Below are 112,739 nucleotides of genomic sequence, written 5' to 3' on the forward strand. Positions count from 1 at the left end.
CCGGTCACCGAGGACCGGATGTGGTCGTCGATCGTGTTCAGCAGCTGCGGCCGGCGCGACAGCAGGAACCCGAACGCCGCGAAACCGACCATCAGCAAGGGGAACAACGCGAAAATCGTGTAGTAGGTGAGGCCCGCGGCGTAGAAGCCGCCGTTGCGCTCGTCGAAACGCTGATAGGCGCGCATGACGTGGTCGAGCCACCGAAACCGGGCCCGCAGCCGATCCAGGATGCCTGGCTTGGCCGGCTCGCTCATGCGCAACCCTATTCCGGTACCGGAAGGAACCCCAACCGATCGTAGACCCGCCGAACGGTTTTCCCGGCGACCTCCTCGGCGCGCTGCGCCCCGGCCGCCAGCACCGACTCCAATTCGGCACGGTCCGACATCAATTCGTCGACGCGCGCCTTGATCGGGCCGACGAATTCGACGACGGCCTCGGCGGTGTCCTTCTTCAGGTCGCCGTAGCCGCGCCCGGCGTAGCCCTCGACGAGCTTGTCGATGGCGACGCCGGTGACCGCCGACTGGATGGTCAGCAGGTTCGACACGCCCGCCTTGGCCTCGGTGTCGTAACGGATCTCGCGCTCGCTGTCGGTCACCGCGGAGCGAATCTTCTTGGCCGACAACGCCGGGTCGTCGAGCAGGTTGATCAGCCCGGCGTCCGTGGCCGCCGATTTGCTCATCTTCGACGTCGGGTCGGCCAGGTCGTAGATCTTGGCGGTCACCTTGGGGATGAGCACGTCGGGCACGACGAAGGTGTCGGGAAAGCGGCTGTTGAACCGCTGCGCGACGTCGCGCGCCAGCTCGAGGTGCTGTCGCTGGTCCTCGCCCACGGGCACCAGATCGCTGTCGTAGGCCAGCACGTCGGCCGCCTGCAGCACCGGGTAGGTGAACAGGCCCACCGTGGTCGAGTCGCTGCCCTGGCGGGTGGACTTGTCCTTGAACTGCGTCATCCGCGATGCCTGCCCGAAGCCGGTGAAGCAGCCCAGCACCCACGCCAGCTGGGTGTGGGCGGGCACGTGGCTCTGCACGAACACGGTGCTGCGGTCCGGGTCGATGCCCAGCGCCAGGTACTGCGCGGCGGTGACCAGGGTCCGGCGGCGCAGCGCCTCGGGATCCTGCGGGATGGTGATCGCGTGCAGGTCGACGACGCAGAAGAACGCGTCGTGGTCGTCTTGCAGCGCCACCCACTGGGTGATGGCGCCCAAGGCATTACCCAGGTGAAGCGAGTCGGAGGTGGGCTGCACGCCGGAGAAGAGCCGGCGGGATCCGGTAGCGGTGCTCATGATGTCCCGATCTTTTCACGGGCGGACCGGCCGCTGTTTGCAGTACCGCCGGTACCGCCATTACTGTCGGGTCCATGGGGAGCAACGTGGGGACCCGTCCGCCGATCCACCTCAGTTCTCGAGAAGGTTCGGGCGAACCGATCCTGCTGCTGCATCCGTTCCTGCTGTCGCAGGCGGTGTGGGAGGACGTGGCCCGGCAGCTGGCCGACACCGGCCGCTACGAGGTCTTCGCCCCGACGATGGCCGGCCACAACGGCGGGCCCAAGGCCGGCACCTGGTTCCTGTCGTCGGAGGTGCTCGCCGACCACGTCGAGCGCCAAATGGACGAAATGGGCTGGAAAACCGCCCACATCGTGGGCAACTCGCTGGGCGGCTGGGTGGCCTTCGAGCTGGAGCGGCGCGGCCGGGCCCGCAGCGTCACCGGCATCGCGCCGGCCGGCGGCTGGACGCGCTGGACGCCGGCAAAGTTCGAGGTGATCTTCAAGTTCATCCTGGGCATCCCGCTGCTGCTGCTGGCCTGGGCCTTCGGGCCGCGCGTGCTGCGCCTGCCGTTCAGCCGGCAATTGGCCACCTACGCGATCAGCGCAACGCCGGACGGGGTCAGCGACGCTCAACTGCTCGGCTGTATCGACGATGTCGCGCACTGCCCCGCCTACTTCCAGCTGCTGGTCAAGGCCACGCTGCTGCACGGCCTGCGGGAGGTCGCGCAGAACGCCGTCCCGGCTCATCTGGTGATCTGCGAGAAGGACCGGATCCTGCCCGCGCCCAGGTTCAGCCGGCACTTCACCGACCACCTGCCCAAAGACAGTCACCAGGTCACCAAGCTCGACGGCGTGGGCCACGTGCCGATGTTCGAGGCGCCGGAACGGATCACCGCGGTGATCACCGACTTCATCGAGGAATGCTGCCCGGTCACGGGCCGCGAAGAGTCAGCCGGCTAGCGCCTTCTCCAGGTTCTCGGCGATGGAGTTGAGGAACTCCTCGCTCTGCTGCCATTCCTGGTCTGGGCCGATGAGGATGGCCAGGTCCTTGGTCATCTTGCCGTCCTCGACGGTGGCGATGACGACCTCTTCGAGCTTCTTGGCGAACTCGATCACCTCGGGGGTGTCGTCCAGCTTGCCGCGGTGCTGCAAGCCCCGGGTCCAGGCGAAGATCGACGCGATCGGGTTCGTCGAGGTCGGCTTGCCCGCCTGGTACTGCCGGAAGTGGCGAGTGACGGTGCCGTGCGCGGCCTCGGCCTCGACGGTCTTGCCGTCGGCCGTCATCAGCACCGACGTCATCAGCCCCAGCGAGCCGTAGCCCTGCGCGACGGTGTCGGACTGCACGTCGCCGTCGTAGTTCTTGCAGGCCCACACGTAGCCGCCCTCCCACTTGAGGCAGGCCGCCACCATGTCGTCGATGAGCCGGTGCTCGTAGGTCAGCCCCTCGGCCTCGAACTGCTCCTTGAATTCCTCGTCGTAGATGCGCTGGAACTCGTCTTTGAACATGCCGTCGTAGGCCTTGAGGATGGTGTTCTTGGTGGACAGGTACACCGGCCATTTGGCGTTGAGGCCGTAGGCGAACGAGGCGCGCGCGAAATCTCGGATGGAGTCCTTGAAGTTGTACATCCCCATCACGACGCCGCCGTCTTCGGGAATGGACACCACCTCGTGCACCATCGGCTCGCTGCCGTCGGCCGGCGTGAACGTCAGCGTGACTGTGCCGGGCTTGTCGACCTTGAAGTTCGTCGCGCGGTACTGGTCACCGAACGCGTGACGGCCGATGACGATCGGCTTGGTCCAGCCCGGAACCAGCCGCGGCACATTGGAGATCACGATCGGCTCGCGGAAGATGGTGCCGCCCAGGATGTTCCGGATCGTCCCGTTGGGCGACAGCCACATCTTCTTCAGGTTGAATTCGTGGACCCGGGCCTCGTCCGGGGTGATGGTCGCGCACTTGACGCCCACGCCGTGCTTCTTGATCGCATAGGCCGCGTCGATCGTCACCTGGTCGTCGGTGCGGTCGCGGTGCTCGATGCCCAGGTCGTAGTAGTCCAGGTTGATGTCGAGGTGCGGCAGGATCAGCATGTCCTTGATGAGCTTCCAGATGACGCGGGTCATCTCGTCGCCGTCGAGCTCGACTACCGGGCCCTTGACCTTGATCTTGGATTCGTTGGACATTCGAGTTCGACTTTCTTCTCGCGGCTCTAGCCTTGGGAGGCTTGCGAAGCTGCTAGCGCTTCGTTGAATGTTTTGCTCGGCCGCATAACTGCAGTCGTCTTCTCCGTGTCCGGGCGATAGTAGCCGCCGATGTCGACCGCCTCGCCCTGCACCTCCGCGAGTTCGGCGGCGATGGCGTCCTCGTTGCGGCTCAACTCGTCGGCCAGCGCCGCGAAGTGCTCACGCAACTCTTCGTCGTCGGATTGCGCGGCGAGTTGCTCGGCCCAGTACAGCGCGAGGTAGAACTGGCTGCCGCGGTTGTCGAGCTCGCCGGTCTTGCGCGACGGGCTCTTGTTGTTCTCCAACAGCTTTCCGATCGCCGCGTCCAGCGTCTTGCCGAGAATCTTGGCGCGCTCGTTGCCGGTCTTGATGCCGATGTCTTCGAAACACGCTCCCAGAGCGAGGAATTCACCCAGTGAGTCCCAGCGCAGATGGTTTTCCTCGACGAGCTGGTGGACGTGCTTCGGCGCCGAGCCGCCCGCCCCGGTTTCGTACATTCCGCCGCCGGACATCAGCGGCACGATGGACAGCATCTTGGCGCTGGTGCCGAGCTCCAGGATGGGGAACAGGTCGGTGAGGTAGTCGCGCAGGATGTTTCCGGTCGCCGCGATGGTGTCCTGCCCGCGCATCGCGCGCTCGATCGTGTGCCGCATCGCGCGCTCCTGCGACATGATCTGGATGTCCAGGCCCTCGGTGTCGTGATCGGCCAGGTAGGTGTTGACCTTCTTGCGCAGTTCGCTCTCGTGCGGGCGCCACACGTCCAGCCAGAACACCACCGGCATGCCCGAGTTACGCGCCCGGGCGACGGCCAGTTTGACCCAGTCGCGGATCGGTTCGTCCCTGACGATGGGCATGCGCCAGATGTCGCCGGCTTCCACGTTCTGCGTCAGCAGGACTTCCCCGGTGTCGATGTCGACGATGTTGGCGACGCCGTCCTCGGGGATCTCGAAAGTCTTGTCGTGCGAGCCGTATTCCTCGGCCTCTTGCGCCATCAGCCCGACATTCGGCACGGTGCCCATCGTCGTCGGATCGAACTGCCCGTGGGTCTTACAGAAGTTGATGATCTCCTGGTAGATGCGGGAGAAGGTCGACTCGGGGTTGACGGCCTTGGTGTCCTTCTGCCGCCCGTCGGCGCCCCACATCTTGCCGCCGGCGCGGATCATCGCCGGCATCGACGCGTCCACGATCACGTCGCTGGGCGAATGGAAGTTGGTGATGCCCTTGGCCGAATCGACCATCGCCAGCTCGGGACGGTGTTCGTGGCAGGCGTGCAGGTCGCGAATGATCTCGTCGTGTAGCGACGCCGGCAGCGACTCGATCTTGTTGTAAAGGTCCACCAATCCGTTGTTGACGTTGACGCCGAGCTCGTCGAAGAGCGCCTGATGCTTGGCGAAGGCGTCTTTGTAGAAGATCTTGACGGCGTGGCCGAAGACGATGGGGTGCGACACCTTCATCATCGTCGCCTTGACGTGGAGCGAGAACATCACGCCGGTCTCGTAGGCGTCCTGCATCTGTTCCTCGTAGAACTCGCAGAGCGCCTTCTTGCTCATGAACATGCTGTCGATGATGTCGCCCTTGCGCAGCGACACCATGGGCTTGAGCACGATCGTCTCGCCGCTCTTGGTCTCCAGCTCCATCTTCACGTTGCATGAGCGGTCCAGCGTCATCGACTTTTCGCCATGGTAGAAGTCGCCGTGCCGCATGGTCGCGACGTGGGTGCGCGACGCCTGAGACCACGGCGCCATGCTGTGCGGGTGCTTGCGCGCGTACTCCTTGACCGCCTTGGGCGCACGGCGGTCCGAGTTGCCTTGTCGCAGTACCGGGTTGACGGCGCTGCCCAGGCATTTCGCGTAGCGGTCGCGGATTTCGGAGTCCTCGTCGGTCTTCGGACTCTGGGGGAAGTCCGGAATTTTGAATCCCTTGTCCTGTAGTTCCTTGACGGCGGCTACCAGTTGGGGCACCGAGGCGCTGATATTCGGCAGCTTGATGATGTTGGTGTCGGCCAGCTTCGTCATGCGGCCCAGCTCTGCCAGGTTGTCCGGAACCCGCTGCTCGTCGGTCAGGTCCTCCGGGAACTCGGCGAGGATCCGGGCGGCGACGGAGATGTCACTCGCCTCGATCTTGATGCCCGCCGGCTCGGCGAAGGCTCGCACGATCGGCAGGAACGCGTAGGTCGCCAGCAGCGGCGCCTCGTCGGTCAGCGTGTAGATGACGGTCGGCTGTTCGGCGCACACGGTCCATCTCCCGGCGTCATTGGTCAGTGAATGATGGTTCTCAGCGTTCTGGTTGCCACGTTATCAAGGGTGTTTGGACAGGTGTCGACCGCGCATTGGCATCTTCGTTGGCGTGGACGAGCGGTGATGAGATACGCTTCACATCGGTCATGAGTGCCAGCGCTAAGCCCCGGCTTGCTGGCCGGCAACCCTCCAACCGCGGTGGGGTGCCCCGGGTGAAAGACCAGGTCTAGTAGCCACAGGCTGCGCGGCAAGCGCGGGTCCGCCATACCGGACCCCTGACTAGAGGGGAAACGTGATGCGCATTCATCAAGCTCATTGGCGTCGTTTTGTCTGCGGTTTTGTCTGCCGTCGGTAGTCCGACCGCGCACTCACCGATACCCGAATTCATGCCCTGCTGAGAAGAAAGCACCGCACGTGAGCTCCCAAAACAACGAAACCAGCCCCGAAACGGACCCCGCCGAACCCGCCGCGCACTGGTCCTTCGAGACGAAGCAGGTCCACGCCGGCCAGAGTCCCGACCCCGCGACCCACGCCCGGGCGCTGCCGATCTACCAGACCACGTCCTATGTCTTCGACGACACCACGCACGCCGCCGCGCTGTTCGGGCTCGAGGTCCCGGGCAACATCTACACCCGGATCGGCAACCCGACCACCGACGTCGTCGAGCAACGCATCGCCGCACTCGAGGGCGGGGTGGCCGCGCTGTTCCTGTCCTCCGGGCAGGCGGCTGAGACATTCGCCATATTGAACCTCGCGAGTGCCGGAGATCACATCGTCTCCAGCCCGCGGCTCTACGGCGGCACCTACAACCTGTTCCACTATTCGCTGCCGAAGCTCGGCATCGAGGTCAGCTTCGTCGACGATCCCGACGACCTCGATTCATGGCAGGCGGCGGTGCGGCCGAACACCAAGGCGTTCTTCGGCGAGACCATCTCCAACCCGCAGATCGACATCCTGGACATTCCGGGGGTTTCCGGGGTCGCCCACGCCAACGGTGTGCCGCTGATCGTCGACAACACCATCGCGACGCCCTACCTGATCCAGCCGTTCGCGCACGGGGCCGACATCGTGGTGCACTCGGCCACCAAGTACCTCGGCGGGCACGGCTCCGCGATCGCCGGCGTGATCGTCGACGGCGGCACCTTCGACTGGACGCAGGGCCGCTTCCCCGGATTCACCACGCCCGACCCCAGCTATCACGGCGTGGTGTTCGCCGAGCTGGGACCGCCGGCGTACGCGCTCAAGGCCCGCGTGCAACTGCTGCGCGACCTGGGCTCGGCCGCCGCGCCGTTCAACGCGTTCCTGGTGGCCCAGGGCCTGGAGACGCTGAGCCTGCGCGTCGAGCGGCACGTCGCCAACGCGCAGCGGGTCGCCGAGTTCTTGGAGGCCCATGACGGCGTGCTGTCCGTCAACTACGCGGGGCTGCCCAGCTCACCGTGGTACGAACGGGGAAAGAAGCTGGCACCCAAGGGAACCGGAGCCGTGCTGGCCTTCGAGCTGGCCGGTGGCATCGAGGCCGGCAAGGCGTTCGTGAACGCGCTGCAGCTGCACAGCCACGTGGCCAACATCGGCGACGTGCGCTCGCTGGTGATTCACCCGGCGTCGACCACGCATGCCCAGCTTTCGGCCGAGGAACAACTGGCCACCGGCGTCACCCCCGGCCTGGTGCGGCTGGCCGTCGGCATCGAAGGCATCGACGACATCCTGGCCGATCTGGAGCTCGGCTTCGCCGCGGCCCGGAAATTCGGGGCGCAAGGGGCTGGGGCGGCCGATCCCCAAGCCGTGGCGGCGTTCTGAGGGGTCCTGACATGACGATCTCCGACGTCCCGACGCAGACGCTGCCCGCCCAAGGCGAGGTCGGCCTCGTCCACATCGGCTCGCTGACCACCGAGAGCGGTGCGGTGATCGACGACGTGTGCATCGCGGTCCAGCGCTGGGGCGAGCTGTCGCCGACGCGCGACAACGTGGTGATGGTCCTGCACGCGCTCACCGGCGACTCGCACATCACCGGGCCCGCCGGGCCCGGGCATCCCACGCCCGGCTGGTGGGACGGCGTGGCCGGCCCGGGCGCGCCGATCGACACCGACCGCTGGTGCGCGGTGGCCACCAACGTGCTCGGTGGCTGCCGAGGCTCGACCGGCCCCAGCTCCCTGGCGCGGGACGGAAAGCCTTGGGGCTCAAGGTTTCCGCTGATTTCCGTGCGCGACCAGGTGGAGGCCGACATCGCCGCGCTGGCCGCCCTGGGCATCGACCAGGTGGCCGCCGTGGTCGGCGGATCCATGGGCGGCGCAAGGGCTTTGGAATGGATCGTCGGCCACCCCGACCGGGTGCGGTCCGGGCTGCTGCTGGCCGTCGGCGCGCGCGCCACCGCCGACCAGATCGGCACGCAGGCCACGCAGGTGGCGGCCATCAAGGCCGACCCGAACTGGCACGGCGGCGACTACTACGAGACCGGGGCATCGCCGGACGCCGGGTTGACGATCGCCCGCCGCTTCGCGCACCTGACCTACCGCGGCGAGGTCGAGCTCGACACGCGGTTCGCCAACGACGCCCAGGACGACGAGGATCCGGCCGCCCCATTTGGCGGCGGCCGCTACGCCGTGCAGAGCTACCTGGAGCACCAGGGCGACAAACTGTTGGCCCGCTTCGACGCCGGCAGCTACGTCATCCTCACCGAGGCGCTGAGCAGTCACGACGTCGGCCGCGGACGCGGCGGCGTCGAGCGCGCGCTGCGCGGTTGCCCGGTGCAGGTGGTGGTCGGCGGCATCACCTCCGACCGGCTCTACCCGCTGCGCCTGCAAAAGGAGCTGGCCGAGCTGCTGCCGGGCTGCTCCGAGCTGCGCGTCGTCGACTCCATCTGCGGGCACGACGGGTTCCTGGTGGAATCCGAGGCCGTCGGCGAGTTGATCCGCAAGACGCTGGATTTGGCGGACTCGGCTAGGGGTCGGCGATGATCCGCTCCAGCCAGGAACGCTCCCTGTCGTTCGGCTCGGCGGCCGCCGCTTACGAGCGTGGCCGCCCCTCCTATCCGCCGGAGGCGATCGACTGGCTGATACCGCGCGGCGCGCGCCAAGTGCTGGATCTGGGCGCGGGCACCGGCAAGCTGACCACCCGGCTGGTGGAACGCGGTTTCGACGTGGTGGCCGTCGACCCGATCCCCGACATGCTGGAGGTGCTGCGCTCCTCGCTGCCGGAGACCCGCGCCCTGCTGGGCACCGCGGAAGAGATTCCGTTGGAGGACAACAGCGTTGACGCCGTGGTCGTCGCCCAGGCATGGCACTGGGTGGATCCCGAGCGGGCGATCCCGGAGGTGGCCCGCGTGCTTCGGCCCGGCGGGCGGCTCGGCCTGGTGTGGAACACCCGCGACGAACGGCTGGGCTGGGTGCGCGAGCTGGGCGAGATCATCGGCTCCGACGGCGACGGGGGCCGCTTCGACGTCTCGCTGTCCACGTCGTTCTCCGAGCCCGAGCGCCACCAGGTGGAGTGGACGAATTACCTTACGCCGCAAGCCTTGATCGACCTGGTGGCATCCCGCAGCTACTGCATCACCTCGCCGACCGAGGTCCGCACCAGAACGCTCGACCAGGTGCGCGAGTTGCTGGCCACCCACCCGGCGCTTGCCAATTCGAACGGCCTGGCGCTGCCGTACGTCACGGTGTGCATCCGGGCGGCGTTGGCCGGTTAGTTCGTTCGCGTCACCAGAAGAGATTCGGCAACGGGGGCAAGCCTTGGAGGGTCCCCTGCAAGAAGTACGGCCCGGCGTTCGGCGTCAGGGACGAGTAGCCGTCGTCGACGATCGGATGCAGAAACGCGTTGAGGTCGCTGACGATTGGCTGCGGGACGCCGAGCTGCTGAAGCGGGTACAACATCGGCAGGGTCGGAGCCGGGACCATGTCGGTGGTGATCGTGCCGCCCAGCGAGGTGGTCACGCTGGAGACCTGCACGGCGTCCGACATCGAGGCCAGCGAGGTGGTGTTGTGGTTGTAGATCCCGGCGGCCAGCGAGTTCACCCAGGCCGGAATGTTCCACGGGCGGTCGGGCGGATTGCCGAAGAAGTCGTACTGACCGAACACCACGCTGACGTCGTACTGGGTGCTCGGCACGCCCTGCGCGGTGTAGTCGACGAAAGGCACGGTCACCCCGTTCGGCAGGTAGGTGTGGAACAAGCCGGACTCGGGGCCGTTGAACATCGCGAACTGCAGGGCGCCGTGCGGTGGCGCGGTCGGGTCCGCGGCCAGGGCGGCCAATTCGCGGTTGACGACGAGGGTTCCCTCCGACAGCGCGGCGATGCGCACCGGTGAACCGTTGCCGTTGGCGAACGCATTGAAGATCTGGTCGTTGAGCGCTCGCTGCCCCATGGCGAGGGCCTGGTTGACGCCGGGGGCGGCCAGGCTACCGCTGATGATGCCGATGCTGGCCGGGTAGTTGACCACCTGGGGGGTGGTGCCGGGGAACCAGTTCTCCCCGATGGCGTGGTTCAGCAGGTCGTACCCCTGCAGGATCGACACGGAGATCGGCCCCGGGATGCTGCCCGCGTACACCAACTGCCCCAGATAGGGCAGATTGGTGATGAAGTTCGGGTAGTACAGCGGCCCCGCGCCGGGAACCGTGATCCGCGTGCCCGCCGCGCCGGCCGGGACCGCCGGGCTCCCCAACAGCGCCTCGGCCGTTGCGATCTCGGCGGTCAGATACGTGTTGGCGTTCGCCGCCAGGGTGTTCACGAACCTGTCGTGCAACTGCACGGCTTGCGCGGTGACCGCCTGGAATTCCAAGCCGTGCGCGCCGAACAACCCGGCGATGCACGTCGACACCTCGTCGGCGCCCGCGGCCAACAGCGACGTGGTGGAGTTCGCGGCCGCCGCGTTCGCGGCGTTGACCGCCGAGCCGATCCCGGCCAGATCCTCGGCAGCAGCCGACAACAATTCCGGCGTGGCCAGGACATACGACACCCGGTGCCTCCTTGCCCCCGGACGCGATCAGTGGCTGTGAGGGTACCCGCGGCCGGGGCGCTAGGCGTGGCTTTCGTCTTCCTCGCCGCCGTCGTCATCTTCCGTGTGCAGGAGTTTTTCGGGGTGATGAAAGGTGTTGATTCGGGGTTGTCCTCGATCAAGATGCGGCGGGGGGATCCATTCGGTGTCGCCGTGGACGTTGGTGCGGGTGGTCCATCCTTGTTCGGCGAGGCGGTTGTCGGGGCCGCAGGCCAGGGTGAGGTCGTCGACGCCGGTGGTGCGGGTGGTTGCCCAGCCGGTGACGTGGTGGACCTGGCTGTGGTAGGCCGGGGCGTCACAGCCCGGTTTGGTGCAGCCGCGATCGCGGGCGTAGAGCATGATGCGCTGCGCGGGCGAGGCCAGCCGTTTCGTGTGATAGAGCGCCAGCGGCTTGGCCCCATCGAAGATCGCCAGATAGTGGTGGGCGTGGCCGGCCCAGCGGATCACATCCGACATCGGCACCAGGGTGCCGCCCCCGGTCAATGCCTTGCCGGTCGCGGCCTCCAGCTCCTTGAGCGTCGTCATCGCCACGATCGACACCGGCAGCCCGTTGTGGCTGCCGAGCTCGCCGGAGGAGAACAGCGCACGCAGCCCGGCCAGGAACGCGTCGTGGTTGCGCTGGGCGGTCGATCGGGTGTCGCGGTGCACCGCGTCCTCATCCGGAGTGTCGCCGACCACCGGGGTTTCGTCGTCGGGATTGCACGCGCCGGGCGCGGCCAGCTTGGCGAGCATGGCCTCGACGGCGGCGCGCAATTCCGGGGTGATCAGGCCGCTGATGCGGGACATCCCGTCGAATTCCTGGTGGCCCAGGACGATGCCGCGCCGGCGGGCCCGCTGCGCATCACTGAAATCCCCATCCGGGTGCAGCCAGTCCATCACCCGCCGCGCGTACTTGGCCAACTCGTCGGGGCGATACCTGCGGGCCTTCCGCGCCAGATCCGCCTCGGCGGCCTCCCAGGTCCACGGGTCCACGTGCGCGGGCAGGTGGGCGAAAAACCCGCGGATCACCCGTACATGCCCATCCCCGATCAACCCCTCCCGCTGCGCGGCCGCCGTCGCGCATAGGTGCGGGGCCAGCGGCTCACCGGTCAACGCCCGTCGCTCACCCAAATCCTCGGCCTCGGCGATACGCCGCCCGGCCTCGGCTTTCGTGATCCGCAACCGGTCGGCCAGCGCGCAACACAGGTTGCCGCCCAGTTCTGCCGGAGTGGCCTGCGCGTCGAGCTGGTTGATCAACGCGTGCTGGGGGGCGCGCAGCCGACGCGCCACGCGCTCGAGGCGCTCCACGGCGCGTAGCCGTTCCGGGGTGGTGAACACGTCAAACGACAACCCGGACAAGCGCTCCAACTCGTGATCGAGCGCGTCGAAAACCTCGACGATCTCCTCGCGACTGCTCGAACCCATGCCCCGAATCTTACGAACGGCCACCGACAAGAATCGCCGCCATGCGACCACCGAAACTAAAGTGGCACAAGTTATTTCGTTGGCTCCGCTGTTAGACGCGGTGGTGCCCGGAATGGTTCCACGAATTCGCCAAAGGGATCCTGCGGCAGGATCTGTTGTCCGCCCGGGCCGCTGATGATGTCGTCACAAAAACTCACGCCCACCGGGTTCCCGCGCTGCCGCAGATGATCACCGCACGTTCCCGACTCGGCGGTGTGGAAGGTCGCCGATTTGTTGACCCAGTAGCTGGGCATCGAGTCCACCAACGCGCACCGCTGCCTCGACCCGCTCGCCGAGGTGGGAATCCTCGTGGAGACGACCAGTGGAACCCGCGCGTTCACCTCAAGTGCTCGCCCCGCTCGACGCGTTCGCCGAACGGGCCGGGCGGCGAGGCTGACGCTGCGTCGAGCTGTCGCACGCCTCAGAAGCAAAGCATGTCAAGGTTTCTAGGCCGAGCCCAGTTATGCGGTTGCGTTAGCCCCTATGGTGCGGGGCGCGGGCTGGAACAGTTCCACGAGGTTGCCGGAGGGATCCCGCAGCAGGACCTGCTGGCCGCCCGGGCCGCTGATGACGTCGTTGCGGAAATTCACGCCGGCCGCGCGCAGTCGCTCGACCTCGGCCGAGATGTCTTCGACGACAAGCTGTATGCGGTTCCAGCCGCCGGGCCCCGGTGCGGCGCCGTCGGGCATCGGACGCGCCGCCGAGCTCTTGGGCCCGGCCAGCAGCAGCTGCAGCGGGCCGCGCACGACGGCGGCGAAGGCGGGCGCGGCGTCCACGTCGACGCTGAAGCCCAGGTGGGTGGTGTAGAAGGCGACGGCCGCCCGGACGTCGTCGACGAGGTAGCGCACGCGCGCGAGTTCGCCCATCAGATGTTCAGCCCCGAGTACATCACCCGGTTCGGGTCGTACTTCTGCCGAACCGTCGTCAGCTGCGACAGGTTTGAGCCGAAGTAGCGCGACGGCGAGCTGTTGGGCTCCAGGTAGTTGACGTAGCCGCCGACCGAAAACTGTTGCACCGCTTGGTGTGCGGAATTGAGCCACTGCTGCGCGGCGGCCACGTGATTGGCGGCCGGCTCGACATACCACTGCAAGAGGACCGACTGTTTGCGCCACGGAAACGCGGTGTCTCCCGACCCCACGTCGCCGGCGGCGCCGTCCAGCGGGTCGATCAGCACCGACGCCTTGCCGCCGAACGCGGGCCACTGCCCGATCGCGGTCGCGATGGCATGCGCCGCAGCGGAATTCATGGTCGAGAGCACGTCGGAGCCGGCAACGAACCCGACGGGCGAGGCCGTCGAGCTGCCCCCGGCCAGGTACGTCACCAGGTCCATGTGGCCGAGCGTCTTGTTCACGACAGCGGTCGGCGCGACCCCGACCGCGGACTTGATGGCGTCGACCACACCGGAGCCGGCGCCCGCGGGGCAGGTCGCCAGCACGTGGCAGTTCGGCTGGCTCCCGACCGAGAGATCGACTATCCCCCAGGTGTTTCGGTCGGCGGCGCTCAGCCACGACTGCCAGCCGGACAGCACCTGCACGGCGGATGCGGGCGGGAAGTCGAGCCGGACCACGTCGCTGTCGGCAGTCGCGAAGGTCCCGAACGTCATCGACGTCGTGACCCCGAAGTTGCCGCCGCCGCCACCGCGCAACGCCCAGAACAGATCCGGATGATCATTGGCCGACGCGGTGACGACGTCGCCGCTGGGCAACACCACGGTGGCCGACTGCAGGGCGTCGCAGGTCAGGCCCGCGTGGCGGCAATCGGCGCCCACCCCGCCGCCCAGCGCCAGCCCCCCGATCCCGACGGTCGGGTAGGTGGCGGTCGGGATGGCGCGCCCCGCACCGGCCAGCCCCTGATGCACCGCGTACAGCGTGGTCGCCGGCGTCACCGTGGCGTTGCCGGCGCCGTCGACGTTCACCCCTCCGGGAAGCCCGCGCAGGTCGATGACCATCGTGCCGTTGGAGCTCGACGCGCCGATGTACGAGTGCCCGCCCCCGCGGGGGGCGATCTTGAGCCCGTTCGCCGTCGCGAACGCGACCGCCTTCTGCACGTCGGACTGCGACGACACCCTGACCACCGCCGCCGGATTGGAATTGTTGTAGAGCGAATTGAAAACCTGCTTGCCCGAGGAGAATTGGGCGCCGCTGGCCGGCAGCAAGACGTTGCCCCCGATGGAGGAGGCCAGGCCTCCCCAACCGGTGGCCGGGTCCGCGGCGGCGCGCGCGCTACCGAACACCGCTGCGGTGGCCAGCATTCCGGCTCCGCGAAGGAACGTCTGACGCGAGATGCCCCTCTGATTCGTCGTCATGGGCCGGATTCTGGTCCAAACGGCTACTGAAAATACGGCCTCCGGCCGAGTGTCAGGTCACAGTGTGGCCTCGATCCGCCCTCGATCCGCCGGCGCCCCTCCGGGCACGTGCCAGCCCGATAATCGACGTCGCGCGGGCGATCCCCTCACGAAACGCTTATTGTGCAAACCTTTATCGCACCGTGTTGTAAACGTGACAGAAATAGATCAGAGTTCCTAGCGTGACTGGAGTGCAATCAGAGCACCCGGCGAGACACGGGGAGGCTGGCATGAAGGCACTCACAGCGGAGACGCAACGTTGGATCTGGCTGTTTCGGCACCAGCCGCTGAGCATCCGCCTGCTGGCCGGGGCCGCCGCCCTGCTCACCGCCGCCTCCGCCTTCGCCGCGCCGGCCGAGGCCGACGCCGGCGCCGACGACGCCTTCATCGACGCGCTGAACCACGCCGGCATCGACTTCGGCGAGCCCGGCAACGCGATGTCCGTCGGCGAGTCCGTCTGCCCGATGCTCGCCCAGCCGGGCGGGAACTTCGCCGCCGTCGCCGCGACCGTCAGCCACCGCGGGCTGTCGCCACAGATGGCGAAGCTGTTCACCACCATCGCCATTCAGTCGTACTGCCCGCAGGAGATGGCCAACATCGCCAGCGGCAACCCGGCCGCCGGCATTCCCGGGGGCCTGCCCGGGCTCGCCGGAGGCATCCCCGGCATCCGCCAAATCCCCGGAATGCCAGGCGCTTAGCCCGATGGTGGCGACCCGCTGCGCCCGACTACGCCGCGCTTGGGATCGCCACTAACGCGTTCCCAGCGGGTCGATCGTCGACGCGATGTAGACCATCGCGGCCGCCACCGTCGCGGTGGTCAGGAAGTCGATGCCTCGGCTGCGCACGACCAGCAGGCCGGCCCGCTCGTCGGACAACACCAACCGCAGTACCGCCGCCACGCCGACCCCGATCCCGATCAGCAGGGCGCCCCGACGCCAGAAGTTAGCCGCCGCCAACACAAATGCCGCGGCGAAGATCAGCTCGACCAACAAGATCGGCCACTGGGCCCGTAGGGTCGCGCGCACGCTTATCCCTCGGCCAGTTCGACGACGTTGGTCAACAGGAACGCGCGGGTAAGCGGGCCGACGCCACCGGGATTCGGGGACACGTGACCGGCCACCTCCCACACGTCGGGATGCACGTCGCCGGCGAGCTTGCCGTCCACCCGGCTGACGCCGACGTCGAGCACCGCGGCGCCGGGACGCACCATGTCGGCGGTCAGCATGTGCGGCACCCCGACGGCGGCGACGATGATGTCCGCCTGCCTGGTCAGCGCCGGCAGGTCACGAGTTCCGGTGTGGCACAACGTCACCGTCGCATTCTCGGAGCGGCGGGTCAGCAGCAGCCCCAACGGGCGCCCGACCGTCACACCGCGGCCGATGACCACCACGTGCGCGCCGGCGATCTCGACGTCGTAGCGCCGCAACAGGTGCACGATGCCGCGCGGCGTGCAGGGCAGCGGCGCGGACTTGTTCAGGACCAGCCGGCCCAGGTTGGTCGGGTGCAGCCCGTCGGCGTCCTTGTCGGGGTCGACGCGCTCCAGCGCCGCGTTCTCGTCGAGCTGCTTGGGCAGCGGCAACTGCACGATGTAGCCGGTGCACTGTGGGTTGGCGTTCAGCTCGTCGATGGTCTCGTTGAGTTGGGCGGTGCTGGTGTCGGCGGGCAGGTCGCGGCGGATCGACGTGATGCCGACCTTGGCGCAGTCGGCGTGCTTGCCGCGCACGTAGGCCTGCGAACCGGGGTCGTCGCCGACCAGGATGGTGCCCAGCCCGGGCGTGCGGCCCGATGCGGTCAGTGCGGCCACCCGCTGGGTGAGGTCGACGAAGATCTCGTCCCGGGTGGCCTTGCCGTCCAGCGTGATTGCGCCCACGCCTGACAGTGTTCCACGTCGAAGGTTTACGCTCCTCGCATGTCTACCCCTCCAGACGTGCTCAGCCCGGCCAAGCTGGGGCCCATCACGCTGCGCAACCGCACCATCAAATCCGCCACCTTCGAGGCGCGCACGCCCAACGCGCTGGTGAGCGACGACCTGATCGAATACCACCGCCTGCCGGCGGCCGGCGGGGTGGGCATGACGACCGTCGCCTATTGCGCGGTGTCCCCCGGCGGCCGCACCGAGGGCAACGGGATCTGGATGCGCCCCGAGGCGGTGCCCGGGTTCCGGCGGCTCACCGACGCGATCCACGCCGAGGGCGCCGCGGTAAGCGCGCAGATCGGGCACGCCGGCCCGGTCGCCAACGCCAAGTCCAACAAGGCCAAGGCCCTGGCTCCGGTGCGGTTCTTCAACCCGATCGGGATGCGCTTCGCCAAGAAGGCCACCCGCGACGACATCGACGACGTGATCGAGGGGCACGTCAACGCCGTCCGGCTCGCCATCGAAGCCGGCTTCGACGCGGTCGAAATCCATTTGGGCCACAACTATCTGGCGAGCGCGTTCCTGTCCCCGCTGATCAACCGCCGCAACGACGAATTCGGCGGATCGCTGGAGAACCGGGCCAAGGTCGCCCGCGGGATCGTCATGGCGGTACGGCGCGCGGTGGAGAAGGAGGGCACGCCGATCGCGGTCACCGCCAAGCTCAACATGTCCGACGGGGTGCGCGGCGGCATCAGCACGAAGGAATCGCTGATCACCGCCAAGTGGCTGCAGGACGACGGCGGTCTGGACGCGATCGAGCTCACGGCGGGCAGCTCGCTGGTCAACCCGATGTACCTGTTCCACGGCGACGCGCCGATCAAGGAATTCGCCGGCGCCTTCAAGCCGCCGCTGCGCTGGGGCATGCGGATGACGGGCAAGAAGTTCCTGCGCGAGTACCCCTACCGCGAGGCCTATTTACTGCGCGACGCCAAGCTGTTCCGCGCCGAACTCACCATGCCGCTGATCCTGCTCGGTGGCATTACCAACCGGGAAACGATGGACCTCGCGATGGCGGAGGGCTTCGACTTCGTCGCGATGGGCCGGGCTCTGCTGGCCGAGCCGGACCTGATCAATCGGATCGCCGCCGACGGCGCCGCGCACAGCGTGCATTCGGCCTGCACGCACTGCAATCGGTGCATGCCGACGATCTACACCCGGACTCAATGCGTGATCACCGGCGCGCCGGACGCTTTGGCCCGCTGACGATGCGCGCCGCGAACGCGGCGGGACGTGGTGTGAGTTCAGGGTCTCGAGTGTGAACTCACGGCCTTGAGTGTGCCGACGGGGCGGGGATTTCCGGCGGGTTCCGCCCAGGCTTCGCGATGAAAGCCAAGGCTTCACAATCAAAGCCCAGGCTTCACAATCAATGCCGGGGCTGAGGTCACCGGTGGGTCGGACTCGGTCAATCAGCCCACAGGGTGAAAACAGGTGCACCCGCTACAGTTGTGGCGATGAGTGCACCAGCCCCGCCAGCGCTGACCGTTCGCCATGACGGGTCGGAGCGCACGTTCGCGGCGGGCCACGACGTGGTGGTCGGGCGCGATCTGCGCGCCGATATGCGCATCACGCACCCGCTCATTTCGCGCGCGCATCTGTTGCTGCGGTTCGACCAGGGCAGGTGGCTGGCGATCGACAACGGTTCGCTCAACGGGACTTTCGTCAACGGCCGCCGGGTGCCGGTGGTCGACATCCACGACGGCCAGAGCCTCAACATCGGAAATCCCGACGGGCCACAGCTGACCTTCGAGGTGGGGCGCCACCAAGGCCTGGCCGGGCGCCCGCCGCGCACCGAGTCGATGGGCATCCCGGTGGCCCAGCCGGGTGCGGCGTGGTCCGGCCAACCGGGCCCGCCCGTCGCCGCCCCGCCCGGACCCCCGGGCCGGCAACCTAACTGGGCCGCGCAGGCGGCGCGGCGCCCGCAGGTAGCCGCGCCCCCACCGCCCGGCCAGCCCATGTACCCCGTCAGCGGCGGTGGACGTCCGCCGTATCCGACCAGCGCGCCGCCGCCACCCAATTTCCAGCCGCAGCCGCAGATGTCCGCGGCGTCCGCGCCGGCGGCACCGGAAACCCAGATGTCGGCCAACCTCACCAAGCCGCCCGAGGTGGGGAACCTGGCGACCAAGATGTTCCAGGCGCTGCTGCCGTCGCGTTCCGGGGCGATGCCGAAGTCGTCCGACGCGGTCACGATCGGCCGTTCCACCGACAACGACATCGTCATCCAGGACGTGCTGGCGTCGCGCCATCACGCGTTTCTGACCCAGACCCCGCTGGGCACCGAGATCCGCGACGCGCACAGCGTCAACGGCACCTTCGTCAACGGCGTCCGGGTCGGCTCCGCGATCCTGACCGAGGGCGACGTGGTCACGATCGGAAACGTCGACCTCGTCTTCACCCGCGACACCCTGGTCCGCCGCACCGAGGCCGCGACGCGCACCGGCGGCCTGGAGGTCAACGCCGTCACCTTTACGGTCGACCACGGAAAACAGTTGCTCGACCACATCTCGCTGACCGCGCGTCCCGGGACGCTGACCGCCATCATCGGCGGGTCGGGCGCGGGTAAGACCACGCTGTCGCGGCTGATCGCCGGGTACACCACCCCCAGCACGGGAACGGTGACGTTCGAGGGCCACAACATCCACGCCGAATACGCGTCCATGCGCAGCCGGGTCGGGATGGTGCCGCAGGACGACGTGGTGCACCGCCAGCTGACGGTCAACCAGGCCCTGGGCTACGCAGCCGAACTGCGGCTGCCGCCCGACACCAGCAAGGCCGACCGCGAGCAGGTCGTCGCGCAGGTCCTCGAGGAACTCGAGCTGACCAAGCATGGCGACACCCGCGTCGACAAGCTCTCCGGCGGCCAGCGCAAGCGCGCGTCAGTAGCGCTCGAGTTGCTCACCGGGCCGTCGCTGCTGATCCTCGACGAGCCGACGTCGGGCCTGGACCCGGCGCTGGACCGGCAGGTGATGATGATGCTGCGCCAGCTCGCCGACGCGGGCCGCGTGGTGCTGGTCGTCACGCACTCGGTGGCCTACCTCGACGTCTGCGACCAGATCCTGCTGCTGGCGCCCGGCGGCAAGACGGCCTTCCTGGGGCCGACCAGCCAGATCGGCGCGGCCATGGGCACCACCAACTGGGCCGACATTTTCGCGAAGGTAGGCGCCGACCCCGACGAGGCCAACCGTCGCTTCCTCGCCGAAAACCGGCCGCCGGAGATCCAGGCCCCGTCCGACGCCAGCCCGGGCGACCTGGGCGAACCGGTGCACACCGACGTGCTGCGCCAGTTCTGGACGGTGGCGCGCCGCCAGATCCGGCTGGTGATCTCCGACCGGGGCTACACGGTGTTCCTGGCGCTGCTGCCGTTCCTGATCGGCATCCTCACCCTCACGGTGCGCGGCAAGACCGGGTACGGCATGGGCGACCCGTTGAGCAACTCCCCCAACCAGCCCGACCAGATTCTGGTCATGCTCACCGTGGGCGCCGTGTTCATGGGGACCGCGCTGACCATCCGCGACCTGGTCGGCGAGCGTCCCATATTCAGGCGTGAGCAGGCCGTCGGCCTGTCGACCGCGTCGTACCTGGCCGCCAAGGTCGTGGTGTTCAGCGCGTTCGCCATCGGGCAGGCGGGCATCACGACCGCGATCTCGGTGATCGGCTGGGGCCAGCCGATCGCCAAAGCCGTGATGCTGGGCAATGTCAGCTTCGAACTGTTCTTCGACGTCGCGCTGACGTGCGTGGCCTCCGCGCTGTTGGGCATGGCCTTGTCGGCGATCGCCAAATCCCAGGACCAGATCATGCCGTTCCTGGTCATCGCGATCATGTCGCAGCTGGTTTTCTGCGGCGGGTTGATCTGGGTGACCAACCGCCCCGTGCTCGACCAGTTGTCCTGGGCCACGCCCGCAAGGTGGGGCTACGCGTCCGCGGCGTCGACGATCGACACCCACCGGCTGGTCGTGGGCCCGACCGACCCGAAGGACCAGCACTTCGATCACAAGGCGAGCGCGTGGCTGTTCGACATCGCGATGCTCTTGGCGTTGTGCGTGGTCTACAGCGCCGTCGTGTGGTGGAAGCTCCGGTTGAAGGCGCACTCCTCGGGCCGCCGCGGCCTGGCGAGGAACCGGCGCAAGGGCTGATGGGCCAGCCCGCGCAGCCAGTGCTGACGGTGCGTTCCCAGCGATCGGAAGGCAATTTCGCGCCGGGTCGCGACGTCGTCGTCGGCAGCGACCTGCGCGCCGACCTGCGCGTGGCGCACCCGCTGATCGCCCGGGCGCACCTGCTGCTGCGCTTCGAGGGCGGCCGGTGGATCGCGGTCGACAACGGCTCGCTCAACGGGGTCTTCCTCAACGGCCGGCGGGTGCCGAAGGTCGACATCCAGGACGGCCAGGCCCTCAACATCGGCAAGCCCGACGGACCGCGGATCACGTTCGAGGTCGGCCACCACCGGGGCGCCGTCGGGCTGCTGCCACCGACGGAGACGGTGCCGAAGATCGCGCCGCCCACCGGCCCTATCCGCAAGGCCCCGCCGCCCGGGCGGCGCCCCGACGACGTGCCGCGCACGACCGCCATCCCGATCCTGCGCCCGAACGCGCCCACCCATGACGAGAACCCGCCCACCCAGGTCGGTGTGAGCGGCGAGATCGCCGAGTTCCCGACCACCCGGGTCAAGGCGCTCGGTTCCGGGAAGCTCGAGGGCCCGGTCACCGGCTCCGCCTGGATCGGCCGTTCGCTGGACAACGACATCGTCATCCAGGACGTGCTGGCGTCGCGCCACCACGCGTTCCTGACCGCGACGCCGGTCGGCACCGAGATCCGCGACGCGCACAGCATCAACGGCACCTTCGTCAACGGGATCAGGGTCGGGTCCGCGGTGCTCGCCGAGGGTGACGTGGTCACGATCGGCAACGTCGACCTGGCGTTCAGCGGCGGCATGCTGGTCCGCCGCAACGAGGTGGCGGCGCGCTCGGGCGGCCTGGAGGTGCGCGAGGTCAACTTCGCCATCGACGGAAAGAACCTGCTCGAGCGGGTCTCGGTGACCGCCCGGCCCGGCACCCTGACCGCGATCATCGGCGGGTCGGGCGCCGGCAAGACCACGCTGTCCCGGTTGATCGCCGGGTACGCCACCCCGACATCCGGCTCGGTCACGTTCGAGGGCCACGACATCCACACCGAGTACGCGTCGCTGCGCACCAGGATCGGGATGGTCCCGCAGGACGACGTCGTGCACCGCCAGCTGACGGTCAACCAGGCGCTGGGCTACGCCGCCGAACTGCGGCTGCCCCCCGACACCAGCAAGGCCGACCGCCAGCAGGTGGTGGCCCAGGTGCTCGACGAACTCGGGCTGACCAACCACGCCGACACCCGCGTCGACAAGCTCTCCGGCGGCCAGCGCAAGCGCGCCTCGGTGGCGCTGGAGCTGCTCACCGGGCCGTCGCTGCTGATCCTCGACGAGCCGACCTCGGGCCTGGACCCCGCGCTGGACCTGCAGGTGATGACGATGCTGCGCCAGCTCGCCGACGCCGGGCGCGTGGTGCTGGTCGTCACCCACTCGCTGACCTACCTCGACGTGTGCGACCAGGTGCTGCTGATGGCGCCGGGCGGCAAGACGGCCTACCTGGGCGTGCCCGGGCAGATCGGCGCGGCCATGGGCACCACCAACTGGGCCCAGATCTTCGCGAAGGTGGGCGCCGACCCCGACGAGGCCAACCGCCGCTTCCTCGCTCAGAACAAGCCCCCGCCGCCGGTCGCGTCGGCGCCGGCCGACCTCGGCACCCAGGCCCGCACCAGCGTGCGGCACCAGTTCTCCACGATCGCGCGGCGCCAGGTCCGGCTGGTGGTGTCCGACCGCGCCTACTTCACGTTCCTGGCGCTGCTGCCGTTCGTCCTGGGCGCGCTGTCGCTGACCGTCCCGGGGAACACCGGGTTCGGCGTCGCGCAACCGACCAGCGGGACGCCCGACGAGTCCGCGCAGATCCTGACCCTGCTGTCGATCGCCGCCGTCTTCATGGGCACGGCGCTGACGATCCGCGACCTGATCGGCGAGCGCGCCATCTTCCGGCGGGAGCAGGCGGTGGGCCTGTCCACGGGTGCCTACCTGGGCGCCAAGCTGACAGTGTTCTGTGCGTTCGCGATCGCGCAGGCGGCGATCGCGACGGGCATCGTGCTGCTGGGCAAGGGAGCGCCGACGCGGCCGCCGGTGCTGTTGGGTAACGCGAGCTTCGAGCTGTTCGTCACGGTGGCCGCGACGTGCGTCGCCTCGGCGGTGCTGGGGTTGGTGCTGTCGTCGCTGGCGCGCTCCAACGAGCAGATCATGCCGCTGTTGGTGGTGTCGCTGATGCTGCAGCTCGTGCTGGCCGGCGGCATGGTCCCCGTGACCGGCCGGATCTTCCTGGACCAGCTGTCCTGGGTGCTGCCGTCGCGCTGGGGCTACGCGGCGTCGGCGTCCACGGTCGACCTGCGCGCGCTGGTGCCCGGTTCGCTGGTGCAGCAGGACGCCCACTGGGCGCACACGCGCGGCGCGTGGCTGCTCGACATGGGCATGCTGGTCGCGCTGTCGGTGGTCTATTCCGCGATCGTTCGGTGGCGCATCCGGCTCACGCGCTAGTCCGTCGAGTCCAGCCGCAGCCCGTGCGCCAGCGCGAACGCCATCGCCTGCGGGACATCGACGCGGGCGCCCGACAGCGAGGCGGTCCGCCACAACGCGGCGTCCACGATGGCGCCGCGCAGGTCGGCGTCGTCGAGGCGGGCGCCCGTCGTCCGGGCGCCGGACAGGTCGGCGCCGCGCAGCACGGCCTTGCGCAGGTCGGTCTCCACCAGGCTGGTCTCGCGCAGCCGGCAGCCGCTCAGGTCGACGCCGCGAAGGTCGTTGCCGCCGAGCACCGCGAGGGTGAAGTCCACCTCGTCGAACGTCATCGGGCGCATCCGGCAGTGCACAAACACCGAGCCCAGCATGCTGCACTGCGCAAAGGTGCTGTGCCACAACAGTGTTCGCTCGAATGTGCAGTTGCGGAACGCCGACCCGCGGTGGTCGGACTCGGCCAGGTTGACGCCGCTGAAGTCGCACTCGGAAAACACCACCCGTTCGGTGCGGAGCCGGCTGAGGTCGTCGTCGCGAAAATCGGTGCCGGTGAATTCGCGGTCGACCCAGTGCTGCAACGCGGGATCAGCTCGCGGCCAGGGTTTCCAGCGCGTACTCGCTCACGGCGATCAGCGCGTCGGTCGCCGACCGTCGGTCCCGGGCGTCGACGGTGATCACCGGGATGTGCCGGGGCAGGGTCAGCGCCTCGCGCACCGCCTCGACGGGATAGCGTTGCGCGCCGTCGAATTCGTTGACCGCGATCAGGAACGGCAGGTTGCGGTGCTCGAAGAAGTCGACCGCGGCGAAGCTGTCCTGCAGCCGGCGGCAGTCGACCAGGACGACCGCCCCGATCGCGCCGCGCACCAGGTCGTCCCACATGAACCAGAACCGCCGCTGACCGGGAGTGCCGAACAGGTAGAGCACCAGCTCCTCGTCCAGGGTGATCCGGCCGAAATCCATTGCGACCGTGGTGGTCTTCTTGTCCGGGGTGGCGTCGAGCATGTCGACGCCCTCCGATGCGTCGGTGAGCATGGCCTCGGTGCGCAGCGGCATGATCTCCGAGACGGCCCCGACGAACGTGGTCTTGCCGACCCCGAAGCCGCCCGCGATCACGATCTTCGTCGAAGCGTGCGCTCGCGCGTCAGAGTGCTCGTAAGCCACGCAGGGTCCTTCCTATGAGTTCGTGGCGCTCGTCGCGGGTGGAACGCTCCGTCAACGTCCTGTGCACCCGAAGGTAGCCGGACAGCACCAGATCGCCGACCAGGACGCGCGCGACGCCGACCGGTAAATCCAGCCGGGCCGAGATCTCCGCGACGGACGGGCTGTTGACGCACAGTTGGATGATCTTGCCTCTCGCATCGTTGGGTGGCCAGCGGTGAGCCAGGCCCGCATCCAACGTCTGCACCGGCGCTTCCAGCGGAAGGTCGACGTTGGTGCCGGTCCGGCCGGACGTCAGGGTGTACGGACGGACCAGGTTCGCCTCACGTGAGGCGGGCCAGCGCTCACGTCTGTCCATCGCGGCTCACTGGTACTGCTCTGCGGACCGGCGGGTGGACTGAACCACGCCGCCCACCCGTTCGACGAGGATGGCCATCTCGTACCCGATCTGGCCGATGTCGCAGGAGGACACGGCCAGCGTCGCCAGGTGCGAGCCGTCGCCGACCCGCATCAGCAACAGGTAGCCGTTGGACATCTCGACCACCGACTGCAGCACCCGGCCGCCCTCGAAGAGCTGCGCGGCACCGGTCGCGAGGCTGGCCAGGCCGGAGGCCACCGCGGCCAGCTGATCGGCCCGTTCGCGCGGGAGGTGTTCGCTGGCGGCAACGGGCAGCCCGTCGACCGACACCAGCAACGCGTGCGCGACGCCGGGGACCTCGCGGGCGAACTTCGTCACCAGCCAGTCCAGCGTGGGGGCACCGCCCGCTTGCGGGGGATTGTCGGCGGACGTCATTCCTGATCAGATCCTTCACTCGTCTCGCGGGCGTGCGACCGTCCGGAGCGCACGCCACCGAAGTGGCTGCTGAACGACGCCCGCACCGCCTCGGGGTCGCGCCCCGCGGCGGAGTGCTGCGAATGCCGACCCAGGCCGTTGGATCCCACCAGGAACCCCTCGTCGTCGTCCGGCCGGTCCTCTTCCGTCGTGTCCGTCCCGTTTGCGGCACCGGGCACCAGCCGCGCCCCGGGCTCGCGGACCGGCAGCCCGTGCTCGGTTTGCGCCTCGACCGGCTTGTCCTCGGCCGCGGCGGCCAACGACCAGCCCCGGTCCCACACCGACTGCCAATCCAGGTCGGGGCTGTTGACCAGGTCGTGCGGGTCGCCCAGCATCTCCGACAGCATCCGACGGTAGATGACGTCGTCATCGGCCGGCGCCTGCGGGGCTTCGGGGACTTTCGGGGGCTTCGGGATGGCCGGAGTTGTTGGGATCGACGCGACGGGCGCCGGGGTTTCCCGCGGGGCCGCGGCGGCCTGGGCACGCGCGGCGAAGAATGCCGACGTGTCCGACACCGCCGCGGGCTTGGCCGGCCTCGGCTGCGGCTGTGGCCGCGGCTGTGGCTGTGGCTGTGGCTCGGGCTCGGCGAGCTCGCGCCGTTGCCGCCGGGGCAGCGGCGCGCCCGGCGCGGGAACCTCGGGGACCTCGGGGACCTCGGTGATGCCGCTGGATCCGGGGTTGCGGCGCGGCAACAGCGTGACCGACGGTATCTCGGCGCCGTTCTGGTTCGCGGGCTCGGGGGCGTCGTACTCCCCGGCGGGCGCGCCCGCGGGGTCCGTCGTCGCCATGGCGTTGGCGAGCTTGGTGCTCGGCGACGACACGGACCCCGGCCGTCCCTGCGGCCCCGCCGAGCCGGCGAGCACCGTCGGGGGCAGGTACACCTCGGCGGTGGTGCCGGCGCCCGCCTCGTTGCCGGCCGGGCCCCGCAGGCCCACCCGGATGCCGTGCCGGGCGGCGATCCGGCCCACCACGAACAGGCCCATGTGCCGGGCGTTGTCGGGGGTGACGTCGCTGCCGGACCGCAGCCGCATGTTGGCGATGCGCCGATCGGCGTCGTTCATGCCCAGGCCGGAGTCGGAGATCCGCAGCATGACGCCGCCGTCCCCGCCGCGTCCCGCGGAGATCCGGACCGTCGTCGTCGGCGGCGAGTAGCGCAGGGCGTTGTCGATCAGCTCGGCGAACAGGTGAATGACCCCGCCCGACGCCGCGCCGACCAGCGCGCAGTCGGGCAGGCCGGACAGCTCGACCCGGCGGTAGTCCTCGACCTCGGACACCGCGGCGTTGATCACCGTCGACAGCGGCACCGGGTCGCGTTGGTCGCGGGCCAGCTGCGCACCCGCCAGCACCAGCAGGTTGGCGCTGTTGCGCCGCAGCCGGGCCGCCAGGTGATCCAGCCGGAACAGGTTGTCCAGGCGTTCGGGATCCTCCTCGTTGCGCTCCAGCCGGTCGATCAGCATCAGCTGCTGGTCGACCAGGGAACGGTTGCGCCGCGACATGGTCTCGAACATGTCGTTGACCAGCAGCCGAAGGCGCGCCTCGTCGCCGGCCAGCAGCAGGGCCTGCGTGTGCAGCTCGTCGACGGCGTGGGCGACCTGACCGATCTCCTCGGTGGTGTACACCGGCAGCGGCTGCGGAATCGGTTCGGCGCCACCGGCTTTGACCCGGGCCACCTCCTCCTCCAGGTCGGTGTGGGCGACCTGGAGCGCGCCGTCGCGCAGGACGCGCAGCGGGCGCACCAGCGCGCGCGCCACCAGCAAGACGACGAGCAGGGCGATCACGATGACGCCCAGCACCAGCGCGGTGTCGACGATCGCGGAGTTGCGGCGGTCGGTGGCCTCGGCGTGCACGGACTTGGTCACCGACGCCGTGGCGTCGTTGATGACCTGCTCGGCGATCCCGTCGGTGGTCTCGATCGAGCGCAGCAGGTCCGGGTTGTCGACGAGCACGCTGGCCGGATCCGACATGATCGCCATCCGGGTCACCATCTGCTGCTGCAGCGTCTTGGCCTCGGGCGACCCGGCGCCGAGCACCTCACTCATCCCGAACAGCGTCGACGGCTCGGTGCCGGCCAGGGTGATCATCGAGGTCCGCAGCTGCGGCTCGGGCAGGTCGGCGCCCCGGGTCACCAGGATTTGCTGCATCGTCATCTGCCCGCGGGCGCCGACGGCCCGGCTGAGCGCCTGCGCCTCGGCGCGGATGCGCTCGTCGCCGACGCGCACCGACGCGTTGATCACGTCCTCGGCCGTCAGCAGGAGTGGGGCGTACGTGGTGACCCGGTCCCGCAAACCGATGCTGTTGTCGGCCACCTTGTCCAGCAGCCCCGCGCCGCCGTTCAGCAGGGTGCTCACCCCGGACCGCACGTCGGGGGTGACGTCGGTGTCCGCCAGGCGCTGCTGCAGCTCGTGCTTGCGCGCCTCGTAGTTCTTCTTGGCCCCCTCGACGTCGCGCCCCGTGGAGTTCGCCAGCAGCGCGACGTCCAACGCCGACATGTATTTGGTGATCGCCGGCAGCACGTCGGCGCGGGCGGCGGCCAGGTTCAGGCCGCGCGAGTTGGCCATCGCGTCCTTGACGCGCAACGCCCCGAACGCCGTCGCCAAGAGCAGCGGGACCAGCACAATGGCCAGCACCTTGTAGCGCACGGGCCAGTTGCCCAACGACCAGGCCGGCGGGCGTTTGGCCCGCGGCCCGTCGGCTTGCGTGTATTCCGGCGCGACCGCCTCGGCCGCGTGGGCCGGGCGGGTGAACATGGTCACGTGCTTGCGGCCGCGCGACGGGCCGCTGCGCTGATTGTCAGCGCTCGGTGAAACGAGAGGCTCATGAGACTTCCTGCTTAATTCCGCCTACCCCACGCAGTCGGCGCCAGCGATAAACACCTGGCAATCCGACGAGTATGACAGCCCGCGGCCGAGGTCTCCACAATTCCTACTGAGTAGGCAGAGCCCTCCAAGGTGTGCCCGCGCGCGGGGACGCAAGTCTGGCAAACAATTTGGCTTTGTCATGATCCGTCCGGGCGGCAACGGCCACCGGCACACAGGACCTAAGACGGCCGAAGGAGCGCGACGAGGAAATCGGACTCGTCGGTGAACGGTCGCAGATCCCAGGTGGACAGGAGCAGATCTTGCGCGAACCCGGCAGCTGCCGCGTCGTCGAGAAACTGGCCGAACTCGTACCCGCGGCCGGCGCCCAAGCCGATCACCGCTCGACCGCCGTCGGTGACATGCGCACGCAGCCGGCCCAGCACCTGGGCTCGGGTACTCGGTGCAAGGAACGCCATCACGTTGCCGGCCGACATGATGACATCGAACGGCTCGGCGATTCCGCGTGCGGGCAGGTCGAGTTCGGCGAGGTCGCCGACAAGCCAGCGCGGCCCGGGATGGTCGTGCTCGGCTGCCTCGATGAGCACCGGGTCGACGTCGACACCGACCACCCGGTGACCGGCCGCGGCCAAATAACCGCCCAACCGGCCGGGGCCGCAACCCGCATCAAGGATGTGGGCGCCGCGGGGCGCCATCGCGTCCACGAGGCGGGCCTCGCCGAGCAGGTCGTCACCGGCGCGTGCCATGGCACGGAAGCGCTCGACATACCAGTGCGAGTGTCCGGGATCCGCCGCCACCTTCTGCATCCAGATGCTCTGCTCGACCATGCCAGCATTATCCGAGCGAAGACCCCGGGCAGGATGGCGTGTGTGTTCAAGATGCTGTTTGTCACCCCCCGCATCGCCCCCAACACCGGCAACGCCATTCGGACGGCGGCCGCCACCGGCGCCGAACTGCACCTGGTCGAGCCACTGGGATTCGACCTGACCGAGCCGAAGCTGCGCCGCGCCGGGCTGGACTATCACGACCTGGCGTCGGTCACCGTGCACCCGTCGCTGCGCGCCGCGTGGGACGCGCTGGCGCCGGCGCGGGTGGTCGCCTTCACCGCGCACGCGACCACGTCGTTCGCCGACGTCGACTACGAGGCCGGCGACGTGCTGATGTTCGGGCCCGAACCCGACGGGCTGGACGCGACGACCCTGGCCGACCCGCACGTCACCCGGCAGGTGCGCATCCCGATGCTGGCCGGCCGGCGCTCGCTGAACCTGTCGAACGCGGCCGCGATCGCCGTCTACGAGGCCTGGCGGCAGAACGGATACGCCGGGGCGCGATGAATTCCCGGCCGCGCGCGAGTCAGCCTTGATATGGCTACCTTCATCACGATCGGTTACGGGGACGCGGCGGGGTACGACCGCGTCAGCGACGAATGCAAAGCGGCCGCGCACGCGCGCGACGACGAATTGGGTGCGGCCGGGGCGCTGATCGGCATCGCCGGACGCCCCGTTCAGGTGCGCAATCCGGAGGGCTCGGGCGTGCGAACCGACCCCGGGCCGTACCTGCAGTCGGCGCTGCCGATCGCCGGGTTCGCGGTCCTGGAGGCCGAGAACCTCGACGCGGCGATCGAGCGGGTGAGCCAAACCCCGTGCGCGGTCGCGCACGGGGTCGTCGAAGTCTGGCCGCTTTCGGGCTGACCTACCAGGCGTTCCAGTGCGTGAGCTGCTCGGCGGGCAGGCGCTTGGCCGGCCGGAAGTCGGTGCCCTTGGTGTAGGCGATTGGGAACAGCCCACCCTGGCTGAATTTGTCGAACGGGATGCCGAGCACCTCGGCGGCCTGTTTTTCGCCGTCGCGCAGCAGGTGCAGCGTCGTCCAGCAGGAGCCCAGGCCCCGCGACCGCAGCGCCAGGCAGAAGCTCCACACCGCAGGAAACAGCGACGCCCAGAACGACACGCCGCCCAGCGGCGTCTTGTCCTCGCGGCCCTCGATGCACGGGATCATCAGCACCGGCGCCTCGTGCATGTGCTCGGCGAGATAGGTCGCCGAATCGCGGACCTTGCCCATCCGCTCGCCGCGGGTGTCGCCCTCGGCGTACTGGGCTCCCGGCGCGGCAAGGTAGCCGCGGGCGTTGGCCAGGTAGATCTCGCCGATCGCCTTCTTCTTCTCGGCGTCCTCGACGAACACCCACTGCCAGCCCTGCGAGTTGGACCCGGTGGGCGCCTGCAGGGCCAGGTCCAGGCATTCCATCAGCACCTCGCGGCCGACCGGCTTGTCGAAGTCGAGCCGCTTGCGGACCGAGCGGGTGGTGGTGAGGACTTCGTCGACGGACAGGTTGAGGGTCATGTGTGGAGACTACATTCGGCATCATGAGCGTCGAACTGACACAAGAGGTTTCCGACAGGCTGACATCGGATCGGTACGGCTGGCTGACCACCGTCGCGAAATCGGGGCAGCCGGTGCCGCGGCTGATCTGGTTCTACTTCGACGGCGCCAAGCTGACGGTCTATTCCACGCCAGGGGCGGCCAAGGTCGCCCACATCAAGGCGCACCCCGAGGTGAGCCTGAACCTGGACTCCGACGGCAACGGCGGCGGAATCATCGTCATCGGTGGCATTGCGGAGGTCGACGCCACCGACGTCGACTGCCGAGACGACGCGCCGTACTGGGCTAAGTACCGCGAGGCCGCGGCGAGCTTCGGCCTGACCGACTCGCTGGGCGCCTACAGCACCCGGCTGAAGATCACGCCGACGAAGGTGTGGACGACGCCGACGGCCTGAGCCTGGGGTCGGCTAGGGGGGCGGCGGCGGGCCGTCGGGCGGAATCGCCCCGCCGCAGCCACCGGGCGGCGGCGGCCCCGGCAGGGGTTCGTCGCCGCCGACGCAGTCGTAATAAAATTGCGGGCCGACAATCCAGGTTTTCATCCACTGGTGCCAAAACGACCCGTCGGGATACTTCTCGCCGTCGCAGACGGCCAAATTGCCGTACCCCCATCGACCCCCCGGGCAGAAGCCCTTCGTCATGTCCGGCTGGTGCGGGTCGGGCGGATCGGCGCTGGCCACCGCGGGAGAAAGAACCAGCGCCGCAGCGCAACCCAATATCGCCGCGCCGCGCCGAACGAGCGTGAATTTCATTTCGACTCCCTTGACGCATTGAATCAATACAGCCGATTTTTCGAATAGCTTACGACGCGGCGGATTTGCTATGTGCTTTTCCGCGCAAAAGCGGCGACCGCCAAAACCGCGCCGCCAGTGCACGGCTCAGCGGAAGTCGCGCGACTTCGACCCCACCGCCAGGGTGATGCGGCCCAGCCGCTCGGCGACGACGGTGATGGCGCCGCTGGCGTTTTGCACCTGCCCGCGGATCAGCAGCGCGGGCGCGGTGTTGGCCAGCTTGCGGTGTCGCGCCCACACCCCCGGCGTGCAGAGCACGTTGACCATCCCGGTCTCGTCCTCGAGGTTGATAAACGTCACCCCCTGGGCCGTGCCGGGCCGCTGCCGATGGGTCACCGCGCCGGCGATCAGCACGCGGTCGCCATCGGGCACCGATCCCAGCGCGTCGGCGGGCACCACGCCCATCGCGTCGAGGTCCTCCCGCAGGAACTGTGTCGGGTAGCTGTCCGGGGAGATGCCGGTGGCCCACACGTCGGCGGCGGCCAGCTCCAGCTCGCTCATTCCCGGCAGCGCGGGGATGTGCGACGACGAGCCCACGCCGGGCAATCGGTCCGGCCGTTGGGTGGCCGCGGCCCCGGCCGCCCACAGCCCCTCGCGCCGGGACATGGAAAAGCAGCCCAGCGCCCCGGCCGTGGCCAGCGCCTCGGTCTGCGGCACGGACAGCTGCAGCCGGGTGGTCAGATCGAGCAGGGATGCGAAGGGGCCGTTGGCCTTTCGTTCGTCGACCAGCCGCTCGGCGAGGTCGTCGCCGATGTGGCGGACGGCGCCCAGGCCGAGCCGCACCTCCGTCCCCGCGTTTTCGAGGGTGGCGTGCGCCAGGCTGGCGTTGACGTCGGGGCCGTGCACCGTGACGCCGTGCCGGCGCGCGTCGGCCACCAGCGACTGCGGCGCGTAGAAGCCCATCGGCTGCGCGCGCAGCAGCGCCGCGCAGAACGCCGCCGGGTGGTGCAGCTTGAACCACGACGAGTAGAACACCAGCGACGCGAAGGACAGCGCGTGGCTTTCGGGAAAGCCGAAATTGGCGAAGGCCTCCAGCTTTTCGTACGTCCGGTCGATCACGTCGTCGGGGGCGCCGTGCAGTTCGCGCATGCCGTCGTAGAACCGGCCGCGCAGCCGTCGCATCCGCTCGGTCGAGCGCTTGGAGCCCATGGCGCGCCGCAGCTGGTCGGCCTCGGCGGCGGAAAAGCCGGCGCAGTCGACGGCCAGCTGCATCAGCTGTTCCTGAAAGAGTGGCACCCCCAGCGTCTTTCGCAGCGCGGATTCCATGGATGGGTGGTCGTAGACGACCGGGTCGACGCCGTTGCGCCGCCGGATGTAGGGGTGCACCGACCCGCCCTGGATGGGCCCGGGGCGGATCAGCGCGACCTCCACCACCAGGTCGTAGAACACCCGCGGCCGCAGCCTGGGCAACGTGGCCATCTGCGCCCGCGACTCCACCTGGAACACGCCGACGGAGTCGGCGCGGCACAGCATCTCGTACACCGCTTCTTCGGAGAGGTCGAGGCGGGCCAGGTCGACCCGGATGCCCTTGTGCTCGGCGACCAGGTCGATGGCGTAGTGCAGCGCCGAGAGCATGCCCAGCCCGAGCAGGTCGAACTTCACCAAACCGATTGCCGCGCAGTCGTCTTTGTCCCACTGCAGGACGCTGCGGTTCTCCATGCGCGCCCACTCCACCGGGCACACGTCGGCGATCGGGCGGTCGCAGATCACCATGCCGCCGGAGTGGATGCCCATGTGCCGCGGCAGGTTCCGGATCTGGTTGGCCAGGTCGATCACCTGCGGCGGGATGTCCTCGATATCGGGCGAGTCGACGAGCCCGTTCCAGTGGCTGATCTGCTTGCTCCACGCGTCCTGCTGCCCCTGCGAGAAGCCGAGGGCGCGGGCCATGTCGCGGACCGCGATCCGGCCCCGGTAGGTGATGACGTTGGCGACCTGGGCGGCGTAGTCGCGGCCGTACTTGTCGTAGACGTACTGGATGACCTGCTCGCGCTGGTCGGACTCGATGTCCATGTCGATGTCGGGTGGCCCGTCGCGGGCCGGCGACAGGAAGCGCTCGAACAGCAGCTCGTTGGCCACCGGGTCGACCGCGGTGACGCCCAGGGCGTAGCAGACCGCGGAATTGGCCGCCGATCCCCTGCCCTGGCACAGGATGTTGTTGCACCGGCAGAACCGGGCGATGTCGTGCACCACCAGGAAGTAGCCCGGAAAGCTCAGGTGTGCAATGACTTTCAGCTCGTGCTCGATCTGGGCGTAGGCGCGCGGCGCCGATTCGGGAAGCCCGTAGCGTTCGCGCGCGCCCGCCATGGTCAGCTGCCGCAGCCAGCTGTCCTCGGTGTGCCCGTCGGGCACGTCGAACGGCGGCAGCCGGGGCGCGATGAGCGCCAGCCCGAACGCGCATTGCTCGCCGAGTTCGGCGGCGGCCGTCACCACGTCAGGCCGCTGCGCGAACAGCCGGGCCATCTCCTCGCCGGAGCGCAGGTGCTCACCGCCCAGCGGGGCCAGCCACCCGGCGGCCGAATCCAGGGACTCCCGGGCCCGGATGGCGCCCATCGCCATGGCCAGCCGGCCGCGCGACGGGTGGGCGAAGTGCGCCCCGGTGGTGGCGACGACGCCGACGCCGAAACGCGGCGCGATCCCGGCCAGCGCCGCATTGCGTTCGTCGTCGAGCGGGTGGCCGCGCCGGGTCAGCTCGACGCTGACCCGGTGCGCGCCGAACCGGTCCACCAGGTCGGCCAGCGCCCGCTCCGCGGCCTCCGGACCGCCATCGGAAAGCGCCTGGCGCACATGGCCTTTGCGGCATCCGGTCAGGATGTGCCAGTGCCCCCCGGCGGCCTCGGTCAGCGCGTCGATGTCGTAGCGCGGTTTGCCCTTCTCCCCGCCGGCCAGGTGCGCCGCGGCCAGTTGGCGCGACAGCCGTCGGTACCCCTCCGGGCCGCGGGCCAGCACCAGCAGGTGCGGGCCGGGCGGGTCGGGCGTCTCGGTGCGCGCGCCCGGCCCCAGCGAGAGTTCGGCGCCGAAGACGGTGTTCAGGTCGAGTTCGGCGGCCGCCTCGGCGAACCGCACCGCCCCGTACAGGCCGTCGTGGTCGGTCAGCGCCAGGGCGCGCAGGCCCAGCCGGGCGGCCTCCTCCACCATCTCCTCGGGGGTGCTGGCTCCGTCGAGGAAGCTGAACGCCGAATGCGCGTGCAGCTCGGCATAGGCAACGGACGAGCGGGCCGGCCGGGTGTCGTCGGGCGGCCGGTACGTCCCCCGCTTGCGCGACAGCGGGGCGTCCTCCGGGGGGTCCGCCGGCGCACCGGCGTGGCGCGGCTTGCCGTCGAGCACCCGCTCCATTTCCGCCCAGCTCGGCGGCCCGTTAAACCAACCCACGTTCGAGAGTCTACTCGAATGTATGTTCGATTTAACCCGTGCTCGTGACATCGGTTGTTAAACGGATCTTCAACTCCTAAACAAGGTCTTAACGCTGCGGGGCCTACCGGGCATAACCCGCCGCGCAGATACTGGTACGGGTGCAGAAAATCGAGGGCGGGGACTGAGCATGGCGCAGGTGAAGACACTGGACACGGCGTTCCCCGATCAGCATGCCAGCCTGGCGATCGGGGCGGTCGCCATCGTCGACGGGGCCGCCCCTGACGACGAATTGCTAAAAGAGGTCCTGGCGCAACGGCTTCCGTCGATACCGCGATGCACGCAGTTGCTGCGAACCCAGACCTTCGAGTGGATCGACTGCCCGGGACTCGATTTCGCCCATCACGTGCGCCGCGTGGTGGTTCGGCGCCCGGGCGATGACGCAGAACTGTCCCGGGCCATCGCCCAGGCCCTGGAGCGTCCCCTCGACCTGGACCGCCCGCTGTGGGAGTGCTGGGTCATCGAGGGCCTGAGGGGAAATCGGTGGGCGATCTTGATGAAGGTCCACCACTGGCTGGCCGACGGCCACTCAGCCGCCCACCTGCTCACCCGGCTTTGCGACGACGCCGACGGGGACACGTTCGCCACCCACGCCGGTGCGAAAGGGGTTTCGCCGGCGCAGAACCCCAAGCGCGGCTGGGCCGACGCCCTGGGGCGGGCCTCGGGGCTGGCGGACACGATCGTCGGGGCGGTGTGGCCGGCGGCCGGGCCCTCGGTCGGCCCCGTGACCACGATGCGTAAGTACGGCACCGTGCGGGTGCCGCGCGCCGACGTCGACCGCGTGTGCCGCAAATTCGGGGTGACCGTCAACGACGTTGCGCTGGCGGCCATCACCGAGGGCTTCCGCACCGTCCTGCTGGGCCGCGGCGAGCAACCGCGGGCCGACTCGCTGCGCACCCTGATGCCGATGCCGATGCGCTCGGCCATGCTGCCGTACCTGCCCGTCGAGCATGAGGACCCCGTCCAGCTGCTGCGGGCGGTGCAGCACCAGTGCAAGACCAAGAAAACCGACGAGCCCGGCCTCGGCGACCTGGTGGAGTCGGCGATCAACTTACTGCCGACGATGTTGCGCAGCAACGTGATACAGCTGCTGGCGCGGCTTCCGCAACGCGCGATCGTGACGCTGGCGACCAACGCGCCCGGACCTCGCCACCAGCTGCGGCTGATGGGCCGGACCCTCGAGCGCTTCCTGCCGATTCCCCCGACCGCCGTGCGGCTGAGCACCGGGGTCGGCGTGCTCAGCTACGGCGACGAAGTGGTGTTCGGCATCACCGGCGAATACGACGCCGCCGCCGACGTCAGGCAGCTGGCCGCCGGCATCGAACTGGGTGTGGCGCGGCTGGTGGCGCTGAGCCAGGACTCCGTGTTGCTGTTCAGCAAGGACCGTCGGCGCAGGCGCACGGCCCGCGCGTTTCCCAGCCCGTCGCAGCGGGCGCACCCGTCCTCGCTCCGCTGACCCGGGCCCCGCGACCCCCGTCAGCGTGAGAGGGTGGGTCGGTGCCCACATTGGAGCCGGCCACCATCGACCCCCGCCGCCACGACGCCGTGCTGTTCGACGCCGCGCTGGGCGCCACGGAGTCACTGGTGGGGCCACTGCGGGAGGTCGGCGTCGGCACCGGCGTCTTCCCGCCGGGCAATCAGCCCCTGAGTGACGCGGTGCGGCCGGGCCGGAGCGTCGTCGTCGCCACCGACCCGGCGGTCGTCCGGGCCGCGCGCGAGCGCGGATTCGCGTTGGTCATCGGTGTCGGCCCCGCGGGTGATGGCGACGCGGTCGTCGCCCACCTCGGCCAGATCACCGTGCGGACCGGGGACCGCCGGATGTCCGAGCTGCCGGACGCTCGGGAGGCCCTCGGCACCCTGGCCGACCGCAGCCCGGCCGTGTTCTACGACTTCGACGGCACGCTGTCCGAGATCGTCAACGACCCGGACGCGGCCAGGCCCGTCGCCGGCGCGGTCGGGGCGCTGCAAAAGCTGGCCGCGCAGTGCCCGGTCGCGGTGCTGTCCGGGCGCGACCTCGCCGACGTGACCAAGCGCCTCGGCGTGCCCGGCATCTGGTACGCGGGCAGCCACGGTTTCGAGCTGACCGCGCCCGACGGGACGCACCACCAAAACGAGGACGCGGCGGCGGCCGTGCCGGTGCTCGAGGAGGCGGCCGCCGAACTACGCGACAAACTCGGATCGATTCCCGGTGTTGTGGTGGAGCACAAGCGGTTTGGCGTCGCCGTGCACTACCGCAACGCCGCCCGCGACCGCGTCGGCGAGGTGGCCGCAGCGGTGCGCGAAGCGGGTCGGCGCGACGCGCTTCGGGTGACAACCGGCCGCGAAGTGATCGAGCTGCGCCCCGACATGGACTGGGACAAGGGCAAGACGCTTCGCTGGGTGCTGGAGCACTTGCGCCAGGCCGAGTCCGGGCCCCTGGTGCCGGTCTACCTGGGCGACGACATCACCGACGAGGACGCGTTCGACGCCGTCAGCGACGACGGAATCCCAATCCTGGTGCGCCACGACGAGGACGGTGACCGCGCCACCGCCGCACGATTCGCACTGGACACTCCCGCGCAGGCCGCCGAGTTCACCGACGAACTGGCGCGGCGGCTGGGCGGAACGTAGCCCGTCAGCTAGCCCTGCGCGTACTCCGCGGCGCCGTCGTCGAGCACCACGCGCGCGTCGGAGCCGTCCGAGGCGCCTTGGGCGCCGGAAGCTTCCGTGCGGAACACGGCCTTGCCCGGCTCCGTGCGCCAGATCAGCGTGGTCAGCGTCTCGCCGGGAAACACCGGCGAGCTGAACCGCGCGTCGATCGAAGTGACGTTGGCGGCCACGCCCTTGCCCAGCTCGGCGACCAGCGCCCGGCCCGCCACCCCGTAACTGCAGAGCCCGTGCAGGATCGGCTTGGGGAAACCGGCCAGCTCCCGAGCGAACCACGGGTCGCTGTGCAGCGGGTTGCGGTCACCGGAGAGCCGATAGATCAGGGCCTGATCCTCGCGGGTGGGCAGCGGAATCCGGGCGTCCGGCTCGCGGTCCGGGATCTCCGGCGCTACCGGCCGCTGACCCGGCACTCCCCCGAACCCACCAGCGCCCCGGACGACGAACGTCGTCGACGTTTCGGCGATCAGCTTTCCCGAGTCCGGGTCGGTGCCGCGACCGCGCAACATCACGACCGCGTTCTTGCCCTCGCCCTTGTCCTGAATGTCGGTGACCGCGGAGACCACCGAGAGCTTCCCCGCCGGCGGCAGCGGCGCGTGCAACCGGACACCCTGCGACCCGTGCAGGAGCATGGCCCAGTTGAACGTTCCGATCTTGCCGGCCGCCCCGAAGGCCGGAGAGCAGATCACCGCGTACGTGGGCAGCACCTGCTGGGCGATGTCGTGGCTGTTCTCGGTCGTGAAGGACAGATCGTCGATGCCGCACCCGACGCCGAGCGCATACAGCATCGTGTCCTTATCGGTCCATTCGAACAACGTCGGATCGCTCACCGCGCCGACGGCACTCGGGTCAATGGCCATGCGAGTCTCCTTTCGAGGATTTTCTGCACCTAACCATCGCAAACCCTTCCCCCGGGCACCGTCGGCAGGGCAGGCTATCGACATGCGCAAGGGGAGCATGTTCCGGAAAGCCTTCACCGTGCTCGCCGCGGTGATGATCGTCGGCGCCTGCGGCGGATCACCACAGGTGCGCAGCATCACGATCACGTTCATCCGGCATGCCCAGTCGGAGGCCAACGCCAGCGGAATCATCGACACCAGCGTGCCGGGTCCCGGCCTGAGCCCCGACGGCAAGTCCCAGGCCGAGCAGGTCGCGCACCAGCTTGGCCGCGAGCACTACGACGCCGTCTACGCCTCGACCATGGCGAGGGCCCAGCAAACCGCCGCGCCGTTGGCCGCCGAACTCGGCAAGCAGGTCGAGGTGCTGCAGGGCATCCAGGAGATCAACGCCGGCTGGTTCGAGGGCAAGCCGATCTCGATGGATCCCACTACTTACCTGCTGGCGCCGGCGGACTGGCTTGCCGGCGACACCCAGAACAGCATCCCCGGGTCGATCTCCGGCAAGGAGTTCAACGACCGGTTCACCGCCGCCATTCAGAAGGTCTACGACAGCGGCCACAGCAAACCGGTGGTGTTCGCGCACCTCTACTCCATCGAGTACTGGGTGCTGATGAACGTGAAGAACGCCAAGGACAGCCTGCGCACCAGCCACCCGCTGCCCAACACCGGCCGCGTGGTGATCAGCGGCAACCCGGCGACCGGCTGGACGCTCGAGGACTGGGACGGCATCCGCAACTTCAACGGCTGACCGCTACCATGGCCCAATGCGGTATGTCGTTACCGGCGGTACCGGGTTTATCGGTCGCCGCGTCGTCTCTCGTCTGCTAGCCACCGAACCCGATGCCGAGGTGTGGGTGCTAGCTCGGCGCCGGTCGCTGGGGCGGTTCGAGCGCCTGGCCACCGATTGGGGCGAGCGGGTCAAGCCGCTGGTCGGCGAGCTGCCCGAGCTCGACCTGACCGACGAGACGCTGGCCGAGCTGGGCCACGTCGATCACCTCGTGCACTGCGCGGGGGTCGACGCCGGCGGCACGCGCGCGGTCATCGAGCTGGCGCGCCGGCTGGACGCCACGCTGCACCATGTGTCGTCGATCGCCGTGGCGGGCGACTTCCGCGGCGAGTACACCGAGGACGACTTCGACGTCGGCCAGCGGCTGCCGAGCTCCTATCACCGGACGACGTTCGAGGCCGAGGCGCTGGTGCGGTCGAAACCCGGGCTGCGCTACCGCGTCTACCGCCCCGCGGTCGTGGTGGGCGACTCGGTCACCGGCGAGATGGACAAGATCGAGGGGCCCTACCACTTCTTCGGCGTGCTCGCCAAGCTGGCGGTGCTGCCCAACTTCACCCCGATCCTGCTGCCCGACACCGGGCGCACCAACATCGTCCCGGTCGACTACGTCGTTGACGCGCTCGTCGCGCTCGCCCACGCCGACGGGTACGACGGCCGCACCTTCCACCTCACCTCTCCCAAAACCATTGGGCTGCGCGGCATTTACCGCGGCGTTGCCAAGGCGGCCGGGCTGCCGCCGATGCGCGGGTCGCTGCCCGGCTCGGTCGCCGCGCCGGTGCTCAAGGTGCGCGGGCGGGCCCGGGTGCTGCGCAACATGGCGGCCACCCAGCTGGGCATCCCCGCCGAGATCTTCGACGTCATCGACCTGAAGCCCACGTTCGTCAGCGACCAGACGCGAGAAGCGCTGCGGGGCACCGGCATCGAAGTCCCGGACTTTGCCAGCTACGCGCCCGAGCTGTGGTGGTACTGGGCCGAGCACCTCGACCCCGACCGCGCACGACGCGACGACCCGAAGGGCCCCTTGCGGGGCCGGCACGTCATCATCACCGGTGCGTCCAGCGGCATCGGGCGCGCGTCGGCCCTCGCCGTCGCGGAAAGGGGCGCAACGGTTTTCGCGCTGGCCCGCAACGCCGACGCGCTCGATGCGCTGGTCGCCGAGATCCGCGCGGGCGGCGGGCAGGCGCATGCGTTCGCCTGCGACGTCACCGATTCCGCGTCGGTCGAGCACACCATTAAGGACATCCTGGGCCGCTTCGACCACGTCGACTACCTGGTCAACAATGCCGGCCGGTCGATCCGCCGCTCGGTGGTCAACTCCACCGACCGGCTGCATGACTACGAGCGGGTGATGGCGGTCAACTACTTCGGCGCGGTGCGGATGGTGCTGGCGCTGCTGCCGCACTGGCGCGAGCGCCGGTTCGGCCACGTCGTCAACGTCTCCAGCGCCGGCGTGCAGGCCCGCAACCCGAAATACAGCTCGTACCTGCCGAGCAAGGCGGCGCTGGACGCGTTCGCCGACGTCGTCGGGTCGGAGACGCTGTCGGACCACATCACGTTCACCAACATCCACATGCCGCTGGTCCGCACGCCCATGATCGCGCCGTCGCACCGGCTCAACCCGGTGCCCGCGATCAGCCCCGAGCGCGCGGCGGCGATGGTGGTGCGCGGCCTGGTCGACAAGCCGGCCCGCATCGACACCCCGCTGGGGACGCTGGCCGAGGCCGGCAACTACTTCGCGCCGAGGACGTCGCGGCGCATCCTGCATCAGCTGTACCTGGGTTACCCCGATTCCGCCGCGGCGCGCGGACTACCCGCGGAGGCGCCGACACCGAACCGCCGGCCCAGGCGCCCGTCCCGCGCCGTCACCGGTGGGATCCGGACGCCGCGACCGGTCAAGCGCCTGGTGCGGTTGGTACCGGGCGTGCACTGGTAAACACCCCGAGGGTTTAGCCCGACCGAATTGCGGTATCCCGGCGCGATGGTCCTGTGCGAAAAGTGGACGGACGCCGACGCGGTGGCCGCCGCGGCCCGGCAGGTCGCGACGACCGGCGTCGCCGTGCTGCCCTCGTTCGACGTGACGCGAAGCCTCGAGGTGGGCCGCGAGGAATGGACCCGGTTCGCCCGGCACTGGCGGCAGCTGGCGCCCGACCCGTACGCGGCGGAGCTGGGCGTGCGCCGGCTGCGCCGTTACGGCCAGTACTCGTTGCGCGACGGGGCGCTGCGCCCGATGCCCAAGCTCGCGTTCGTGCAGCCGCAGGACTCCAACCCGCTCTACATCGGTAAGGATCGCGAGTTCGAGCCGCTGACCGCTGCGTTCACCGCGGATCCGTTGCTGCACAAGGTGATCAAGCTGCTGGCGCGGGTGGCCGGCGCCCTGGACGACGTGGCCGACTGGAACGTCAAGGTGCACCCGTTCCGCATCCGATGTAACGGGGGCGACGACGGCAGCCCCACGCCAGAGGGCCTGCACCGCGACGGCGTCACCCTGGTCAGCTCGCTCCTGATCGGGCGGCGCAACGCCATCGGCGGCGAGAGCACGGTGTGCGACCTGCAGGGTCGGCAGTTGCTGGCGACGACGCTGGCCGAACCCGGGACGCTGATGCTGGGCGACGACCGTCGCACCCTGCACGGCGTGTCGCCGATCCGGCCGATCGACGGCTCCGGTCCGGCACAGCGTGACGTCCTGGTGATCACGTTCGCGTCGGCCTGGCCCTAGAATCGCCGGGATGACTGCCATCTTCGTCGACGTCGACACCGGCATCGACGACGCGATGGCGCTGATCTACCTGCTGGCCAGCGCCGACGCCGAGGTGGTGGGCATCGCCTCGACCGGCGGCAACATCCACGTGGAGCAGGTCTGCGAAAACAACCTGGGTCTGCTCGAATTGTGCCGGGCCCCAGCCATACCCGTATCCAAGGGCGCTGACGAGCCGCTGCGCGGACACTGGCCGCATCACTCGAAGTTCCACGGCCCCAAGGGTTTGGGCTACGCCGAGCTCCCCCGCACCGACCGGCGGCTCACCGGCCACGACGCCACCGCGGCGTGGGTGTCCGCGGCGCACGCCCGTCCTGGCGAGCTCGTCGGCCTGGTCACCGGCCCGCTGACCAACCTGGCGCTGGCGTTGCGCGCCGAGCCCGCGCTGCCCACGCTGCTGCGCCGGCTGGTGATCATGGGCGGCTCGTTCGGTGGTGACGCTAACCCGATGGCCGAATGGAACATCCGGGTGGATCCCGAGGCGGCCACCGAGGTGTTCGCCGGCTGGGCTGGGCAGCAACGACTTCCGATCGTCTGCGGCCTGGACCTCACCCGCCGCGTGGCGATGACACCGGAGATCCTCGCCCGGCTCGCGGACGCGTCCGGCCCCTCCCCCTTGATTCCGGTGATCGAGGACGCGATGCGGTTCTACTTCGAATCCCACGACACCCGCGGGCACGGCTACGTCGCGTACATGCACGACCCGCTGGCCGCCGCCGCGGCGCTGGACCCGCGGCTGATCACGACCCGGACGGCGACGGTGGACATCGAGCTGACCGACACCCCGATCCGGGGCGTGACGACGCCCGATTGGTCGGGCGAGCGAAAAGCCAACGCCCTGATCGGTGTTGACGTGGACGCCGCGGAATTCTTCGAGGACTTCATCGAACGGGTCGCGCCGTTCGCGCACGGGCTCGCCTGACCGTACGGATGTCGATCAGGTTGTCGGGCCGGCTCGAGGCCGGGTGGCGGTTGCCGACGACATGCCGGTAAGACCAAACCAAGTCACCGGCCTCGCTGCCGACTTTGGATACGGCCCTCGACGCGGCCTCGGACACCGCACCGACCATCCGGCTCAGGTGGAGCGCCGTCGCATGCGCCGCTTCCAGGACGGCGCCCGTTCCTCGTGCGAGGACGACGTCGACCTGCCGGCCGATTTCAGCCGCCATCCATACTCCTTCGCCGAACACTCGAATAACGTCAACTACCACGGTACCGAAAGGCTTGAACGCGTTGAGTCGCAGCGCTACTCGTAGGCCCCCTCCAAATACCAGCGCCGCTGGCGGTAGCACAGCAGGAACGCCCGCTCGTCCTCCAGCAGGACCTGGGCGCGGGCGGCGCGGCTACGCCCTTTTCCGGCCGCCGGCCGGTCGTCCCACCACCGCTCGTCGACCGGCCACGGCCCGGCCCACCAGCGCAGCCCCTCGTCCCGGCCGCGCAACGTCAGATGGGCGGGGTCGGCCGAGAACATCCCCCGGGCGGTCACCCGTACCGGGTTCCCTTGGAAGTCAAGCAGATCCACCGGGTCGTCCAGCAGCACCGCCGGCGACGGCTCGGGCAGTTGACCGGGCCACGGCGGTCCCGGGTCGGCGTGCGGCACCGGCTCGTCGCCCAGCGGGGTCAGCGTGATGCGTTCGGCCGGCCCCCGGCCGCCGGACAGCACCGGCACCCGCACCGCCTCCGGGCCGAGCAGGCCCTGCACCCGCACCAGCGCCCGGCGGGCCCGCAGCCTGTCCTCCTCGCCGAGCCCACCCCACAGCGGCAACTGCAGCGCCTCGGCGGACACCACCTCCACCGCCTGCAGCCGCAACAGCGTCACCGGCGCGGTGGGACGGGGGTCGCGCGCGGTCCGGCTGCTCAGCCACCCGTCCAGCTGCCAGCGCACCCGGTCGGCGGTGGCGTCCTCGGTCAACGGCTCGGCGCACCGCCATACCCGTTGCAGCTCTTCGCCGTTGGCGGTGACGGCGTGGATGGCCAGCCGGGTGCAGCCCACCCCCGCGGCCACCAGCGCCTGGTGCAACGTGCCGGCCAGGAAGCGCCCGGCGAAGGCCGCGGCATCGACGCGATCGATCGGCGGGTCGCAATCCAGCACGGCCTCGAGTTCCGGCGGCGGCTCGCGCCCGGACGGTCCACGCTCGGGTTCGCCGCGGGCGAACCGGTGCGCGGCGACGCCGTCGGCGCCGAACCGGGAGGCCACGTCGGTCCGGGACAGCGCGGCAAACTGCCCGATGGTGCGAATCCCCATCCGCCACAACAGATCCGTCAGGTCTTCTCGCCCGGGACCGGACAGGCTCGGCTCGGTGGCGAGCTGCCGGATCGACAGCACCGACAGAAACTTCGCGTCTCCCCCGGGCTCCACGATCCGGCCCGCGCGGGCGGCGAACACCGCGGTGGACAACTGGTCGGCGATCCCCACCTGGCACTCGGCGCCGGCGGCGGCCACCGCGTCGATCAGCCGCTCGGCGGCCTGCTCCTCGGACCCGAAGTAGCGGGCCGCCCCGCGCACCGGCAGCACCAGGAGCCCGGGCCGCAGCACCTCGGCGCGGGGCACCAGGTCGTCCACCGCGGCGATCACCGGTTCGAAGAAGCGGGCGTCGCGGTCGGCGTCGGCCGGCGCGACGTGCAGCTGCGGACACCGCGCCGCCGCCTCCCGTCGCCGCAGCCCGCGCCGTACCCCCGCCGCGCGGGCGGCCGACGAGCAGGCGATCACCCGGTTGGCCAGCGTGACCGCGATCGGGGCCGTCGCGGGCAGGTCCGCCGCCGCCGACACCGCGACCGCGGGCCAGTCCATGCACCAGATCGCCAGGGCCCGGGATGCCACGGGAGTCACCCGGCTCGCGCCCGGCCGACCACCCGCCTGCCCGCGCACACCCCGCTGACCTGTAGCCGCACCCTGCTGATCCGGCCGAATCCCGGGCGACCGTTCGCCGTGATCTCATAGCCGCAGACCCGGGCCGCGAGCCGCGTCGGCGCCCCCTGCCAGTCGCCGTCGGTGACCAGCAGGGTGCACCCCTTGCTGCGGGCCCGCGCCACCACCGCCCGCGCCCGGGTGTGCGGCACCTGCCGCCCGCCCAGGCCGAGCACCACCAGGTCCATGCCGTCGATGAGCACCGCGGCCACCTCGACCGGATCGGTTCCGGGATCCGGTATCACCGCGAGCCGGCTCAGGTCCGCCCCCATCTCCGCCGCGGCCAGCAGCCCGATGTCCGGCTGACCGACGATGGCCACGTTGCCCCCGGCCGCCGTCACCGCGGCCACCATGCTCAGCAGCAGCGACCGGGCCCCCGAGCACACCGCCACCGTTCCGCGCAGCAACGGCACCGGCAGCGACTCCGCCAGCCACCGCGGGAGCGCCACCACGGATTCCGAATCCGGCAGCAGGTCTTCGGCGGGGGCTCGCCCAGACATCTCAGCCATCCGCCTGCGCAGAGATTTCAGCTGCTCAGCGCGGTTTTCGGAGGCCAAAGCCGCGGTCATGACTGCCTCCTGTTCGAATGTATGTTCGATACATTGGGAGTAAACACCCACCCTCCGACAACCGTCAAGAAACGTGAGAGGCTGCTTTATGCGGTCGTTGCTGGTGTGGCTGATGGTGCTTTTTTGCTGCACTTTTCCCGCGCCGAGCGCGGCCGCGCCCTGCCGGCCGGCGGGCTGTTCGCCACCGACAACGCCGATCCCCTGTTCGAGGCGCAGGCCACCGTGACGATCGCGTCAAGCGGCGCGGCGGTGACGGGATCGACCCCGCTCGACGGGGTGTACTGGTCGAGCGCGCTGCACCGGAACACCCGGGAGAGCTCGCGCGAATTTCACCTGTGCGCCGGCGACGGCTCGGTGCACGCCGCCGCCGAGGCGCTGCGCCGCCAGTTCAACCAGGAAGCGGTGCTGACCTTCGACTACGAGCCCGCACCGGAAGAGGACGCGATCATCATCGCCGTGCCGGATGTCGACATCGCCCGCTTCGGGGATGCGCTGGCGGCCGACGCGGTCGCCCGCGACCGCATCCGCGGCGGATCCGTCACCACGACCGACCACACCCTGATCCTGGTCGCAGGAAACGACGATCGAGACATCGCCCGACGACTCGTCGGCGAGGCCGGCGGGAACTGGGACGCCGCCACGATCGCTTATGGCAGGCGCGAATTCGTCGAGTAGCTACTCCCACTCGATGGTGCCGGGCGGCTTGCTGGTGATGTCCAGCACCACGCGGTTGACCTCGGCCACCTCGTTGGTGATCCGGGTCGAGATGCGCTCCAGCACCTCGTAGGGCACCCGGGTCCAGTCGGCGGTCATGGCGTCTTCGCTGGACACGGGCCGCAGCACGATCGGGTGGCCGTAGGTCCGGTTGTCGCCCTGCACTCCGACCGAGCGGACGTCGCCAAGCAGCACCACCGGGCACTGCCAGATCTGCTTGTCCAGGCCGGCGGCGGTGAGCTCCTCGCGCGCGATAGAGTCGGCGCGCCGCAACGTGTCCAGCCGCTGCGCGGTGACCTCGCCGACGATCCGGATGCCCAGTCCCGGTCCCGGGAACGGTTGGCGCGCAACGATTTCCTCCGGCAGGCCCAGCTCGCGCCCCACCGCGCGCACCTCGTCCTTGAACAGCAGCCGCAGCGGCTCGACGAGCTTGAACTTCAGGTCGTCCGGCAGGCCGCCGACGTTGTGGTGGCTCTTGATGTTCGCGGTGCCGCTGCCCCCGCCGGACTCCACGACGTCGGGATACAGCGTGCCCTGCACCAGGAACTCGACCTCAGACCCGCTGTCTCCCACAATCTCTCGCACCGCGCCCTCGAACGCCCGGATGAACTGGCGGCCGATGATCTTGCGCTTGCCTTCGGGGTTGGTCACGCCCGACAGCGCCTGCAGGAAGGTGCCCGCGGCGTCGACGGTGACCAGGTTGGCGCCGGTGGCGGCGACGAAGTCGCGCTGCACCTGGTCGCGCTCGCCGGCGCGCAGCAACCCGTGGTCGACGAACACACAGGTCAGTCGGTCACCGATGGCGCGCTGCACCAGCGCCGCGGCCACCGCCGAATCCACCCCGCCGGACAGCCCGCAGATGGCGTGGCCGTCGGCGATCTGGGCGCGCACCTGCTCGACGAGCGCGTCGGCGATGTTGGCGGGCGTCCATTCCGCGCCCAGTCCGGCGAAGTCGTGCAGGAACCGGCTGAGCACCTGCTGCCCATGCGGGGTGTGCATCACCTCCGGGTGGTACTGCACCCCGGCCAGGCGCCGGGCCCGGTTCTCGAAGGCGGCCACCGCGGCGCCCGCGCTGCTGGCCACCACGTCGAACCCGTCCGGCGGGGCGGTGACCGCGTCGCCGTGGCTCATCCAGACCGGCTGGACGTCGGGCAGGCCCGAATGCAGTTCGCCACCAATGACTTTCAGCTCGGTTCGGCCGTACTCGCTGGTGCCGGTGTGGGCGACCGTGCCGCCCAGGGCCTGCGCCATGGCCTGAAACCCGTAGCAGATGCCGAACACCGGCAGCCCGAGGTCGAACAGCGCCGGGTCTAGCTGCGGGGCGCCGTCGGCGTAGACGCTGGCCGGTCCCCCGGACAGCACGATCGCCACCGGGTCACGGGCCTTGATCTCCTCGACCGTGGCGGTGTGCGGGATGACCTCGGAGAACACCCGCGCCTCGCGGACCCGGCGGGCGATCAGCTGCGCGTACTGCGCGCCGAAGTCGACCACCAGCACGGGCCGGGACGGGGGGGTTTCCACGGCAGCCAGCTTAATGGCTCCTCGGTGTCACATCATGTGGGTCGGCTGGCTGATACCGAATCGGGCGTTGGCGTAGCGCTTCAGCGCGGACGGGCTGAAGTACACGTGCTGGCCGACGGTGTGCAGATCCCGAAAGCATCGCTGCAGCGGATGGTCCGCGTGCACCGCACCCGCGCCGGTCAGGCCGAACGTCGTGTCGACCGCCTGGCGCGCCGCACGCATCGCCTGCTGGGCGGCGAGCTGGAAACGAGCGCGCTGCTCCAGCGACGGTGCGTCCCCGGCAAGGGCGGTGTCCCACAGGGCGGCGGCCTCGTCGAGAACGAACGCCCGCGCCGACCGCAAACCCGCCTCCGCACCGGCGAACTCGACCTGCGCGACGGGGTCCTGGGCGAGCGGCTCGAACGTACCGGCCCGCGCCTTCGTCGTCGCGAGGTCGGCGAATTCGTCGAGCGCGCGCCGCGCGATCCCTAGCGGGACACCGACAAGCGCCACCCCCACCATCGTGAAGAACGGCAGCCGCCACAGCGGCCCGTCGTGCCGGGCCGGCCGGAAGAACGGGGCGATGGTGTGTTCCTCGGCGAGGCTCAGGCCCCGGGCCACCACGTCGTTGCTGCCGGTGGCCCGCAACCCCAAAACGTCCCAGTTGTCCACGATTTCGGCGTCGGCGCGGGGGAAGAACCCGAGGCGCCAGTCCGGGCCCTGCCCCGCAATCATCCGCGGCGCCGGACTGTCGAAGCCGTCGAACACGAACATCCCCGTCAGCAACCATTCGGCGTGCCGGCAACCGCTGGCGAACGGCCATCGGCCGTCGACGGCGAACCGGCCCCCGCCGTCGGGAACGGCACGCCCGGTGGGGGAGAACACGGTGGCCGCCAAGAAGTCGGCGTTCGAACCGAACAGGTCTTCGGCGACGGCCGGCTCGAGCCAGGCGGCGAACGCCGGCGCGCCGGCGCCGATGGTCGCGATCCAGCCCGTCGACCCGTCGGCGCGCGCCAATTCCTCGATCATCCCGATGAACTCGGCGGGGGCCAGCTCGAATCCGCCGAGCGCGCGCGGCTGCACGGCCCGGAAGACACCGGCCGCGCGCAGCCGCCCGACGAGATCGAGCGGCAGCGTCCCGAGTGCCTCAGCCTCGTCGGCGCGCCGCGTGATTTCGGGTGCCAGGGCGCGCGCTACCGCCGTGGGATGGTCGCCGTCCGCCAAGCTGGCGGCGGGGCGGGTCGCGGTTGTCATGTCGGTTCTCTATTCTTTAATACAGTAAACAGTAATCGATACAGGAGCATGTACTGAATTATGGGATCTGTCAAGGGCAAGCCGCCGCGCCGCTACGACTCGTCCCGTCGGCGCCAACAGGCCCAACAGAATCGGCACGCGGTGCTCACGTCCGCCCGCCAGCGCTTCCTGGCGCAGGGCTACGCCGCGACGACCATCGCCGAGATCGCGCGCGACGCCGGCGTGTCGGTCGAGACGGTGTACAAGGCCTTCGCGACCAAGGCGGGGGTGCTCAAGGCGCTCTTCGACGTGTCCGTCGCCGGCGACGACGAACCGCTCCCGATGGCCGAGCGCGACGTCATCCAGAAGGTGCGCGACGCCCCCGAGGCCGCCCGCAAGCTCGAGCTCTACGCCAAGCACCTGGCCGCCACCATGCCGCGCAGCGCCCCGGTCCAGCTGCTGGCCCGCGATGGCGCCGCGTCGTCGCCCGACGCCGCGGAAGTCTGGAAGCAGATCCGGCACGAAACCCTCACGGCCATGACGATGTTCGCCGCCGGCCTCGCCGGCACCGGACAGCTTCGGGTCAGCGCCACCCAGGCGCGCGACATCCTGTGGACGTACCACGCGCCCGAGCTCTACGAGCTTCTCGTCCTCGAACGCGGCTGGTCGGCCACCCGCTACGGCAAGTTCATCGCCCAGGCCTGGATCGACGCCCTGCTCGACTAGCGCCCGATGCGGCCTGGATCACGGCGTCGACGACGCTGCGGATTCGGGCGGCGGCTTGATCGGGGTCGGGCTGACCGGCGTCCAGCCAGGCGATGACGGCGTCGATCGTCATGGCGGGCAGCAGCCGCGCCGCCCAGTTGCGCCAACCGTCGTCGGCGATGCCCTCGAGGTGGCGGCGGGTGATGTCGGCCGAACGCTCGACGAGGGTGTCGATGACGTCGCGGAAGTCGGCTTCGCGTGCGGCATGGCGGTAGAGCAGCCGGAAGGTGTCCGGATCCGCTGCGGCGGCACGGATTAGCGCGGGGATGCTGGCGTCGTCGAAGTCGTCCGGGCCGGTGGCCTCGCGAAGCCGCGCGTGACCGCTCTCGATGACCTCCCGATACAGGTCGGCCTTCGAGGCGAAGTGCCGGTACAGGATCACCGGGGTGACACCGGCCTCCGCGGCGATGGCGTCGAGCCCCGTGTTCGCGAAGCCGCCGCGGGCGAAGGCGCGCGTGGCGGCCTCGAGGATCTGTTCCCGCCGCTGGGCGCGGGGCATCCGCCGGGTCGACTCGGACCGGATCACCGTCATCTCAGACTCCTCTTGTCTAGAGGATAGTGTACAAGTAATCTTGTATAACTTGCCCTATACAAGGTGGCGCCATGACATCCATCCGTCCGGTGCGCACGCCGGTCGGCCACGAGGCCTGGCTGGTCACCGACTACGCCCTGGTGCGGCGGCTGCTCGACGACGATCGCCTCGGCCGCTCTCACCGAAATCCCGAAATAGCCTCGCGCACAGGGGACTCCGCGCTGTTCGGTGGGCCGCTGGGCGACTTCGACACCGAGGAGACCGATCACGCGCGGATGCGCGCACTGCTGCAGCCCCATTTCTCGCCCCGGCACCTGCGGTCGCTGGAGCCCAGGGTGGCGGCGCTGACCGTCGGCCTGCTGGACGACCTGGCGACCCAGGGATCGCCGGCCGACCTGCACGCGCGCCTCGCGCTGCCGCTGCCAATCCTGGTCATCTGCGAGCTACTCGGGGTGCCCTATTCCGACCGCGACCAGTTCCGCGCCTGGGCGGAGGACGCCGGCAACGTGCGCGATCACGCCCGCTCCCAGCGCGGGCTGGCCGAGCTGTTCGATTACGGCCGCGGGCTGGTCGAGCGCAAGCGCGCCCACCCCGGCGACGACGTGATGTCGCGGCTGTGCACCACCGACGGCGTCTCCGACGAGGAGGCCGCCACCATGTCGATGTTCCTGCTGTTCGCCGGGCACGAGACCACGGTGGTCCAAATCGGGCTGGGCACAATGCTGTTGCTGACGCATCGCGACCAGTGGCGGGCGCTCGTCGACGATCCCGCGCTGATCCCCCACGCCGTCGAGGAGCTGCTGCGCGCGACGGAATCCGGCGGCGGGGCCGGCGGCGTTCCCCGCTACGCGCGGACGGACTTCGACATCGACGGCCTCGCCATCCGCGCCGGCGACCTGGTGCTGCTGGACATCGACGCCGCCAACCACGACCCCGCGGCCTTCGCCGACCCGCGGCGCGTCGACGTCGCCCGCAAGGAGACCGCCCACCTTAAGTTCGGGCACGGCGCGCGTTACTGCATCGGGGCCCCGCTGGCCCGCATCGAACTGAAAACCGTTTTCGGACAGCTGATTCCGCGATTTCCGTCGATGCGCCTGACCGTCGATCCCGCGACACTGCCCATGCGCTCCGACGTGCTGGCCGGCGGCCTCGCCGAACTTCCGGTGTCCTGGTGAGGATTGCTACGGCGGGAGCGGACTGGTCGGCGGAGGCGGAGCAGGCGGAGCTGGCAAGGCTCCGGTAGTGATGATCGAAATGGCGTCGGCTGCGGCTTCGGCTTCAAGCGCCCTGCCCAGCCTAGCCAGTGCGTCGGCGCCCTCTTCCACGCTGCGTACGACGCTTTGCACCGGTGGTGGTACGGGCATCGACGAGAGGGGACGGACAAGATTGTTGTTCAATTGCTGGAGGTCGGCCCGGAGCGCGGCTTGGCCCGCGGCGTATGCCAGCTCGTCAGCCACCGTGGCCTGGATTTTTGTGACGACCTGCGCGACGGGGTACCCGGCGAAAAGGGTACCGAGTGGCGTCGCCGGGGTTGCCTGGGCCGACGGCAACTGCTGCCACGGTGCCAGTCGGGCGGCCACCGCCGAGGCCGCGCCGTGATAGCCCGACAGCGCGGCGACGTTTTGGGCCCACATCTCCTCGTACGCGCCCTCCGTGGCCGCGATCGCTGGGGCGTTGAACCCGAAGAGGTTGGAGCGCACCAGCGACAGCAGCTGCAGGCGGTTGCCGGTGACGGCCGCCGGGTGCGTGATCGCCGCCTTGGCCGCCTCGAAGATCTCGGCCGTCGCGTTGGCCTGTGCCGCCGCTCCGGCGGCCTGAGCCGCCGATGCGTTGAGCCACTGCGCGTACTGGGTGGCCACGGCCGCCATGGCCGCCGACGCCGGACCCTGCCAGGGCCCGTCCGCGAGGCCCGAGGTCACCGAGGAGAACGAGTCCGCGGCCGACCCCAACTCGTCGCCCAACCCGGCCCAGCTCGCCGCGGCGGCCAGCATCGGCCCCGAGCCGGCACCGGTATACATCTGCGCGGACGTCACATCTGGTGGCAGTACCGCAAAACTCATCACAGCCGTCCCTTCGTATGGACATGCCTAAACAGCTCGAGGGCGATACGACTGTATTGCAGGGTGGGCCGAAAATCCACGATTTCGGAAAAGTGGGTCTAGAGGAGCGCGAACGCCCGGCGCACCGCGTCGACCGCCTCGGGGTCACCCGTGAACTCGACCCGCCGCAGTGCCGCCCGGCGCTTGGCTTCGCTCGACCCCAGACGCGCGTTCACCAGGTCCGCCGCGCTGGCGGTGAGAATCACCGAAGGCTGCCCCTGAGCGCCCGCCAGGCGCCCCTGCGTTATCGCGAATTCGAAACGGCGGCCGTCGATCTCGGCGCGGCACGTCGCCTCCAAACCGGCCGCCGCACCCGAGTTGAAGCCCAGCAGGAACCCGGCCAGGAAGCCATTCAACGGCGTCGTCGGGCCGTCCCCGATCGGGTCCAGCCGGTCCAGCCCGAACCACGCGATGCTCTGCAGGATCGGCAGCACCCGCTGCCAACCCAGGTCGCTCAGCGTGTACACGGTGCGCCCGATCGGGGCCGGCAGGTCGGTGCGGTCGACGAGCCCCGCCTCTTGCAGCTCCTTGAGGCGCTCGGCCAGGAGGTTGGTCGCAATGCCGGGGAGCGCGTCGCGCAGGTCGCCGTAGCGGCGCGCCCCGCCGACCAGCTCACGCAGGATCAGCAACGTCCAGCGCTCGCCCACGACGTCGAGCCCACGGGCGATCGGACAGTTCTGGTTGTAGATCCTGCGGGACGCCACCACGCCACTCTACCTCCGCCCGACATCTTTTTCAACTCACTACTTGATTTATTTGTCTATAGGCTTTAGCGTCTTGTCCATGAGCACCGAACCGATCTTCCGAAACCGCCCCATCGCCGCGCTCGCCGTCATCTGCCTCGGCGTCTTCGTCATCAGCGTCGACGCCACCATCGTCAACGTCGCGCTGCCCACCCTGTCCCGCGAGCTGGGCGCCGACACCGCCCAGCTGCAATGGATCGTCGACGCCTACACCCTGGTCATGGCAGGGCTGCTGCTGTCGGCCGGCAGCCTGTCCGACCGCTACGGCAGGCGGGGCTGGCTCAACTCCGGACTCGCACTGTTCGCGCTCACCTCCGCCGTTGCCGCGCAGGTGAATTCGGCCGACGCGCTGATCGCCGCCCGCGCCGCGATGGGCGTCGGCGCCGCCGTGATCTTCCCGACCACGCTGGGCTTGATCACCAACATCTTCACCGACCCGGTACCCCGCGCCAAGGCGATCGGGCTGTGGGCGGCCATGGTCGGCGTCGGGGTGGCCGTCGGGCCGATCAGCGGCGGCTGGCTACTCGAGCACTTCTGGTGGGGCTCGATCTTCATGGTCAACATCCCGATCGCGGCGCTGGCCATCATCGGTGGCATCCTGTTCGTCCCGACCTCGCGCGACCCCGCGGCGCCGCGCGTCGACCTACCGGGCCTGATCCTGTCCGCGGTAGGAATCACAACGCTGGTCTACACCGTGATCGAGGGGCCCACCTGGGGATGGACCAACGGCCGGACCGCGGCCGGATTCGCAACTGCCGCAGTCGTTCTCGCCGGGTTCGCGGCATGGGAACGGCGCAGCACCCACCCGATGCTGGACGTGTCGGTGTTCCTCAACCGGCGGTTCTCCGGCGGCAGCCTGGCCGTGACCGCCGGGTTCCTGACGCTTTTCGGGTTCATCTTCGTGATTACCCAGTACTTCCAATTCATCAAGGACTACACGGCGTTTCAGGCCGGCGTGCGCCTGCTTCCGGTCGCCGGCTCCATCGCGCTGGCCAGCATCCTGGGGCCCCGGTTGGTGGAACTCGTCGGCAGCACGGCCGTCGTTTCCGCCGGTCTCGCCGTGTTCGCGGGCGGACTGGCCTGGGCGTCCACGGCCGACGCCGCCACGCCCTACGTCCAGATCGCCCTGCAGATGCTGATGCTCGGCGGCGGTCTCGGGCTGACCGTTTCGCCGGCCACCGAGGCCATCATGGGATCGCTGTCGGTCGACAAGGCCGGCGTCGGCTCGGCCGTCAACGACACGACGCGTGAACTCGGCGGCACCCTCGGCGTGGCCATCGCGGGCAGCATCTTCGCGTCGGTGTACTCGGGACATCTCGGGGCAAACGCGCTGACGGGACTGCCCGCCGAGGCGATGCGGCACTCGATGGCCTTCGCGCACACCGTGATCGGACAGCTGCCCGCCCAGCAGGCCGGCCACGTCCGCGCCGTCGTCGATCGCGCTTTCCTGGACGGCCTGCGGGTGAGCTCGCTGGTCTGCGCGGGCATCGCGCTGGGCGCCGCGATCGTCGTGGCCTGGCTGCTGCCGGCACGCGCGCGCCAGGCGACGCCGTCCCCCGAACTGGCCAAGGCCTGAGAACCCCCCAACACAGAAAGGCACGAAAACAATGAGTACCACCGAAAGCAGCTACGTCCTCGGGCACGCCGACGCCGAGGTGCAGCGGCTCCTCCTGCAGGGGCGGCTGTACGACGGCTACACCGAGCACGCGCTGCGGCTCGCCGGCCTGCGGCCGGGCATGCGGGTGCTCGACATCGGCAGCGGCCCCGGCGACGTGTCGTTCGTCGCCGCCCGGCTGGTCGGCCCGACCGGGAGCGTCCTCGGCGTCGACGCCGCGCCCGAGATGGTCGAGCTGGCCCGCGCCCGCGCCACCGAAAAAGGCTTGTCCACCGTAAGTTTCACACAGGCCGCGATCGACGCGATCGCCCTGGACGAGCCTGTCGACGCGGTGGTCGGCCGGCTGATCCTGATGCACCTGCCCGACCCGGCCGCCACGCTGCGCCACCTCAGCTCCCTGGTACGCCCCGGCGGCGTGATCGCGTTCGCCGAGATCGACATCACCCGGGCGCGCAGCGTCCCGGACCTGCCGCTGTTCAGCCAGGTGATTGCGGGCATCGTCCGCGCCTTCGAGGCCATGGGTCTGTCCGCGCGGTTCGGCACCACGCTGCACACGGTCTTCGCCGACGCCGGCCTGGGGGCGCCGCGGTTGACCATCGGCGCCCCGATCGGCACCGCCGCCGACGGCGACATCCTCGCCTACGGCGCGGAAGTCTGGCGGCTCGTCTCGCCCGTCGCCGAACAAGGGGGCTATGGCCTCGACGATCTCACCGACATCGGCGAGTTCGTGCCACGTTTCCGCGAGCAAGCGCTGGCGGAAAACGCCCTCATCACGATGCCCTCCATCATCACCGCATGGGCCGAGGTGCGGAAATGAACGAGACGATCCAGGCGCAGTACTCGACAGGCCTGTCGCGCAACAACATCGAGCGCGCGCTGCGCACCGCCGGTTTGGACCTCGACCGCCTGGCCCCAGCCGACCTGGCGATGCTGGAGGACTTCCACACCATGGGCCGCATCGCCACCGCCCAACTGATCGAGCTGGCTGGGATCACCAATGACGGCGACGTCCTCGACGCCGGCAGCGGCGTCGGCGGCACCGCGCGCTACGTCGCCGACCGCTTCGGCGCCCGAGTCGCCGCGGTGGATCTCACCGACGAATACTGCGAAACCAACCGCTGGCTCAACGGGCTGGTCGGCCTCGACGGCCTCATCTCGGTTCGTCAGGCCGACGTCACCGAACTCCCCTACGCCGACGGCACTTTCGACGTCGTCATCAGCCAGCACGTCCAGATGAACGTGGCCGACAAGGCGCGCCTGTACTCCGAGGCGCGTCGGGTGCTCAAGCGCGGCGGACGACTCGCCCTGTGGGACATCACCATTGGCGACGGCGGTGAGCTCACCTATCCCCTGCCCTGGGCCGACGAGCCCGCCCGCAGCCACCTGGCGACCCCCGGCGAGCTGCGCGCCGCGGTCGAGTCCGCGGGTTTCGCCGCCACAGCGTGGAACGACCTCACCGACCCGGCGGCCGCGCTGATGCAGGCCCTGCTGGCCCAGCCCGACAGCCCGCTGGGCCTGCACGCCTTCGTCACCGACTTCCGCCGAAAGGCCGAAAACCTGACCCAGGCCCTGGCCGATCGGCGCCTGCGCGCCATCCAGGCAATTTGCGAACGGTGAACGCCATGGCGCACAACAAGATTCCCGACCAGCGCCACACGCTGGCGTGGAGCGGCGGCCGCGGCGAGGTCAGGTTCCTCCGCCGGTCCGACGGCTCCCGGTTGCGCTACTTCACGGCGGGAACCGGCCCACCGCTGGTCCTGCTGCACACCGTCCGCACGCAGCTGGACTACTTCCAGCGGGTGGTGCCCGCGCTCTGGGACGACTTCACCGTCTACGCCCTGGACCTGCCCGGCATGGGATGGTCCGACGTCGTGCCCGGCGCCCGATACGGAGAGCCCGAATTGCGCGGCGCCGTCGTCGAATTCGTCCGGGACCTGGGACTGAGTGACGTCACGCTGGCGGGCGAATCGATGGGCGGCGCGCTCGCGCTGCTGTCCTCGATCGAGCTGACGGACCGGGTGACCAACGTGATCGCCTTCAACCCCTACGACTACCCCGGCGGCCTCGAGCGCGGCAACTGGTTCGCCTGCGTGATCGGCACGGGCGTGCGCCTGCCCGGATCGGGACCGCTCTTCGCCGCGCTCGAGAATCGCACGATCCTGCGGGGTGTGCTGGCCGGTGGTTTCGCCGACCGCCACACGCTGCCGAAGGACTTCCTCGTCGAGCTGCGCCGCAGCGGGCGCCGCCGTGGCTACCCGACGGTGAACCGGGCCATCATGCGCATCCTCACCGGGCTCATCGACGCGAAAAGCCGCTACCCGCAGGTGACGACACCCGTCACGTTGGTCTACAGCGAGCACGACTGGTCGCGCGTGGCGGAGCGGGAGCAGGTCGCACGTCTCCTCGGCGTCCGGGCCGTCACGGTGAGCGGCGCGGGTCACTTCTCGGCCCTCGAGCGTCCCGAGGAGATGGTCCGCATCATCCGGGACAGCCAATCCGGTTCATGAGGCAAACCGCGCTTCCGGTGGTCATCCGGCTGACCGCGGTCGGGTACCTGCTCTTCTTCGTTCCCGACCTGGTGTTCGCGATGACTCATCGGACCAACGCGCTCTTCGACTGGGGCTCCGGAGGCGACGCGATCGCCGTCATGTTCGCCACCGTCTACATCGTCTGGGCGCTATTCCTGTTCGCATCGGCGCGCGACCCGCTGGCGAACCGGCTCTTCCTCGATTTCAATCTCACCGCGAACGCCGCGCACTTCGGCGTCATGCTCGTGATGGCCGCCACCATGCGCGAGGAGCACCGGCACCTGGCCGGGGTGGTCGCGCTCGGCTTGCTCACCACCGCCCCGTTGGCCGCATGCTGGCTCCCGGCCCGGCGCCGCAGCGCCCGCCGATGAGCCGTGCCAGCGGACGCTGCGCCACCACCTACGAGACATCCACCGCCAACTTGCCTGGGCCGAACCGGTAGCGGGCCTGGTCAACCGCCGGAGTGTGCTCACTTCGCCACACGGCCGACTCGGCCGAATACCGGGGCCGGGTGGGCTGCGGATGTTGCTGGCGCCTGTCGAAGCGGTCGAGCCGGTGCGCGGGCACCAGGCCGGTGAGCATGAGGTTGCCGATCTCGCGCAACACTCTCCGCGGGGTGCGCCGGGTGTCGGCCGCCTCGACGTAGCGGCGCGCGATCGTGAGAAAATCTTCGGGCTCGACCCCGGCGACGTCGCGCACATGGGTGGTCGGGCCGCCCACCTCCCAGACTCCCAGCGCGGTCTCGGGCAGGTAGTAACGCAATCCGGACTCGAAGTACATGTCGGCGCCGAGCCGCTTGGCGTTCACGCGCACCGCCCGCAGGAACATCCACAGTGGAATTTCCATGAGCCGCACCGGCCGACCCAACGCCTCACCGACCGCGTCCGCGATCTCCGCGCCGGACAACAGCTTTGGCCCGGTCGGGCGATAGGCCCGGCCGTCGTGGCGGTGCGGGTCGAGCAATGCGCCCACCGCGACCCGGGCGATGTCTTCGTTGGACGGCGGCGCGTTGAGTCGGCCCCCGGTCTGCGGCATTGGTAACACCCCGAGCTGGGCGGCGACCGGCAGCACCTGGAAATAGTTGTCGGCGAAGAACCCCGGATCGACCGCGACATGCGCGGTGTCCGGCAGCAGCCGAAACAGCTTGTCGGACAACCAGTGCTGGCGCGTCATCAGCGACGGATGCTCGGGACTGGCCAGCCACTGGCCCAGCGCTACCACCGCCTCCACCCCGGATTCGCGCGCGGCCACGGCGAAGCTGACCGCACTGTCGAGCGCGTGCGGGTGGTACGGGGGGTTGAAAAACAACCGGTCCACGCCGTCGAGGGCGGCCCGAACCTGTTGAATGTCAAGCATATCCGCCACGACGACCTCGGCGCCGAAGGCCCGCAACCGGGCACTGCGCGCGTCGTCGCGACGCACCAAGGCCCTGGTCGGCACGCCCTTCTCCAGCAATTGGGCCGCAACCGCCCCGCCGACCTTTCCCGTCGCGCCGGTGACCAGCACACGTGTGTTCGTCATCGAAGTTCCTCCCAAATGTGACCGATGGTTACATCCGCAGTATGCGGCCGCTATGTGACCGTTGTCAACATATCGGCCGGCATGAGATCGTGATGGCATGAGTTCCGCCGTCCCCCCTGCCAAAAAGGGCTACCACCACGGCGCCCTGCACGCGGCCCTGGTCGAGGCGAGCATCGCGCTGGCCCGCGAGGGCGGGCCCGAGCGGGTGATCCTGCGCGAGGCGGCCCGGGCGGCAGGGGTGTCGCACTCGGCGGCATACCGCCATTTCGCCGACCGCGAGGCGCTGTTGGCCGAGGTGTCGAACTACGCGCGCGGCGAGCTCGCCGCGCGGATGCGCCGGCGCGTCAATCGCAGCAACGACCCGCGCAAGCGGCTGCGCGCCGTCGGCACCGCCTACATCGACTTCGCGATGTCCGAGCCGGGACTGTTTCGCACCGCGTTCATCTCGCACCCCGCGACGTCCCCCGAGCCGGCGGACACCGCCGCCGACCCATTCGGGGTCCTCGGCCAGGTGCTCGACGAGGCCCTGGCCGCCGGCCTGCTGGACGCTCGCCGCAGGCCGGGGGCCGAAATCGCCGCCTGGTCCGCGGTGCACGGGCTGGCCTGCCTGCTGCTCGACGGACCGCTCCCTCACAGCACCGCGGCCGTCCGGTTCGCGCGGGCCCAGGTCTTCGACCTCATCGAGCGCGGTCTGTTGGACGACTGATGCTGGCGGCCCACGGGCAGGCATGGTGGAGTGGATAGCGTCGCCCGACCCGATTCCCGAGAGTGAGGTCCACCCGTGCTGGGTCTGCCGGAGAAGGTGCGCGCCTGCCTGTTCGACCTCGACGGTGTGCTCACCGACACCGCGAGCGTGCACACCAAGGCCTGGAAGGCGATGTTCGACGCCTACCTGTCCGAGCGGGCGAAACGAACCGGGGACGAATTCGTCCCGTTCGACGCGGCCGCCGACTACCGCAAATACGTGGACGGCAAGAAGCGCGAGGACGGGGTGCGGTCGTTCCTGGACAGCCGCGGAATCGAGCTGCCCGACGGCAACCCGGACGACCCCGACGACGCCGAGACGATATACGGCCTGGGCAACCGCAAGAACGACATGTTCCAAAAGGTGCTGCGCGACGACGGCGTGGAGGTGTTCGACGGATCGCGCCGCTACCTGGAGGCGGTCTCGGCCGCGGGCCTCGGCATCGCCGTGGTGTCCTCGAGCGCCAACACCCGCGACGTCCTCGAGATCACCGGCCTGGACCGGTTCGTCCAGCAGCGGGTGGACGGCGTCACGCTGCGCGACGAGCACATCGCCGGCAAGCCGGCCCCCGACTCCTACCTGCGCGGGGCCGAGCTCCTCGATGTCCCCGCCGACGCCGCGGCAGTCTTCGAGGACGCGCTGTCGGGTGTGCAGGCCGGCCGGGCCGGTAACTTCGGCTACGTGGTGGGCGTCGACCGGGTGGGCCAGGCCGAGGACCTGCGCCGCAACGGCGCCGACGTGGTGGTCACCGACCTCGCCGACCTGCTGACGTCATGATCACCGAAGAGAGCTACCCCGTCGAACCCTGGCAGATCCGCGAGACCCGGCTCGACTTGAACCTGCTGGCCCAGTCCGAATCGCTGTTCGCCCTGTCCAACGGCCACATCGGGTTGCGCGGCAACCTCGACGAGGGCGAGCCGCACGGCCTGCCGGGTACCTACCTGAACTCCTTCTACGAGATCCGGCCGCTGCCCTACGCCGAGGCCGGTTTCGGCTACCCGGAGGCCGGCCAGACGCTCGTCGACGTCACCAACGGCAAGATCATCCGGCTCCTGGTCGAGGACGAGCCGTTCGACGTGCGCTACGGCGAGCTGCTGTCCCACGAGCGGGTGCTGGACCTGCGCGCCGGGACGCTGACCCGCCGCGCGCACTGGCGCTCGCCCAACGGCAAGCAGATCCGGGTCGTGTCCACCCGCCTGGTCTCGCTGGCCCAGCGCGGGGTCGCCGCCATCGAGTACGTCGTCGAAGCGGTCGAGGAGTTCGTGCGCGTCACCGTGCAGTCCGAGCTGGTCACCAACGAGGACCAGCCCGAGACGTCGGACGACCCGCGGGTGTCGGCGATCCTGGAGAACCCGCTCGAGGCCGTCGACCACGAAAACACCGAAACCGGAGCGCTTCTCATGCACCGGACCCGGGCCAGCGCCCTGATGATGGCCGCCGCGATGGACCACGAGATCGACGTTCCCGGCCGCGTCGAGTTCAGCACCGACGCCCGTCCCGACCTGGCGCGCACCACGGTGATCTGCGGGCTGCGCCCGGGCCAGAAGCTGCGCATCGTCAAGTATTTGGCGTACGGCTGGTCAAGCATTCGCTCCCGCCCGGCGCTGCGCGACCAAGCCGCGGCCGCGATCCACAGCGCCCGCTACAGCGGCTGGCCGGGGCTGCTGGACGCGCAGCGGTCCTACCTCAACGACTTCTGGCAGAACGCGGACGTCGAGGTGGAGGGCGACCCCGAATCCCAGCAAGCCGTCCGGTTCGGGATGTTCCACCTGCTGCAGGCCAGCGCGCGCGCCGAACGCCGCGCCATCGCCGCCAAGGGGCTCACCGGAACCGGCTACGACGGCCACGCCTTTTGGGACACAGAGGGTTACGTGCTGCCCGTGCTGACCTACACCGCGCCGCACACCGTCGCCGACGCGCTGCGGTGGCGGGCGTCGACGCTGGACCTCGCCAAGGAACGCGCGGCCGAGCTCGGCCTCGAGGGGGCCAGCTTCCCCTGGCGAACCATCCGCGGGCAGGAGTGCTCGGCCTACTGGCCGGCCGGCACGGCGGCCTGGCACATCAACGCCGACATCGCAATGGCCTTCGAGCGCTACCGCACCGTCACCGGCGACCACGACCTGGAGCGGGACTGCGGGCTGCGGGTGCTGGTCGAGACCGCCCGGCTGTGGATGTCGCTCGGGCACCACGACCGGCACGGCGTCTGGCACCTCGACGGCGTCACCGGGCCCGACGAGTACACGGCGGTAGTCCGCGACAACGTCTTCACCAACCTGATGGCGGCGCACAACCTCGTCACGGCCGCCGACGCCTGCAACCGCCACCCCGAGGAGGCGGAGGCGCTGGAGGTGACCAACGAGGAGACGGCCGCTTGGCGCGACGCCGCCGGCGCGGTCAACATTCCCTATGACGCGGAGCTCGGCGTGCATCAGCAGTGCGAGGGCTTCACCACCTTCGCCGAATGGGACTTCGAAAAGAACACCACCTATCCCCTGCTGTTGCACGAGGCCTACGTGCGGCTCTACCCCGCGCAGGTGATCAAGCAGGCCGACCTGGTGCTGGCGATGCAGTGGCAGAGCCACGCGTTCACGCCCGAACAGAAGGCGCGCAACGTCGACTACTACGAGCGGCGCATGGTGCGCGACTCGTCCCTGTCGGCCTGCACGCAGGCGGTGATGTGCGCCGAGGTCGGCCATCTGGAGCTGGCCCACGACTACGCCTACGAGGCCGCGCTGATCGACCTACGCGATCTGCACCACAACACCCGCGACGGGCTGCACATGGCGTCGCTGGCCGGGGCCTGGATGACCCTGGTCGTCGGGTTCGGGGGCCTGCGCGACGACGAGGGCATCCTGTCGCTGGATCCCTTACTGCCTGATGGCATTTCGCGCCTACGGTTTCGGCTGCGCTGGCGGGACTTCCGGCTGACCGTCGACGTCAACCACACCGAGGTCACCTACACGGTGCACGACGGGCCCGACCACGAGCTGAACATCCGGCACGCCGGCGAGCAGCTCACCCTGAGCACCGACGCACCGACGACCGTCGCGGTGCACATCCGGAAGCCGCTGCTGCCGGCACCGCAGCAGCCGCCGGGCCGCGAGCCGCTGCACCGGCGCGCCCTGGCCCGGAGTCAGTGAGGCTCGACGATCCGGGCCACCTCGGCGCCCACCGCCTGCCGTAGTTCGGTGTCGGTCAGCTCGTCGAGGCCGGCGGCGGATCGCAGGAAGGGCGCGAACAGCCGCCAACCGAATTGCAGCGCAAAGGCATTGGCCACGGCCAGGCGGGCGGTGCGGTCCCCCTCGCGGCCCGGATCGCGGGTCGCGCGGACGCTGTCGAACAGCGCCGAGGCGCCCGGAAACCGCGTCTGCAACTTCCCCGCCGGGTAGCCGTCGAGCAACGTGCGGGCCATCACCCGGATGTGCCGGTCAAGCGCCCGCTCCGCCTCCGGGGCCGCGGGGTCGGCCTGCATCAGCTCGGTCGTCGTCGTGCCCAGGTGATCGAGCACGGAGCCGACCAGTTGATCCTTGGTGCCGAAGTAACGAAACACCAGGCCGTGGTTGACCTTTGATCGTGCGGCGATGTCGCGGATCGAGGTGGCCGCGGGACCGCGCTCGGCGAACAGGTCGGTGGCGGCCTCCAGAATCGCCGCCACCACCTCTTCCCTGCCGGTGGGAACATCCGTGCGCGCGACACTTGCGGAACCCTTAGTCATGTGACTACACTAACTCGTTAGTCAAGTGACTACAACTGAGTTACGGCAAAAGGACTCCTGAAATGACAGATGCGGTGACCGTCACCAAGCTGGGCAGCCGGATCGGCGCCCGAATCGACGGAGTGAAACTGGGCGGCGACCTCGACCAAGCCACCGTGCGGGAGATCCGCGCGGCCCTGCTGGCCCACAAGGTGATCTTTTTCCGCGGGCAGGACCACCTCGACGACGAGGGGCAGCTCGAGTTCGCGCGGCTGCTCGGCACCCCGATCGGCCACCCCGCGGCCGCCTTCTTGGCCGCCAAGGAGGCGCCGATCATCACACCCATCAACTCCGAATACGGCAAGGCGACGCAGTGGCACACCGATGTCACCTTCGCCGCGAACTACCCCGCGGCCTCGATCCTGCGCGCGGTCACGCTGCCCAGCTATGGCGGCTCGACGCTGTGGGCCTCCACCGCCGCGGCCTATGACAACCTGCCCGAGCCACTCAAATGGCTGGTCGACAACATGTGGGCGCTGCACACCAACCGATACGACTACATCACCCCCGAATCGATCGAGGCGATGACCGACACCCAGAAGGCCTTCCGCCAGGCGTTCGAGAAAAGGGAGTTCCGGACCGAGCACCCGGTGGTGCGGGTGCACCCGGAGACCGGTGAGCGGACGCTGGTGCTCGGCAATTTCGTGCGCGGGTTCGTCGGGTTGGACAGCTACGAATCGACGGTGCTGCTCGAGCTGCTGCAACGGCGAATCACCATGCCCGAGAACACCATTCGTTGGAGTTGGGGATACGGCGACGTTGCGATCTGGGACAACCGGGCCACGCAGCACCGTGCCATCGATGACTACGACGGCCAGCATCGGCTCATGCACCGGGTCACGTTGATGGGCGATGTGCCCGTCAACGTGCACGGGCAGCGCAGCCGGGTCGTCAGCGGCGCCCCGCTCGATGCCACCACCCCCGAGACGATCGCAAGCTGATTTGAGGGGTCAGCCTGCGGTGCTCACGGGGTCGCTCGGTAGCCAGCGCAACGCGCCCGGCGCATGCGCTGGCACCACCGGGTGCTCGGGCGGAATCGGGGACAGCCTGCGGTAGGTGTCGCCCTGCAGCGGGCGCAGGTCGTTCTCGCCCTTGTTGGGCCACAGCGACGCGGCCCGCTCGGCCTGCGCGGTGATGGACAGCGACGGATTCACGCCCAGGTTCGCCGAGATCGCCGCGCCGTCCACCACGAACAGGGTCGGGTAGCCGTAGACCCGGTGATACGGGTCGATGACGCCGTGCTCAGGGCTGTCGCCGATCACCGCGCCGCCGAGGAAGTGCGCCGTCAGCGGGATGTTGAACAGCTCGCCCCAGGTGCCGCCGGCCACGCCGTCGATCTTGGCGGCGATGCGGCGGGTGACCTCGTTGCCGACCGGGATCCACGACGGGTTCGGTTCGCCGTGCCCCTGTTTGCTTGAATACCAACGGATTCCGAGCTTGCCGCGCTTGGTGAACGTGGTGATCGAGTTGTCCAGGTGCTGCATCACCAGCGCGATCACCGTGCGTTCGCTCCACTGCTTGGGATTGAGCAACCGCAGCATCAGCTTGGGATTCTCACCGGCCTGGTCCAGCAACTGCTTCCAGCGCGGGGTATCGGTGCCGCCGGGTCCGTGCCCGTCCGTCATCAGCGTCTGCAGCAGCCCCATCGCGTTGGAACCCTTGCCGTAGCGGACGGGCTCGACGTGGGTGTCCGACGTCGGGTGAATCGACGACGTGATCGCCACCCCGTGCGTCAGGTCCAGCTCGGGCTTCACCTCCAGCGTGGCGGCCCCGACGATCGACTCGGAGTTGGTGCGGGTCAGCACGCCGAGGCGCTGGGAAAGGCGCGGCAGCTTGCCCCTGTCGCGCATCTTGAACAGCAGGTGCTGCGTTCCCCAGGTGCCCGCGGCCAGGATCAGGTGCGAGGCGGTGTAGGTGCGCCGGTCGCGGCGCAGCCAACTTCCGGTGCGAACCGTCCGGACCTCCCACAGGCCGTCGGGGCGCTGCTCGAAACCCTTCACCGTCGTCATCGGAATGACTTGTGCGCCATTGGCTTCCGCGAGGCCGAGGTAGTTCTTCACTAGCGTGTTCTTGGCGCCGTAGCGGCAGCCGGTCATGCAGCAGCCGCATTCCAGGCAGCCGGTCCGGTCCGGGCCCGCGCCGCCGAAGAACGGGTCTGGCACGGTCTTGCCGGGCGCCTTGGTGCCGTCGGGGCCGAAGAACACCCCTACCGGGGTCGGCACGAAGGTGTCACCGCAGCCCATCTCGTCGGCGACCTCCTTCATCAGGCGGTCGGAATCGGTGAACGTCGGGTTCTCCACCACGCCGAGCATCCGTTGTGCCTGCTCGTAGTGCGGCATCAGCTCGTCGCGCCAGTCGGTGATGTGCGACCACTGCCGGTCTTTGAAGAACGGCTCCGGCGGCACGTACAGGGTGTTGGCGTAGTTGAGCGAACCGCCGCCCACCCCGGCTCCGGCCAGGATCATCACGTTGCGCAGCGGGTGGATTCGCTGGACGCCGTAGCAGCCGAGCTTGGGCGCCCAGAGGAACTTGCGCAGGTCCCAGGAGGTCTCGGCGAATTCCTGGTCCGAGAAGCGGCGGCCGGCCTCCAGCACCCCAACCCGGTAACCCTTTTCCGTCAGCCGCAACGAGCTGACGCTGCCCCCAAACCCCGACCCGATGATCAGGACGTCGTAATCCGGCTTCATTGCACCAGTATGGCCTTACCGGCCGGTAACAAACCAGTAGTGTAATCCGCGTTGATGTTCTGATGCGATAGCATCAAATGATGCGAACGACCCTCGACCTCGACGATGACGTGATGGCTGCGGCCCGCGAACTCGCGGCAAGCGAGCGGCGGTCGCTAGGCGCCGTCATCTCCGAGCTGGCGCGCCGCGGCCTCACCCCGGCGCGAGTCGAGGCGCAGGATGGATTGCCGATCATCCGCGTCCCACCCGGCACGCCGGCGATCACGCCTGAGATGGTGCGGCGCGCGCTCGACGAAGACTGACCCGCAGTGGGTTTGCTAGATGTCAATGCTCTCGTCGCGCTGGCATGGGATTCACACATCCACCACGTTCCGATGCGTGAGTGGTTCGTCGCCAACGCGTCGGGCGGCTGGGCAACCTGCCCCGTCACCGAAAGCGGTTTCGTGCGCGTGTCGACGAACCCGAAGGTGCTTGCCAGTCCGATCGGGATCGCCGATGCGCGACGTGTCCTATCGGCACTGAGGGCCACCGATGGTCATCGCTTTCTGGTCGACGATGTGTCGCTTGCCGACGAGGACATCCCGCCGATTGCCGGTTATCGCCAGGTGACGGACGCGCACCTGCTGACGCTTGCCCGCCGCAGGGGCGTCCGCCTCGTCACGTTCGACGCGGCCATCGTCACTCTCGCGAACGGTCAGGACGTCGAACTGCTGACCGCCCTGTGACCGGGCCAGTGGTGAGAGATCAGCCCCCGACGGTAAGGCCGACCTTCTGGAACTCCTTGAGGTCGCAGTAACCGGCCTTGGCCATCGACCGGCGCAGGCCGCCGACCAGGTTCAGGCTGCCGAACGGGTCGTCGGACGGCCCGCCCAGCACCCGCTCCAGCGGCGGGCGCTCGCCGACGGCGATCTGCAGCAGGGCCCCGCGCGGCAGCGACGGGTGCGCCGCGGCGGCCGGCCAGAACCACCCGCCCCCGAGCGCCTCGGCGGCCTCGGAAAGCGGCGTGCCCAGCATCACCGCGTCGGCGCCGCAGGCGATGGCCTTGGCCAGCTCGCCCGAGGTGTGGATGTCGCCGTCGGCCAGCACGTGCACGTACCGGCCGCCGGTCTCGTCGAGGTATTCGCGGCGCGCGGCCGCGGCGTCGGCGATCGCGGTGGCCATCGGCACGCTGATGCCCAGCACCTCGTCGCTGGTCGTCACGCCGCGGGTGGAGCCGTAGCCGACGATGACCCCGGCGGCGCCGGTGCGCATCAGGTGCAGCGCGGTGCGGTGGTCGAGCACCCCGCCGGCGACCACCGGCACGTCGAGCTCGGAGATGAAGGTCTTCAGGTTCAGCGGCTCACCGTCGCTGGCCACCCGCTCGGCGGACACGATCGTGCCCTGGATGACCAGCAGGTCGATCCCGGCCTGTAGCAGCACCGGTGTCAGCGCCTGCGCGTTTTGCGGGCTGACCCGCACCGCGGTGATCACCCCCGCCTCGCGGATGCGCGCCACCGCCGACCCCAGCAGTTCGGGGTCCAGCGGCGCCGCGTGCAGTTCCTGCAGCAGCCGGATCGCCGCCGACGGTTCGGGCTCCTTTTCGGCGGCCTCCAGGAGCTGGGCGATCTTGGCCTCGACGTCGGCGTGCCGGCCGATCAGGCCCTCGCCGTTGAGCACGCCCAGCCCGCCGAGCCGGCCCAGCTCGATCGCGAACTCCGGCGACACCAAGGCGTCGGTGGGATGGGCGATCACCGGGATCTCGAACCGGTAGGCGTCCAGCTGCCACGCCGTCGATACGTCCTTGGACGAGCGGGTGCGCCGGGAGGGCACGATGCTGATCTCGCTCAGTTCATACGTGCGGCGGGCGACGCGGCCCATGCCGATCTCGACCATTGCCAGTTCGCTGTTCACCGCGCGAAATAGTTCGGCGCTTCGACCGTCATGGCGACATCGTGTGGATGGCTCTCGCGCAGCCCGGCCGCCGTGATCCGGACGAACTGCGCCTGCTGCAGCACCTCGATGGTGGGCGAGCCGGTGTAGCCCATCGCGGCCCGCAGGCCCCCGGTCAGCTGGTGGATCACCGAACCCAGCGGGCCGCGGAACGGCACCCGGCCCTCGATGCCTTCGGGCACCAGCTTGTCCTCGGAGAGGGCGTCGTCGGCGAAGTAGCGGTCCTTGGAATAGGACTTGCCCCCGCCGGAACCGCCAGAGCCCCTGCCGGCCATGGCTCCCAGCGACCCCATGCCGCGGTAGCTCTTGAACTGCTTGCCGTTGACGAAGATCAGCTCGCCGGGCGCCTCAGCGGTGCCGGCCAGCAGCGAGCCGAGCATGGCCGTCGACGCGCCCGCGGCCAGCGCCTTGGCGATGTCGCCGGAGTACTGCAGCCCCCCGTCGGCGATGACCGGCACACCGGCCGGGCGGCAGACCGCGACGGCCTCCAGGATCGCGGTGATCTGCGGCGCGCCGACGCCGGCCACCACCCGCGTCGTGCAGATCGATCCCGGGCCCACGCCGACCTTGACCGCGTCGGCCCCGGCGTCGACGAGCGCGGTGGCCGCTGCCCGGGTGGCCACGTTGCCGCCGATCACCTCGACGCGGTCGCCGATCTCGGCCTTGAGTTTGCCGACCATGTCGAGCACCAGCCGGTTGTGCGCGTGCGCGGTGTCCACGATCAGCACGTCGACGCCGGCGTCGACCAGCATCATGGCGCGGACCCAGGCGTCACCGCCGACGCCGACGGCGGCGCCGACCAGCAGCCGCCCGTCGCTGTCCTTGGTGGCCAGCGGGTGCTGTTCGGTCTTGACGAAGTCCTTGACGGTGATCAGCCCGGTCAGCCGGCCGTGCCCGTCGACGACGGGCAGCTTCTCGATCTTGTTGCGGCGCAACAACCCCAGCGCCGCGTCGGCGCTGACGCCCTCCTGCGCGGTGATCAGCGGCGACTTGGTCATCACCTCGGCGACCTTTTTGGTCTGGTCCACCTCGAAGCGCATGTCGCGGTTGGTGATGATGCCGACCAGCGCGCCGTCGTCGTCGACGACGGGCAGCCCCGAGATCCGGAACCGGGCGCACAGCGCGTCGACCTGCGCCAGCGTGTTGTCGGGGCGGCAGGTGACCGGATCGGTGACCATGCCGGCCTCGGAGCGCTTGACCATCTCGACCTGGCCGGCCTGCTCGGCGACCGGCAGGTTGCGGTGCAGCACGCCCATGCCTCCGGCCCGGGCCATCGCGATCGCCATCCGCGACTCGGTGACGGTGTCCATCGCCGAGCTGACCAGCGGCACCTTGAGCCTGATCTTCTTGGTGAGCTGGCTGGAGGTGTCCGCGGTGGCCGGGACCACATCGGAGGCGGCGGGCAGCAGCAACACGTCGTCGAAGGTCAATCCGAGCATCGCGATTTTGTACGGGTTGTCGCCCCCGGTCGGCACCGGCTCGTCGGCCAGCCCGGTGAGGTGGGGGTCGCGCAGGTACGGGCTGGCAACCAGGTCGGAGCTGTCTTCTAAGTGGGACGTGCCACGGGACATCGGTGGGGCCCTCCATGCGCGCGCGGAGTGAGAAGCCCATCCTATCGGCTCGCGCGGACACCGGACCCGCTTGCCCGGGCGCGCCGCGCGCGCCGCGCGGCGCGCGTCTCCCTGCTGGCGCGATGACGGCCCGCCTGCGTAGTCTAGAGGCGTGCGTGACCACCTCCCGCCGGGTTTGCCACCCGACCCGTTCGCCGACGACCCCTGCGATCCGTCGGCTGCGCTCGAAGCCGTCGAGCCGGGGCAACCGCTGGATCAGCAAGAGCGAATGGCGGTCGAGGCGGACCTGGCCGACCTGGCCGTGTACGAGGCCCTGCTGGCGCACAAGGGAATTCGCGGGCTCGTGGTGTGCTGCGACGAATGCCAGCAGGACCACTACCACGACTGGGACATGTTGCGGGCCAACCTGTTGCAACTGCTCATCGACGGCACCGTCCGCCCGCATGAGCCCGCCTACGACCCCGAACCCGACTCCTATGTCACGTGGGATTACTGCCGGGGATACGCCGACGCCTCGCTCAACGAGGCGACGTCGGACGCGGACGGATTTCACCGCCGCTGAGAGCTAGGGAGTCTCGTCCGGCGCCGCTGAAGACGGTGTGGACGAGTGCCCGTGATGCCGATGCCGCCCGGACGACGGGCTCGTGGTGGGGCTTGCTGACGGGCTCGGCGCGGTCGTGCTGGCGGCCGTCGGCGGTTTGGCGCTCGGGCTCGGCGCGGCCGGCGAGGTCGACGGATCGGCCGGCGCCTTCGGCTTCGGTGCGGCCGGCGGCAGCGTCGCGTTGGGGTTGCGCGATTCGACCCGGGTGTTGAGCAGGTTCACCTCGTCCAACAGGTCGTTGCGGCTGGCCCCGTCGTTCATGGACTGCACCGTGCTGCTGACCTCGGCCAGCTGGTTCTGCGCCTGGGTCCACTGGCCCTGGTCGATCATTTGCTGAACCTTGGCCAGTTCGGCCTTGGCCGACAGCTCGATCTGGCTGTCCTTGACCCTCGGCTGGTCGAAGAACATCGCGTGCAGGCCGTACAGCGTGTCGCCCGGACGGGCCTCGACCACCATGGCGCCGAACCCGCTCAGCACCAACAGCGTCGCGGCGACCGACCCGATCGTGGCCAGGCCGCGGCGGGCGCGCCGCCGCTCGGCCAGCCCGGTGTGCAGCGCCCCGACGGCCTCCTCGGGCGAAACCAGCGCGCTGGCCGGCGGCCACCGCAGGTCGTCGCGCCAGTCCGCCAGCAGGACCGCCAGCGCGTCGTCGTTGGGATCGTCCAGGTCGACCGGCCGGCGCTCGGCGAGCGCGTCGAGAAGCAAATCGGTGCTGGCGAATTCGTCCAGGGATTCAGGCATAGTCACCCGCCGCGACGATTTCGGACTTGAGCCGGGACAGCGCCCGGTGCTGGGCAACGCGGACCGCTCCCGTCGTGCTGCCGACGGCGGCCGCGGTCTCCTCGGCGGACAGGCCGACGACTACCCGCAGGATCAGGATCTCGCGCTGCTTGGACGGCAGGATCTCGAGCAGCTCGTTCATCCGGCTGACCGAGTCCGCCTCGATGGCCCGCTGCTCCGGGCCCGCGTCGGTCGACCAGCGTTCGGGGATCGTCTCGGCGGGGTAGGCGAGGTCACGACCGGCGGCCCGGTGCGCGTCGGCGACCTTGTGGGCCGCGATGCCGTACAGGAAGGCCAGGAACGGTCGTCCCCGCTCCCGATAGCGCGGCAGCGCCGTGATGGTGGCCAAGCACACCTCCTGAGCCACGTCGTCGGCTGTCAGACCACCCCGGGCGACCGTGCCGACTCGCGCGCGGCAATATCGGACGACGATCGGGCGGATGGTCTCCAGCACCTCCCGTAGGGCGTTCCGGTCCCCCGCCACGGCCTCCGCAACCACAGCGTCGAGACGTTCCCCTTGAATTGTCATCGACGGCGGTTGCTCCAACGTTACGAACGGGACACATCGCGGGCTAACTAACGCAATGACAATAACGGGCGGAAGGCCGTTTCAAGCGGAACGCCACGCGCCCCCGGCGCGCCGCACCTGGCCTGCGCAGATATCCCGAATTTCACGCAGCTTTTGTGTTGAAAACGTGACGCTTTCGATGTCGATCAGCAAGCAAGCCAACGCCCACCGAAGCGGGATCAGGTTGGATCGGCCGGTGGCCTCCAGCGCGGTCTCGGCGACGGTACGGGCGCGCTCGACGCGGCCGGCGCTGCACAGCGCGGCGGCCAGCACCACATCGCTTTTGACGCGGTGCCGCACCGACGCAACGGCCATCGCCCCCGCCAGCCGCACGGCCTCCTCGGCGTGGCGCACGGCCGACGCACCGTCGCCGGAGGCCATCGCCAACTCGGCGGCCACCCACCCCCGGCGCACCGGGAGCCGGTCCGGCACGGGTCCGTCGTCCACGCGGTCCAACAACGTTGCCGCGGCCGCGAACCTGCCGACGCCCAGCGCGTCGGCGGCCAGCCCGATCAGCGCGTCGGCGCGCGCCTCGGGATCCGCGCCGGCCAGCGCGAGCGCGCGGCCGTCCCAGCCCCGCGCCAGCGCGTGCCAGCCCAACTGGCGCAGGAACGAGCCCTGGGTGCTGTGGGCCAGCGAAACCCACCGGCCCGCCGGAACGGTTCGTCGCAGCACCGCCAAGTCGCGGTAGGCGCTGCCGTAGCGGCCCTGCCCTCCCGCCGCGACGGCCCGCCACCACAGTTGCTGCGGCGTGCGCGCCGCCGGCAGCGGCCAGGTTCCGGGTTGCTCCCCGAAGGCGGCGGCGGCCAGTGTGCTGTTAATCACCGAAGTGTGACCAGTTTCAATCACGGTGATAGTAGTAAACACTTCGTGCTGTTCTTGTTACCGAGCTGTTAATCGCCATGAGCCGCGTACTAATTGCTCCCCCCACTGTCCTGTGCGCTGAGCTGGGAAATCTCGGTCCGGTCAAGTGCCTGGTAGCACGGTCCTTGGTCAACAAAAGCGTGGCACATGAACGGCGAGTTAATTCTGCTACAACGCCTACATATTTTGGCGAGCTAAGTGGCTATTGACGGAAATTCGCCGACGCCCCTAAGTTCTACTTCGACGGGTAGTCATCGGAGACCCCACTCGAAAATCGGTTGCACAATCGCTTGTCGGAACGCTACGCGATCCCGAACTTCCGGGCGTGCCGTGCAGAGAGGGAACGATCCAATGCCACAGCCGGAGCAGCTACCTGGCCCCAACGCCGACATCTGGAACTGGCAACTGCAAGGCCTGTGCCGCGGCGTTGACTCGTCGATGTTCTTCCACCCCGACGGCGAGCGTGGCCGCGCCCGCATGCAGCGCGAGCAGCGCGCCAAGGAGATGTGCCGGCGGTGCCCGGTGATCGAAGAGTGCCGCTCGCACGCGCTGGAAGTCGGTGAGCCGTACGGCGTTTGGGGCGGCCTGTCGGAATCCGAGCGGGACATGCTGCTCAAGGGCGACATCGGCCGCAACCGCGGGATCCGCCGCTCGGCCTGATCGGCCCCGGCTCAGCGCGCCCGGCCCTCAGTCGGGTGAACAATTTGCGGCGGCATTACGTGTACTGGGTGTGGACCGCGCCCTCAGGGCGGTCGCAGTCCGATCGACACGTCGTCGAGACACGGTGCTGGACGCCCACGCCACCGAGGAGGAGCGGGACTTATGCCCGGCCCCAATCGATTTGAGCGCAGAGTTGCTCGAGGCGCTGGGAAACCGAATGATCGAGCGCATCGCCGAGTTGCGTCGATCGGGCATCCACAAACTCCGGGTCCGCGGGCGTAAGGCCGTGCTCAGCGCGCTGGGCGGGTAGCCCCTCAGAGGTTGGTCGGCGCGCCCAGCGCGCCCGGTACCCCCGTCACCCGGCCGGTGAGCAGGTTGTGCATGGCGGTGGCGTCGTGTGCGGCGGCGGCAGCGGCGCGGAGGTGCCACTCGTCGCCGTCCTCGGTGTACGCCACCATCTGCCGGGCGGCAAAGCTGTACAGCGACTGGATCATGGGCAGGTTCCTCTTGCGGGCCACGTCGGCTATCCAGAGGTAGCTCGACGCCTGCCTGAGCGCTTCCGCCAACTGCGGTTCGGACACCACGCAACCCACGCTCGCACACCGCGGGCGTCAGGAGTACCGGGCGCGGCCCGGCTCATATGCCTCTCATATCTTTGTGCGGCGTTTGATATGCGCTCATCGGGGTAGGCCCAGCCCATGAAACGGGAAGTGGCCTTTGCGGTCGCGGCGCTTACCGCGACCATCGCGCAATTGGGCGCTTGCGCAAACCAGGGCGGTAACCAGTCCACCACGTCACCGTCCTCGAGCGCGACGGCCGGCGCCGAGAGGATGACCACCCAGTTGAAGACCGCCGACGGGACCCAGGTCGCCAACGCCACCATCGACTTCACGAGCGGCTACGCGACGGTGACCGTGGAGGCCGGGCCCAACCAGGTCCTGACCCAGGGCTTCCACGGGCTGCAAATCCACGCGGTGGGCAAATGCGAGGGCGACTTCGGCTCCGCCGGAAGCGTCTACCAGGCGCCGGGTCACACAGGCTATCCCGCCAGCGGCGACCTGACCGCACTGCAGGTGCGCTCCGACGGCTCGGCGAAACTCGTCACCACCACGAACTCGTTCACGGCCGCCGACCTCAGAAATAGCTCGGGTAGCGCACTGGTCATCCACCAGGACGCGGACAACCTCGGCAACACCCCGCCTGGCGAGTCCAGCAAGCGGCTCGCCTGCGGTGTGATCGCCGCGGCTGCCGCGACGACGACGTCGTCGACCACGGAGACCACCACCGTCACCACGGTCACGACCGCCGTGCCCCCGCCGTCGACCAGCACGAGCACCAGCACCGTCACGGTCACCAGCACCCCGACCGTCACGTCGACGCCGAGCTATACCGTGACGACGACGACCCCGCCCAGCCTTCCACCTCGCTGACTCGCGCCGCCGAAGGTGGGGCCTACGTACGAAAACCGTTGGGATTTCGTACCTGAGCCCCACGTTCGGGAGTCAACGATCCATCGCCCAGGCGCTTCGACCGTCATCGAGCGAACTATCCGTGGACGAACGTGACCGTCTCGCCGAGTGGCGCCCTGCCCGTGCGTGCGTAGCCGACGGCGGTGTCCTCGTATCCGATTGACATGCCGCAGAAGAGGATTAACCCGTCCGGGGGCGACAGGATCTCGGCGACGGTCTTGCGATACACCGACCACGCCATCTGCGGACAGCTGTGCAGCCCCTCGGCGCGCAGCAGCAGCATGACGGTCTGCAGATACATGCCGACGTCGGCCCACTGGGGACGGCCAAGGTCGCGGTCGATGTAGCAGAACAGGGCGGCCGGCGCGCCAAAGCAGTCCCAGTTCGCCGAAGCGGCCCTCTGACGCGCCTCCCAGTCCTCACGCTCAATGCCGAGTGCGCTGTAGCGCTCATGGCCGAAGGCGGATCGACGTTCGCGGTAGGGGGACTTCAAGTCGGTTGGGTACATCTCGTACTCCCGCTCGTCCCACGGGTCGCGAGCCGCCACGCGTTCGCCGGCGCGCTTCTTGAGCTCGGCCAGTGGCGCGCCGGTCACCACGTAGGAGTTCCAGGACTGGAGGTTCGATCCGGAAGGCGACCACGCCGCGGCGGACAGCACGCGCTCCAGCACTTCCCTCGACACCGGCTTGTCGGTGAATCCGCGCACCGCTCGTCGGGTTGTGACTGCCTCGTATACGTCCACGGTCGCTCCCCCTGATCGGTTTCGTTGCCAACCATATGGGCCGTTGCCCAGGACGCCGAGCGTGGGGCCATGCACGAAAACTGTTGGGATTTCGTGCACAAGCGGGGTTCCGCGGGTTAGCTCGCGCCCGCCGCGATCACCTCGTCCACTTCGAGCGCCCGGTCGGCCATCTCGGCGTGTGCCTTGTCCAGCGCGTCGGCCTGATCCTCGTCGGCCTTCATCAGCGCCTCGATGTTGGAGCCGGCCAGGTCGAGGACGCCCATCTCCGTGAAGGCCTTCTGCACCTTGTCGCCCCACAACCCGATGTCCTTGACGATCGGCACGATCCGGCTGAACAGGTGCGAGCGGAACTGCATCATCAGCGGCGACGTGTCGACCCACTCGGCACACGCTTTGACGTCCAGGCCGAGGGTCTCGAAAACCTCCTCGCCGCGGAACCGGTCGCGCATCAGGTAGCAGGCGTCGACGACGAACTCTTCACGCTCGTCGCGCTCGGCCTCGGTCAGCCCGGAGTAATAGTCCTTCAACGAGATTCGGCCGAAGGCCACGTGCCGGGCCTCGTCCTGCATGACGTAGGCCAGCAACTGCTTGGCAAGCGAGTCCGGCGGCGCCAAGTCGCGCAGCGTCCCGAAGGCGGCCAGTGCGAGCCCTTCGATGAGGACCTGCATGCCGAGGTACGGCATGTCCCAACGCGAGTCGCGCAGGGTGTCGTCCAGCAATTGGGTCAGGTTCTTGTTGATCGGGTAGACGAGACCGACCTTCTCCTGCAGGAACCGCGAGAACGCCTCCACGTGCCGGGCCTCGTCCATGGTCTGGGTGGCCGCGTAGAACTTCGCGTCCAAGTCAGGGACGACCTCGACGATCTTGGCCGCGCACACCATCGCGCCCTGCTCGCCGTGCAGGAACTGCGAGAAGTTCCAGGCCTGGGAGTGCCGGCGCATCTCGGCGCGACGCGATTCGTCTGCGGCTTCCCACACCGGACTGCCGAACAGCGGATGGAACTCGTCGGGCAGCCCGACCGGGTTGTCGGGATCGACGTCTAGCGCCCAGTCGATGCGCGACTGAGCATCCCACTGCTTGTCCTTTCCCTTTTGGTACAGCGAGAGGAGCCGGGCGCGACCCTCGTCGTACTCCCAGGTGAAGCGCGCGTCGCCGGCACTGGGGACCGTCCACGAGTAGGGCTCGGGGACGTCCGTGTACTTGTCCCTGGTGGTCATGAGTTCTCGCCTCTCCGCCCGGTATGACCAGTGGTCATATGACGAGTATCACACTGCACCCCGTATGGCAGCCGCGTCAACCATGGCGCGTGGGCTAACGCGCTGAGCCGAGACCGAAAACCTCGGTGGGCGTCGACTTGCCCTTCAGGGCGTGAGCACCCCGGTCGGTAAGCCTAAGCCCGTCAGCCCTTGCATTGAGGTAGGAAACCGGGCCCGTAACCGCAGTCCAGCGGGCCTTCTAAGACCTGGTTGCCCGCGGCCGGGTTGTCGTGCCAGGCGTAGTGCCAGTCATGGCAGACACTCATGTCCCAAGTTATCGGTGCATTGGATGACGGTAGGGGTTTGCCTGGGCACCAACAGGTTTGAGTCGCGCAACCGGGCTGGGCCTGGGCGACACCTGTGGCCATACATAAACTCGCCACCGCGACGGCGCCGGATAGCAGCGCGACGGCGACGACCTCTTTCAGCTTGTGAGCGGTGTTCATGGTGGTCAGATTGCCGCAGACTACTTGCGAGATTCTTGCGATCACCAGCTTGTCCGCTCGTCCGCTCACTGCGGTCTCGTATGGTCCGAATATGGAGATCTCGTGTGCGTTCGCAACTTCGTCGGACACCCCGTCCCAGGTGGAGCTCGCCGAAACGCTCGGCTACAAGCGCGCGTGGCTCTACGACTCGCCGGCGCTCTACCCGGACGTGTGGATGATTCTCAACCGGTGCGCCGAGCGCACGTCGCGCATCGGCCTCGGGCCGGGCGTGCTCGTCCCCAGCCTGCGGCATCCGATGGTCAATGCCGCCGCGATAGCCGAGCTGGCGAGCCAGGCGCCTGGTCGGGTCGCCGTCGCGATCGGCTCGGGTTTTACCGGTCGAATGGCGCTGGGCCAGCGGCCAATGCCGTGGCGGCAGGTCGCCGACTACGTGCGGTGCCTGCGGGATCTTCTCGCCGGCGAAACTGCCGAGTGGGAAGGCGCGAAGGTCCGGATGCTGCAGCTACCCGGCTTCGGGGCGCCGCGGCCGATCACCGTGCCGATACTGATCGGCGCCGACGGCCCGAAAGGGCTGGCCGTTGCGGCGGAGCTTGGCGACGGCGTTTTCTCCGCCGCCGTGCCCCAGCCCGACGCCGCGAAAATCTCCGACTGGCGGGCACTGCTCTGCTTCGGCACTGTGCTCGACGAAGGAGAGGACCTGACGTCGCCGCGCGCCATCGACGCCGCGGGTCCCGGTGCCGTGGTGATGTATCACGCCGTGTACGAGCGCGGCGGTGCCGCCGCCGTCGACGCGCTGCCCGGTGGGCAAAGCTGGCGCGAGGCGATTGAGGTCTACCCGACGGACGAGCGGCATCTCGCCATCCACACGGGACATCTGGTGAAGGCCAATGCGAGCGATGAGCCACATGTTGCGGGCCTGGTGCCGATGGTCAGCTCGATGGCGTTGACCGGACCGGCCGAGGAAATACCGGAAAAAATTGCGGGACTCGCAGCGCGGGACGTCACCGAGATCGTTTACCAGCCAGCAGGATCCGACATCGAACGGGAACTCAAAGCATTCGCGTCCGCCGCCGGCCTGGAGGGCTAATCGGCCTTGCCGGTCCGCCGCGCCACTTAAACCACCGACACGACCACCCAAACGAAGCACCCTCGGCCAATAGACCGGGGGTGCTTCGTAACCGCTCGACTCAGTGGTGGTGATGACCGTGGCCGTGGCCGTGGTCATCGTCCGCTTCCGCGGGCTTCTCGACCACCGCCGTCTCGGTGGTGTCGAATTCCAGCCGAAGCCGCAGGTTGATCAGCGGGGCGGGCCGAGAATGATCTGTCCGTACATGTCCGCCCCTTCGGCCATCCGTTCGGGCGAGATTTCGAAGCCGTCCGGGCGCGGCGTCGACTTGTCGCGTCCGGTATGGCGGAACATGCCTTCGATGCCCGCCGGAGTGTTGATCATCAGCAGGTCGGCTTTCTTGGACGTGATGCGGTAGGCATGGGGAATGTTCTTGGGCAGGTAGACAATTCCGCCTTCCGACAACTCCATTTCCTGATCGTCCAGCCAGAGCAGCGCCGAGCCCTTGATCAGCATGAAGACCTCATCCTCACGCGTGTGCTTGTGATACGGAGGCGCCTCGCCCTCGCTGACATCGAAGCGTCCGACCATCAATTGGCCGTCGGTCGCTTTGCCGTCGAGCAAGATCGCCAACGTGCCGCCATCGAGCCATTCCAACTGCTGCTGCTGTTCCGGCTGCGCCAGGTACGCCATGCTCATGGGCGAAATTATCCCTGCGCCGGCACAAATACGCCTGACCAGAAACGAAAACACCCCCGGCCTACGACCGGGGGTGTCTCGTCTAGCGCGTGTTAATGGTGATGATGACCGTGACCGTGGTCGTCAGCCTCCTCGGCCGGCTTTTCCACGACGGCCGTCTCGGTGGTCAGCACCATCCGCGCCACCGACGCCGCGTTGACGACGGCCGACCGGGTCACCTTGACCGGGTCGATCACGCCGGCGCCGAGCAGGTCGCCGTATTCGAGCGTCTCGGCGTTCAGGCCCTGCCCGACGGGCAGCTCGCTGACCTTGTTGACGGCGACCGCGCCGTCCAGCCCGGCGTTGGTGGCGATCCAGTACAGGGGCGCCGCCAGCGCCGCGGAGAACACGTCGACGCCGAGCGCCTCGTCGCCGCTCACCGTCCCGCGCAGCTCCGTCAACGCCTTGCGGGCGTGGATGAGCGCCGTTCCGCCGCCCGCGACGATGCCCTCCTCGACGGCCGCCTTGGCGGCCGCGACGGCGTCCTCGACGCTCTCCTTGCGCTCCTTGAGCGCCGTCTCGGTGGCGGCACCGACCTTGATGACGGCCACGCCGCCGGCCAGCTTGGCCAGCCGCTCCTGCAGCTTCTCGCGGTCCCAGTCGGAGTCACTGCTTTCGATCTCGGCGCGCAACTGCTTGACGCGGTTGGCGACCGCGTCCTTGGAGCCGCCGCCCTCGACGATGATCGTGTCGTCCTTGCTGACCACCACGCGACGGGCCGACCCCAGCACCTCGGCGCCGACCTCGCGCAGCAGCAGCCCGGCGTCGGGGTTGATCACCTGCCCGCCCGTGACCACCGCGAGGTCCTCGAGGAACGCCTTGCGGCGGTCACCGAAGAACGGCGCCTTGACCGCAACGGCCTTCAGCGTCTTGCGGATCGAGTTGACGACCAGCGTCGCGAGGGCCTCGCCCTCGATGTCCTCGGCGACGATCAGCAGCGGTTTGCCCGCTTCGGCGACCTTTTCCAGCATCGGCAGCAGGTCGGGCAGCGAGCTGATCTTCTCCTGGTGCAGCAGGATCAGCGGGTCGTCGAGCACGGCCTCCTGCGAGTCGAAGTCGGTGACGAAATACGCCGACAGGAAACCCTTGTCAAAGCCGACGCCCTCGGTGAACTCCAGCTCGGTGTTCAGCGTCGAGGACTCCTCCACGCTGACCACGCCGTCGGCGCCGACCTTGGTCATCGCCTCGCCCACCAGCTCACCGATGTGCGGGTCGCGCGACGACACGGTCGCCACCTGCGCGATGCCCTCCTTGCCGGACACCGGGGTGGCCTCCGCCAGCAGCGCCTCGGACACCGCGTCGCCGGCCTTGCCGATCCCGACGCCCAGCGCGATCGGGTTGGCGCCGGCGGCGACCATCCGCAGCCCGTCCCGGACCAGCGCCTGCGCCAGCACGGTCGCGGTGGTGGTGCCGTCGCCCGCGACGTCGTTGGTCTTGGTGGCCACCGACTTCACCAGCTGGGCGCCCAGGTTCTCGAACGGGTCCTCGAGGTCGATCTCGCGCGCGACGGTGACGCCGTCGTTGGTCACCGCGGGCCCGCCGAATGCCTTGGCCAGCACCACATGCCGGCCCCGCGGCCCCAGCGTCACCCGGACGGCGTCGGCGAGCTTGTTGACGCCGGCCTCCATGGCGCGCCGCGCGGTTTCGTCGTACTCAATAAGTTTGCTCATCAGGTTCCTTTACTGAAGAACGCATGCCGCCCCGGAAATCACCCGCGGTGTGCGCGGGGATCGCCGGGGCGGAACACGGTCCTTACTTGGATACGACAGCCAGCACGTCGCGCGCGGACAGGATCAGGTACTCCTCGCCGTTGTACTTGATCTCGGTGCCGCCGTACTTGCTGTAGATGACGGTGTCACCCTCCGAGACGTCCAGCGGGATCCGCTTCTCGCCGTCCTCGTCCCACCGGCCCGGGCCGACTGCGACGACGGTGCCTTCCTGCGGCTTCTCCTTGGCGGTGTCAGGAATGACCAGACCGGACGCGGTCGTGGTCTCGGCCTCGTTGGCCTGCACGAGAATCTTGTCCTCGAGTGGCTTGATGTTCACCTTCGCCACGATTGGAGCCCTCCAATAGTTAGATCGGGTCCGGGGCGGTTGCCCCGGAATTATCAAGGGATTCGGCAGTCGCCCGTGCCCTCGCGCCGTCGTCGCGGGTGCCGACGCAGGGGCTCGGCCGATTGCCACCTAGCACTCTATACATGCGAGTGCTAGCACTCAAGGCCGCCCTGCTGCTTCTTGTGTGTTGGCGTGTCCGCGCTGAGCGAACATCAGCTCACCTGGGCTTTTACCACCGGCAGGCCGGGGTCGCTGGGGACGTCCAGCGGCGACGGGGCCGCGCCGGCCGCCACCAGGTGCGCCGCGAAGGCGGCGATCATCGCCCCGTTGTCGGTGCACAGCCGCGGCCGGGGGATCCGCAGCGTCAGGCCGGCCGCCGCGCAGCGCTGCGTGGCCAGCTCCCGCAATCGCGAGTTCGCGGCCACTCCCCCGGCGATCAACAGCGTCGAGACGCCGAGTTCGGTCGCCGCGCGCACCGCCTTTCCGGTGAGCACGTCGGCGACGGCCTCCTGGAAGCCGGCGGCGATGTCGGGGGTCGGGGCGTCGGGGTGGCTTTCCACGTAGCGCGCGACGGCGGTCTTGAGCCCGGAGAAGCTGAACGCGTAGGGGTCGTCGCGTGGACCGGTCATGCCGCGCGGGAACGTGATGGCGTCGGGATCGCCGGTGCGGGCCAGGTCGTCGAGCACCTTGCCGCCCGGGTAGCCCAGCCCCAGCAGCCGCGCCACCTTGTCGTAGGCCTCGCCGGCCGCGTCGTCGACGGTGCTGCCCAGCTCGACGATCGGCTCGCCGAGGGATCGCACGTGCAACAGGTGTGTGTGTCCGCCCGACACCAGCAACGCCACACACTCGGGTAGCGGTCCGTGTTCGTAGACGTCGGCGGCCAGGTGCCCACCCAGGTGGTTCACGGCGTAGAACGGCACGTCCCAGGCGGCCGAATAAGCCTTGGCCGCAGCCACTCCCACCAGCAGGGCGCCGGCCAGCCCGGGCCCGATCGTGGCGGCGACGACATCCGGCTTGTCCAGCGCCGCCGTTTCCAGCGCGCGGCGCATGGCGGGGCCGAGGGCCTCCAGGTGCGCGCGCGAGGCGATCTCGGGGACGACGCCGCCGAAGCGGACGTGTTCGTCGACGCTGGAGGCCACCTCGTCGGCGAGCAGCGTCACGGTGCCGTCCTCGTCGAGGCGCGCGATGCCGACTCCCGTTTCGTCACACGAGGTTTCGATCGCCAGAATGACCGTCACACAGCCTCCCGTCGCATCGTGTACGCGTCGGCGCCGCTGACCCGGTAATAGCGCTTGCGCAGGCCGATCTGCGCGAAACCCGCGCTGCGGTACAGCGCGATGGCCGCCTCGTTGTCGGTGCGGACCTCCAGGTAGACGATGCCGCCGCCGGCGAAATCGAGCAGGTCGTCGAGCAGTCGGCGCCCGATGCCCCGGCCCTGGTAGGCCGGGTCCACCCCGATGGTGTGCACCTCGTATTCGAAGGGCGGTGTGCGGCCCAGCCGCGCGATGCCGGCGTAGCCGACGAGCGTGCCGCCGACCCGGGCGGCCGCGTAGTGGTTGTGTGTGGCGGCCAGCTCGCGGTTGAACGCCACCGCGGGCCAGGGGTCGTCGCCGGGGAACAGCACCGCCTCCAGCTCGGCGCAGCGCTCGGCGTCGGCGGGCGTCAACGCGCCGAAAGTCACGGGCTCGCCGGGGGCGGTCATCGGGGGGCCGCCAGGGGCTTGGCGTCGGGACGGCGCAGGTAGAGCGCGACGAGCGGGAGCGGGCGCTCCGCCCAGTCGGGCACCGCAGCGACCAGGCCGGCGGACGTCGGGTGGGCTGGCTCGCCGACCGGCAGCCCGAACAGCGCGGCGTGCTCGGGTGAGCCGGCGACCGCCGTGGCGGGACCGGGGTCGACGTCGGCGGGGGCATTAACTCCCGGTCCCGCCATGCGGAAACCGTCGCGGTAGCGCGCCCAGTACACCTCGCGACGGCGGGCGTCGGTGACCACCAGGACCTCGCCGGTGGTGCGCACCCCGATGGCGTCCAGGCTGCACACCCCGCGCACCGGGATGCCCAGCGCGTGCGCGTAGGCCGCGGCGGTCGCCATCCCGGCCCGCAGGCCGGTGAACGGGCCGGGTCCGCAGCCCACCACGACGGCGTCGAGATCGGCCATCGTCAGCCCGGCGTCGGCGAGGGCGGCCAGCGCGTTGGGGGTCAGCCGCTCGGCGTGCGCGCGGGCGTCGTGGGTGACCCGCTCGGCCAGCACGGTGAGGACGCCGCGCTCAAGCTTTACCAAGCCCGCCGTCACGGCCGGAGTCGACGTATCCAGCGCCAGAACGAGACTCATGCGCCCCACTCCCAGGTGGCGATCCGCACATCGGAGTGGCTGACCCGCTCCAGCCGGACGTCGAGGTGTCGCTCCGAGAGGCGTTCGGCCAGGCCCTCGCCCCACTCGACCACGACGACCGCGTCGTCGAGATCGGTGTCGAGGTCCAGCGAGTCCAGCTCCCCCAGCAGGTCGGCGCCGCCATGATCCAGCAGTCGGTACATGTCGACGTGGATCATCGCCGGTGCGCCGGGCCGCCGCGGCGGATGCACCCGCGCCAGCACGTACGACGGCGACGTGACCGGGCCGTCGACGTCCATCGCCGCGGCAATTCCCTTGGCCAGCACCGTTTTTCCCGCACCGAGCGGGCCGGACAGCACCACCACGTCGCCCGCCCGCAGCTGCCGGCCCAGCCGCGAACCCAGCGCGACGGTGTCCTCGACGCGCTCGCAGGTGGCCGTGCCCCCCTCAGCCACCACGGCGCCGCAACCTTTCTCGCAATCGCCGGTACCGCAGCACCATCTCGCCCGGAACGGCGCGGTGAACGAGCCGGACCAGCCCGTCGTTGATGGCCTCGGGCTTGTCCAGCAGCGCCAGGTGGCTGGCCCCGGCGACGATGACCAGCTCGGAGCGCGGCAGCGAGGCCGCCATCTTCCGCGAGTATTCGTCCGGGGTGAGCAGGTCATGGTCACCGCACGCGATCAGGGTCGGCACCTTGAGCAAGGTCCACAGCCCGGCGGTCTCGTCGTGTTTTTCCAGGGCATCGAGAAAGCCGACCATGGTGTCGATCGGGGTGCCGTTCATCATCTGCTGGGAGAACGCGTCCAGGCTCCGGCTGACCTGCAGGTCGCTGTAGGACGCGGCCCGCAGGACCGGGCCGATCAGCGACCGTGACACGTTGCGGCCGCGGTGCATCAGCTTGGGCGCGGAGCGGGCGGTGAACCGAAACGCGTCCAGCGCGGGGTTTTTCAGGATCTCGCCCAGCGGCGACCGCGTCACCCCTTCGGCCGCGGAGGAGATGATCGCGGCGCCGACGATCCGGCGGCCGTACTGCTCGGGGAACTGGCGGGCGTGCGACAACACCGTCATGCCGCCCATCGAATGGCCGACGAGCACCACCACCCCTTTGGGCGCCACGGCCTTCAGCACGCCGTCCAGGTCCTCGCCCAGCTGGGTCAGCGTGTAGCTCTCGCGCGCGCCGGCGCCGGATCGTCCATGGCCGCGCTGGTCGTAGAACACCATCCGCACGGGCGGGGACAACCGATTCGGGAGCCGGGTGCGCTGGAAATGGAAGGCGCCCATGCGCAGGCAGAATCCGTGGACGAAGACCATGGTCACCCGCGCGTCGACCGGGCCGGCCTCGCGGACCGCCAGCGGCACCCCGTCGGGTGTGGTCACCACGTACGCGCGGTCCTTGTCGATCGTCTCGAAATCCTCGTCCGCGTACGGGTCTTCGAGCAGGGCCGCGCGCTGGGTCACCGAGCGGCGGGCGGAGGCTCCGACGATGGTGGCGACGGCGGTCATCCCGGCCCCTCCCGCAAGCCAGGCTTTCCCCCTGCGACGCCTGCGGGTCTTGTCAGGGCTCAAGGGTTTCGGCCTCGCGGTAGGTTCTGGTGATCCGCCCCCGGGGGCTGGTGACCACTTCGTAGTGGATGGTGCCGAGTAGGTCGGCCCAGTCTTGTGCGGTGGGTTCGCCCCGGCTGCCGGGCCCGAACAGGATCGCCTCGTCGCCCTCGGCCACATCGACCGGCCCCGGCCCGAGGTCGACGACGAACTGGTCCATGCAGATCCGTCCGGCACCGGGGCGCCGCCTGCCGTTGATCAGCACCTCCAGCCGCCCGCCCAGCGAGCGGAACACGCCGTCCGCGTAGCCGATCGGCAGCAACGCCAGGGTGGTGTCCCGTTGCGCGGTCCAGGTGTGCCCATAGGACACGCTCTCGCCCGCGCGAATCGATTTGACCAGCGCGACGGCACATTTCACGGTCATCGCCGGGATCAACCCCATGTCGCCGAGCTGGGGCACCGGGCTCAGGCCGTACACCGCGATGCCCGGACGCACCAGGTCGAAGGCGAGGTCGGGGCGCGACATCGTGGCCGACGAATTCGCCAGGTGCGCAACCTCGAAATGCACGCCCCCGGCGCGCGCCCGCGCGAGCATGTCGGAAAACCGTTGGGCCTGAGTGTCGTTGACGGGGCTCTCGGGCTGGTCGGCGAACACCATGTGCGACATCAGCCCGCGCGGCCGGATGGTGTTCTCGGCGGCGGCGGCGCGCAGCGCGGTCAGCATGGCCGGGTAGTTCGCCGGGGCCACGCCGTTGCGGTTCAGCCCCGTGTCGACCTTGACGGTCACCGTCGCCGTGCGCCCCGTGCGGCGCACCGCGTCGACCACCTGGTCGAGCTGGCGCACCGAGGACACGCCGATCTCCACGTCGGCCAGCAGGGCCGGCCCGAAGTCGATGCCGGGCGGGTGCAGCCACGCCAGCACCGGCGCGGTGATCCCGTCGGCGCGCAGCGCCAGCGCCTCGGCGACGGTGGCGACCCCCAGCTCGGCCGCCCCGGCGGCCAGCGCCGTCGTCGCGACCCGGGTCGCGCCGTGGCCGTAGCCGTCGGCCTTGACGACGGCCATCACCCCGGCGCCGCCGGCGTGTTCGCGCAGCACCCGCACGTTGTGCGCGACGGCGCCCAGGTCCACCACGGCCTCGGCGAGGAGGCCGGGCGTCAGGGATATCGGCGTAACTGCCACGGCCGCCATTGTCCCAGAAGTGCGCCGAGCGCCGTCGAGCGTCGACTTGTTGTGGAGGATTCGGCCTGATCAGCGCAACAAGTCGACGTTCGGCGCTAATGAGAAAAGTGCTGGGCGTCGTAGTGCCCGGCGGGCTTGATCTTGTCCAGCGACGCCAGGGCGCTGCGAGCGTCGTCGTGCAGCGCCCGGGCCAAATCGGCGGAGAGCCCTTCCCGCACCACGATGCGCAGCACCGAGACGTGGGTGGCGTTGTCCGGCATGGTGTAGGCGGGCACCTGCCAGCCGTAGCCGCGCAGCTCGTGGGAGACGTCGAACTCGGTGTAGCCACGGTCCTTGGCTAGCCGGAAGCTGACCACCGGGATGGCCGAACCGTCCGAGATCAGCTCGCAGTGGTCGGTATCCCGCAGCTGGTCACCCAGCCAACGCGCGGTCGACGACAGGCTCTGCATCACCTTGGTGTATCCCTCGCGGCCCAGCCGCAAAAAGTTGTAGTACTGGCCGACCACCTGGTTGCCGGGGCGCGAGAAGTTCAGCGTGAAGGTCGGCATGTCGCCGCCCAGGTAGTTGACCCGGAACACCAGCTCGTCGGGCAGGTGCTCGGCGCTGCGCCATACGACGAACCCGATGCCGGGGTAGGTGAGCCCGTACTTGTGGCCGCTGACGTTGATCGACACCACGCGGGGCAGCCGGAAGTCCCATTCCAGGCCCGGGTGCAGGAACGGCACCACGAAGCCCCCGCTGGCGGCGTCGACGTGTACCGGGACGTCCACGCCGCCGCCGGCCGCAAGCTTGTCCAGCGCCGCGCAGATCTGGGCGATGGGTTCCAGCTCGCCGGTGTAGGTGGTGCCCAGGATCGCCACCACGCCGATGGTGTCCTCGTCGACGGCGTCGACGACCTGCTCGGGGGTGATGACGTAGCGCCCCTCCTCCATCGGCAGGTAGCGCGGTTCGACGTCGAAGTAGCGGCAGAACTTCTCCCACACCACCTGGACGTTGGAGCCCATCACCAAGTTGGGAGTGCGCTTCTCCCAACCCTTTCCAACCTTCTGCCGCCAGCGCCACTTCAGCGCCAGCCCGCCCAGCATCACCGCCTCGCTGGAGCCGATGGTCGACACCCCGATGGCGCTGGACGGGTCGTCGTCCTTGAGGTCCTCGGCGTGGAACAGGTCGGCCACCATGCACACGCAGCGCTGCTCGATGGCCGCGGTGGCCGGGTATTCGTCCTTGTCGATCATGTTCTTGTCGAACGTCTCGGCCATCAGCTTGCCGGCCTCGGGATCCATCCAGGTGGTGACGAACGTCGCCAGGTTCAGCCGCGAGCTGCCGTCGAGCATCAGCTCGTCGTGGATGAAGCGGTACGCGGCGTCGGGATCCATCGACTCCTCGGGCAGCCGCAGCGCCGGAATGGGCGCGGTGAACAGGCGGCCGGTGTAGGCGGGGGCGATGGAGTGCGCCGGCACGGACGGATGGCTGCGGGACACGGCGGATCCTTTCTCGTTGGTGCTACAGGTCGGCCAGTGCGGCCCGGATGTGCGGGACGATCCGCGACGCCGACGTCGGCGCCTCACCCGGGCCCGGGTCGGCGGCCGAGAGCGCGGCCGCGCGCGCGTGCACGAACGCCGCGGCCGCGGCCGCCTCGGCGGCCGGCAACCCGGACGCCAGCAGCGCGCCGATCATGCCGGACAGCACGTCGCCGGAGCCGGCCGTGGCCGCCCAGGACTGCCCGGCGGGATTGAGATAGACCGGGCCGCCGGGGTCGGCGACGATCGTGACGTTGCCCTTGAGCAGCACGGTGGCGCCGAACGCGTCGGCCAGCTTCCGGCACGCCGTCACCCGGTCGTCGCCCGGCGGGCTGCCGGCCAGCCGGGCGAATTCACCGGCGTGCGGGGTCAGCACCGTGGGCGCGGCGCGGCTCATGACCAGCTCGGGGTGGGCCGCCAGGATGGTCAGCGCGTCGGCGTCGACGATCACCGGCAGGTCGCTTTCCAGCGCGAACCACAACGCCGCGGCCCCGGTTTCGTCGGTGCCCAGCCCCGGCCCGACCACCCACGCCTGCACGCGCCCGGCCGCGGCCGGGGTGGGCGAGGCGATCACCTCGGGCCACTGCGCCAGGACCTGCGTGTGCGCGCTGCCGGCGTAGCGGACCATGCCGGAGGTGGCGGCGACGGCGGCGCCGGTGCACAGGACGGCGGCGCCCGGGTAGGTGGCCGAGCCGGCCATCACGCCCGTCACGCCCTGGGTGTACTTGTCGTCACGGGGCCCGGGAACCGGCCAGCGCGCCGCGACGTCGGCGGCCTCGAAGCCCAGCACATCCGTCTCGGGCAGGTCGAGGCCGATGTCGATCAGCTTGACGCGCCCGCAGTCGGCCAGCGCGTGCACGGGTTTGAGCCCGCCGAAGGTGACGGTCAGCGCCGCGTGCACCGCGGGCCCGGTGATGGCGCCGGTCGCCACGTCGATGCCGCTGGGGATGTCGACGGCGACCACCGGGATTCCCGCGGCGGCCGCGAAGACCTCGGCCGCCGCCGGTCGCAGCGGCCCCGAGCCGGAGATGCCCACCACGCCGTCGATGACGAGATCGGTTCCCCCCGAGACACTTTCGACGACGCGACCGCCGGCCTTCCGGAACGCCGCCAGCGCCTTGGCGTGGGTGTGGTCCGGGTTGAGCAGCACCGCGTCGGCGGCCGCGCCGCGGCGTCGCACGAAGGTTGCCGCCCACAGCGCGTCGCCGCCGTTGTCGCCCGAGCCGACGACCGCGCACACCCGCCGGCCGGCCACGCCGGCCGCGCGGACGGTCAGCTCGGCGATGATCTCGGTGGCCAGCCCGAAGGCCGCGCGGCGCATCAACGCGCCGTCGGGAAGGCTGGCCAGCAGCGGCGCCTCGGCGTCGCGGATGGCCTCCACGGAGTAGTAGTGCCGCATCACCGCAAGCATTCCATGCCCTAGGCGCGCCGGGCGAACGCCTCGGTCAGCCATTCCGTCATCGCCTCGGCCAGCGCGGCGTGGTTCTCGCGCTTGACGATCTCGTGGCCGTCGTCGGCGAACAACAGGTAGCGCACCTCGCGGCCCGCGCGCCGCAACGCGTCGACGATCTGTTCCGATTCGCTGACCGGGACGTTGGTGTCGTGGGCGCCATGCACCACCAGCAGCGGCGCGGTGAGCGCGGCGGCCCGGCGCAGCGGCGACAGCCGCTCGAGCAGCGCGCGGTCGTTGACCGGGTGGCCGTACTCCGGGTAGGCGGCGTCGGCGATCCACGGCTCGGTGTTGCGGTAGAACGTGGTCAGGTCGCTCATGCCGCAGATGGTGACGCCCGCGGCGAACAGGTCCGGGTGAAACGTCAGGGCCGCCATCGTCAGGTAGCCGCCGTAGGACCAGCCCGCGCAGGCGATGCGTCCCGGATCGGCCACCTCGCTGTCCACCAGGAAGCGCACGCAGTCGGCGACGTCGTCGATGGCCGCGAACCGCTTCTGTTTGTCGTCGGCGTGCACGAAGGTGCGGCCCAGCCCGCCGGAACCGCGCACGTTCGGCGCCAGCACGCTGATCCCGGCGTTGAGCAGGTCGGGGAAGATTTCGCTGTAGTCGGGCCGGGCCTAGCCCTCCGGGCCGCCGTGCAGATACACCAAAGCGCCCGAGGCGTTTTCGGTGGCCCGGTATAGCCAGGACGGAAGCTTGCGCCCGTCGCGCGCGGTGATCGTCTCCAGCGACGGCCGGGCGGAGAAGCCCGCGGCGATCGGGCCGCGGCTGGGTTCGGCGTCGATGAGTTGCCATGCCCGCGTGCGGGTGTCGACCAGCTCGACGGTTCGCGGCATCGCCGGGCCCTGCACGGTCACCGCCACCATCGAGCCGCCGGCGCTGATGGTCAGCTCGCCCGCCACCTCGCCCGGCAGCGGTATCGGCTCGGCCAGCGTGTAGTCGGTGTAGTGCAGAATCTGTAACTCGCTGCGGCCCTGCAGGTTCCACAGCAACGCGACGGTGGACATGTCGTCGCTGACGACGAACTCGTCGAGATCGGCCTCGGGGCGCTCGGCCACCACGAAGTAGCTCACCCCGTCCAGCGTGGCGATGACCTCCACCAGCCGCGCGTGCTCGCAGCCGTTGTCGCTGACGAGCAACGCCCGGAAGTACCCGTCGCCACCCACGCCCGGCCGGTACAGCCTGGTCAGCTCGCCGGTCGGGCCGTAGCGCAGGCGGCGCGCGTGGTGGTCGTCGAGAATGGCGCCCTTGGCTGTCACCGAACCGGGATCGGAAGGCAACAGCGCGATTTCGGTGTCCCCGTGCAGCATGACCATTTCCTGGTAGCCGCGCGGCCCGACCCGGACCAGCGCCGCCCCGGCCCACGCGTCGACGAGCCGGCCGCCGGAACGGCGGTCTATCACAACGCAATTGCCGTCGGCCGGGTCGATCAGGCAGGACTGCCCGACCCCGTCCTCACCCGTCAGGATCGCCGCCACCCGGGTGCCGTCCCACCCGATCAGCTCGGCGGTCCCGGCCTCCTCGGCGTCGACGCGCCAGGCCATCCGGTCGTCGGGATCGGTGGTGACGACCCAGATCTGCCGACGGGTGAAGCCCTCCGGGGCCACCTCGCAGGCCAGCCAGTGACCGTCCGCGGAGTGGATGACCCGCGAGACAGGGCCCTCGACCGGCAGTTCGACGTTGCGCGACGAGCTGGCCCGGCGGCCGCGCAGGAAGCGCTGCACCGCATGGGGATAGCCGCCGTCATCGACGAGGTGGGCGAACGCGGTGGCGTCGGGGGACAGCGACGCGCCGTAGAGCGCGCGGACCTGCTGTCCCATCGCCTACCCCTCGCGCGTTCCGATTCGCCGGAACGCCGCCCTGATTTTCGCGGGGTTCAACGGCGGGCGCTTGCGTTCGCGCGCCATCGGATAGAAGCAGAGCCCGATCAAAAGTGCGGCGAAATGGCCGATCGCGGTGAAGTTCACCCCGTGGCGGGTCATGGTGAGCAGCGGGAAGCCGAAGATGACCAGCAGCACCCCGAGATAGCCCCAGCGCCAGGGCCGCGCGATGTGATAGGTCAGCACCGCCATCACGCCGACCAGGAAATAGCTGACCCCGATGTCGCGGGCGTGCACCAGCCGTTCCGGCGCCTCGTGCTCCTCGATCGCGAAGTACAGGATGCCCTCGCTGATGTAGGTGGCCAGGATGTGGGAGGTCAATCCGATTGTGAGCCAACGCAACTGGCCCAGCCAGTGCTCGGCGGGGGCGAGGAACAGGCTGAACAGCAGCAGGTACGGCTCCAGGTTCTTGCCGTCGATCCACAGCAGGCTGGAGAACAGCACGTCGAGCGGATCGGTTCCGAGCGCGTGAATATTGGTGGAGCGGTGCAGCAGCACGGAGTGCAGTTGCCGGCCGGGCAATTCGTTCTGGATGATCGTGGTGATCGCCAGCATCAGCAGCCAGGTGTAGGTCAGCGGCGCGGTGACGACGAATCGCCACACCGCGTGCCAGATTCGCCGCAGCCGGGTCCCCACCGATGCGTTCGCCACGAGTTCAACTGTTGCATGCCCGGCGTTGCTACGCGACGGTGGCCGGCTCTGGTTTGAGGTGGCGCCACCAGCAGTAGATGTAGAGCAGCATGGCGTTCACCAACGCGACGATCACCCACAGGGTGACGGTCACGTCGATCCACGAACCGATGGGCGGCGCGTCGGGCAGGGCGTTGCGCAGCGGCATGATCGCGAACAGCATCGCCGCGTACCACGTCGTCATGGGCGGCTGAAATTTGCGGCGGTCGCGCGCCGTCTGCACGGCGACCGACAGAGCGATCGCGGCGATCGCGATCATCATGGCGACGATGACGGCGGCGAAGGCGACGTGCTCGAAGACCGGCGCAACACCACTCGGTAGGGCGCGGGGACAGTCGATGTGTCGCTGACGGGCATGTCGAGCCGCCAACCCGGAATGCGGTCGACGAAGGTGACCGACGCCCGTTGCGGCACCGGGGAGGCGCCGCGGAAGAGATCGACCGTGATCGGCCCCGAGTGGTAGTGGTCGAAGGGCCAATCCGACGGGTCGCCCGTGATGGTCAGCGGGACGGGACGCGCCCGCGCGACCGGCGCGGCGAACACCTGCGGCGGGACGGTGGACAACAGCGGCTGCAAAAGCGTTGACACCGACGGGATTTCGATCAAGTGGACGCACGGTCGCCACGTCGCGCGAATTGGCGGCGAACGCTTCACTTGCTCGTCGGTGGCGCCGCCGGCTTCGTCGGTTGGTCGGTGTCGGGCCGCAGATGCCGCCACCAGCAGGTGATGTAGATCAGCATCGAGATCACCAACACGACGAGCACCCACAGAACGAGCGTGATGTCGATCCAGCCCCCGAAGGGCGGCGAGCCCGGAAGCGCGTTGCGCAGCGGCACCACCGCGAAAAGCATCGCCGCGTACCACGTCGTCATCGGCGGCTGGAACTTCCGCCGGTCCCGCACCGTCTGGACCGCGACGAAGAGGCCGAGGGCGGCGATCGCAACGAGCACGCCGCAGATGACGATGCCAAACGCCGCGGTACTCAGGGACCGTTTCAGCGTCACCCGGTAGGGACCCTGCCCTCCGCCGGTACTGGCGGTGACGTACCAGCCGGGAAGGTGGTTGACGAAGGTGGCGGGCAGGCGCTCGGGCACGCCGCCCTCGCCGCCGTGCAGCAGTTCGACCTCGATCGGCCCCGACTCGTAGTGATCGAAGGGCCACCGTTCGATCTCCCCGGCGATGGTCACCGGAACGGGAAACACACCGGGAAGCATGCCCTTCGTCCAGGTCCGCCGGGTGGGCGTCGCCGCGGATCTGACCCACAGGCTGAGGTCCTCGTTGAGGTGCTGGGTCTGCGGGTCCAGTAGCGACGATCCGGGTGAAATGGCCAGGTTGATCACGAGAACGCTGTAATTGGACTGCACGTCCTCGACCGAGAACGTCGCCGTACTGGTGTCGCCCCCGGCCGAAACTTCCGCCCGATGATGCGACGTACGGCTTTGGGCGTACAGCGCGACCGACGCGACGTAGGCCGCAACGAAGGACGCGATGAGACCTACCACGGCGAACCTCATGACTGCTACCCACTTTCGACCTGGCCATCAGCCACCGCCGGACATGCTTCCCGAGGAATGTAGCCCAGCGACTCCGGCGGCTGCGGGCATACGCGCGAAAGCGTTGCAACGCAATCCATTCGGTGCACTCGCTTCGCGGGAGCCGGGTTGGCTCAGCTCGACGGCACCGGGTTCGCTGGCGCGGCAGGGACCTCCGGCCTCAGTTGCCGCCACCAGCACGCGATGTAGAGCACCATAGAGACCACCAGGACGACGAGCACCCACAACACGAGCGTGATGTCGATCCAGCCGCCGAACGGCGGCGAGCCCGGAAGCGCGTTGCGCAGCGGCACCACCGCGAAAAGCATCGCCGCGTACCACGTCGTCATCGGGGGCTGAAACTTCCGCCGGTTGCGCACCGTCTGAACGGCGACGAACAGGCCCAGGCCGGCGATGGCGACCAGGACCCCGCAGATGACGACGCCGAACGCCGCCGCGCTCAACGAGCGGTGCACGCTCACGCGGTAGGGGCCCGACCCGGTGGTGGACACCTGCCAACCGGAAAGGTGATTGACGAACGTCACCGGGACCCGCTCGACGACGGTTTCGCCGCCGCCGCGCATGAGTTCGACCTCGATCGGGCCCGAGCGGTAGTGGTCGAAGGGCCAGTTCTCGATGTCACCGGCGACCGTGAGCGGAACGGGGAAGACGCCGGGCAGCATTCCCTTCGTCCACGTGCGGCGGGTCGGCGTCGCCACGGATCGCACCCGCAGGCCCAGGTCATCGTTGAGGTGCTGGGTTTGTGGATCCAGCAGGGCCGGACCCGGCGAGAGGGAGAGGTTGGCCATCAGAACGCTGTAGTTCGACTGGATGTCTTCGATCACCAACGTGGCCGTGCTTCGGTCGCCCGCGGCCGTGATCTCCCGGTGGTGGTGCCGGTGGCCACCGCTGCTGGCATATAGCGCGACCGAGGCGGCGTACGCCGCGACCACCCCCACGATCAGTGCGACGACGCCGAATTTCACAACCACCCCCACCGGCACGTCAGCCCGATGGCGCCAGGACCGGCTCCGCCGCCGGCGGCGCGGGGACAGCCTCCGGTTTTAGATGCCGCCACCAGCAGGCGATGTAGATCAGCATCGCGATCGCGAGCGCGACGATCACCCAGAGCACGACGGTCACATCGATCCATGCCCCGAAGGGGGGCGAGCCGGGAAGCGCGTTGCGCAACGGCACCACCGCGAAGAGCATCGCCGCGTACCACGTCGTCATCGGGGGCTGAAACTTCCGCCGGTCACGCAACGTCTGAATCGCCACGAATAGGCCCAGGCCGGCGATGGCGATGAGCACGCCGCAGATGACGATGCCGAACACAGCGGTGCTCAGCGCCCGCCGCACGCTGATCCTGTACCCCTCGTGGTCGGCCATCTTGGTGGCGGAGACCTTGAAGCCGGGCAGGTGGTCGATGAGTGTCACCGGGATGAGTTCGGGTGGTTTCGACGTATCGCCGCCGCTGAAGAGTTGCACCTCGATCGGTCCCGAGGTGTAGCTGTCGAAAGGCCACCGTTCGACGTGACCCGCGATGGTCAGCGGGACCGGAAAGACACCGGGAAGCATGCCTTTCGTGTAGTCGCGCCGACTCGGCTGAGCCGATGACCTGACGCGAAGGATGAGATCTTCCTTGAGACGGTGGGTGACCGGATCCAACAGCTCGGGTCCGGGCGCGACGGCCACGTTGGCGACGATCGCGCTGTAGTTCGACTGCATCTCTTCCACGGTCAACGTCGCCATGCTCCTGGTGGCCGTCTCGGCGTTGTCGCTCAAAATGCCGGCCAAGGATCCTTCGACCGTGTTCTGGTAGAGCTCGACCAACGCAACGTAGGTCCCGACGATGAGCACGATAAAACCCACCGCGGCGAACCGTTTGACCTCCGACCGCATGCTGTTCCTACCCCTGTGGAGTGGCGTGTTCCCAGGGCAATGTAACGGAACCGCTGCGGATCTCGCGACCTTACGACCGAAGCGGCACTACGGGCGCCCGGCTATTCGACGGTGACGGACTTTGCCAGGTTGCGCGGCTTGTCGACGTCGTAGCCGCGGGCCTGTGCGACCGACGCGGCGAACACCTGCAGCGGGATGGTCGACAAAAGCGGCTGCAGAAGCGTTGAGACCGAGGGGATTTCGATGAGGTGATCGGCGTAGGGGCGCACGGTGTCGTCGCCCTCCTCGGAGATCACGATGGTCACCGCCCCGCGGGTCTGGATCTCGCGGATGTTGGAGAGCAGCTTGGCATGCAGCGTGGCCTGACCCTTGGGCGAGGGCATCACGACGATCACCGGCAGGCCGTCCTCGATCAGCGCGATCGGGCCGTGTTTGAGCTCGCCGGCGGCGAAGCCCTCGGCGTGCATGTAGGCCAGTTCCTTGAGCTTGAGCGCGCCCTCCAGCGCCACGGGATAGCCGACGTGGCGCCCCAAGAACAGCACGGTCGAGGACTGTGCGAACCGATGGGCCAGCGCGGCGACCGGCTCGATGGTCGCCAGCACCCGGGCCACCAGGTCGGGCATCGCCTCCAGCTCGCGGTACTCGCGCTCGACCTCGTCGGGGTACTTGGTGCCGCGGGCCTGCGCGAGCGCCAGGCCGACCAGGTAGTTGGCGGCGATCTGCGCCAGGAACGTCTTGGTCGAGGCCACGCCGATCTCCGGTCCGGCGCGGGTGTAGAGCACCGCGTCGCACTCGCGCGGGATCTGCGAGCCGTTGGTGTTGCAGATCGCCAGCACCTTGGCCTTCTGGTCCTTGGCGTGCCGCACCGCCTCCAGGGTGTCGGCGGTCTCCCCGGACTGCGAGATCGCGACGACCAGGGTGCTGCGGTCCAGCACCGGGTCGCGGTAGCGGAATTCGCTGGCCAGCTCGACCTCGACCGGCAGCCGGGTCCAGTGCTCGATCGCGTACTTGGCGAGCAGCCCCGAGTGGTAGGCGGTGCCGCAGGCGACCACGAAGACCTTGTCGATCTCGCGCAGTTCCTGATCGGACAGGCGCTGCTCGTCGAGGACGATCCGGCCGCCGACGAAGTGCCCGAGCAGGGTGTCGGCGACCGCGGTGGGCTGCTCGGCGATCTCCTTGAGCATGAAGTAGGGGTAGCCGCCCTTTTCGGCCGCGGCCAGGTCCCAGTCGATGTGGAACTCGCGGTACTCGACGTCCAGGTTTCCGTCGAAGTCGGTGACGCGGTAGCCGTCCGCGGTGATCACCACGGCCTGGTCCTGCCCGAGTTCGACGGCGTTGCGCGTGTGCTCGATGAACGCCGCCACGTCGGAGCCGACGAACATCTCCCCGTCGCCGATCCCGAGCACCAGCGGGGTCGAGCGGCGGGCGGCGACGATGGTGCCCGGCTCGTCGGCGTTGGCGAACACCAGGGTGAAGTGGCCCTCGAGGCGGCGCAGCACCGCCAGCACCGACGCGGCGAAGTCGCCCGCGGTGTCGCCGTGGTGGTAGGCCTGGGCCACCAGGTGCACCGCCACCTCGGTGTCGGTGTCGCTGGCGAACTCCACACCGGCGGCCTCCAGCTCGTGCCGCAGGGCCGGGAAGTTCTCGATGATGCCGTTGTGGACGACGGCGATCTTGCCCGCGGCGTCGCGGTGCGGGTGCGCGTTGCGGTCGGTGGGGCGGCCGTGGGTGGCCCAGCGCGTGTGGCCCAGCCCGGTGGTGCCGGCCAGCGACGCCGGCGCCATCTCCGCGACCGCCTCTTCCAGGTTGGCCAGTCGCCCGGCGCGACGCCGAACGGTGAGTTTGCCCTGGCCGTCGACCAGCGCGATCCCCGATGAGTCGTAGCCGCGGTACTCCATCCGGCGCAGCGCGTCCATCACGACCTCGCAGGCCGGGCGGTGCCCGACGTAGCCGACAATCCCGCACATCCTGAACAGGGTAGTGCAGCGATCGCGCCGGAACCGCCAGCACCGGCCCGACCTGCGGATATCGCATGCCGGCCGCGCCAAGAAATCGTTGAGAATCCCTCCAGGCGCGGGCCCGAGGCTGTAGCCATCGACACCGGCACGGAGGGACCGCAGCGATGCATTCATGCCGCCTTCATCAGCGATCGGGGTTTATTTCACCCGATGTATTCGTGGCGTTCCCGTCGGCGTCCTTTCCCCAGCAACCATTCGCTTTACACTGCGAAATATCGGGTAACAGCTGGCGACAACCCGAGGCCAGCGGAAAGAATAACGGGGGTGGCGCTCGGCCTTTACCGGCGAATCTACCTGTAAGCCAAGGATTGAACGCGACGGGTCACCGCCGAAAATCCGACAGGTAAACATTACAAGTGACTTTCAATACCAGCGAATGCCAGCAGTTCAACTTTTCGTAAACCCTGCGCAAATAAATATCTAGCAAAGATTAACAACGGAAAACCGGGAATCGGTGAACGACCCGTAAAGAGCTTTCAGGAGGGAATCATGACCGCTGTGCTGTTCGACGAAGTGGTGACCGCCCCTGCCGCGCCACGGCCGACCGTAGCGCCCGCGCCGAAGCGGACGCCCCGCCCGCCGGTCGCCGGCGGCGACCCGATGGTGGACGCGGCCTCGCGTTTGCTGAGCATCCCGCTGCGCCACCTGTACGCGGCGCTGTGGCGGGTGGGTGTTATCGAGGTCACGGCCTAGCGGCGCCATGCGCTAACGTCGACGGGTGGCCCGCACCCGCAAGCTCGTCGCCGCCCTCAGCCGCCGTGGACCGCACCGGGTTTTGCGCGGCGACCTGGCATTCGCCGGTTTGCCGGGGGTGGTCTACACGCCCGAGGCGGGCCTCAACCTGCCCGGCATCGCGTTCGGCCATGACTGGCTCGTCGGCGCGGCCCGTTATTCGGGCCTGCTGGAGCACCTCGCCTCCTGGGGCATCGTGGCCGGCGCCCCCGACACCCAGCGGGGGCTGGCGCCCTCGGTGCTGAACTTCGCGTTCGACCTCGGTACCGCCCTCGACATCGTGTCGGGCGTGCGTCTGGGGCCGGGCAACATCAGCGTGCATCCCGCCAAGCTCGGCGTGGTGGGCCACGGCTTCGGCGCCTCGGCCGCCGTGTTCGCCGCGGCCGGGATGCCCGAGAAACCCGCGGCCGTCGCGGCGCTCTTCCCGTCGGTCACCACGCCGCCGGCCGAGCAGCCCGCCGCGGCGCTGAAGGTCCCGGGCCTGCTCCTGACCGCGCCGGGGGACCCGAAATCGCTGAACTCCAACGCCCTGGCGCTGGACGCCGCGTGGGACGCGGCCACGCTGCGCATCGTCGCCAAGGCCGAGCCCGGCGGGCTGGTCGAGGGCCGGCGACTGACGAAGGTGGTCGGACTGCCCGGCCCGCACCGGCGCACCCAGCGATCGGTCCGGGCGCTGTTGACCGGCTACCTGCTCTACGCGCTCGGCGGTGACAAGAAGTATCGCGACTTCGCCGATCCGGACGCGAAGCTGCCGCGGACGGTTCCGCCGGACCCGGAGGCCGAGCCGGTCGCCCTCGAGGAAAAGGTCGTCGCGCTCCTGAAGTAGCGCGCGCGCGCCCGCGTGGTATCTCTCATTGATGCGAATCGGGATCGCTCTGGACTATTCGGGCGGCTTTCACGAGGCCGTCGACCGCGTCGTCGAACTCGAAAAGGCCGGCATCGAAGTGGCGGTGGTGGCCGAGGCGTACGCGTTCGACGCGGTCAGCCAGCTCGGCTATCTGGCCGCCAAGACCAACACCGTCGAGCTGGCGTCGGGGGTGCTGCCGATCTACATCCGCACGCCGACGCTGCTGGCAATGACCGCCGCGGGCCTGGATTTCGTGTCCGACGGGCGATTTCGTCTTGGCATCGGCACTTCGGGGCCGCAGGTGATGGAGGGCTTCCACGGCGTCGAGTTCGACGCCCCACTGGGCCGCACCCGCGAGATCGTGGAGATCTGCCGGCGGGTGTGGCGGCGCGAGCGGCTGCAATACGCCGGCAAGCACTACCAAATCCCGTTGCCCGCCGACCGCGGGACCGGGCTGGGCAAGGCGCTGCAGCTGATCAATCACCCGGTGCGCGAACGGATTCCGATCTCCATCGCGGCGCTGGGCCCGAAGAACGTCGAGCTCACCGCCGAGATCGCCGAGGGCTGGCAGCCGGTCTTCTACCTTCCGGACAAGGCCCACCTGGTGTGGGGCGAGGCGCTGGCCGCCGGCGCCGCCAAACGCGACCCGGCGCTGGGGCCGCTCGACGTCATGGTGCACGCCGGTCTGGCGATCGGCGACGACGTCGAGGACCGGTTGGCCTGGAGCAAGCCGCAGCTTGCCCTCTACCTCGGCGGGATGGGCGCCAAGGGCCGCAACTTCTACCACAGCCTGGCCACGCGCTACGGGTTCGGCGAGATCGCCGACCGCATCCAGGAGCTCTACCTGTCGGGCCGCAAGCGCGAGGCCACCGCCTTGGTGCCCGACGAATTGGTGCGCGGGATGTCGCTCGTCGGGCCCCGCGGATACGTCGCCGAACGCCTGGCCGCCTTCGCCGAGTCCGGCGTGACGACGCTGTTGGTCAACCCCCTGGCGGCCGATCCCGGTGAAGCGATGTGCTTCGTCGAGGACGTGCTGCGGATGCGGCCGGCCTGAGCCATCACTGCCCCGCCTGCGGAAGTTGGTCCGCGGCAATCTCGCACGGCGTCGCTCCGTCGTTCGGCGGCGCGGCGACCGGCGCGGCGACCGGCGCGGCGACCGGCGCGGGGGCGGGTGCGGGTGCGGGTGCCGGCGGCGCCGGCTCGTCAACCGGCCGAGCATCCTGAACCGGCCCGGCGACCTCGGAATCCCGCTCCTGGGCAACGCCTTTCGCCTCGTCGGGTTCATCGGGCCGGTCCGCGGCGTCGTCGGGGTGGAACGGGTCCGCTTCGTCGTCGATTGCGTCGTCGAAGGCGTCGTCGATGCCCGACTGGTCGCCCGCCGGGCCCAGCAGCGAGCCCATCGCGCCGACGATCCGATCGGCCAGCGCGCCGAGCCCGCCCAGGCCGCCGCCGCCCACATCACCGCCCGCGGGCATGGCCGACGCCGAGCCCAGGTCGGGCAGCGGCGGCGCGGCCGTCGACATCGCCGGCGCCGCAACGGGATCCGCCGGCGGCCCGGGGAGCGCGGCGGGCGCGACCAACGCGGCCGGTGAGCGTGCCGGGTGCGGCTGGTAACCGCCCCCGAAGTCGCCGGGCACCTCGAAGCGCGCCGCCGGCGTGGCCGCCATCCGGTCGATCACCATGGCGTAGGACGTGTCCACCCCCTCGGCCGTCGAGCGCATCGTCGTCAGCCAGTCGTCACGAATCTCGTTGTCCACGTATGGAATTACCTCCTGGCGCACCACCTCCTCGGCGCCGGCCCGCTCCCCCGCCCCGGTCGTAACCGCCGCGGCGGCGGCCAACCACGCCGGACGCTGGGCCCGCGTGGCCTCGTCGATGGCGATGGCCGTCGCGACCTTCGAATCGACCAAATACCACAGGTTGTCGCGCAGCGACTCGCACCGTTGGCCCGCCGCGCGGACCTCGGTGGCCACCACGCTCGCGGCGTCGCAATGACGCTCCAGGAACCGGACCGCGGAGTCCCCGCCCGGCCCCAGCCACGCCGCGGCCAGCTGGGCGAGCTGCGCGCGCTGCGTCCCGAGCGCCTCCATGACCACCGCGCCCGCGGCCCGCAGTTCCGCGCAGTCACGGTCGAGCGCGCGAAGATCCAGGCCCTCTTCGCCGTCGTACCAATCGCGGATCTGGGACGGATGCGCCGTCAGGCCGGGATGCTGGTAGCCGAGCGCGTGGCAGGCCCGCACGTAGCTCTCGGTGCGCTCGACGGCGGAGCGGCCTTCGGCAAGGCGCCCGGCGACGTCCAACCGGTCGGCCACGGTCAGGCGATCCGCGCCGCGGCGTACATTTCGGCGTCGGCGTAGTTCTCGGCGCCGGCCCGCAGCGCCGCGGCCGTCGCCGCCGCCGCGCGCGACCACTGCGTCACCTCGGCCGTCAGCCGCTCCAGTTGCACGCGCAGGGCGTCGCCCCGCGCGGTGTGGTCCCGGCCGGCGACGGCACCGCCGAAAGTCAACCGCGCCAAGTGATCTGCCACCGCGCGCTCGAGGAGGTCGGCTGCCGCGCCCATCTGATCGGCGACCCTGAGCACCGCCGAGTTGTCGAATCTCATGCCTAATCCGACGGCGGATGTCGCGCCGCGGTTCCCGCGCTAGTCGATCAGCGCGCGTCGCTCACCGCTTCGGCGACCCGGGTGGCGACCCGCTGCGCGACGCTCTCTTCGGGCGCCTCCACCATAACCCGGATCATCGGCTCGGTTCCCGAGGGGCGCAACAGGATTCGGCCGGTGTCACCCAGTTCGGCCTCGGCCCGCTCGAGCGCGGTCCGCACCGAGGGCGCCGCGGCGGCGGTGGCCTTGTCGGCGACCTTGACGTTGATCAGCACCTGCGGCAGCGCCCGCATCGCCGAGGCGAGGTCGGCCAGCGAGGCGCCGGTCTGCACCATGCGGTTCATCAGTCGCAGCCCGGTGACGATGCCGTCGCCGGTGGAGCCCGCCGCGGGCATCACGATGTGCCCCGACTGCTCGCCGCCCAGGCTGTAGTCGCCGGCCCGGAGCTCCTCCAGGACGTAGCGGTCACCGACACCGGTCGTGCGCACGGCGATGCCCGCCGACCGCATGGCCAGGTGCAGCCCGAGGTTGCTCATCACGGTGGTCACCAACGTGTCCGAGGCCAGCTCGCCCGCATCCCGCATGGCCAGCGCCAGCACCACCATGATGTGGTCGCCGTCGACGAGCTCCCCGCTGGCGTCGACGGCCAGGCACCGGTCGGCGTCCCCGTCGTGCGCCAGGCCCAGGTCGGCGCGGTGATCGATGACCGCGGCCTTCACCGCGTCCAGGTGCGTCGAACCGCAGCCGTCGTTGATGTTGAGCCCGTTGGGGTCGGCGTTGATGGCGATCACCCGCGCGCCGGCCGCGCGGTAGGCGCGGGGGGCCACCGACGACGCCGCGCCATGGGCGCAGTCGACCACCACGGTCAGGCCGTCCAGGCGCAGCGTGCTCGCCTTGGACAGGTGGCGCAGGTAGCGGTCGGCCGCATCCTCGGCGTCGACGACCCGGCCGATCCCGGCGCCGGCCGGGCGCAACCCCGGCCCCGCCGCGACGAGCTCCTCGATCTGGTCCTCGGTGGAGTCGTCCAGCTTGTGGCCGCCGGGTCCGAAGATCTTGATGCCGTTGTCGGGCATCGGGTTGTGCGACGCGGAGATCATCACCCCGAAGTCGGCGTCGTAGGCGCCGGTCAGGTAGGCCACCGCCGGGGTGGGCAGCACCCCGACCCGAAGCGCGTCGACGCCCTGGCTGGTCAGCCCGGCGATCACCGCGGCCTCCAGCATCTCGCCGCTGGCCCTGGGATCGCGGCCGATCACGGCCATCCGCCGGCCCGGTGCACCCGAACTCGCCAGGCGCCGGGCCGCCGCGGCGCCCAGGGCCAACGCCAGCTCGGCGGTCAACTCGCGATTGGCGACCCCGCGCACACCGTCGGTGCCGAATAGTCGACCCATGCGGTAAAACCTCTCACAGTTGACGCTCAGACACCTAACGTGCCCGTTCTTTTCTGACCGAAACCACGCGCGAACGCGCGCAGACACGCCGCAAGACGCGGTTTTGCGGCCAGAAAGTGACGTTGATCAGCGCTTGCTGTACTGCGGCGCCTTGCGCGCCTTCTTCAGCCCGTACTTCTTGCGCTCGGTGGCGCGCGGGTCACGGGTGAGGAAGCCGGCCTTCTTCAGCGCGGGCCGGTCCTCGGGCGAGGCCAGGATCAGCGCCCGGGCGATGCCCAGGCGAAGCGCCCCGGCCTGACCCGACGGACCGCCGCCGTGCAGCAGGGCGAAGACGTCGAAGCTCTCCACCCGGTCGACGGTGACCAACGGGGCCTTGATCAGCTGCTGGTGCACCTTGTTGGGGAAGTAGTCCTCGAGGCTGCGGCCGTTGAGGTCGAACTTGCCGGTGCCGGGCACGATGCGCACCCGCACCACGGCCTCTTTGCGGCGGCCGACGGTCTGGATGGGCCGCTCGAACACGAACGACTCGGCGGGACGGACGGCCGGAGCTTCGGCCGGGGTCTCCGGTGCCTCGGGGGTCTCCGGGGTCGCCTGAGCTTCCACGGCCTCGGTTGTCTCGGTCACTGGGCCACCTGCTTGATCTCGTACGGAACCGGCTGCTGAGCGGTGTGGGGATGCTCCGGACCTGCGTAGACGCGGAGCTTGCGCTGGATCTGCCGGCTGAGCTTGTTCTTGGGGAGCATGCCGACGATGGCCTTCTCCACGACGCGGGTCGGGTGCTTTTCCAGCAGCTCGCCGGTCGTGCGGCTGTGCAGCCCGCCGGGATACCCCGAGTGGCGGTAGGCCAGCTTGCTCTGCAGTTTGTCGCCGGACAGGGCGACCTTTTCGGCGTTGATGACGATGACGAAGTCACCGCCGTCGACATTGGGCGCGAACGTCGGCTTGTGCTTGCCGCGCAGCAGGTTGGCCGCCGCGACGGCAAGGCGGCCAAGCACCACGTCCGTGGCGTCGATGACGTACCACGACCGCGTGGTGTCACCCGCCTTTGGCGCGTAGGTGGGCACAGCGCTTACCTTCTCTTCTCTAGCCTCTTGTACGAGGATGTGGATCCCGGGTCGAGCCGGGTGCCAGTCAGGCGTTCGCGGTGGGGTTTGATCTCGGCGACCGACATTGACCCGAGGCCCCGGCGTACCGCACGCCAACGGAGCAGCTTACCGATCGTCGTCCCCGCAGGTCAAAATCGCCGAGACTGGTATGAAAGGTGCCCTTGTGACCTCTGCAACTTATCCTTAGATCACCCAGCAACGGGGGGCCCGGATTGGCGGAGGTCGGATGACGGCCGGAGCAGCATGTCGGACGTGTGGCACCGAGCCCTTCAAGGACGCCCGGTTCTGCCACAGCTGCGGCTCGGCGGTCCAAAACGGCGACGCGCACGCGGAATACAAGCAGGTCACGGTGCTATTCGCCGACGTGGTGGGCTCGATGGAAATCGCCGCCGCGGTCGGCGCGGAACGGCTGCTGCAGATCATGGCCGACCTCGCCGACCGCTGCGCCGCGGTCGTTGAGCGGTACGGCGGGACGGTGGACAAGTTCACCGGCGACGGCATCATGGCCGTGTTCGGTGCGCCGGTTGCGTTGGAAGACCACGCCATCCGCGCTTGCCTTGCGGCGCTCGGCATCCAGGAGGAAACCGCCCGGCTGGCCGCCGACGTCGACAAACGCGACCGCATCGAGCTGCGGTTGCGCGTCGGTCTCAACTCCGGTGAGGTGATCGCCGGCGAAATCGGTTCGGGGCCGTTCGGCTACACCGCCATCGGCGAGCAGGTCGGGCTCGCCCAACGGATGGAATCGGCGGCCCCGCCGGGTGCGGTGATGCTCAGCGTGTCGACCGCGCGACTCGTCGAGGGCGCCGCGGCCTTCGGCGAAGCCGAGCTGGTTCAGATCAAGGGTGTCGACGCGCCGGTGCCCGCGCATCGCCTGCTGGGCGCGGGCGACGGGCATCGCGCTCCAAGGCGTGCCGAGTCGAATCTGGTCGGCCGGCGATGGGAGATGTCGGCGATCGAGGGCTTGCTGGAGCGCGCCATCGGCGTCCACGGCACCGTGGTCGGCGTGGTCGGGTTACCGGGCATCGGCAAGAGCCGTCTGGTGCGAGAGGTCACCGCGATGGCCGAAGCCCGGGGTGTCGACGTGTTCAGCGCGTTCTGCGAATCGCATGCCAGCGACGTCCCCTTCTATCTGGTGGCGCGGATGCTGCGTGCAAGCTTCTGGGTGGCCGATCTGGACGCGCCGGACGCCCGCGCGGAGCTGCGGTCCCGGGTGCCCGACGCCGAGCCGGACGACATGTTGCTCCTCGACGACTTGTTGGGCATCGCCGATCCCGACGTTGCGCTGCCGACCATCGACCCGGATGCGCGGCGGCGGCGGCTGACCGCGCTGGTCAATGCCGCGTCGCTGGCCCGCCAATCCCCGGCGGTCTACGTCATCGAGGACGTGCACTGGGTCGACCAGGTCAGCGGCTCGATGCTGGCCGAATTCGTGACGGTGGCCCCGCAGACGCCCACGCTGGTGCTGCTCACCTACCGCCCCGAATATCGGGGTCCGTTGAGCAAGGTGACCGGCGCGCAGACGATCGCCCTTGCGCCGCTGAGTGATTCGGAAGCCGCGACGCTGGCCGGCGAGCTGCTCGGACCGGACCCCTCGGTCGGCGCCCTGGCCGCCATGATCGCCGAGCGCGCCGCCGGCAATCCGTTTTTCATCGAGGAGATGGTGCGCGAGCTGGCCGAGCGCGGTGTGCTTCGCGGTGACCGCGGCGCCTACGTGACGGAGGCGGCGGTCACCGAGGTCCGCGTGCCGGTCACGCTGCAAGCGACCATCGCCGCGCGCATCGACCGGCTGGACTGGGCGGCCAAGCGCACCCTGAGCGCCGCGGCGGTGATCGGGTCTCAGTTCAGCCGAGACTTGTTGCAAACGCTAGGGATTGATCCCAGCCTGGACGACCTGTTGGCGGGGGAGCTCATCGACCAGATCAAGTTCACCGGAGAACCCGAGTATGTGTTCCACCATCCGCTGATCCGCACCGTGGCCTACGAATCGCAGCTCAAATCGGATCGCGCCGAGCTGCACCGGCGCGTCGCCGCCGCAATCGAATCCGGGGACCAGGCCGACCAGAACGCGGCGCTGATCGCCGAGCACCTGGAGGCCGCCGGTGATCCGCACGCCGCGTTCAGCTGGCACATGCGTTCGGCGACGTGGGCCACCAACCGCGACATCAACGCCGCCCGACTGAGTTGGGAGCGCGCCCAGACGATCGCCGACCGGCTACCCGCGGAGGACCCCAACCGGGCGACCATGCGCATCGCCCCGCGCACCATGTTGTGCGCGATCGCCTGGCGAATCCACGCGCGCGGGGTGGCTGACCGCTTCACTGAACTGCGCGAGCTGTGTGCCGCCGTCGGGGACAAGGTGTCGCTGGCCATGGGGATGGCGGGGCTGGTGATGGACCACGCGCATCAGGCCCGGGCGCGCGAGGCCTCGCAGCTGGCGTCGGAGGCCTGGACTCTGGCCGAGGCGCTCGGCGACCCGACCTTGACGGTGGGGCTGTCCATTTCGCTGATCTTCGCCAAGATGGAGAACAACAACTGGTCCGACGTGCTGCGGTGGTCACAGGCGGTCATCGACATGGCCGACGGCGACCCGTCCAAAGGAAACTTCATCATCGGGTCCCCGCTGGCGGTGGCCCTTACGACGCGGGCCATCGCCCGGTATTCCTTAGGTCTTCCCGGATGGCAGGACGACCAGCAGCAGGGCCTCGCCATGGCCCGCAAGGCCGACCCGATGTCGTACGCCCTGGTCGTCGCGTACATCTACAACCCGGGGATACCGCTGGGCGTCTTGGCGCCCGACGATCGGGCGGTGGCCGAAACCGAAGAGGCCTTGCGGCTCGTCGAACGATCCGGTGACGACGTCGCGCTGGCCTTCACCCAGATGGCGCCGGGCGTCGCGTTGGTGCACCGCCCAACGGCGCCCGACCGTGAGCGCGGCGAGAAGCTGCTGGCGGAACTCAGCGACGTGTTCCGGCGCCAGGGCCATAATCTGGGCGAATTGCCGATCGTCAACGCGTATGTGGCACGGGAGAGGACTCGGGGCGGCGATCGCGACGACGCCGTTTCGCTCGTGCGCGCCGCCGTCAACGATCTGTTCCGTGAGGGACAGCAGGTGTGCGGGGCTTGGGGCTTTGCCGCGACGGGTGTTCTGGTGGAGACGCTGCTGGACCGCGGGACCGACGCCGATGTCGCCGAAGCCGAGGCGGCCATCGAGCGGTTGGCGGCGACGCCGACCGACGGTGTGGCCATGCGCGACATCTGGCTGTTGCGATTGAAAGCCCTTGTGGCGCAAGCCCGCGGGGACGCCACCGCGTACGCGGACTTGAAGAATCGCTACGGCGAGATGGCGAGAACGCTGCAGTTTGCCGGGCACATCGCCTGGGCGGAGGCGATGCCCTAGATCAGGGCATGACCATCCTCGCCGCGGGCCCCATCCGCGGCAGCACCCGCAGCGAGCCCAGTACGCCGGCGTGCCAGGCGTGCTCGGTGATGCCGAGACCGGTGAAAGAGCGGCCGTCGACGATCGTTTCGAAGCGCGTCGCCGACTCCTGGATCACCAAACCCCTTTTCCACAAGCAGGATTGGGCGATGACGCGGCCGCGAATCGCGAGCCGCAAACCGCTGACGTCGGTGACCACCATCCGCGAGGCGCAGGGAACCTGATGACCGGCCCACTCGTGCTCAACGGCCAACTGCGCCACCGCGTGGCACGCGCCGTCGTGGAAGACGTAGCCCGTCGGGTAAGCCCGCCCACCCTCGAACAGGTGGGTGCAGTTCATGGTGAAGTCGGGGCTTAGCAGCACCGTGTTCCAGTCCCAGCGCTCGATACTGCTCCACAAGCGGATCCCCCACGACTTGTCTCGCTGACCGAGGCCGTCGATCGGGTAAGAAGTGCCGTTCATTTTCACCCGGCCGGTGACCCACCCGGACTGCTCCATGTGGGTGTCGGCGATGCCCGACGGCAGGTACGCCCCGGGCGGCGCCTCGGCGTGATAGTCGAACGGCGCATGCAGCGCCGTCCAGGTCAGGTCCACCTCGTGGCGGCCCTGAAGCGATAGCCGCCACTTCGACATCGGTTCGATCATCTGAAACTCCAGTGCCCCCACCTTCAGGTGGCCGGGATCCGGGGTGCCGGCGTAGCGGGCGTGCAGCTTGGCGTAGCCGCCCTCGACGCGCCCGTCGCGCATCGTGTACAGGATCGCGTCGGCGGTGTGATTGCTGGGCCGATATCCGATGCGGGCCAATCCCACCGCGTCCGACTCCGCGTCGAACCAACTGAAAAAGAAGCTTTCCTGCCAATCCGGGTGCGGCCCGGGCTCGTGCATGAATTCCTCATTGACGTCGACCATCGTGTCCATCCTCGCGATTCGGGGGCAAATAACACGCATGCAAATTGGTGGCGACAAGAATCTAGAAAGATTATGTGAAAACTATGCACCTCACCGCGTTACGTTCTCGGCGCTGATCAGTAACGTCTTGGTGCGTCATCACCTTTCGCGGCATCGCATCGCTTTTCTAACAATTCTCATGGCCGATAGGCCCTTCGCCAACAGCGCCAAATCTGCAATGCTGTGCAAATGGCGGCAAATGGAAGCTCGAGATGGACAAAGGGGCACCTCGATGACGTGCGAAAGGTGGGTGATACGCGGGCCGACGACGTGGTTGAGAAAGTCTTTAAACGGGACGTCAACGAGGTCAATCGGATCATGCGGACGCTCGTCCGCAACGACCAGCCGGTGCCGAAGGATCTGCCCAAAGAGCTCCGCGGCTACCTGACCACTTCGCTATCCCTGCCCGAGTGGGCCGACGCGGACAAGATCCGGCTGGGGCAGCAGGTGTTCGAGAAGAACGGCCTGCTCATCACGCTGTGCCTGTTCTGCGCATCGCTCCCGTCGGCGTATGCGGACGCCGACGCCGTCCAGGTGCTGTACCTGACCGCCCAGCTCGACACGGACGCACGGCGGCGGGTGATGGAGACCGGCCAGTTCCTGATCGACGCGTGCACCACCGGCGGCCTCGATCCAAATGGCAAGGGCCTGCGCGCAATCCAGCACGTCCGCCTGATGCATGCCGCGGTGCGTTACCTGATCAAGGACCGCGCCCGTAAGCACCCCGGCATGTGGAATCCCGCTTGGGGCGTGCCGATCAACCAGGAGGACATGGCCGCGACCATCCTCTCGTTCTGGTATGTCGTCAAAGACCCGATGCGTCGCCTTGGTGTGCCCTTGTCCAGCAAGGAAATCGATGCCTACCTCCACCTGTGGACCGTCATCGGCCACCTGATGGGCGTGCTCGACAACATGCTTCCGGATGACCCCACCGACGCCGACGCGCTGCTCGACGCCATCAAGCGACGGCGCTTCGCGGCGTCGCCCGAGGGGCAGCACATGACCCGTGCGCTTCTCGCGCTACTCGACCAGCTCACGCCCACCCAGACGTTCGATAAGACGATCCCGCCGCTGATCCGCCACCTGATCGGCGACAAGACCGCCGACCTGCTGCTGGTACCGCCTTTGCATCACCGCCGTGAACTCGAACAGCTCGCGCGCATCGCCGACTGGTTCTCCACAAACGTCCTGACTCTGATCGGCCGCGCCACGCCGCGCTACCACTTCGTCTCGGATATAGCTGCGGATTTCGGGCGCGAACTGTTGGAGAGTGCGTTCGAGTTAGAGCGGGGTGGCGTGCGCGCATCGTTCGACATGCCCGATCACCTCGCCCGCAGCTGGGAGATTTCGAAACCTTCCCGCCCGTAGGACTGTGTGGTCCCGGCGGCTCTCCTCCGCCGGGACCACACAGGGCTTCTTGGTGCGGCTATCGCCGCACGGTGGCCACTTGAGCTACCGGGCCCACACTCCCGCCGCTCGGCGGTCCGCGTCGGCCACGTCCTGGGCGCCGTCGCGCACCGCGTTTCCCAGGTCGACCAGTATCTGGTTGAGCGCGGTGGCGGCCTGGTGCCATTTCAGTTGCTCGACCTGATACGCGGCCGCAGCCTCGCGCGTCCAAAGGTCGCGCAACGGGGCGATCCGCGATCTCAGCTCGTCGAGTGCCGCATTGAAGCGGGCGGTCGTGGTGTGGATCTCTTGGCGCACGGCGTATTCGATTTCGCCGAAGTTGTAGGACAGCACTGGGTCCATGGGCATTCCCCCGCTCACAGGTTTCCGCCGGCGGCGGCGACGCGGTGGGCGTGGTTCTCCCCGGCCTCCCGCAGCGCGACCTCGTTGTGCCGAATGGTCTCGGCGATGGTGTTCAGGACGCGGTAGAGCCGGGTCGACTCGGCGTTCCAGCGATCCAGCACGTCTTTGAAGCGCACGGCCGCGGCCCCGCCCCACACCGAGGGCGGCACACTGCCCATGCGACCGATGAAGGCCTGCAGCATCGCCCGGATCTCCTCGTTGCGGGTGTCCGTCGCGGCCGCGACCGAGCGCATGAGATCGAAGTCGGTGCTCAGTGTGTTCGCCATATCAAATTGGACCGCGCCGGCTTCGGTTTGGTTCCGCCTCATCCGATCGCGTGGGCGGATCGCACCGCCTCCTCGCAGGCGTCACGTACCGCCTCCTCAGCGCCGCGGCGGCTCTGGCACCCCACGCTGATCCGGACCGGCCCGTCCAGCAGCACCGTCCACCGCACCTGGTGGGCGGGGCGCAATTCGCGATAGGTCACCGCGGGCCGGCCGCCGCTTACCCCGGCGGGATTGAAGTCGATGAATACCCCGGCCGGCTCCGCGTCGATCGCGCGTTTCAACCGCTCGGCGGCGCCGCTCAGCGTCTCGCCGACCACCGGCGACTGCGTGACGTGCAACGCCACTTCCGGATCCGACGGCGAGGTCACCTGAACCCGCGCGGACCCGGGCCCGGTGACCACGCGCTGCGCGGACCAGTTCGCGGGCACCGTCAGCGCCACGCGGCCCTCAACCAAGAACGTTGTCGGCGCCGTCTGCGCCGCGACGGGGGGCGCCACGCCATGACGGCCCGCGGGGGCCACGGCCGCGATCGCCGCTGGAAATGCCGTCAGCGCGACGGTGGCCCCGGCGAGCGCACCTATCATCCGCGCGTGGGATCGGGGCGGGTCGCCCTCGGCGGCGACGCGCGGCCAGGTCGGGTCCCCCACGGCCGGAAGCGCCGCCTGGGCCAGCAAGGCCAGCTGAGCGTCACCGATCTCCACCGCCGCCCGGCCACCACGATGCAGCGCCCGGGCGATCGACGCCCCGAGCGCCGGCGCCCCGGCGACCGTCCCGGGCGCGTCGATGACAACGGTCGCCGACGTCTGGTGCGTCATCCCCGTGATGACGGATGCGGCCTCCTCGGCAGCGGAATGCGGTTCCGCCCCAAGGGGTATCGCAACCACCTCGGCCCCGGTGACCACCGCCAGCCGCTCGGCGATCTCCACGGTCACCGACTCTCGGTCGGATGCCTGCGCCAACAACCACGACCGGCGTCGCGCCACCATGTCGTCGGACAGGGTCCTGGCGGCCCCGCTCACCACGGCGACTCGGGCCGATGGCCACCAGGAGGGATGCAGGACGACCAGGCCGTCGCACTGCTCGCATTTCACCGACCGCAGGGCCGCACGCCAGAGCGAGGCGACGGTGACGGGGCGGCCACCCACCAGCGCCACCCGGTCGTCGATCGCGGCCAGTGCTTCTCTGATGATCTCGGACATGTCGTCGTCAGCGGCTCCGCTTGTGCCACAGCACAATCGGCGGATCGTGCCGGGCCCGGCCTCGATGAGCGCGCGGTGCCGATTCACGGGGGCGGGCTCCAGGCCACCTGAACGAGCTGTTCGTCACCAGGACGAGTGATCAGGACGCCACGGCCGGGCGGCAACCGCACCGAGCGACGGGAACCCCAGGGTGCGCCCTCGCCCGGGCGCCCACTCATCATCAGCGTCAAGCACCCGAGGTCCCGCAGGCCCGCCAGCAGCGGCTCGAACAATGCGCGCTCGGCGCCGCCGCTGCGCCGGGCCACGACCAGGTGCAGGCCCACATCCCTCGCGTACGGCAAGTATTCGACGAGCGCCTCGAGTGGGTTCCCGCCCGGGTTGGCGACCAGGTCGTAATCGTCGACGATGACGTAGATGTCCGGCCCGGACCACCAGGACCGGGTCCGCAACTGCGCCTGGCTCACGTCCGACGAAGGCATCCGCGTCGTCAGGAGGTCGAGCAGATCCGGGAGCAAGCCGTTCAGCGCGGACGAAGACACGGCGTAGCCGCCAAGGTGTTCCGACTCGACGACGCCCAACAGCGAGCGCCGAAAGTCGACGATGAACAGCTGGGCTTCGCCGGCGGCATTCGTCCGGACGATCTCACGACACAGCGTCCGCAGCGTGGCGGTCTTGCCGCACTCGTTGTCCCCGAGGACCAGCAGGTGTGCGTGCCGCCCGAAATCGATTGGGACCGGCCGCAGTCGGCACTCTTCCAGGCCGAGCACGACCCACGCCCCCGCCCGACTGACGAGAGCATCGCGGTCGACACGCGTGGGCAGCAGCGGTATCGGCGGTGCGACCGATTCGCCATGACAGATGCGATCGGTGGGCAGCGCGATCAGCATGTGCAGCCCGTCGCGGGAAAGACCGCGACCCGGCCTGTCGGGCGGCACATCGTGCGCGCGCCTGCGGTCGATCTCGGAATCGGCCGGGTCGCCGAGGCGCAATTCGATGCGGGTGCCGATCTGGTCCTTGAGCGCCGGCCTGATCTCGGCCCACCGCGTCGCCGACAGCACGACGTGCACGCCGAACGAAAGTCCTTGAGCCGCCAGGGTAGTGACAGACATCTCGATTTCCTCGAACTCGTGCCGCAGGCTTGCCCAGCCGTCGACGACGAGGAACACCTCGGCGGATGGTCCGGCGCGCTGCTCCTCCCGGGATCGCACCATGGACTCCATCTCGGCGATCATTCGTCGCACCAGATCCGGCTCGGTCCGGCCGGCGACCGCGCCCACGTGCGGCAAGGCGCGCAGCGCCCCGAGCGCTCCGCCGCCGAAATCCAGGCAGTAGAACCGAACCCGCGCCGGATCGTAAGCCGCCGCCAGGGCCGTGACGAGGGTGCGTAGCCCGGTCGATTTGCCCGATCGGGGCGCGCCGACGACGGCGACATTGCCTGCGGCTCCTGACAATTCGACCATCAGGGGCGTGCGGCATTGCTCGAGCGGGCGGTCGACGATCCCGATGGGCACGCTCAGCCCGTCCGGCGCCGGCACCGTGTCGCGGAGCAAGGTGTCCAGCGCGGGCGCCGCGTCCAGCGGGGGCAGCCAGACCTGGTGTGCGGGCGGCCCCTGTCCGGCGAGCCCGTCGAGGACCGCTTGCAGAACCGTCCGGCTCGGCGATGCGCCCGCGTCGGGTCGGGTGACCGGGCGGGCCGGCCGCGCGCTGAAGACCCGCACCGTCAACTCCTCGGCCGGCCTGTCCGCCGGCAGCGGTCCCGAAACGTACGCGGCCTGAAAACGGATCGGCTCGCCGCTGCCCGCGCGGAGGTAGCCCGCGCCGGGGGTGTTGGGCAGTTGGTAGGCGTCAAGCGTTCCCAGCGCCGCCCGCGATTCGGTCGTGGACAGGGTCTTCAGGCAGATCCGGTAGGACAAATGGGCTTCCAGTCCCCGCAGTCGGCCCTCTTCGAGCCGCTGGCTGGCCAGCAGCAGGTGCATGCCCAGCGACCGCCCCAGCCGCCCAATCGCGACGAACATGTCGGCGAACTCGGGATGCTGGCTGAGCATTTCGGAGAACTCGTCGACGATGATCAGCAGAGTCGGCAACGGGATCGATCGCGTGCCGGCCCGGCGCGCGTGTTCGTAGGCCGCGACGCCGGCACAGTTCGCCCGTCGCAGCAGCCGTTGCCGACGGTCTATCTCGCCGGCCAGTGCGTCGCGCATGCGCGCGACCAGCGGGGCCTCGTCGGCGAGGTTGGTGACGACGGCGGCCACGTGAGGCGCCCGCGCC

Annotated in this window: 106 protein-coding genes, 4 pseudogenes and 1 riboswitch (2 of these 111 cut by a window edge); of the genes and pseudogenes, 42 read left to right on the forward strand and 68 right to left on the reverse strand. The window is 69.4% G+C overall.

The window, feature by feature from the left end; genetic code table 11:
• Together yhjD and trpS are read right to left on the reverse strand one after the other, a co-directional pair.
• Positions 1-254: the beginning of an inner membrane protein YhjD gene (gene yhjD, locus AC5Y5E_RS03335; RefSeq protein ID WP_499901541.1), read on the reverse strand. The gene continues 775 nt to the left of window position 1, outside the view; only the first 254 of its 1,029 coding nucleotides appear in the window; it begins with the start codon at positions 252-254; its stop codon lies beyond the left edge, outside the window.
• 8 nt (positions 255-262) lie between these two features.
• Positions 263-1,282, reverse strand: coding sequence for a tryptophan--tRNA ligase (gene trpS / locus AC5Y5E_RS03340; RefSeq protein ID WP_499901542.1), 1,020 nt, complete (start codon positions 1,280-1,282; stop codon positions 263-265).
• Between the two features lie 143 nt (positions 1,283-1,425).
• On the opposite strand from trpS, the gene ephH reads away from it, so the two are divergent.
• The gene (ephH, locus tag AC5Y5E_RS03345) at positions 1,426-2,223 is read left to right on the forward strand and encodes an epoxide hydrolase EphH (protein ID WP_499901869.1); all 798 of its coding nucleotides are present in this window, start codon (positions 1,426-1,428) and stop codon (positions 2,221-2,223) included.
• Here the strand turns inward: ephH and AC5Y5E_RS03350 are convergent.
• On the reverse strand, positions 2,212-3,441 hold the full coding sequence (locus AC5Y5E_RS03350) for an NADP-dependent isocitrate dehydrogenase (protein ID WP_499879317.1): 1,230 nt from the start codon (positions 3,439-3,441) through the stop codon (positions 2,212-2,214). The two genes, ephH and AC5Y5E_RS03350, sit on opposite strands and share 12 nt — an antisense overlap.
• 26 nt (positions 3,442-3,467) lie before the next feature.
• Positions 3,468-5,714, reverse strand: coding sequence for an NADP-dependent isocitrate dehydrogenase (locus tag AC5Y5E_RS03355; RefSeq protein ID WP_499901543.1), 2,247 nt, complete (start codon positions 5,712-5,714; stop codon positions 3,468-3,470).
• A 145-nt stretch (positions 5,715-5,859) separates the two neighbouring features.
• Positions 5,860-5,977, forward strand: a riboswitch (SAM riboswitch).
• A gap of 154 nt (positions 5,978-6,131) precedes the next feature.
• On the opposite strand from AC5Y5E_RS03355, the gene AC5Y5E_RS03360 reads away from it, so the two are divergent.
• The 3 genes from AC5Y5E_RS03360 to AC5Y5E_RS03370 are packed head-to-tail and all read left to right on the forward strand — an operon-like array spanning position 6,132 to position 9,402.
• Positions 6,132-7,514: a bifunctional o-acetylhomoserine/o-acetylserine sulfhydrylase gene (locus tag AC5Y5E_RS03360; protein ID WP_499901544.1), complete on the forward strand. Its 1,383-nt coding sequence runs from the start codon at positions 6,132-6,134 to the stop codon at positions 7,512-7,514.
• 11 nt (positions 7,515-7,525) lie between these two features.
• Positions 7,526-8,671: a homoserine O-acetyltransferase MetX gene (gene metX / locus AC5Y5E_RS03365; protein ID WP_499901545.1), complete on the forward strand. Its 1,146-nt coding sequence runs from the start codon at positions 7,526-7,528 to the stop codon at positions 8,669-8,671.
• A complete protein-coding gene (locus AC5Y5E_RS03370; protein WP_499901546.1) occupies positions 8,668-9,402 on the forward strand; it encodes a class I SAM-dependent methyltransferase in 735 nt (244 codons plus the stop codon). Before metX ends, AC5Y5E_RS03370 begins: the two co-directional genes overlap by 4 nt.
• A gap of 10 nt (positions 9,403-9,412) precedes the next feature.
• Here the strand turns inward: AC5Y5E_RS03370 and AC5Y5E_RS03375 are convergent, their stop codons facing one another.
• The 5 genes from AC5Y5E_RS03375 to AC5Y5E_RS03395 all read right to left on the reverse strand — a co-directional run bounded on the left by AC5Y5E_RS03375 (position 9,413) and on the right by AC5Y5E_RS03395 (position 14,453).
• Positions 9,413-10,666: a PE-PPE domain-containing protein gene (locus AC5Y5E_RS03375; RefSeq protein ID WP_499901547.1), complete on the reverse strand. Its 1,254-nt coding sequence runs from the start codon at positions 10,664-10,666 to the stop codon at positions 9,413-9,415.
• 60 nt (positions 10,667-10,726) lie between these two features.
• Positions 10,727-12,109: an HNH endonuclease signature motif containing protein gene (locus AC5Y5E_RS03380; protein ID WP_499901548.1), complete on the reverse strand. Its 1,383-nt coding sequence runs from the start codon at positions 12,107-12,109 to the stop codon at positions 10,727-10,729.
• Positions 12,110-12,180: 71 nt separating this feature from the next.
• Complete coding sequence (locus tag AC5Y5E_RS03385; RefSeq protein WP_499901549.1) at positions 12,181-12,402, reverse strand: hypothetical protein; 222 nt, start codon at positions 12,400-12,402, stop codon at positions 12,181-12,183.
• Positions 12,403-12,609: 207 nt separating this feature from the next.
• Positions 12,610-13,014, reverse strand: a complete 405-nt coding sequence (locus AC5Y5E_RS03390; RefSeq protein ID WP_499901550.1) for a VOC family protein — start codon at positions 13,012-13,014, stop codon at positions 12,610-12,612.
• The gene (locus tag AC5Y5E_RS03395) at positions 13,014-14,453 is read right to left on the reverse strand and encodes an FAD-dependent oxidoreductase (RefSeq protein WP_499901551.1); all 1,440 of its coding nucleotides are present in this window, start codon (positions 14,451-14,453) and stop codon (positions 13,014-13,016) included. The genes AC5Y5E_RS03390 and AC5Y5E_RS03395 overlap by 1 nt, the downstream gene beginning before the upstream one ends.
• A gap of 269 nt (positions 14,454-14,722) precedes the next feature.
• On the opposite strand from AC5Y5E_RS03395, the gene AC5Y5E_RS03400 reads away from it, so the two are divergent.
• On the forward strand, positions 14,723-15,190 hold the full coding sequence (locus AC5Y5E_RS03400) for a DUF732 domain-containing protein (RefSeq protein WP_499901552.1): 468 nt from the start codon (positions 14,723-14,725) through the stop codon (positions 15,188-15,190).
• Positions 15,191-15,241: 51 nt separating this feature from the next.
• Here AC5Y5E_RS03400 and AC5Y5E_RS03405 read toward each other — a convergent pair whose 3' ends face one another.
• Together AC5Y5E_RS03405 and AC5Y5E_RS03410 are read right to left on the reverse strand one after the other, a co-directional pair.
• Positions 15,242-15,517 carry a DUF3017 domain-containing protein gene (locus tag AC5Y5E_RS03405; RefSeq protein ID WP_369807245.1) on the reverse strand — a complete coding sequence of 92 codons (276 nt, stop codon included), beginning with the start codon at positions 15,515-15,517 and terminating at the stop codon, positions 15,242-15,244.
• Between the two features lie 2 nt (positions 15,518-15,519).
• Positions 15,520-16,362, reverse strand: a complete 843-nt coding sequence (locus tag AC5Y5E_RS03410; protein WP_499901553.1) for a bifunctional methylenetetrahydrofolate dehydrogenase/methenyltetrahydrofolate cyclohydrolase — start codon at positions 16,360-16,362, stop codon at positions 15,520-15,522.
• Positions 16,363-16,401: 39 nt separating this feature from the next.
• On the opposite strand from AC5Y5E_RS03410, the gene AC5Y5E_RS03415 reads away from it, so the two are divergent.
• The 3 genes from AC5Y5E_RS03415 (at position 16,402) to AC5Y5E_RS03425 (ending at position 23,005) form a co-directional block, all read left to right on the forward strand.
• Positions 16,402-17,610 (forward strand): NADH:flavin oxidoreductase, encoded by a 1,209-nt coding sequence (locus tag AC5Y5E_RS03415; protein WP_499901554.1) that lies wholly within the window; start codon positions 16,402-16,404, stop codon positions 17,608-17,610.
• A 248-nt stretch (positions 17,611-17,858) separates the two neighbouring features.
• Positions 17,859-20,537: an FHA domain-containing protein gene (locus AC5Y5E_RS03420; protein ID WP_499901555.1), complete on the forward strand. Its 2,679-nt coding sequence runs from the start codon at positions 17,859-17,861 to the stop codon at positions 20,535-20,537.
• On the forward strand, positions 20,537-23,005 hold the full coding sequence (locus tag AC5Y5E_RS03425) for an ATP-binding cassette domain-containing protein (RefSeq protein WP_499901556.1): 2,469 nt from the start codon (positions 20,537-20,539) through the stop codon (positions 23,003-23,005). Before AC5Y5E_RS03420 ends, AC5Y5E_RS03425 begins: the two co-directional genes overlap by 1 nt.
• Here the strand turns inward: AC5Y5E_RS03425 and AC5Y5E_RS03430 are convergent.
• The 6 genes from AC5Y5E_RS03430 to AC5Y5E_RS03455 form a co-directional block, all read right to left on the reverse strand.
• Positions 23,002-23,556, reverse strand: coding sequence for a pentapeptide repeat-containing protein (locus AC5Y5E_RS03430; RefSeq protein WP_499901557.1), 555 nt, complete (start codon positions 23,554-23,556; stop codon positions 23,002-23,004). The genes AC5Y5E_RS03425 and AC5Y5E_RS03430 overlap by 4 nt on opposite strands.
• 7 nt (positions 23,557-23,563) lie before the next feature.
• Positions 23,564-24,139 (reverse strand): GTP-binding protein, encoded by a 576-nt coding sequence (locus AC5Y5E_RS03435; RefSeq protein WP_499901558.1) that lies wholly within the window; start codon positions 24,137-24,139, stop codon positions 23,564-23,566.
• On the reverse strand, positions 24,120-24,494 hold the full coding sequence (locus tag AC5Y5E_RS03440) for a DUF742 domain-containing protein (protein ID WP_499879299.1): 375 nt from the start codon (positions 24,492-24,494) through the stop codon (positions 24,120-24,122). The genes AC5Y5E_RS03435 and AC5Y5E_RS03440 overlap by 20 nt, the downstream gene beginning before the upstream one ends.
• 6 nt (positions 24,495-24,500) lie before the next feature.
• The gene (locus tag AC5Y5E_RS03445; RefSeq protein WP_499901559.1) at positions 24,501-24,929 is read right to left on the reverse strand and encodes a roadblock/LC7 domain-containing protein; all 429 of its coding nucleotides are present in this window, start codon (positions 24,927-24,929) and stop codon (positions 24,501-24,503) included.
• Positions 24,926-27,715 carry a sensor histidine kinase gene (locus tag AC5Y5E_RS03450; RefSeq protein WP_499901560.1) on the reverse strand — a complete coding sequence of 930 codons (2,790 nt, stop codon included), beginning with the start codon at positions 27,713-27,715 and terminating at the stop codon, positions 24,926-24,928. Before AC5Y5E_RS03450 ends, AC5Y5E_RS03445 begins: the two co-directional genes overlap by 4 nt.
• Positions 27,716-28,005: 290 nt before the next feature.
• Positions 28,006-28,611: a class I SAM-dependent methyltransferase gene (locus AC5Y5E_RS03455; RefSeq protein ID WP_499901561.1), complete on the reverse strand. Its 606-nt coding sequence runs from the start codon at positions 28,609-28,611 to the stop codon at positions 28,006-28,008.
• 42 nt (positions 28,612-28,653) lie between these two features.
• Between AC5Y5E_RS03455 and AC5Y5E_RS03460 the strand changes: the two genes are divergently transcribed.
• A complete protein-coding gene (locus tag AC5Y5E_RS03460; RefSeq protein WP_499901562.1) occupies positions 28,654-29,118 on the forward strand; it encodes a tRNA (cytidine(34)-2'-O)-methyltransferase in 465 nt (154 codons plus the stop codon).
• A 30-nt stretch (positions 29,119-29,148) separates the two neighbouring features.
• Positions 29,149-29,475 carry a YciI family protein gene (locus tag AC5Y5E_RS03465; RefSeq protein ID WP_499901563.1) on the forward strand — a complete coding sequence of 109 codons (327 nt, stop codon included), beginning with the start codon at positions 29,149-29,151 and terminating at the stop codon, positions 29,473-29,475.
• Between the two features lies 1 nt (position 29,476).
• On the opposite strand, the gene AC5Y5E_RS03470 is transcribed toward AC5Y5E_RS03465, so the two are convergent.
• A complete protein-coding gene (locus AC5Y5E_RS03470) occupies positions 29,477-30,121 on the reverse strand; it encodes a nitroreductase family protein (RefSeq protein WP_499901564.1) in 645 nt (214 codons plus the stop codon).
• 23 nt (positions 30,122-30,144) lie between these two features.
• Here AC5Y5E_RS03470 and AC5Y5E_RS03475 point away from each other — a divergent pair, with 23 nt between their 5' ends.
• Positions 30,145-30,555: a TIGR03667 family PPOX class F420-dependent oxidoreductase gene (locus AC5Y5E_RS03475; protein ID WP_499901565.1), complete on the forward strand. Its 411-nt coding sequence runs from the start codon at positions 30,145-30,147 to the stop codon at positions 30,553-30,555.
• A gap of 12 nt (positions 30,556-30,567) precedes the next feature.
• On the opposite strand, the gene AC5Y5E_RS03480 is transcribed toward AC5Y5E_RS03475, so the two are convergent.
• Both AC5Y5E_RS03480 and AC5Y5E_RS03485 read right to left on the reverse strand, forming a co-directional pair.
• Positions 30,568-30,909, reverse strand: coding sequence for a hypothetical protein (locus AC5Y5E_RS03480; RefSeq protein WP_370494505.1), 342 nt, complete (start codon positions 30,907-30,909; stop codon positions 30,568-30,570).
• Between the two features lie 126 nt (positions 30,910-31,035).
• Positions 31,036-34,317, reverse strand: coding sequence for an error-prone DNA polymerase (locus AC5Y5E_RS03485; RefSeq protein WP_499901566.1), 3,282 nt, complete (start codon positions 34,315-34,317; stop codon positions 31,036-31,038).
• 169 nt (positions 34,318-34,486) lie between these two features.
• Here AC5Y5E_RS03485 and AC5Y5E_RS03490 point away from each other — a divergent pair, with 169 nt between their 5' ends.
• Together AC5Y5E_RS03490 and otsB are read left to right on the forward strand one after the other, a co-directional pair.
• Positions 34,487-35,812: a wax ester/triacylglycerol synthase domain-containing protein gene (locus tag AC5Y5E_RS03490; RefSeq protein ID WP_499901567.1), complete on the forward strand. Its 1,326-nt coding sequence runs from the start codon at positions 34,487-34,489 to the stop codon at positions 35,810-35,812.
• Positions 35,813-35,853: 41 nt separating this feature from the next.
• Positions 35,854-36,966 (forward strand): trehalose-phosphatase, encoded by a 1,113-nt coding sequence (gene otsB, locus AC5Y5E_RS03495; RefSeq protein WP_499901568.1) that lies wholly within the window; start codon positions 35,854-35,856, stop codon positions 36,964-36,966.
• A gap of 8 nt (positions 36,967-36,974) precedes the next feature.
• Here the strand turns inward: otsB and AC5Y5E_RS03500 are convergent, their stop codons facing one another.
• Positions 36,975-37,859, reverse strand: a complete 885-nt coding sequence (locus tag AC5Y5E_RS03500; protein WP_499901569.1) for a MaoC family dehydratase — start codon at positions 37,857-37,859, stop codon at positions 36,975-36,977.
• A gap of 82 nt (positions 37,860-37,941) precedes the next feature.
• Between AC5Y5E_RS03500 and AC5Y5E_RS03505 the strand changes: the two genes are divergently transcribed.
• From AC5Y5E_RS03505 to AC5Y5E_RS03525, 5 genes are read left to right on the forward strand one after another with little or no spacing between them, the layout of a single operon-like run.
• The gene (locus tag AC5Y5E_RS03505; RefSeq protein ID WP_499901570.1) at positions 37,942-38,646 is read left to right on the forward strand and encodes a histidine phosphatase family protein; all 705 of its coding nucleotides are present in this window, start codon (positions 37,942-37,944) and stop codon (positions 38,644-38,646) included.
• 16 nt (positions 38,647-38,662) lie between these two features.
• Positions 38,663-40,618, forward strand: coding sequence for an SDR family oxidoreductase (locus AC5Y5E_RS03510; RefSeq protein WP_499901571.1), 1,956 nt, complete (start codon positions 38,663-38,665; stop codon positions 40,616-40,618).
• A 45-nt stretch (positions 40,619-40,663) separates the two neighbouring features.
• Positions 40,664-41,401, forward strand: a complete 738-nt coding sequence (locus AC5Y5E_RS03515) for a 2OG-Fe dioxygenase family protein (RefSeq protein WP_499901572.1) — start codon at positions 40,664-40,666, stop codon at positions 41,399-41,401.
• A gap of 10 nt (positions 41,402-41,411) precedes the next feature.
• The gene (locus AC5Y5E_RS03520) at positions 41,412-42,362 is read left to right on the forward strand and encodes a nucleoside hydrolase (protein ID WP_499901573.1); all 951 of its coding nucleotides are present in this window, start codon (positions 41,412-41,414) and stop codon (positions 42,360-42,362) included.
• Positions 42,363-42,405: 43 nt separating this feature from the next.
• Complete coding sequence (locus tag AC5Y5E_RS03525) at positions 42,406-42,696, forward strand: hypothetical protein (protein ID WP_499901574.1); 291 nt, start codon at positions 42,406-42,408, stop codon at positions 42,694-42,696.
• On the opposite strand, the gene AC5Y5E_RS03530 is transcribed toward AC5Y5E_RS03525, so the two are convergent.
• Complete coding sequence (locus tag AC5Y5E_RS03530) at positions 42,687-44,231, reverse strand: DNA polymerase Y family protein (protein WP_499901870.1); 1,545 nt, start codon at positions 44,229-44,231, stop codon at positions 42,687-42,689. The genes AC5Y5E_RS03525 and AC5Y5E_RS03530 overlap by 10 nt on opposite strands.
• Before the next feature lie 35 nt (positions 44,232-44,266).
• Complete coding sequence (gene imuA', locus AC5Y5E_RS03535) at positions 44,267-44,917, reverse strand: DnaE2-dependent mutagenesis accessory factor ImuA' (protein ID WP_499901575.1); 651 nt, start codon at positions 44,915-44,917, stop codon at positions 44,267-44,269.
• Positions 44,918-45,040: 123 nt separating this feature from the next.
• On the opposite strand from imuA', the gene AC5Y5E_RS03540 reads away from it, so the two are divergent.
• On the forward strand, positions 45,041-45,592 hold the full coding sequence (locus AC5Y5E_RS03540) for a hypothetical protein (protein ID WP_499901576.1): 552 nt from the start codon (positions 45,041-45,043) through the stop codon (positions 45,590-45,592).
• Here the strand turns inward: AC5Y5E_RS03540 and guaA are convergent, their stop codons facing one another.
• The gene (gene guaA, locus AC5Y5E_RS03545; protein ID WP_499901577.1) at positions 45,593-47,152 is read right to left on the reverse strand and encodes a glutamine-hydrolyzing GMP synthase; all 1,560 of its coding nucleotides are present in this window, start codon (positions 47,150-47,152) and stop codon (positions 45,593-45,595) included.
• A gap of 27 nt (positions 47,153-47,179) precedes the next feature.
• Entirely contained in the window at positions 47,180-48,385 is a 1,206-nt protein-coding gene (locus AC5Y5E_RS03550) for an acyl-CoA dehydrogenase family protein (RefSeq protein WP_499901578.1), read from the reverse strand.
• A 60-nt stretch (positions 48,386-48,445) separates the two neighbouring features.
• Here AC5Y5E_RS03550 and AC5Y5E_RS03555 point away from each other — a divergent pair, with 60 nt between their 5' ends.
• Positions 48,446-49,090 (forward strand): TetR/AcrR family transcriptional regulator, encoded by a 645-nt coding sequence (locus AC5Y5E_RS03555; RefSeq protein ID WP_499901579.1) that lies wholly within the window; start codon positions 48,446-48,448, stop codon positions 49,088-49,090.
• Here the strand turns inward: AC5Y5E_RS03555 and AC5Y5E_RS03560 are convergent.
• Entirely contained in the window at positions 49,053-49,661 is a 609-nt protein-coding gene (locus tag AC5Y5E_RS03560; protein ID WP_499901580.1) for a TetR/AcrR family transcriptional regulator, read from the reverse strand. The genes AC5Y5E_RS03555 and AC5Y5E_RS03560 overlap by 38 nt on opposite strands.
• A gap of 71 nt (positions 49,662-49,732) precedes the next feature.
• Between AC5Y5E_RS03560 and AC5Y5E_RS03565 the strand changes: the two genes are divergently transcribed.
• Positions 49,733-50,836 (forward strand): cytochrome P450, encoded by a 1,104-nt coding sequence (locus AC5Y5E_RS03565; protein ID WP_499901581.1) that lies wholly within the window; start codon positions 49,733-49,735, stop codon positions 50,834-50,836.
• Positions 50,837-51,157: 321 nt separating this feature from the next.
• Here AC5Y5E_RS03565 and AC5Y5E_RS03570 read toward each other — a convergent pair.
• A pseudogene (locus tag AC5Y5E_RS03570) lies at positions 51,158-51,721 on the reverse strand (PPE family protein); the annotation flags it as partial.
• A 98-nt stretch (positions 51,722-51,819) separates the two neighbouring features.
• Positions 51,820-52,464 (reverse strand): winged helix-turn-helix transcriptional regulator, encoded by a 645-nt coding sequence (locus AC5Y5E_RS03575; protein WP_499901582.1) that lies wholly within the window; start codon positions 52,462-52,464, stop codon positions 51,820-51,822.
• A gap of 79 nt (positions 52,465-52,543) precedes the next feature.
• On the opposite strand from AC5Y5E_RS03575, the gene AC5Y5E_RS03580 reads away from it, so the two are divergent.
• The 5 genes from AC5Y5E_RS03580 to AC5Y5E_RS03600 are packed head-to-tail and all read left to right on the forward strand — an operon-like array spanning position 52,544 to position 57,017.
• Positions 52,544-54,079, forward strand: coding sequence for an MFS transporter (locus AC5Y5E_RS03580; RefSeq protein WP_499901583.1), 1,536 nt, complete (start codon positions 52,544-52,546; stop codon positions 54,077-54,079).
• A gap of 31 nt (positions 54,080-54,110) precedes the next feature.
• A complete protein-coding gene (locus tag AC5Y5E_RS03585; protein ID WP_499901584.1) occupies positions 54,111-54,935 on the forward strand; it encodes a class I SAM-dependent methyltransferase in 825 nt (274 codons plus the stop codon).
• Positions 54,932-55,735, forward strand: a complete 804-nt coding sequence (locus AC5Y5E_RS03590; protein ID WP_499901585.1) for a class I SAM-dependent methyltransferase — start codon at positions 54,932-54,934, stop codon at positions 55,733-55,735. Before AC5Y5E_RS03585 ends, AC5Y5E_RS03590 begins: the two co-directional genes overlap by 4 nt.
• Before the next feature lie 5 nt (positions 55,736-55,740).
• Positions 55,741-56,625 carry an alpha/beta fold hydrolase gene (locus AC5Y5E_RS03595; RefSeq protein WP_499901586.1) on the forward strand — a complete coding sequence of 295 codons (885 nt, stop codon included), beginning with the start codon at positions 55,741-55,743 and terminating at the stop codon, positions 56,623-56,625.
• Positions 56,622-57,017 (forward strand): hypothetical protein, encoded by a 396-nt coding sequence (locus tag AC5Y5E_RS03600; RefSeq protein WP_499901587.1) that lies wholly within the window; start codon positions 56,622-56,624, stop codon positions 57,015-57,017. The genes AC5Y5E_RS03595 and AC5Y5E_RS03600 overlap by 4 nt, the downstream gene beginning before the upstream one ends.
• A gap of 28 nt (positions 57,018-57,045) precedes the next feature.
• Here AC5Y5E_RS03600 and AC5Y5E_RS03605 read toward each other — a convergent pair whose 3' ends face one another.
• Positions 57,046-58,167, reverse strand: a complete 1,122-nt coding sequence (locus tag AC5Y5E_RS03605) for an NmrA family NAD(P)-binding protein (RefSeq protein ID WP_499901588.1) — start codon at positions 58,165-58,167, stop codon at positions 57,046-57,048.
• Between the two features lie 97 nt (positions 58,168-58,264).
• On the opposite strand from AC5Y5E_RS03605, the gene AC5Y5E_RS03610 reads away from it, so the two are divergent.
• The 3 genes from AC5Y5E_RS03610 to AC5Y5E_RS03620 all read left to right on the forward strand — a co-directional run bounded on the left by AC5Y5E_RS03610 (position 58,265) and on the right by AC5Y5E_RS03620 (position 62,052).
• On the forward strand, positions 58,265-58,873 hold the full coding sequence (locus AC5Y5E_RS03610; RefSeq protein WP_499901589.1) for a TetR/AcrR family transcriptional regulator: 609 nt from the start codon (positions 58,265-58,267) through the stop codon (positions 58,871-58,873).
• Positions 58,874-58,948: 75 nt separating this feature from the next.
• Positions 58,949-59,689: a beta-phosphoglucomutase family hydrolase gene (locus AC5Y5E_RS03615; RefSeq protein ID WP_499901590.1), complete on the forward strand. Its 741-nt coding sequence runs from the start codon at positions 58,949-58,951 to the stop codon at positions 59,687-59,689.
• Complete coding sequence (locus AC5Y5E_RS03620) at positions 59,686-62,052, forward strand: glycoside hydrolase family 65 protein (protein WP_499901591.1); 2,367 nt, start codon at positions 59,686-59,688, stop codon at positions 62,050-62,052. Before AC5Y5E_RS03615 ends, AC5Y5E_RS03620 begins: the two co-directional genes overlap by 4 nt.
• Here the strand turns inward: AC5Y5E_RS03620 and AC5Y5E_RS03625 are convergent.
• Complete coding sequence (locus AC5Y5E_RS03625) at positions 62,046-62,627, reverse strand: TetR/AcrR family transcriptional regulator (RefSeq protein ID WP_499901592.1); 582 nt, start codon at positions 62,625-62,627, stop codon at positions 62,046-62,048. The two genes, AC5Y5E_RS03620 and AC5Y5E_RS03625, sit on opposite strands and share 7 nt — an antisense overlap.
• Before the next feature lie 62 nt (positions 62,628-62,689).
• Between AC5Y5E_RS03625 and AC5Y5E_RS03630 the strand changes: the two genes are divergently transcribed.
• Positions 62,690-63,607 carry a TauD/TfdA dioxygenase family protein gene (locus AC5Y5E_RS03630; RefSeq protein WP_499901593.1) on the forward strand — a complete coding sequence of 306 codons (918 nt, stop codon included), beginning with the start codon at positions 62,690-62,692 and terminating at the stop codon, positions 63,605-63,607.
• Between the two features lie 9 nt (positions 63,608-63,616).
• On the opposite strand, the gene AC5Y5E_RS03635 is transcribed toward AC5Y5E_RS03630, so the two are convergent.
• A complete protein-coding gene (locus AC5Y5E_RS03635) occupies positions 63,617-65,353 on the reverse strand; it encodes a GMC oxidoreductase (RefSeq protein ID WP_499901594.1) in 1,737 nt (578 codons plus the stop codon).
• Between the two features lie 80 nt (positions 65,354-65,433).
• On the opposite strand from AC5Y5E_RS03635, the gene AC5Y5E_RS03640 reads away from it, so the two are divergent.
• Positions 65,434-65,655: an antitoxin gene (locus AC5Y5E_RS03640; protein ID WP_499901595.1), complete on the forward strand. Its 222-nt coding sequence runs from the start codon at positions 65,434-65,436 to the stop codon at positions 65,653-65,655.
• A 6-nt stretch (positions 65,656-65,661) separates the two neighbouring features.
• On the forward strand, positions 65,662-66,078 hold the full coding sequence (locus AC5Y5E_RS03645) for a type II toxin-antitoxin system VapC family toxin (RefSeq protein WP_499901596.1): 417 nt from the start codon (positions 65,662-65,664) through the stop codon (positions 66,076-66,078).
• Positions 66,079-66,097: 19 nt separating this feature from the next.
• Here the strand turns inward: AC5Y5E_RS03645 and AC5Y5E_RS03650 are convergent, their stop codons facing one another.
• Together AC5Y5E_RS03650 and guaB are read right to left on the reverse strand one after the other, a co-directional pair.
• Positions 66,098-67,225 (reverse strand): GuaB3 family IMP dehydrogenase-related protein, encoded by a 1,128-nt coding sequence (locus AC5Y5E_RS03650; protein ID WP_499901871.1) that lies wholly within the window; start codon positions 67,223-67,225, stop codon positions 66,098-66,100.
• Between the two features lie 14 nt (positions 67,226-67,239).
• Entirely contained in the window at positions 67,240-68,853 is a 1,614-nt protein-coding gene (guaB, locus tag AC5Y5E_RS03655; protein WP_499901597.1) for an IMP dehydrogenase, read from the reverse strand.
• A gap of 151 nt (positions 68,854-69,004) precedes the next feature.
• On the opposite strand from guaB, the gene AC5Y5E_RS03660 reads away from it, so the two are divergent.
• Positions 69,005-69,415: a DUF5319 domain-containing protein gene (locus AC5Y5E_RS03660; protein WP_066933952.1), complete on the forward strand. Its 411-nt coding sequence runs from the start codon at positions 69,005-69,007 to the stop codon at positions 69,413-69,415.
• 3 nt (positions 69,416-69,418) lie between these two features.
• On the opposite strand, the gene AC5Y5E_RS03665 is transcribed toward AC5Y5E_RS03660, so the two are convergent.
• From AC5Y5E_RS03665 to AC5Y5E_RS03675, 3 genes are all read right to left on the reverse strand, one after another.
• Positions 69,419-70,195 (reverse strand): anti-sigma-D factor RsdA, encoded by a 777-nt coding sequence (locus AC5Y5E_RS03665; protein WP_499901598.1) that lies wholly within the window; start codon positions 70,193-70,195, stop codon positions 69,419-69,421.
• Positions 70,188-70,763 (reverse strand): sigma-70 family RNA polymerase sigma factor, encoded by a 576-nt coding sequence (locus tag AC5Y5E_RS03670; protein WP_081665178.1) that lies wholly within the window; start codon positions 70,761-70,763, stop codon positions 70,188-70,190. The genes AC5Y5E_RS03665 and AC5Y5E_RS03670 overlap by 8 nt, the downstream gene beginning before the upstream one ends.
• Before the next feature lie 81 nt (positions 70,764-70,844).
• Entirely contained in the window at positions 70,845-71,651 is an 807-nt protein-coding gene (locus AC5Y5E_RS03675) for a tetratricopeptide repeat protein (RefSeq protein ID WP_499901599.1), read from the reverse strand.
• Positions 71,652-72,017: 366 nt separating this feature from the next.
• On the opposite strand from AC5Y5E_RS03675, the gene AC5Y5E_RS03680 reads away from it, so the two are divergent.
• Both AC5Y5E_RS03680 and AC5Y5E_RS03685 read left to right on the forward strand, forming a co-directional pair.
• Positions 72,018-72,326: a WhiB family transcriptional regulator gene (locus AC5Y5E_RS03680; RefSeq protein ID WP_499901600.1), complete on the forward strand. Its 309-nt coding sequence runs from the start codon at positions 72,018-72,020 to the stop codon at positions 72,324-72,326.
• Positions 72,327-72,450: 124 nt separating this feature from the next.
• Positions 72,451-72,636, forward strand: a complete 186-nt coding sequence (locus AC5Y5E_RS03685) for a hypothetical protein (RefSeq protein ID WP_499901601.1) — start codon at positions 72,451-72,453, stop codon at positions 72,634-72,636.
• 4 nt (positions 72,637-72,640) lie between these two features.
• On the opposite strand, the gene AC5Y5E_RS03690 is transcribed toward AC5Y5E_RS03685, so the two are convergent.
• The gene (locus AC5Y5E_RS03690) at positions 72,641-72,907 is read right to left on the reverse strand and encodes a hypothetical protein (RefSeq protein ID WP_499901602.1); all 267 of its coding nucleotides are present in this window, start codon (positions 72,905-72,907) and stop codon (positions 72,641-72,643) included.
• Positions 72,908-73,024: 117 nt separating this feature from the next.
• Here AC5Y5E_RS03690 and AC5Y5E_RS03695 point away from each other — a divergent pair, with 117 nt between their 5' ends.
• Complete coding sequence (locus AC5Y5E_RS03695; protein WP_499901603.1) at positions 73,025-73,756, forward strand: superoxide dismutase family protein; 732 nt, start codon at positions 73,025-73,027, stop codon at positions 73,754-73,756.
• Between the two features lie 115 nt (positions 73,757-73,871).
• On the opposite strand, the gene AC5Y5E_RS03700 is transcribed toward AC5Y5E_RS03695, so the two are convergent.
• Together AC5Y5E_RS03700 and AC5Y5E_RS03705 are read right to left on the reverse strand one after the other, a co-directional pair.
• Entirely contained in the window at positions 73,872-74,537 is a 666-nt protein-coding gene (locus tag AC5Y5E_RS03700) for a nitroreductase (protein WP_499901604.1), read from the reverse strand.
• Between the two features lie 116 nt (positions 74,538-74,653).
• Positions 74,654-75,754, reverse strand: coding sequence for a ferritin-like domain-containing protein (locus AC5Y5E_RS03705; protein ID WP_499901605.1), 1,101 nt, complete (start codon positions 75,752-75,754; stop codon positions 74,654-74,656).
• Between the two features lie 576 nt (positions 75,755-76,330).
• Between AC5Y5E_RS03705 and AC5Y5E_RS03710 the strand changes: the two genes are divergently transcribed.
• Complete coding sequence (locus AC5Y5E_RS03710; protein WP_499901872.1) at positions 76,331-77,326, forward strand: LLM class flavin-dependent oxidoreductase; 996 nt, start codon at positions 76,331-76,333, stop codon at positions 77,324-77,326.
• Positions 77,327-77,536: 210 nt separating this feature from the next.
• Here AC5Y5E_RS03710 and AC5Y5E_RS03715 read toward each other — a convergent pair whose 3' ends face one another.
• The 19 genes and pseudogenes from AC5Y5E_RS03715 to glmS form a co-directional block, all read right to left on the reverse strand.
• The gene (locus AC5Y5E_RS03715) at positions 77,537-78,004 is read right to left on the reverse strand and encodes a cupin domain-containing protein (protein ID WP_499901606.1); all 468 of its coding nucleotides are present in this window, start codon (positions 78,002-78,004) and stop codon (positions 77,537-77,539) included.
• A gap of 92 nt (positions 78,005-78,096) precedes the next feature.
• Positions 78,097-79,713, reverse strand: coding sequence for a chaperonin GroEL (gene groL, locus AC5Y5E_RS03720; RefSeq protein WP_499901607.1), 1,617 nt, complete (start codon positions 79,711-79,713; stop codon positions 78,097-78,099).
• Positions 79,714-79,795: 82 nt separating this feature from the next.
• Positions 79,796-80,098, reverse strand: coding sequence for a co-chaperone GroES (gene groES / locus AC5Y5E_RS03725; protein ID WP_007167930.1), 303 nt, complete (start codon positions 80,096-80,098; stop codon positions 79,796-79,798).
• A 212-nt stretch (positions 80,099-80,310) separates the two neighbouring features.
• On the reverse strand, positions 80,311-81,336 hold the full coding sequence (tsaD, locus tag AC5Y5E_RS03730; protein ID WP_499901608.1) for a tRNA (adenosine(37)-N6)-threonylcarbamoyltransferase complex transferase subunit TsaD: 1,026 nt from the start codon (positions 81,334-81,336) through the stop codon (positions 80,311-80,313).
• Entirely contained in the window at positions 81,333-81,800 is a 468-nt protein-coding gene (gene rimI, locus AC5Y5E_RS03735) for a ribosomal protein S18-alanine N-acetyltransferase (protein WP_499901609.1), read from the reverse strand. The genes tsaD and rimI overlap by 4 nt, the downstream gene beginning before the upstream one ends.
• Positions 81,797-82,426 (reverse strand): tRNA (adenosine(37)-N6)-threonylcarbamoyltransferase complex dimerization subunit type 1 TsaB, encoded by a 630-nt coding sequence (tsaB, locus tag AC5Y5E_RS03740; protein WP_499901610.1) that lies wholly within the window; start codon positions 82,424-82,426, stop codon positions 81,797-81,799. The genes rimI and tsaB overlap by 4 nt, the downstream gene beginning before the upstream one ends.
• Positions 82,423-82,881, reverse strand: coding sequence for a tRNA (adenosine(37)-N6)-threonylcarbamoyltransferase complex ATPase subunit type 1 TsaE (gene tsaE, locus AC5Y5E_RS03745; RefSeq protein WP_499901611.1), 459 nt, complete (start codon positions 82,879-82,881; stop codon positions 82,423-82,425). Before tsaE ends, tsaB begins: the two co-directional genes overlap by 4 nt.
• Positions 82,874-83,929 (reverse strand): alpha/beta fold hydrolase, encoded by a 1,056-nt coding sequence (locus AC5Y5E_RS03750; RefSeq protein ID WP_499901612.1) that lies wholly within the window; start codon positions 83,927-83,929, stop codon positions 82,874-82,876. The genes tsaE and AC5Y5E_RS03750 overlap by 8 nt, the downstream gene beginning before the upstream one ends.
• Positions 83,930-83,981: 52 nt before the next feature.
• Positions 83,982-85,148, reverse strand: a complete 1,167-nt coding sequence (gene alr, locus AC5Y5E_RS03755; RefSeq protein WP_499901613.1) for an alanine racemase — start codon at positions 85,146-85,148, stop codon at positions 83,982-83,984.
• Between the two features lie 95 nt (positions 85,149-85,243).
• Positions 85,244-86,629 carry a glutamate decarboxylase gene (gad, locus tag AC5Y5E_RS03760; protein ID WP_499901614.1) on the reverse strand — a complete coding sequence of 462 codons (1,386 nt, stop codon included), beginning with the start codon at positions 86,627-86,629 and terminating at the stop codon, positions 85,244-85,246.
• 22 nt (positions 86,630-86,651) lie between these two features.
• Positions 86,652-88,067 (reverse strand): NAD(P)H-hydrate dehydratase, encoded by a 1,416-nt coding sequence (locus AC5Y5E_RS03765; RefSeq protein WP_499901615.1) that lies wholly within the window; start codon positions 88,065-88,067, stop codon positions 86,652-86,654.
• Between the two features lie 20 nt (positions 88,068-88,087).
• Positions 88,088-89,938, reverse strand: a pseudogene (locus tag AC5Y5E_RS03770) (alpha/beta hydrolase family protein).
• 3 nt (positions 89,939-89,941) lie between these two features.
• On the reverse strand, positions 89,942-90,649 hold the full coding sequence (locus tag AC5Y5E_RS03775) for a rhomboid-like protein (RefSeq protein WP_499901616.1): 708 nt from the start codon (positions 90,647-90,649) through the stop codon (positions 89,942-89,944).
• A gap of 28 nt (positions 90,650-90,677) precedes the next feature.
• Positions 90,678-91,201, reverse strand: a pseudogene (locus tag AC5Y5E_RS03780) (DUF8686 domain-containing protein); the annotation flags it as partial.
• Positions 91,202-91,297 (reverse strand): annotated as a pseudogene (locus AC5Y5E_RS03785) (hypothetical protein); the annotation flags it as partial.
• Positions 91,298-91,338: 41 nt separating this feature from the next.
• Positions 91,339-92,202 (reverse strand): DUF4436 domain-containing protein, encoded by an 864-nt coding sequence (locus AC5Y5E_RS03790; protein ID WP_499901617.1) that lies wholly within the window; start codon positions 92,200-92,202, stop codon positions 91,339-91,341.
• Positions 92,203-92,354: 152 nt separating this feature from the next.
• Positions 92,355-93,206, reverse strand: a complete 852-nt coding sequence (locus AC5Y5E_RS03795) for a DUF4436 domain-containing protein (protein ID WP_499901618.1) — start codon at positions 93,204-93,206, stop codon at positions 92,355-92,357.
• 19 nt (positions 93,207-93,225) lie between these two features.
• Positions 93,226-94,122 carry a DUF4436 domain-containing protein gene (locus tag AC5Y5E_RS03800; protein WP_499901619.1) on the reverse strand — a complete coding sequence of 299 codons (897 nt, stop codon included), beginning with the start codon at positions 94,120-94,122 and terminating at the stop codon, positions 93,226-93,228.
• Positions 94,123-94,223: 101 nt separating this feature from the next.
• Entirely contained in the window at positions 94,224-96,089 is a 1,866-nt protein-coding gene (gene glmS / locus AC5Y5E_RS03805) for a glutamine--fructose-6-phosphate transaminase (isomerizing) (RefSeq protein WP_499901620.1), read from the reverse strand.
• 540 nt (positions 96,090-96,629) lie between these two features.
• Here glmS and AC5Y5E_RS03810 point away from each other — a divergent pair.
• Genes AC5Y5E_RS03810 through AC5Y5E_RS03820 form a run of 3 tightly spaced genes read left to right on the forward strand, consistent with a single transcriptional unit; the run spans position 96,630 to position 98,773 of the window.
• Positions 96,630-96,833, forward strand: a complete 204-nt coding sequence (locus tag AC5Y5E_RS03810) for an Rv1535 family protein (protein ID WP_499901622.1) — start codon at positions 96,630-96,632, stop codon at positions 96,831-96,833.
• Positions 96,834-96,858: 25 nt separating this feature from the next.
• Positions 96,859-97,698, forward strand: a complete 840-nt coding sequence (locus AC5Y5E_RS03815; protein WP_499901623.1) for a dienelactone hydrolase family protein — start codon at positions 96,859-96,861, stop codon at positions 97,696-97,698.
• Positions 97,699-97,729: 31 nt separating this feature from the next.
• A complete protein-coding gene (locus AC5Y5E_RS03820; RefSeq protein WP_499901624.1) occupies positions 97,730-98,773 on the forward strand; it encodes an LLM class F420-dependent oxidoreductase in 1,044 nt (347 codons plus the stop codon).
• 4 nt (positions 98,774-98,777) lie between these two features.
• Here AC5Y5E_RS03820 and AC5Y5E_RS03825 read toward each other — a convergent pair whose 3' ends face one another.
• The 5 genes from AC5Y5E_RS03825 to rplM form a co-directional block, all read right to left on the reverse strand.
• Positions 98,778-100,031, reverse strand: a complete 1,254-nt coding sequence (locus AC5Y5E_RS03825; protein WP_499901625.1) for a hypothetical protein — start codon at positions 100,029-100,031, stop codon at positions 98,778-98,780.
• A 2-nt stretch (positions 100,032-100,033) separates the two neighbouring features.
• Positions 100,034-100,321 (reverse strand): hypothetical protein, encoded by a 288-nt coding sequence (locus AC5Y5E_RS03830; RefSeq protein ID WP_499901626.1) that lies wholly within the window; start codon positions 100,319-100,321, stop codon positions 100,034-100,036.
• A gap of 47 nt (positions 100,322-100,368) precedes the next feature.
• Positions 100,369-101,706 carry a phosphoglucosamine mutase gene (glmM, locus tag AC5Y5E_RS03835; protein ID WP_499901627.1) on the reverse strand — a complete coding sequence of 446 codons (1,338 nt, stop codon included), beginning with the start codon at positions 101,704-101,706 and terminating at the stop codon, positions 100,369-100,371.
• A 126-nt stretch (positions 101,707-101,832) separates the two neighbouring features.
• Complete coding sequence (gene rpsI / locus AC5Y5E_RS03840) at positions 101,833-102,330, reverse strand: 30S ribosomal protein S9 (RefSeq protein WP_499901628.1); 498 nt, start codon at positions 102,328-102,330, stop codon at positions 101,833-101,835.
• Positions 102,327-102,770: a 50S ribosomal protein L13 gene (rplM, locus tag AC5Y5E_RS03845; RefSeq protein WP_066933818.1), complete on the reverse strand. Its 444-nt coding sequence runs from the start codon at positions 102,768-102,770 to the stop codon at positions 102,327-102,329. Before rplM ends, rpsI begins: the two co-directional genes overlap by 4 nt.
• Before the next feature lie 268 nt (positions 102,771-103,038).
• Here rplM and AC5Y5E_RS03850 point away from each other — a divergent pair, with 268 nt between their 5' ends.
• Positions 103,039-106,209, forward strand: coding sequence for an ATP-binding protein (locus AC5Y5E_RS03850; protein WP_499901629.1), 3,171 nt, complete (start codon positions 103,039-103,041; stop codon positions 106,207-106,209).
• 1 nt (position 106,210) lies between these two features.
• Here AC5Y5E_RS03850 and AC5Y5E_RS03855 read toward each other — a convergent pair whose 3' ends face one another.
• On the reverse strand, positions 106,211-107,158 hold the full coding sequence (locus AC5Y5E_RS03855; protein ID WP_499901630.1) for a DUF7064 domain-containing protein: 948 nt from the start codon (positions 107,156-107,158) through the stop codon (positions 106,211-106,213).
• A 285-nt stretch (positions 107,159-107,443) separates the two neighbouring features.
• Between AC5Y5E_RS03855 and AC5Y5E_RS03860 the strand changes: the two genes are divergently transcribed.
• The gene (locus AC5Y5E_RS03860) at positions 107,444-108,565 is read left to right on the forward strand and encodes an oxygenase MpaB family protein (RefSeq protein ID WP_499901631.1); all 1,122 of its coding nucleotides are present in this window, start codon (positions 107,444-107,446) and stop codon (positions 108,563-108,565) included.
• Between the two features lie 84 nt (positions 108,566-108,649).
• On the opposite strand, the gene AC5Y5E_RS03865 is transcribed toward AC5Y5E_RS03860, so the two are convergent.
• The 4 genes in view from AC5Y5E_RS03865 to eccCb are tightly spaced (at most 38 nt apart) and all read right to left on the reverse strand, a layout consistent with a single transcriptional unit that may run on beyond the window.
• Positions 108,650-108,952 carry a WXG100 family type VII secretion target gene (locus tag AC5Y5E_RS03865; RefSeq protein ID WP_499901632.1) on the reverse strand — a complete coding sequence of 101 codons (303 nt, stop codon included), beginning with the start codon at positions 108,950-108,952 and terminating at the stop codon, positions 108,650-108,652.
• Between the two features lie 8 nt (positions 108,953-108,960).
• Positions 108,961-109,272 carry a WXG100 family type VII secretion target gene (locus AC5Y5E_RS03870; RefSeq protein ID WP_499901633.1) on the reverse strand — a complete coding sequence of 104 codons (312 nt, stop codon included), beginning with the start codon at positions 109,270-109,272 and terminating at the stop codon, positions 108,961-108,963.
• Between the two features lie 38 nt (positions 109,273-109,310).
• On the reverse strand, positions 109,311-110,558 hold the full coding sequence (locus AC5Y5E_RS03875; protein ID WP_499901634.1) for a type VII secretion-associated protein: 1,248 nt from the start codon (positions 110,556-110,558) through the stop codon (positions 109,311-109,313).
• A protein-coding gene (gene eccCb, locus AC5Y5E_RS03880) for a type VII secretion protein EccCb (RefSeq protein ID WP_499901635.1) crosses the window boundary here: on the reverse strand, positions 110,555-112,739 show its 3' portion. The gene runs 1,364 nt beyond the window's last position; only the last 2,185 of its 3,549 coding nucleotides appear in the window; its start codon lies off the right edge, out of view — the gene reads right to left on this strand; its stop codon occupies positions 110,555-110,557. Before eccCb ends, AC5Y5E_RS03875 begins: the two co-directional genes overlap by 4 nt.

The organism is Mycobacterium sp. NGS54, from assembly GCF_059812465.1.

Coding starts and splice junctions, on each gene's coding strand:
- AC5Y5E_RS03680 (WP_499901600.1), top strand. CDS start 72,018: ATGCCACAGCCGGAGCAGCTACCTGGCCCCAACGCCGACATCTGGAAC.
- AC5Y5E_RS03470 (WP_499901564.1), bottom strand. CDS start 30,121: ATGACCCTCAACCTGTCCGTCGACGAAGTCCTCACCACCACCCGCTCG.
- AC5Y5E_RS03560 (WP_499901580.1), bottom strand. CDS start 49,661: ATGACGGTGATCCGGTCCGAGTCGACCCGGCGGATGCCCCGCGCCCAG.
- AC5Y5E_RS03505 (WP_499901570.1), top strand. CDS start 37,942: ATGCGCAAGGGGAGCATGTTCCGGAAAGCCTTCACCGTGCTCGCCGCG.
- AC5Y5E_RS03565 (WP_499901581.1), top strand. CDS start 49,733: ATGACATCCATCCGTCCGGTGCGCACGCCGGTCGGCCACGAGGCCTGG.
- AC5Y5E_RS03510 (WP_499901571.1), top strand. CDS start 38,663: ATGCGGTATGTCGTTACCGGCGGTACCGGGTTTATCGGTCGCCGCGTC.
- metX (WP_499901545.1), top strand. CDS start 7,526: ATGACGATCTCCGACGTCCCGACGCAGACGCTGCCCGCCCAAGGCGAG.
- AC5Y5E_RS03500 (WP_499901569.1), bottom strand. CDS start 37,859: ATGGCCATTGACCCGAGTGCCGTCGGCGCGGTGAGCGATCCGACGTTG.
- AC5Y5E_RS03450 (WP_499901560.1), bottom strand. CDS start 27,715: ATGTTCACCCGCCCGGCCCACGCGGCCGAGGCGGTCGCGCCGGAATAC.
- AC5Y5E_RS03480 (WP_370494505.1), bottom strand. CDS start 30,909: ATGAAATTCACGCTCGTTCGGCGCGGCGCGGCGATATTGGGTTGCGCT.
- AC5Y5E_RS03350 (WP_499879317.1), bottom strand. CDS start 3,441: ATGTCCAACGAATCCAAGATCAAGGTCAAGGGCCCGGTAGTCGAGCTC.
- AC5Y5E_RS03635 (WP_499901594.1), bottom strand. CDS start 65,353: ATGAAGCCGGATTACGACGTCCTGATCATCGGGTCGGGGTTTGGGGGC.
- AC5Y5E_RS03490 (WP_499901567.1), top strand. CDS start 34,487: ATGGCGCAGGTGAAGACACTGGACACGGCGTTCCCCGATCAGCATGCC.
- groL (WP_499901607.1), bottom strand. CDS start 79,713: ATGAGCAAACTTATTGAGTACGACGAAACCGCGCGGCGCGCCATGGAG.
- AC5Y5E_RS03750 (WP_499901612.1), bottom strand. CDS start 83,929: ATGACCGCCGTCGCCACCATCGTCGGAGCCTCCGCCCGCCGCTCGGTG.
- AC5Y5E_RS03600 (WP_499901587.1), top strand. CDS start 56,622: ATGAGGCAAACCGCGCTTCCGGTGGTCATCCGGCTGACCGCGGTCGGG.
- AC5Y5E_RS03640 (WP_499901595.1), top strand. CDS start 65,434: ATGCGAACGACCCTCGACCTCGACGATGACGTGATGGCTGCGGCCCGC.
- AC5Y5E_RS03395 (WP_499901551.1), bottom strand. CDS start 14,453: ATGACGACGAATCAGAGGGGCATCTCGCGTCAGACGTTCCTTCGCGGA.
- AC5Y5E_RS03415 (WP_499901554.1), top strand. CDS start 16,402: ATGTCTACCCCTCCAGACGTGCTCAGCCCGGCCAAGCTGGGGCCCATC.
- tsaB (WP_499901610.1), bottom strand. CDS start 82,426: ATGAGTCTCGTTCTGGCGCTGGATACGTCGACTCCGGCCGTGACGGCG.
- AC5Y5E_RS03625 (WP_499901592.1), bottom strand. CDS start 62,627: ATGACTAAGGGTTCCGCAAGTGTCGCGCGCACGGATGTTCCCACCGGC.
- AC5Y5E_RS03595 (WP_499901586.1), top strand. CDS start 55,741: ATGGCGCACAACAAGATTCCCGACCAGCGCCACACGCTGGCGTGGAGC.
- AC5Y5E_RS03465 (WP_499901563.1), top strand. CDS start 29,149: ATGGCTACCTTCATCACGATCGGTTACGGGGACGCGGCGGGGTACGAC.
- AC5Y5E_RS03555 (WP_499901579.1), top strand. CDS start 48,446: ATGGGATCTGTCAAGGGCAAGCCGCCGCGCCGCTACGACTCGTCCCGT.
- imuA' (WP_499901575.1), bottom strand. CDS start 44,917: ATGACCGCGGCTTTGGCCTCCGAAAACCGCGCTGAGCAGCTGAAATCT.
- AC5Y5E_RS03630 (WP_499901593.1), top strand. CDS start 62,690: ATGACAGATGCGGTGACCGTCACCAAGCTGGGCAGCCGGATCGGCGCC.
- AC5Y5E_RS03440 (WP_499879299.1), bottom strand. CDS start 24,494: ATGGACAGACGTGAGCGCTGGCCCGCCTCACGTGAGGCGAACCTGGTC.
- AC5Y5E_RS03550 (WP_499901578.1), bottom strand. CDS start 48,385: ATGACAACCGCGACCCGCCCCGCCGCCAGCTTGGCGGACGGCGACCAT.
- AC5Y5E_RS03590 (WP_499901585.1), top strand. CDS start 54,932: ATGAACGAGACGATCCAGGCGCAGTACTCGACAGGCCTGTCGCGCAAC.
- AC5Y5E_RS03765 (WP_499901615.1), bottom strand. CDS start 88,067: ATGCGGCACTACTACTCCGTGGAGGCCATCCGCGACGCCGAGGCGCCG.
- trpS (WP_499901542.1), bottom strand. CDS start 1,282: ATGAGCACCGCTACCGGATCCCGCCGGCTCTTCTCCGGCGTGCAGCCC.
- AC5Y5E_RS03810 (WP_499901622.1), top strand. CDS start 96,630: ATGACCGCTGTGCTGTTCGACGAAGTGGTGACCGCCCCTGCCGCGCCA.
- AC5Y5E_RS03820 (WP_499901624.1), top strand. CDS start 97,730: ATGCGAATCGGGATCGCTCTGGACTATTCGGGCGGCTTTCACGAGGCC.
- AC5Y5E_RS03715 (WP_499901606.1), bottom strand. CDS start 78,004: ATGAGCATGGCGTACCTGGCGCAGCCGGAACAGCAGCAGCAGTTGGAA.
- AC5Y5E_RS03620 (WP_499901591.1), top strand. CDS start 59,686: ATGATCACCGAAGAGAGCTACCCCGTCGAACCCTGGCAGATCCGCGAG.
- AC5Y5E_RS03580 (WP_499901583.1), top strand. CDS start 52,544: ATGAGCACCGAACCGATCTTCCGAAACCGCCCCATCGCCGCGCTCGCC.
- glmM (WP_499901627.1), bottom strand. CDS start 101,706: ATGGGTCGACTATTCGGCACCGACGGTGTGCGCGGGGTCGCCAATCGC.
- AC5Y5E_RS03445 (WP_499901559.1), bottom strand. CDS start 24,929: ATGACGTCCGCCGACAATCCCCCGCAAGCGGGCGGTGCCCCCACGCTG.
- AC5Y5E_RS03385 (WP_499901549.1), bottom strand. CDS start 12,402: ATGCCCAGCTACTGGGTCAACAAATCGGCGACCTTCCACACCGCCGAG.
- AC5Y5E_RS03610 (WP_499901589.1), top strand. CDS start 58,265: ATGAGTTCCGCCGTCCCCCCTGCCAAAAAGGGCTACCACCACGGCGCC.
- AC5Y5E_RS03710 (WP_499901872.1), top strand. CDS start 76,331: ATGGAGATCTCGTGTGCGTTCGCAACTTCGTCGGACACCCCGTCCCAG.
- AC5Y5E_RS03670 (WP_081665178.1), bottom strand. CDS start 70,763: ATGACAATTCAAGGGGAACGTCTCGACGCTGTGGTTGCGGAGGCCGTG.
- AC5Y5E_RS03585 (WP_499901584.1), top strand. CDS start 54,111: ATGAGTACCACCGAAAGCAGCTACGTCCTCGGGCACGCCGACGCCGAG.
- AC5Y5E_RS03865 (WP_499901632.1), bottom strand. CDS start 108,952: ATGCCCATGGACCCAGTGCTGTCCTACAACTTCGGCGAAATCGAATAC.
- AC5Y5E_RS03520 (WP_499901573.1), top strand. CDS start 41,412: ATGACTGCCATCTTCGTCGACGTCGACACCGGCATCGACGACGCGATG.
- AC5Y5E_RS03390 (WP_499901550.1), bottom strand. CDS start 13,014: ATGGGCGAACTCGCGCGCGTGCGCTACCTCGTCGACGACGTCCGGGCG.
- AC5Y5E_RS03605 (WP_499901588.1), bottom strand. CDS start 58,167: ATGACGAACACACGTGTGCTGGTCACCGGCGCGACGGGAAAGGTCGGC.
- AC5Y5E_RS03650 (WP_499901871.1), bottom strand. CDS start 67,225: ATGGTCGAGATCGGCATGGGCCGCGTCGCCCGCCGCACGTATGAACTG.
- AC5Y5E_RS03425 (WP_499901556.1), top strand. CDS start 20,537: ATGGGCCAGCCCGCGCAGCCAGTGCTGACGGTGCGTTCCCAGCGATCG.
- AC5Y5E_RS03855 (WP_499901630.1), bottom strand. CDS start 107,158: ATGGTCGACGTCAATGAGGAATTCATGCACGAGCCCGGGCCGCACCCG.
- AC5Y5E_RS03420 (WP_499901555.1), top strand. CDS start 17,859: ATGAGTGCACCAGCCCCGCCAGCGCTGACCGTTCGCCATGACGGGTCG.
- AC5Y5E_RS03705 (WP_499901605.1), bottom strand. CDS start 75,754: ATGACCACCAGGGACAAGTACACGGACGTCCCCGAGCCCTACTCGTGG.
- AC5Y5E_RS03665 (WP_499901598.1), bottom strand. CDS start 70,195: ATGCCTGAATCCCTGGACGAATTCGCCAGCACCGATTTGCTTCTCGAC.
- AC5Y5E_RS03400 (WP_499901552.1), top strand. CDS start 14,723: ATGAAGGCACTCACAGCGGAGACGCAACGTTGGATCTGGCTGTTTCGG.
- AC5Y5E_RS03475 (WP_499901565.1), top strand. CDS start 30,145: ATGAGCGTCGAACTGACACAAGAGGTTTCCGACAGGCTGACATCGGAT.
- AC5Y5E_RS03515 (WP_499901572.1), top strand. CDS start 40,664: ATGGTCCTGTGCGAAAAGTGGACGGACGCCGACGCGGTGGCCGCCGCG.
- AC5Y5E_RS03870 (WP_499901633.1), bottom strand. CDS start 109,272: ATGGCGAACACACTGAGCACCGACTTCGATCTCATGCGCTCGGTCGCG.
- AC5Y5E_RS03695 (WP_499901603.1), top strand. CDS start 73,025: ATGAAACGGGAAGTGGCCTTTGCGGTCGCGGCGCTTACCGCGACCATC.
- rimI (WP_499901609.1), bottom strand. CDS start 81,800: ATGACCGCCCCCGGCGAGCCCGTGACTTTCGGCGCGTTGACGCCCGCC.
- guaB (WP_499901597.1), bottom strand. CDS start 68,853: ATGTCCCGTGGCACGTCCCACTTAGAAGACAGCTCCGACCTGGTTGCC.
- AC5Y5E_RS03370 (WP_499901546.1), top strand. CDS start 8,668: ATGATCCGCTCCAGCCAGGAACGCTCCCTGTCGTTCGGCTCGGCGGCC.
- AC5Y5E_RS03850 (WP_499901629.1), top strand. CDS start 103,039: ATGACGGCCGGAGCAGCATGTCGGACGTGTGGCACCGAGCCCTTCAAG.
- AC5Y5E_RS03455 (WP_499901561.1), bottom strand. CDS start 28,611: ATGGTCGAGCAGAGCATCTGGATGCAGAAGGTGGCGGCGGATCCCGGA.
- AC5Y5E_RS03530 (WP_499901870.1), bottom strand. CDS start 44,231: ATGGACTGGCCCGCGGTCGCGGTGTCGGCGGCGGCGGACCTGCCCGCG.
- AC5Y5E_RS03830 (WP_499901626.1), bottom strand. CDS start 100,321: ATGAGATTCGACAACTCGGCGGTGCTCAGGGTCGCCGATCAGATGGGC.
- AC5Y5E_RS03800 (WP_499901619.1), bottom strand. CDS start 94,122: ATGCGGTCGGAGGTCAAACGGTTCGCCGCGGTGGGTTTTATCGTGCTC.
- AC5Y5E_RS03790 (WP_499901617.1), bottom strand. CDS start 92,202: ATGAGGTTCGCCGTGGTAGGTCTCATCGCGTCCTTCGTTGCGGCCTAC.
- AC5Y5E_RS03380 (WP_499901548.1), bottom strand. CDS start 12,109: ATGGGTTCGAGCAGTCGCGAGGAGATCGTCGAGGTTTTCGACGCGCTC.
- glmS (WP_499901620.1), bottom strand. CDS start 96,089: ATGTGCGGGATTGTCGGCTACGTCGGGCACCGCCCGGCCTGCGAGGTC.